The sequence below is a fragment of the Chryseobacterium sp. A321 genome (assembly GCF_054489265.1).
The window spans coordinates 461,372-576,714 of sequence record NZ_JBTMWZ010000001.1; the positions used below are offsets into that span (position 1 = coordinate 461,372).

Below are 115,343 nucleotides of genomic sequence, written 5' to 3' on the forward strand. Positions count from 1 at the left end.
TTTTAAAGTCTCCGGGCTGGTTCTGATGTCCCGCACTAGTTCTCCTTTATTGAGTAAGACTATCCGATTGCTTACTTCGGTCGTATGGGCCAAATCGTGACTTGAAATAAGAAAAGTCACATTCGATTTCGTAGACCAATTCCGAATTAAATTTTTAAGTTTAATCTGGGTGGAAGGATCCAAATTCGCAAAAGGTTCGTCAAGCACTATTACCTCAGGATTTCCGATCAATGCACCAATGACTCCGACCTTCTTTTGGTTCCCTTTCGAGAGATCCCTGACGTATTTCTTTGCATTTAGAATTTCACCATTAAAGAAATCTGTAAACTGAACAAGAAACTCATCGACTTGAGCCTTCGACTGCCCTCTCAATTCTCCTAAAAAGTAAAAATATTCCTCAGGTGTCAAATACCCAATTAGAAACGTATCGTCGATAAAGGCAGAAACTTTCGTTTTCCAACTCTCCGTCTCGTTGACCTTCGATCCGTCCACTGAAATAGATCCAGTGGTGGGTTCAATTAAATCAAGCAAAAGACTGAATAGAGTGGTTTTTCCTGCACCGTTATTCCCCACGAGTCCAAAACTCTCTCCTTTCGGAATTTCAAGACTCTCAATATTAAGGACTTTTCTATCTCCGTAAACTTTCGAAATATTCTGTATTGAAATCATAGTATTTTTTCTTTTTATTAGCCAAATAGTTTTTGGAATTACCCTACTTTTTTAAAGGCTTCTAGTGTGGTGTATTTTTCTTTTTTATAAACCTTTACAATCATATCAAAAATCCAGTCTCGAAGTAAAAACCCAATGAGACCGAGTCCTGCTAAAGCCGCGACGGCCAAATATTGGTTGAAAAAGTGATTCATTAGCGCGTAAACCGCCATCGGTAAAATCATCTGAGGCACGATCAAAAGGAAGGTCTTCAAATTGAAAGTATTTCCCCCTCCAAACGACTTGCCGCTTGAATTAAGATCGAGTGGTTTTTTATTGTACGCTCCAGCAAGTAGCGTCACGTGACAATTGACTCCTAAATTATAGAGTCCCGCTCCAAAAATAATGAGCCACAAATCAAATCCGAAAAACAAATAGAAGAAGGAGAGCACTAAAGAAACAAGAGTTCCCGTCACTAAGAGCGCCCACTTGCCTTTTAAATACTGCTTGTAAGGAACATTTAGCGTCATCATTAAAGGATAGTAGGAACTATCCCAAGAAGGAACCCGCTGTCCAAACATAAACATAAAGCCTCCGGTCACAAAAATGGCCGCAAAGAGTTTCATGAAATCCGTTTCGTAGGCCGAGTTAAAAAACAAAAGGCCATAAAACAAAAAGGCCACTCCCATTAACGCTGCGGAACGCGCAGCTTTGCTCCTTTTCAAAAGCTTTACATCGTTATTAATAAAGGTTCCTGTGACGCCAAAACGATTGAGGAACTGAATGTTTTCCGTTTTTCCTTCGGACACTTTGAGCTCTAAACCTTGGTCTAAATAAAACGTCTTTTTAATGGTTTGATAGGCCAAATAGGCCGCGCCTAGTGCAAGCATTACCGGAATCACACAAAGCCAGGGTTGCAAATACAAACTATGAAAAACCGTTTGAGAAATCGCGAGTACAGAAAAGACTTGAAAGTACTCTAATGCCCCTAAAATGGCTGCAATGACTACTGTGATTATTAAGATACTCGTTTTACCATTGAGTAATATATTCAAAAAATTACTTAAGTAGAACATGAAAAGAATGCCGAGGGTAAAGCCGAGGGTTCCTATAACCGAATACCCTCCTTCAAAAATGAGTAGTCCTGCGAAGGGAAGTAAAAAAAGTAAGTACCCCCAATTGAAAAAATGAGTAAAGGTTTTAAAGATCGTATAACGAACCAAAAACGTTTTGCTTAAATTTTGAGTGAGAAAGGGCTTCATGTTCTGTGTGGGCATCTGCTGCATAAAGTAGCGTATCGCTAGATCGAGCACCCAGTAAAAGAAGAAAAACTGGCAAAATAAAACCAGTGGATCCACCTGCATTTCTTGAGTAGCATAATAATACAGAATAAAAGGCGTACTCAAATAAACCAGACCAAAATATACCATCCCAAAGCCCATTAGAATCTTCATAGCCAGATTCGTTGCGAACTGCGGATTTCTTAAAAAATTAAGAATTTCTAATCGAAGGAGTCGTATATACATAAAAGACGAGCATTTATTTCATAAGTAGAAAAATCGCCCCTTTTGTTACATCTCACTTCATAAGTTCTTTCGCCTGCGCAAGGGCCGCATCGGTAATTTTAGAACCCGATAGGAGCTGGGCAACTTCGGATAATTTTTGAGAGTCATCTAATTTTAAGATCGTAGAGGTCGTTTTGCCCTCAATCTCGCTTTTGACAACTTTATAGTGGTCTTGACCCTTGGCGGCTACTTGTGCTAAATGGGTGATGAGAATAAGTTGCAAATCACTTGACATCTCTTTCATTAAGATCCCCATGTCTTCCGCTACTTTCCCAGAAACACCTGTATCAATTTCGTCGAGGATTAAGGTAGGAAGCTCTCTCGATTGGGCCATAATTTTCTTTATGGCCAGCATGACTCGTGAGCGTTCTCCCCCAGAGATGGCCAGATGGATAGGCTTTAAATCAAATCCCGAATTTGCTTGAAAAAGAAGTTGAATGTGATCCTTCCCAAAGGAGCCAAAAGATTCTGCTTCCGAAATATTGAATTCCATCCTCGCTTTTTCAAGCCCAAGCTTGCTTAAGGTCTGGGAGATTTGCTTCGAAAATGCATCCGTATATTTCAATCGTTGAACACTGAGCTTTTTTGCAAGAGTCGATAACTCCTGCTGAGACTTTGAAAGCTCTGTTTTGGTGGTTTCAATAAAAGATTCGAGTTCATGAAATCCCGTTTGCTCTCCGGACAATTTATCCCGCACCTCTCGCAATCCCTCTAAGGAATCCACCCCGTGTTTCACAAAAAGTGCGTTAATCTTATCCACCTGTATTTGCAAAGCAGCGAGAAGTTCAGGGCTTGACTCTAGATCTTCTGCCTTATTTTGAAGTTCAAAAAGAATATCTTTCAATTCTACGAAATTACTTTCGAGACGCTCTCTAAGAGCTGTAAACTCATGAGATAGGTCCGCTACTTTGGAGAGCTTCGCTCTCGCATCGAGCATGGAATCAAGGACCCCTAACTCTTCGGCATCAAACCTTGAAAAGAACGATTGTAAGTTCTCAACGATGATTCCCACATTTTGTTGGGTTTGCAATTTGGTTTGCACCTCAGCCCAATCCAGTTCATCTAGTGGTAAATCTTCCAATTCTGTGAGCAAATAAGTGCGATAATCCGCACTTTGAGTAAGCTCCTTATATTGACTCTCTAGTCTTTTAAGCTCTTTCTCAAGCGTTTTCGCTCCCTCGTATTTGCTTTGGTAACTTTCTAGCGTCCCACTGTTTCCGGCAAGACCATCAATGAGATTAAATTGAAATTCTTGTGTGAATAAAGAAGCGGTCTCAAACTGAGAATGAATATCAATGAGTTGACTTGAAAGCATTTTCAAAACATCGAGCGTCACAGGGCGATCGTTTACGAAAGCTCGTGATTTGCTTGCACTAAGAAGTTCCCTTCTAACGATCGTATGTGAATCAAAATCCAAATCGTTGGCTTCAAAAAAGGGTTTTAGCTGAGAGGAAATTTCGAATTCTGCTTCTACAATGCTTTTCTTATCAGCATTCATCGAAGATTTAAGATCCGCACGCTCACCCAAAATAAGACGCAAAGCACCGAGCAAAATGGACTTCCCAGCCCCTGTTTCTCCAGTGATCACTTGCAATCCATTTCCCAAGGTGAGTTCTAGGGAATCAATCAGCGCGAAATTTTGAATTGAAATTCTCTTTAGCATAGGACAAAAATAAGAATATTGTAAGACTTTACCGCCAGCTCCTTTCAAATTAATCCCCTAAAAGCGAAATTCTACTCCGCTTCTAGAATAGTTACTAATTTTTAAAAATATGAATCTAGAAAACTAGGACGAAAGCTGGCTTTGGATAAAGTCCAATATATCTTTCGACACGTGCTCTTTGGACTTGAGATCGAACTCTCGTTCGAGGTCCTTCGTTAGAATGCGAATCTTGTTCGTATCGCTTTTAAACCCTGCACCTTCATCTCGCAAAGAATTTAAAACGATCATATCCAGATTCTTACGTTCAAGTTTCCCTTTTGCGTTTTGCCTCTCATTTTGAGTTTCAAGGGCAAACCCTACCAGAAACTGTGATTTCTTTTTTTGCCCCATTTCGAAAAGAATGTCCGGATTCTTAACCAGTTCAATACTCATCGAATCTTCGGACTTTTTAATTTTCTCTAAGGCTACTTCCTTGGGAGCATAGTCTGCAACAGCGGCACTAGCTATGGCTATGTCAACAGAATCATAAACTTGGAACACAGCATCTCGCATTTCACGAGCAGACGTAACTCGAACTACTTTTATATGGGGATGCTCCAGCACAAGTGCACTAGGTCCTGAAATTAAAAAAACCTCTGCGCCTCGCCGCGCAGCCTCCTTTGCAAGGGAGAAGCCCATTTTTCCACTGGAGTGGTTGCCAATAAAGCGAACGGGATCAATCGCCTCATAGGTGGGTCCTGCTGTAATAAGTATCTTTTTTCCGAAAAGCTCCTTCTTCGATTGGAAGGAGGATAGATACGTTTCAATTTGCACTAGGATTTCCTCAGGCTCCTCTAGACGACCTTGTCCCACCAACCCACTTGCAAGTTCCCCAAACTTCGCCGGAATGACGATATGTCCATAGTCCTGTGCTAAGTCTAAATTTTGAGCGGTTGAAGGATGCACATACATATCCAAATCCATTGCAGGTGCGATAAAAACGGGACACTTGGCAGACATATAGATGGCCAAAGCCAGGTTGTCACAAGCACCATGAACCATTTTCGAAAGTGTATTTGCGGTGCAGGGTGCAACTAAGAGCAGGTCAGCCCAAAGGGCGAGTTCCACGTGATTATTCCAAACTCCTTGCGCAGTATAAAACTCACTAAGCACCTCATTCTTCGACAAGGTCGATAAGGTAAGTTCAGAAACGAAGTTTTTGGCAGCAGGGGTCAAAACGACCTTTACCTCGCACCCATTTTTCACGAAGCTACGTACAAGTTCATTCATTTTGTAGGCGGCAATTCCGCCCGAAATGATCAAAAGTATTTTTTTATCTGCTAAAGGCATATAAGTCCAGTTAGAAAAACGAAGTTAGTGATTTTGCAGCAATAGAACTTCTCAAAAGAGCATCAACTTAAAACAATTAGAGTCACACCCATTTATAGGATGTGACTCTAATTAATTTTTACTGCCGTACGAGTAAGACCTTAGTCCGTTTTTCTCGAATAAATTTCATCGTCTAACCATTCCGCAATCGCAATGGAAGTAGGCTTTGGTAATTTTTCGTAATGTTTTGAGATTTCAATTTGCTCTCTGTTTTCAAATACTTCTTCTAGAGTCGTATTATGAACCGCAAACTCATCGAGTTTACCGTGCAATTCAGAACGGATTTCAGCATTGACCTGCTCCGCTCTTTTTCCCATAATGACAATCGCTTCGTAAATGGAATGGGTTCCTTTTTCGATTTTGTCTCTATCGTAGGTTACAGTTGTTAATTCTGCGTTGGTATCTTTTACACTCATTTTCAGTGAATTAATTTAGTTGAAGTCTGCAAAGATAGTTAATTACTTTGGATTTTAAAAGTCGCATCCGGCTCCGGTGTCGGATTTTCAAGAGTTTGCTTTTCTTTCGCATCTTTTCCGCGCAAAACTTTCGCATCGTCCTTCAAGTCCTCTTTCTTTTCTTTTTCTGCGTCACGTCGCTCTATCTCAAGTTCCATCTCGCGTTGTTTCTCCAGCAATCTTGCCTGTTCTGTTTCAACCAAAACTTTCGTTTTTTGGAATCGTACACTTTCTTCTTGAAGCTTTTCACGTAGATTTAAAGCCACTTTCAGCTGTGAAGAATCAGGTAGTTCCTTCTCTACGAACCTCGTATAGGCTAGGGCATTTTCTAAACGCTCTTCCTTTTTATCATACACTGAATTCATAGCAAGTTCATATTTCGAACGAAGAATGTACTCATAGATAGTACTGCGAAGTTTGGTACTAGGGAAATCGGCAAGAACATTTTCGAACGAAACGTCCGCCGCTTTGTATTCCGCTATTTTGAAATAATGCCTTGCATTTTCATAAGCCTTATATTCTAATTTATAAGTCAACTCATCAATCAGTTCATTGATGTTCTTACTTCTTTCAGAATCTGGATAACGATTTAAAAAATTCTGCAGTTCATTTATCGCTGAGTCCGTATTCGCTTGGTCTAGATTATAGTCTAAGGAACCATTGTAATAACAGAGTGCAGACATATAGGCTGCTTCTTCTGCTTTTTCATCTTCAGGGAAGGTAACCGAGTAATTTTTGAAGTGATGGGCTGCAATTCTGTACTGCTTGTCGTAGTAATTTGCGTAGGCCGTATTAAAAATCACGGTTTTGGCATCGTCTGTACCGGCCACTAGATTGGGTAACCTTTCGTACAATGCAATTGCTTGCGTCCACTTTTTATTGGCGAAATAATCGTTCGCTGTTTTTAAAATCAGAGCTTTGTCAGCACTTTTTAGTGCAACATCGTACTGCTTGTTGCAAGCAGTCATTAAAAACACCAATAGTAGGAGGGTGAATGTTTTTTTCATAAATTAATTAAAATCGTGTTTTGACGACACCTTTTACAATCTGCAAAAATAGGATTTTTTTGCCAAAAGATTTCATTTTAAGAGACTTTAACTATCGTTGGGATTCGCCCTGGTAACCTAAAAGAGAAAATATCATTTGATAATTACTCATTTTCACTTTTTCTTCTGCATTCGACAGAAAATCTTCACTTTTTCCACTGAGATAGGATTGAAAAAATGAGCGATTTCGGATTGCAAAAACGGCGGAGCCTATAATATGCGTTAGAATGTCTTCTGGCTTCGGAGCAAAATGGAAAACACCTGAAGCAATGCCTTTTTGAATCACGAAATCGATTTTTTGTGTGGCCGTATTGTAGAATTCAATTAGCTCGTCCTTGACGAGCTCTGTATGCCTAATCTCTTGTTTTACAAAAGCATGGAAATAATTATACTTAAACATCTGGCTTATAATGAACCTGATGATCTCTTTCATTTGCATCTCAGGCTTTCCATCCTTAATGGTCTGTGCAAATTCTGCAAAATTTTCTCGAGTACGAAGCACACGGTACTGATACAAATAGGCGAGCATTTTCTCCTTCGATCCAAAATAGTAGGAAATCATCGCTACGTTAATTTTCGCTTTGGAAGATATGTCCCGAACGGAAGTACCATCGAACCCTTTTTTCGCTATGAGTTCTTCCGCCACTTCTAAAATGTTGATCTGTTTTGCCGTGAACTTTTTCTTCATAAGAATGCTTTAAGTAAAATTAACATTTTTTTAAGTTCTACCAAAAGAATAGGGCATGAATACCCACATAATCCTCGCATTGAAAACCAAATAGGAAATTTTCATGCAACTTGTCCCTTAAAAAAGAAAACTTCTAAATCTATTATATTTAAATTTGCAAGTGTAAGAACCGCAAGTCAAGGAAGTAATAAAAAGTGTCACTATTTCCATATTAATATTTAGTTGCAACCATGGAATTTTTTGATTTCCACCACCACAAAGAACAAGAAGTTGGTATTCTAAACTTGATCGCTTTTCAAAAGCCGGTCCAAAGACCATTTTCCGTGGGAATGCATCCCAAAACTTTACAATCGGATTATACCGAGGAATTTCAATGGATAGAGAAAATGGGGGTTGACCCCAACTGCTGGGCAATTGGGGAAGCCGGTTTAGACGGCTTATGCTCGACGCCCGAAGACCTTCAGCACAAGGCATTTGAAGCTCAAATTCAACTCAGTAACACTCTAAAAAAACCTATGATCATCCACTGTGTACGTCGATTTTCGATGCTGTTGCATTTTCATAAAAGAGCAACCACACCGTGGATCATCCATGGTTTTAATAAAAAGGAAACTCTTGCTAAAGAACTGTTAGATAAAGGGTTTTATCTTTCATTTGGAAATGCACTGCTGCACAATGTATCTTTGCAAACTCTCTTTTCTAAAATCCCCCGAGATCGTTTCTTTTTGGAATCCGATAATAGTCTTTCCGACATAGAGGAAATATACCAAAGAGCGTCCTCTTTACGGAATGTAGAGGTAGAAGAGTTGAAAAAAGAGATAGAGGATAATTTAAAATCAATTAGAGCGCATGGATAAATCGTGGCTAGAACGCACCGAATTACTAATTAAAGAGGAAGGGATTCTAAAACTTAGAAATGCAAAATTGCTGGTTGTAGGACTGGGTGGAGTCGGTTCGTTTGCTGCGGAATTTCTAGCCCGCGCAGGTGTAGGCCACCTAACTCTAGTGGACGGCGATACGGTGGATATAACCAATATTAATCGACAACTTCCTGCACTTCACTCCAGCATTGGCGAAAGCAAAGCGAAACTTGTAGCCGATCGTATGATCGACATCAATCCTTCGATTCAATTAGAGGTGATCCCCCAATTTTTAAATCCCGAAGATATGGCTCGAGTCTTAGATTCGACTCCCTTTGATTATGTACTAGATTGCATTGATAGTGTTTCTCCGAAGGTCGAATTGATAAAGCAAGCTCGCAGGCGCAAGATTAAAATCATCTCGTGTATGGGCGCTGGCGGCAAAATGGATGCTAGTCAAATCCAAGTCAAGGACATCAGCAAAACCTACAATTGTTACCTCGCAAAGCAGATTCGAAAGCGAATTAAAAAAGAAGCAAATCTTGACAAGGGATTTAAATGTGTTTTCTCTTCTGAGCTTCAAGACGAAGAAAGTCTTAAATTGACAGACGGAACCCATTTTAAGCGATCCTTTTATGGAACCATAAGCTTCATTCCGGCAGCATTCGGACTTCGTGCTGCAGCCGAAGTGATAAATTACGTAGTCAACAAATCTTAAGACCTGCTCATGAAAAGTTTTTCGTACGGTTCGAATTTAAAATTAAAGCAAAAGAAAGATTTGGCGCTGGTCTTTGAAAAAGGCAAGTGGAAATCTTCTGGGAATCTTCGAGTGGCTTTTGTGAATGACCCTTTGAGTCTAGAACCTAAAATTGGTGTATCCGTTTCCAAACGCTATTTCAAAAAGGCGGTCCATCGCAACCGAATCAAAAGGCTACTTCGAGAAGCGTATCGTCATCACAAAGAAGAATTCCATTTGCGGTTCGGTGCCAATTGCTTCGTCATGATTTTTTGGACCTCTACAAGTTTACCTACTCATTATAAAGAAGTCAAGGCTGAACTTGAAAAACTTTGCGCTGCCAAATAAAATCAATTTTTGATTCAGATTATTTTTGTAATTTCACTTCTATAACCCACTAAATTTCAAGTGATGTTAGAGAATATTCCGTACGCGCCCTATCTAATCGGCAGCTTCATAGGTATTGGATTGGCCGCAGCCACTGGATTTCGGGTCTTTTTGCCCTTATTTTTGGTGAGCTTAGGTTCTTATCTAGGGTGGATCCCTGTCAATGACTCCTTTGAATGGCTTTCTGGACTGCCAACACTCATTGCGACAGGCATTGCCATGGCAGTCGAAATTTTCGCCTATTACATTCCGTTTGTGGATCATTTGCTCGACACCCTCTCAATTCCCCTTGCCACGCTTGCAGGTTCGGTTCTTTTTGCAAGTCAATTTGCAGATTTAGGCACCTTCCCCTTATGGGCACTTGCATTAATTGCGGGTGGAGGCACTGCGGCTACCATAAGTTCCGGCTTTGCAGGAACTCGGGCCGCATCTACAGCCACGACTGCAGGACTGGGAAATTCCGTTGTCGCCACGACAGAGACTGCTGGAGCAGGGGTAATGACCTTTTTAGCGCTTGCTGCGCCCATAATTGCAGCCCTCTTAGCCATTGCTCTAGTGGTTGTGGTTTTAGTGGTCGGAAAAAAAATATGGTCAAAATTAAAAAGGAAAACATCGGGCAAGCCCCTTACGACGGTAGAAGTGGAATCCGTTGATACCAAGCATTTGGATTAAGGCCAAAATGGATATTGAACGAGAATTATTTTTGGAAAAACATTTTGACGGCTACCACGAACATAAGCACTGCGAATAACTTCCGCAGGGTATCTTGCGATAAGGATACCGCCATCTTACTTCCGAAAAAGCTACCTAAAACAAAGCCCGCGCACAGCAGCAACGCCGTTTTAACATCCACATTCCCAGCTTTGTAATAATTCATGACTCCGAAAAAACCAACAGGAATCATTAATAGAGCGAGGGTAGTCCCCTGCGCTTTGTGCTGCGTAAATCCAAAAAGAATTACGAGAACAGGCACCATCACGATTCCTCCACCGATACCTACTAGTCCGCTCAAATAGCCTGCAATGAGGCCTAGGATAATTAATCCAATTACAACACTCACATCCATTTTCATCTTATTTCCCTGTTCTTGATTTTATCTCTTCAATCTTTTCCCCATATTCGCGATGCTTTTCTGGGTGCTTTTCTTGCAATACCTCATACCCTCTAATTGCCTTACTGTAGAGTCGCTGCTCTACGTATAGCCCAACCAAGGTTTCTGTCATTAAGTGAGAAATATCGTCTGGCTTTTCTTTGATCACGAAGCTGGATTCCTCTTTTAGTTTTGAAATTTTAGGTTGATTCTCAATAAAAGTATCAATGGCTTTGTTTCGTACTTGGTCAATTGAGAGCAAAGTAGATTTTTCAGCCGGTCCTTGAGAGCGGTCAATTTTAAGCCAGCTTTGCCACGTATTTATAAACTCTGGAACATTGCTATTTTGCAAAGATTCCTGCGAAGGCTCTTCCTTGAGTGTAGAAACATCCATTTTTGGCTCCGCCACGGCCTCGATTTCTACTATTGGTTTTTCAACGATAACGTCGTGCTTTTGATTCGCAGTCTCCTCTTCTGCTTCCCTTGGTTTCTCTGCCGACTTTAACGGACCTACCCTTGTAGGCAAAGACATAGGCTTCCACCCTTGAGAATGGGAAACCACAGGCGTATCCAAAGCTTTGACTTCAGACTCTTGCGTAGAAAATGAATCTTTTGCTTGTTCTTTATCCGATTCTTTTTCGTTTGAAAATTCAAACTGTGAGACTTGAGAGAAATTGATTTCATTTGATTCACTGGGTGATTCCTCTTTGGGCTCAGGCTCTTTAGCCACTTTTTTCTTCGCTTTGATTTTTGCTTCAACTTCTGCAATTAATCTTTGCATTTCGTCCTGATGACGATCGCTAGATTGTTTGGGCGCAAATGCACTTGGACTCTCTTTTGCGATTATGGAAACCTCTGGCAGGAAAGAATCTACGCCTTGAAACGACAGATCTGCTGCATTATTTTCCCCTTCAATAGGACCTTCTTCCTTTTCTTTCTCCAACTCCTTTTCAATCTCCACAGCGGAAACTTCCACTTCTTTTTGACTCTTCTCAACTTCTATCTCTGTGGAATCGGAGGCGGGAATCTCTACTGCCACTACATGGCTAAGTTTTCCCGATTCCTGGGTTTGCTCCCAATCAATTTTAGGGGCCTGCTGTGAAAGGAAATTCTCTTCTCCTTCAAAGAGAATTCGGTTTCTCTCGCCGTTGACGTGGACCACAGGCAATGTACGTTTTTCCTTAGGTAAAACGGTTTCAAAAGTGGAAGTAGCCACCTCCTTATTTTCGACAACCGCCTCTTGTTCTAGCACTTCTTCTTTTGTCTCGGAAGGAGCCGCTTGCTTATTTATAAAATGGTAAAGAATCTTTTTATCTGTGGTATATGCCGCGGTTGTATGCAGCACGGAGGGATATTGCTCCGCTTTGTACATATGCGTCCCCAAAAGATAAAGCGCTCTTAAACTTTGCACATAAGGATATTTTGCTATCTCTTTTGATACTAGTTTTAAATCCTGCTCCTTAATCTGTGGTGGACTTTTTAAAAGTTCAATTACCCTTGCGTTTATCATTACCAGTCTGCTATAATATCGTTGAAAATTTTATTAATGATCCGTTCGTTCACCACCTTCACTTGAGAGGCTTCGATTGCATTAATGTCGAGGTCACTGCTAAACACTGATTCATCGGAATAGGTTCGGTCAAAACCTTTCTCAGGTTCAATGCTATTCTCGTAATGAATCCGAACGGTGATGGTGAGTTTATTCTGCGCCGCTTGAATTTGTCCACCTGCTTGCGTACCGATCGGTGTGGAAATTGTGGTCGGCGAAATGGAGTAATCGATAATCTCCCCTTCAATTAACAGGTGTGGATTTTGAGTCGTCCCTTTCAGAGTGGTTCTTTGAAGGAATCGATTGTTGATATCGATGGTGAACTGCTGCGCTAGGGTTGGATTCATAAGTGCGGCGCTGTTTATAAAATCCTTAATTTGAATCGTCTTCACATCCTCATGCAAAGTATTTCCTTTAAAATTATACACAGTGCAGCTATACAAAATCATAGTCAATACGATTCCAAACAGAGCGAAACGATTTGCTTTCGGCCGCGCGAAGCGCAGTCCCAAATTTAAGAAAGAGGTGCGATGCCCTATATTCATTGTATTAGTCTTCTAAGTTGTATTGTTTAATCTTGCGGTAGAGCGTTCTCTGGGAAATCCCAAGCTCTTCTGCCGCTTTGTTTCGTCTTCCTTTGTGCTTTTCTAACGCCTTGACAATAAGATCTTTTTCATTGTTTTGCAAGGACAAAGATACAGGTTTCGATTCTTCAATTTCGACATCTTCCACATCTTCATATTCCGGCTCAACAGGCCCTGCCATTAGGTTAGAAGACGAAGGCGTATTTCTATTTTCGAAATACAAAAGGGAATTTGAATTTCCCGTTTCGGGCGTATATATGCGATTGATGAGGTCTTGCTCTTGGTTGCTGAAATTTGTGTTTTCTTTGCTTTTAATCAGTTCGGACGTAAGCGCTTTTAAATCATTTAAATCGCTTCGCATGTCAAAAAGAATTTTGTACATAATCTCACGTTCGTTATGAAAATCCGATCCTGAATTTGTACTCAGTTCACTCTTTTGAACGACCGCCGGCAAGTGATTGGACTGAGGCAAATATTCGGCAAGACGAACCGAATCGATCTCTCTTTTTTGCTCAACCACCGTCATTTGCTCTACTAAGTTCCGAAGTTGCCTTACGTTTCCTGGGAAGGTATTGCTCTCCAAAAACGAAATCGCATCGGCCGTAAGCTCGATCTCGGGCATTCTGTATTTCTCTGCAAAATCGACTGCGAATTTCCGGAATAATAAATGGACGTCTCCCTTCCGCTCGCGAAGCGGCGGAATGTCAATCTGTACGGTGTTAAGTCGGTAATACAAATCTTCCCGAAATCTTCCGTCCGTGATTGCTTTCATCATATTGACGTTTGTGGCTGCCACAATTCGAACATTGGTTTGTTGCACTTGAGACGAACCCACCTTCATAAATTCTCCACTTTCTAGAACGCGAAGAAGTCTTACCTGCGTTTGAAGCGGAAGCTCTCCCACCTCATCCAAAAAGATCGTCCCTCCGTCTGCGACTTCAAAATAGCCCTTTCGGGTGGTCGTCGCTCCCGTAAATGCACCCTTCTCATGCCCAAAAAGCTCAGAGTCAATTGTGCCTTCAGGGATCGCTCCACAGTTTACGACAATGTAGGGCTGGTGTTTTCTTCGGCTTTCCGAATGAATAATCTTTGGAATAAATTCTTTCCCCACTCCACTTTCCCCTATGACAAGCACGGTAATGTCAGTGGGTGCGACCTGAATCGCCTTTTCCAAAGCACGGTTTAGAGTCGGGTAATTCCCTATGATTCCGTATCTATTTTTGATGGCTTGTAAATCGCTCATAGATTGCTACTGCTTTTAATTCGCAAGCTGCGCTTGCTCTTGTTTTCCTAACAACGTTCCTTGTGTATTTCCATACACATAAACCATGACTAAATCTCCTACCTTTTGACCCTCTTGTTTATCAAAGACACAAACCGCATTTTGCGTGTTGCGACCGCGCCACTGATTTTCGTCTTTTTTCGAGGTGCCTTCAATTAGAATCTCATGGAAACGTCCTACGTATCCTTCCATTCTTTTTCTAGACAGCTCCCCTTGAAGTTTTATGATTTCGGCAAGTCTTTGCTGCTTCACATCGGCCGGAATATCATCCTCAAGTTTTTTGTGGGCAGGAGTACCTGGCCGTTCTGAATAGGCGAACATATACCCGTGATCGTATTCCACCTCTCTCATTAATGAAAGAGTTTGCTCGTGATCTTCTTGCGTTTCTCCACAAAAACCTGTCATCATATCTTGCGAAAATGCAATTTCCGGAACAAGCTCTTTTGCTTTGCGAATGAGCTCCAGATACTCCTCACGAGTATGTTGGCGATTCATAGCTTTTAGAATGGCATTACTACCGCTTTGAACGGGAAGATGCACGTATTTGCAAATGTTATCGTATTTCGCGATCATTTTGAACACTTCGATATCCATATCTTGAGGATTTGAGGTGGCAAAACGAATTCTCATTCCAGGTACTTTCTGCGCGACAAGTTCTAACAAGTGAGCAAAATCAACCGCAGTAGCTTTTTGCATGTCTGTGGCTTTTTTAAAATCTTTCTTAGGACCTCCTCCGTACCACAAGTAGCTATCCACATTCTGACCTAATAGTGTTACTTCTTTGTATCCGTTTGCATAAAGATCTTCACATTCTTTTAAAATGGAATGAGGATCTCTACTGCGTTCTCTCCCTCTCGTGAAAGGAACCACACAGAAGGTGCACATGTTATCGCACCCTCGGGTAATGGTTACAAATGCGGTAACTCCGTTTCCACCCAATCGAACAGGAGAGATATCTGCATACGTTTCTTCTTTCGAAAGAATTACATTAATGGCATCGCTACCTCCTTCCGTTTCTCTCAGTAGGTTGGGTAAATCTCGGTATGCGTCTGGACCGACCACGAGATCCACCAAATTCTCTTCTTCAAGAAATTTTGTTTTAAGACGTTCCGCCATACAACCTAACACCCCTACGGTTAAACTAGGGTTCAATTTTTTCTGACGCTTAAATTGGGAGAGTCGCATTCTCACAGTTTGCTCTGCTTTTTCTCGGATAGAGCAGGTATTTAATAAAATTAAATCGGCTTCTTCTGAGTTGAGCGTAGTATTGTAGCCTTCATCTCTTAGAATAGAGGCGACAATTTCACTGTCGGAGAAGTTCATCTGACAACCATAACTCTCTAAAAAAAGCTTTTTGGTATTGCCTGATTTCTCCGCTATGGCGTAGGCTTCGCCTTGTTTTGTTTCGTCTATGTATTTTTCCTGCACAGGTTCTATATTTTGATCTTAGCCTCATCGCACTTTCCAAGAAAGACTTGAATAAAACTAAAAGTTTGCAGGCAAAGATACTAATTTTCTGCCAAAATGGCAGGTATAGCGGAGTGGATTTAGACCCCAAGCAAAACCCCCTTTAAATGAAAAGAGAGGGTCTAACAATCCTCTCTTTTTTCGTTGTGGTACGTTGAATTGAAGCCATCACGGGGCTAATTTTTTTTAAAGTACTTCAATTTGATTGATGAGCAAATCTTCGAACACTTCTCTTTTGCGAATCAAAACAGGCTTTCCTTCATGCACCATCACCTCAGCCGGTTTCAGTCTGGAATTAAAATTGGAACTCATTTCAAAGCCGTAAGCGCCTGCATTTCTAAAAACAACAATGTCCGATTCTCGTACTTCATTGATTTTGCGGTCCCAGGCAAATGTATCCGTTTCGCAAATATTCCCCACCACTGTATAAATCCTTTCAGGTCCTGAAGGGTTCGATAAATTCTCTATTTCATGATAGGAATCGTAAAACATAGGTCTAATGAGATGATTGAATCCGGAATTCACACCAACAAAAACCGTGGCTGTTGTTTGCTTAATCACACTCGCGCTCACGAGAAAATGTCCGGAGCCACTCACTAAGTACTTTCCAGGTTCAAACCAAAGTTCGAAGGATTTCCCTCTTGTTTTGTGGTAAGTCTCCATTGCTTCTTCTACTCTTTTCCCTAGATCCTTGACATCGGTTTCCATGTCGGATTCTTGGTAAGGCACTTTAAAACCACTCCCCATATCGAAGTACTTTAAATTCGGAAATCGATCGGCAAGTTCAAACATAATGTCGAGTTGTTGCAAAAACACAGCAGGGTCTTTGATTTCACTTCCCGTGTGCATGTGCAACCCTTCAACTAAAACTTTCGTGGATTCGACAATTCTTTCTATATGACGTATTTGGTGGATAGAAATCCCAAATTTGGAATCAATATGCCCCGTGGAAATCTTATAATTACCGCCCGCAAAAATATGCGGATTGATACGGACAAATATCGGGTAACTCCCGCCGTACTTGTTCCCAAATTGCTCTAGGATAGATATGTTATCAATATTAATATGGACGTTTAGAGCCATCGCCTCTTCAATTTCTTTCAGATCGACGCAATTGGGCGTAAAAAGAATGCGGTCCGAGGAAAAACCCGCCTTTACTCCAAGTTTCACTTCATTAATAGAAACACAGTCTAAATTCGCTCCTAAACTCTCAATGTATTTAAGAATATTTATATTGCTTAATGCCTTCGCAGCATAAAAGAACTTAGTCTTGCTTGAAAAAGAAGTGCGAAGTTTTTCGAACTGGATTTTAATCTGCTCTAGATCGTATACATAAAGTGGAGTCGAGAATTCTTCTGCGATCGCCAAAAGCGCTTGGTTTGTCATAACTAATAAGATTAAGAAGGCAGGTTCGCTAGAGCCTGCCTTAAGTCAAAAAGACGAATAATGGCGTCAAAATTAGGCGATAGGGTCGAGAAATACAACAAATTGCCTCTATATTATCACTTAGGAAGAGGCTCTAGTCGAATTTCTCGTTTGAGCAGTGACAATTTCATTTCGTTTTGAAGATCTGCGGAACATTCTTTGACAGGAATCCTGCGTTTTTCTAACTTCTCATGAGACTTAAGTACAGTATGAAACTCGTAAAATCCATAAAATTTAATTTTGCCCTGCTCAACGATATAGAATGTGTATTCTTGAGAATTGCGACCGGCTGAAGTCCATATCCCGTCCTTCTCTTTTAAATCGAGGACGTTCTTAAGTTCTTCTTTCGACTTAAACTCGGGATTGCTTCGAATGTAACTTAAGGCTTTAAGGCCTTGGGTAAAGGACTTGAACTTCAAAAGGGGAACTCCGGAAGAACTTGTTGCAATTCTTTCCACTTCTAGCGATCCTGACTTTTCATAGAGCCCGTAGGTAAGCGATTCCTTTTTCTTAATCCCTCTGCTTTGCATCATTAGTTTGGCTAAAAGTGCACTTGCGGTAAGTTCATAATGAATCTGAGTGGTCTCCTGCTGCAGAGACTGGTAGCGTTTCGCTTTTGAATTGAACACGATTTTGGCGAACTTATTGAGATCTTCCACATAGTCCGAGAATAAAATAGCACCCGACTCGTTCTGAAAATAAATAAGTCCCTTTTCACTCGGAACATCTTGAGTTAATTGCTTTATCTTGTTCACATACGTTTTTGCATTCGCCTCCTCGAACTGCTGCTGAATAATTTGAAGCTCTGTATCTTTAGAAATCAAAAGCTTAAACAAATCAAGCGTGGCCCTTGCATCTCCTGCTGCGCGGTGCGCATCCGTCAGAGGAATCCCTAAGGACTTCACTAGTTTGCCTAAGGAATAACTCTCAGCCTCTGGAATTAGCTTTTTGGCAAGTGGAATTGTATCTAATGTATTGATCTTGTAATCATACCCTAGACGTTTAAATTCCTGACGTAGCATTCGATAATCGAAATCAATATTATGCCCCACGAGGGTCGTACCTTCCGTGATTTCCACAACACGACGTGCAAGTTCATGGAATTTGGGGGCTGTTTTCACCATTTTTGATGTGATGCCTGTTAAGCGCTGTACAAAAGGAGTGATCTCCTTAGGTGAATTCACGAGCGAACTGAATTGATCTACAATTCGATGTCCATCGTATTTGTATATGGCGATATCGATGATGCATTCTTTCCTAAATTCTCCGCCGTTACCTTCTATGTCTATAATTGAATACATTGCACTCTACTTATGCCCTATGGCAATACCTTGATTGTTTTTTATTATCTTTTCCTTCCTCCTAGCCCAAGCATACCCAAAACAAACTTGGCTCCTTCCCGAGCTAAGGTAGTGGTAAAGGTTCGTCCCGCTCTACTTTTCATTACACTCTCCAAAACACCAGGTTCTGGTTTTGGACTTCGCGTGGTTTTCCTTACCTCTGGCTCCGCCTCTTCCACCGCTTTTTCCATTCGCTTGGTGAGAAGTTCGGAAGCCGACTCTTTGTTTAAGGTTTGCTCGTATTTTCTTACGAGCGAAGAATTTGAAGTGAGCTCGGTCACTTCACTTTCATTTAGTACATCCATTCGGGATTCCGGAGAGATCAAATAAGTATGCACAAGAGGCGTTGGGATTCCCTTTTCATCCAGTGCCGTCACAAATGCCTCTCCAATTCCAAGATTTTGTATCAGTTGTCCCGCATCGTAAAATTCCGTGATGGGATAATTTTCAACCGCTTTGTTAATCTCCTTCCTGTCTTTTGCCGTAAAGCCCCGAAGTGCGTGCTGAATTTTCATCCCTAATTGAGACAAAACTTCTTGAGGCACATCGCCCGGAATTTGAGTGATAAAATAAATTCCGACTCCTTTTGAGCGAATTAGCTTTACCATGGATTCAATCTGCGAAAGTAAGGCTTTTGACGCTTCTTTGAAAATAAGGTGCGCTTCATCTATAAATAAAACCAGTTTCGGTTTTCCAGAATCTCCCTCTTCAGGGAATGTCATGTAGATTTCAGCAAACAGAGAAAGCATAAAGGTGGAAAACAGCATGGGTCTGCTTTGAATGTCCGCCACTCGTAAAATATTTACAACCCCCTTCCCGTCTCGGGTTTGGAGAAGATCCTGAACATCAAAACTCGGCTCGCCAAACAATTCGCCCGCTCCTTGCTGCTCTAAAGCCACAATGCTTCTTAAAATGGCCCCTAAGGAGGCAGAGGATATCGAACCGTAATCGGCAGACACTTCCGCTTTGCCCTCAGGTGTGCTTGTCACGTATTGCAATACTTTCTTTAAATCGTCTAAATCGATAAGGGGCAGACCCTTGTCGTCACAATACTTAAAAACGATAGACATAATGGAAGTCTGCGTATCGTTTAGATCTAATATTTTGGAAAGAAGTAAGGGCCCAAATTCGGTCACGGTTGCTCTAAGTTTGACCCCTTTCTCACCCGATATACTTAAAAGCTCCACAGGAAAGGACTGGGCATTCCACTCTAAGAGTGTTTTTCCGTACCGGTCGTTAATAATATCGTTCCTCACTCCACTTTGCGCAATTCCGGAAAAATCTCCTTTAATGTCCAATACTAAACTCGGAACTCCTAAATGCGACAATTGCTCTGCGAACACTTGGACCGTTTTGGTCTTTCCTGTCCCTGTAGCTCCTGCTATTAAACCGTGTCGGTTGATGGTCTTTAAGGGTAAACTAACGCTTACCTCGGGAACCACCTGGGTATCCAGCATTCCTTTTCCCAAAATAATATGCTCGTTTTTGGGGCTATAGCGCTTTTGAAGCTCCTCTATGAATTTAGTTCGATCTGCCATAATTCACTGATGTTTCTTTTGTTTTGGTTAAATTTAGGATATTTTGCGAAAAGAATAGAACGCTGAGCCAAAAAAATAATGGAATGAGACTTCTATTTCCTCTTCTACGTGACGAATATCACTTCATTTGCCCTCTATTCTCCGCGGTTCCACCGATTCAAAGATTTACCTTTGTACGACAAAATGAAATGGGTATCCTTACACATATTGTCCCTACTGATCTTTGCAGCAAGCTTTCAAAACTCCCTGCTGCTCGTCGATTATCAGGTCAACCGAAGCTTTTACGAGCTTCACTGTATGAATCAGGACCGTCCGGAACTGGAGTGCCATGGGAAATGTGAACTCACAAAAGCAAGTGAGAATTCAAACTCCCTTTTTAGGCTCGTGCAAATCGGATTTGAATTTCACATACTTCCCTCCGAAAGTACAATTGATTTAAGCCCTCCTAGTAAATTTCGACAAACCCTCGAAAAGATTGGGTATTCTCCTTCTCTATTTAGCAATCCACTCTTTAGCGTACGCACAGCGCCTCCACAATTTTGATTTTTTAACCGATTATTTCATGCTACTTCCCATTTTGGGACTTAGCCCGTTTTCTCATTTAAAAATTCAAAATCATGAAGTCAATACCTTATTCAAATCGCTTCCTCGTAGCGTTTTGCATCTATTTCATTACGAGCAACACTCTTCTATTAGCTCAAAATACAATAGACCTAGACACCACCAAAATCCATTCTATTGAACGCGTTACCCTCCGCAAAACTCAAAATAGAGACTCCAAAATAAAAGATCTTACACTTCGAGACACAGATCGACTCACCCATGACGCCGGTCGATTTCTAACTCAATTGCCCGAAATTAGCGGCATTCGCAAAGCGGGTCAGTACGGGATGGATCCCGTTTTACGCGGATTCAAATACGAGCAGCTCAACATCGTGATCGATGGTGGGCTTAGCGCTTTAAACGCTTGTCCAAGCCGAATGGACCCTCCAAGCAGCCAAATAAACATGAACATGGTTCAAGAAGCGCAAATCTACAAAGGCCCTTATCATTTTCGGTACGGTCCTGCGCTTGGGGGCAGCATCAACTTTGTGACCCTCGCTCCCTCCTTTAAGGATTCTATTGCACTGAGTGGCCGATTTTCGTCGGGATACGAATCGAATGGAAGCTTATTTAAGAGCGAAGCCTCTGTGTCGTTGCAATCAAAAAAATTGGTCTCAAATCTCTTTGCGGGTTACCAAACTGCTGATTCTTACCAGGATGGCAACGACGCAGAAGTCCCCTCTAGTTTCACTAGGTACAATGTGGGATCCAAATCTACCCTACGTTGGAATGAGCATCAGCAAACCACCCTTCAACTTACTACGAACCAAGCGAGAAACGTAGAATTCGCAGCCCTTAGCATGGATTTGCTTTACGACAAAACTTGGATGTCACAACTTGAACACAAAATTCATTTTGACCAGAAATTACTAAAAGTTCTTGATTTCTCAGGGTACGGAAGCTGGGTAGACCATTCCATGGGGACCTATGATCACTCAATGGTGTCAAAAGTCTTCGCAAAAACCTACGGAGCTCGTACGGAAGCGACTTTTCAAACCGAGAACAGCAAGTTCTTTACGGGTATGGATTTCAAATTCCAAAGTGCTGAAAACAAAGAAATGACAATGCCCATGATGGGTCACTCCATGCAGAGGGATGGTACTAGCTGGCAAGATTCCACTTTGGATCAATGGGGCTGGTTTAACGAGTTTCAGACCCGGTGGGAAAACTCCAAACTGACTCTTTCCTATCGAATGGACTATGACCAAGGACAGGCGAAAGAGCTCTCGGAACTTTTCATCGCTCTGTATGGGGATGGAAAATCAGACAATTTAAACCATAGTTTTAGTGTGGGGTATACTAGGGCATTAAGTCCAGCCCTCTCCCTTGCCCTATGGAGCGGGAGGGCGGAGCGTAGCGCCAGTTTATCCGAACGCTACATCAATCGTTTCCCTCAAGGCCTAGACAATTATGAAATGCTCGGGAACCCAAAATTAAAACCTGAAAGTAATTTTCAAACGGATCTTATTCTTTCCTATCAAAATAAGGCATTTTCAATTCAAGCCTCAGGGTTTTACTCTTATCTAACAGACTTTATATCAGGTAAAATCAATCTGGACGTTCCGAAATCCTCCATGAGAAGTCCCGGCGTGAGACAGTATGTGAATTTAGACCGAGCGTTCAAAACCGGTTTCGAGTTGGTGGCCAAATACCATCTTAATAGCCATTTCCATAGCTCCTTTGGTCTTGCCTACACCTATGCCGAGAATCTTGCCACAAAGATTCCCCTTGCTGAAATTTCACCTCTCGATTTACGACTCAACGTAACGGCAAATTTCTATCCATTGGAACTCGGTGCTAACCTTAGACATACGGGAGCGCAAAATCGAATTGACCCTTCTTTCTCTGAGCTAAAAACACCGAGTTTCACCTTGCTCGACTTGGATTTCAAATATGCAATTTTTAAATCCACTTCGATCTTTGCAAGCGTGAGCAATGTGTTTAATGTAGCCTATGCAGAGCACTTAAGCAGGACACTTTCTTCCGATTCAAACCAAAGAATTCTAGCTCCCGGCCGTTCCCTAGGAGTTGGATTTACTACAAATTTTTAAAAACCAGATACACTTGTGCCGAAAAAGGGTTGGTCCTCAAAACCAACCCTTTTTTTAAGATAAATTTCCTAGATTTGTTACAACATCAAATTAATCCCTATGACTCGGACTGAACTAATAGAAGCTTTGATTGAAAAGCAAAAAACCATTATAGATAATTTAGAAAGTTCGGTAGAACGATACCAAACCGCTTCTGATATTGACGAACAAGAAACCAGAGAGCCCGAAGACTTCTCTCGACAAACCGAAGCGAAGGATATGCAACTTCGTTTTGAAAAACTGCTTCGTGAAGCAAAATTAACTGCGGATTTTTTGCTGGAGCAAAAGGACCAGTCTCATGATCGATTAGAGAAAGGTGCGCTTGTGAAAACAAGTGGAGATTGGTATTTTCTTGGCGTATCCATTCCTAGCACAGAAATTAACAAAACCGTGATTGTATCGGTCTCAGACCAAGCCCCCGTCTACCGAGAATTTACTACCAAAAAAGTCGGAGATCGCCTAGAGGTAGGTCAACAGTCCCTTGAAATTCTTGAAATTCTTTAGAGCAAAAAAACAAATAATGCCTTTCCTTAGTGACAAATTGGAAAAAAAATAAATTGTATTACCTTTGAAATCGATCAAAAACCAAGTACTAGATGCATATTTTAGGTTATTTTTTTGCAATCGTCATCGGTCTCGTCATGGGATTAATTGGGGGCGGTGGCAGTATTTTAAGTGTTCCCGTCTTCGCTTACCTTTTTGAAATAGACGCAATTACAGCGACAACGCTTTCCTTATTTGTGGTAGGGGTTACAAGTTCAGTTGGCTCTGTTAGTTTTGTTCGACAAGGACACGTGCAGTTTTCGACTGCATTGCAATTTGGGCTCCCCTCCGTCCTTGGAATCCTCTTTTCAAGAAGAGTGGTTCTTCCCCATCTGCCCCCGTACATTATCAACCGTTGGGGAATCACCATTACCAATGAGATGTTTATTTTGCTCTTATTTGCGATACTAATGCTTATCTCAGCGATTAAAATGATTCAAAAAAAGGAAAGGCCTAGAGGTAGGAAGTTCCAAGAGTCGAACTATACACTTCTTGCTTCGCAAGGACTGCTCGTGGGAATCATCACGGGTTTTATTGGCGCGGGAGGAGGATTTCTAATTGTTCCGGCTCTGGTTATGCTCGTTGGGGTTTCAATGAAACAGGCAGTAGGTACTTCGTTATTTATTATTTCTGTGAACTCACTTATTGGATTCGTGTCCTCATTAGACAAGGTGCATATCGATTGGCCTTTTCTTTTAATCTTCACAGGACTCTCTATCGTAGGGATCTTGGTCGGGGTTGCCTTTGCAAAAAACATAGAATCCAAAAAACTAAAACCGCTTTTTGGATGGGTTGTTCTTTCCATGGGGATCTTCATTATAGTAAAAGAACTTATCCTAAAATAAAACAAGCATGGAAACCACTTTCCACTAAAGAACTCACGTGGAAAAGAAGTGAAAGATCCTTGAAGGCTGAAATTCTTATAGACATAGGAACGAGAAACAAAAGACAAAGTACAGTGATTGATTTCATCAATTGCAACAATGAACCACTTCGTGGGAGGATTTAAAATAATTAGTCGAAATTTGCAATGTATAGCAAAACGACACACAATTTACAGAAGATGAAAATTGAACAAATTTACACAGGATGCCTAGCTCAAGGTGCTTATTATATTGTCTCTGAAGGAGAAGCTGTCATTATTGATCCACTTAGGGAGACCCACCCCTATCTTGAACGCTTGTCCCAAGATGGAGTTGAGTTAAAGTACATTCTCGAAACGCATTTCCATGCAGATTTCGTCTCCGGTCACGTAGATTTAAGTGAAAAAACAGGAGCTCCGATTGTGTACGGTCCCACGGCAGATCCTACTTTTGATGCTACGATTGCAAAGGATGGTGAGATCTTAGAAATTGGGAAAGTGAAAATCAAGGTGCTTCATACACCCGGACACACCATGGAGAGTACCACTTATCTTTTGTTTGACGAAGACCAAAATCCCCATGCTATATTCTCAGGAGACACTCTTTTTCTAGGAGATGTTGGAAGGCCTGATTTGGCTCAAAAAGCAGCAAACCTATCCCAGGAAGAGCTTGCAGGATTGCTTTACGACAGCCTTCAAAACAAAATCATTCCACTTCCCGATGAACTGCTTGTTTATCCGGCACATGGTGCAGGTTCTGCGTGTGGCAAAAACATGCAAAAAGAAACCGTGGATACCCTTGGGAACCAAAAAAGAACCAATTACGCGCTAAACCAGCCAAACAAAGAAGCTTTTGTAGAGGCGGTCCTTGATGGACTCTCAGCACCTCCTCAATATTTTGGGATGAATGTCGCACTCAACAAAGGGGGCTATGCCAGCTTTGATCAGGTGTTAAACAATAGTCTTAGAGCTTTAGAACCGAGTGAATTTGAAAGTGCAGCGGAGCAAAGCAGTGCTCTTATATTAGACACCAGACCGGCCGCAGAGTTTCATAAAGGATTCATCCCGAACTCCATCAATATTGGACTTAAAGGAGATTTTGCACCCTGGGTTGGTGCAATGATAGTGGATGTAAAACAACCCCTACTGCTTGTAACTGAAGATGGGATGGAGCAAGAGGCCATTACAAGACTAGCAAGAGTCGGCTTTGACAATGTAATTGGATATTTAAATAACGGATTCCCTACCTGGAAAGCGAGTGGGAAAGAATCAGATTCCATTGAACGAGTCACTGCACAAAGTTTTGCAAACGAATCAAAACAGGAAGTTAAAATTATTGACGTCCGAAAACCAGAAGAGTTTGAGGCCCAGCATATTGAAGGAGCTATTAATGCGCCATTAGATCAGATTTCTAAGTGGGCTAGCAAAATGGATTTAAACCAACCCTTCTTCATTCATTGCGCTGGCGGATACCGTAGCATGATTGCAGGTAGCATCCTCAATTCGAGAGGAATCCGAAATTATAAAGAAATCGAAGGAGGATTTAATTCCATTAAACAACTAGAGGGAATCTCGCTTAAATAACTGCGAAGTACGAGGTTGCCAATTTTACATATTGTAAAAACACAATTAGAAACCCTTTTGTTATGTCACAAAAATTCAAAGAACTTATCGATTCGGAACGTCCCGTGCTCATCGACTTTTTTGCGACCTGGTGCGGTCCTTGCAAAGTACAGTCTTCCGTCTTAACAGAAGTAAAGGATAGAATTGGAGAGCTAGCTAGAATTGTAAAAATCGACGTAGATCAATTTCCAAGCATTGCCGCCGAATACGGAGTTCGGGGTGTTCCCACTTTAGCGATTTTCAAAAATGCAGAACTGCTTTACAAACAAAGTGGAGTTCACGATGTAAATACCCTTGAATCTTTACTTAAAAAACATTCCACGCAGTCCTAGTCCTCAATGGAAAAGTGGTCCCGATCCCCTAGAAATTTGTAATGCTCCCGGTATTTCTGCAAACGTTGTAAATCAATATTGCCCGTAATGCCTTCCTTCGTTTCTTCTGCGATCGACTTACCGTCAGCAAAATAAAGATAAGAACTGGGTACATAGTTCAAATCATTTCCATCCATTCCCGTTCGATTCACTCCCAAAACATAGCACTGATTTTCGATTGCGCGAGCGTTGAGTAAACTTTGCCAATGATCGACTCTCTTTTCTGGCCAATTGGCTACGTATAAGATCGCATCATAATCTTCCTTATAACGGGAAAATACAGGAAAACGAAGATCGTAACACACCTGCAATAAAAAGCGAATTCCTTTATAAACTACAATTGTACGCTCCTTCCCAGGGGTATAGATTTTGTCTTCTCCCGAAAAGGAAAAAAGATGGCGTTTGTCATAGTACGCATAGTTCCCCTCAGGATTTACGAAATACATTCGATTCAAATAACTATTCGATTCCTCAATAGCCACACTGCCGCAAACTGCTGCATTCTTTACGCGGGCGAGTTTTCTCATCCATTCTAAGCTCGAGCGGTCTCTATCCGCGATTTGCTTAGGTGACATAGAAAAACCAGTGGAAAACATTTCAGGAAGCACAATTAAATCCACCTCGACGTTCTCTACCAGAGATTCTATGTTTTTAAAATTATATGCCGGATCATGCCACTTTATATCTAAGCTAAGACCAAATAAATGCATTGATTTCATATAGAACTTTTTTTAAATTTATAATAATTTACATATCCGAACCAAATAATTTATTTTTGGCTCCATATTTGAATTCGCTTACTTGAACAATTAAAATTAAAAAAATTATGAAAAAGCTTATTTTAGTATGCTCAATGCTGTTTATAGGTAGCACAGTCTCTGCTCAAGCATGGAATGGAAAAGGAGATCAGAAAGTGCAAGTCGGTCTAAACGGATGGGGCTACGGAACCGGAATCACAGGTAGTTATGACTACGGTTTAGGAGGTATTGTTTCTCTTGGTGCAGGTGCAAACGTGTATTTCGATGGGTACAAAGACAATAACGAAGACAATAACCTATTTGTATTCGGTCGTGTAGGATTCCACTTACAAGAGCCATTAAACTTACCAGAACAATGGGACGTTTATCCAGGCGTTAACATTGGGGTTCTAGGGAAAGACTTTGGTCTAGGCGCACACTTAGGTGTTCGTTACTTCTTCAACCAAAACGTAGGTATCTACGGAGAATTTGGTAACAACGGTAGTTTAGGGGTTTCTTTCAACTTCTAATCCATTCAAAAATAAAGATACAAGGTTCTCTTCTAAAGGGAACCTTTTTGTTTTGGCAGACCTTTGATAATTACTACCTTTGCCCCACTTATTATTTAAATACATTTAATGACTATAGCTCAATTATTTCAGTTTTTCCTAAGTATTTCAATACTTGTGGTTCTCCACGAATTAGGACATTTCCTGCCGGCTAAATATTTTAAAACTCGCGTCGAGAAATTTTACCTCTTTTTTGACCCTTGGTTTTCCCTAGTAAAAAAGAAAATTGGCGGTACCGAATACGGGATCGGATGGTTGCCTTTAGGAGGATACGTGAAAATTGCAGGAATGGTGGACGAGAGTATGGACACCGAACAACTTAAAAAACCGGCAGAGCCATGGGAATTCAGAAGTAAACCGGCATGGCAACGCCTTATCATTATGCTTGGAGGGGTTACCGTTAACTTTTTTCTTGCTTGGCTAATTTACTCTTCCCTTTCTTACTTCAAAGGAGAAAGTTTCCACGACAACACGAAATTTGAAAATGGAATTTCAGTGACCACCGAAGGAAAGAAAATGGGTCTGATGACTGGCGATAAAATCCTGGCTATTGATGGGAAACCTGCAGAGCGATTTGAAACGACCATGGTCAACATGCTTTTCGCAGATGAGGTTACTGTCCTTCGCGAGGGCCAAGAAGTCACTTTTCCAGTAAACGAACATGGCGTAGCGGATGTTTTGAAAGCAAACGAGGCCAAAGCTTATTTTTCTCAACGGTTCCCAACCGTTATAGACAGCATCACACCGAATGGGGGTGCTCAGAAATCAGAATTAAGAAAAGGGGATAAAATTGTAGCCATTGACGGGATGCCGACTCCCTTCTTTGATCAAGTCACAGAAGTATTATCCACAAAACAAAATCAAGACATTACATTAAGTGTTGTTCGAAACAATGAAACCCTTAATACGACTGCAAGAGTGGACAAAGAAGGGAAATTAGGATTCTCAACCGACCTAGCCCCTTTCATAGCTGCTTTGGATCGAACAAACGTAAAGAAAACGTACGGCTTTTTTGAAGCGATCCCAAGAGGTCTGGAACGTACTATCGACGTGCTTGTGATGCAAATCAAACAATTCAAAATTGTCTTCAACAGCACCACACAAGGATATAAAAAAGTTTCTGGACCTATCGGAATTATTAAGCAGATGCCAGAATCCATTAATTGGGAGTTCTTTTGGAGCTTTACCGCGATGTTTTCGGTGTGGTTAGCGTTTTTAAACTTAATCCCAATCCCAGGACTTGACGGAGGTCACGTCGTATTTACTTTATGGGAAATCATTACAGGAAAACCCGTGCCACAGAAAGTTTTAGAGAACGCACAAATGATCGGGGTGATCTTCCTCCTTGGCCTGATGGTGCTTATCTTCGGGAACGATATATTTAAATGGATAACTGGAAAATTTTAATTTTTTTTCCAAAAATAGTTGTGCAAAATTAAAAAACCTATTATATTTGCAGACGCTTAGAAACAGTAAAGCATTCCTCCTTAGCTCAGTTGGTTAGAGCATCTGACTGTTAATCAGAGGGTCCTTGGTTCGAGCCCAAGAGGAGGAGCAAAAACACCTACAACACGTAGGTGTTTTTTTGTGTATTCTTGTCACCTAGCATACGTTTTGGACCTCAAAAAGGTTTCCTCAAAATGTTAAGCAGTCACAAAATCGACTAGAACTTGACTCTTTTTTGTAAATTTGAGAGTTGACATTTACCAATGAACAAATCGCCAGCAAAATTTAAACCTTTAATTCAATATTCGCTTATAGCCTGTTTGTTACTCATTCAAGGAATCATTTTGATGTTCTTCTATAATGAATACTTCAATTCAAAGAAATTAGAGACTATACGAAAGCAATTGGTAGAAACCCGAGGACTGACCCAGCTCATGCAAAGCTCACGATCCGAACTGATCGTGACGCAATACAATTTGCAAAAATACATCAGTGGAAACGAGAAGAAGTACTTGGATTCTTACTTCACTTCCCTACGTAAACTCACCAAGAACATTGATAGCATTAATGCACACCCCGACCTCAAGTCCACACTTAGAGGACGACTCAAAACCCAAAATAAACAAAGTGCAGAGCTTTCCGATCTGGAAAGATTAATTGAAACGGTCTACCAAGATTCAAAATCGCCCGAGAAAAAAAGTGAACCCATCACGATTGAAAACTATAATATTGAGGAACCTAAACAAACTTTTAACGTCGAATTTCATCGTTCGACTCCCGACACAAGTGCGACCAAAAAGAAGCTTCTTCCTCGCTTAAAAGATGCAATCACCGGCAACGTAGAGGTTAAGCGAGATACTGTATACATCGAAACGTTCTCAGAAAGCACACTTGATACCACCAAAATTAAGAAAGATTTTGACAGTGCCGTCACGGCGGTAAACAATCATTATCTTAGAGAGATCAAGAAATACGAGAGCCGAATTGAAACCACTAGTTCAAAATCAAGCCAGTTGTATGAAAACTACGACCATCTCATTATTCTAAGCAATGACTTGATGGACGTATACGAAAGTACAATTCGCGATGTAAGCCTGGGGTTGCAAAAGGAGTACGACCAGCAAAATTCGAAGAACAATAAAATTCGGAGAAACACGATGCTTGGACTATTGGTTATGATTTTCTTTGTACTGATTGTGGTTCTTTACTATACTAAACAATCCTTTCTTTACGAGAAGCAACTTCGCCTTGCCAACCAGACGATTAGCAACAGTCTTAATTTCAAAAACCGAGTTCTAGGAATGCTGAGCCACGAGATTCGCGCTCCCCTGAAAATCATCAACTTATTCACCTCTAGGATTGCGAGAAAGACTGAGGACCCCACTGTACTGGAAGCCCTCAAATCCATTGAATTCACTAACAACTCTCTTTTGATTCAAGCCAATCAAATTTTAGAATATACCAAAAACCAGAATCAAAAGATTGAACTAAAAGAAGTGGACTTCAATCTTTATGAGGAAATTAGTGCGCTGTTGCATGTATTTAAGCCCTACATAGAATCTCGTAACAATACTTTTGAAATTTTAAATACCATCGATCCTTCGTGGAGAGTTCATGCGGACAATATTAAAATTCATCAAATTTTAACCAACGTTCTTGGGAATGCAAGTAAGTTCACCGAAAATGGAAAAATCACCATCAAAGCGGCAGCTAATCCCCTTAACGACAAGACTCTTACCCTGCATGTGGTTGTGAAAGACACAGGAATCGGAATTTCAAAATCGGACTTGAAGAAAATATTCCAACCCTATTACCAAGGTCTCGTATCGGAAGAAATTGACAATTTAGGCGCTGGACTTGGTTTAAATCTTTGCAAAGAAATAGTGGATTTATTTGGCGGCACTATTTCTGCTGATAGTAAACTCGGAGAGGGAACTGAGATACAGTTCCGGCTCAATCTTGACCTTGTAAAATGAATTTAAATACAACCACCCTTAATTTCTTATTGGCAGACGATCATCATATTGTTCGCCAAGGCATTCGTTTTATCCTTAGTGACCTCCTAGACTCATTCACCGTATTAGAGGCCTCGAACCTGAAAGAAATTAAAAACACCCTTTCCCACAATGTAGTTGACATTGCGATTATGGACGCCCAATATCCTGACGGAAATTGCCTCACCATACTACCCGAAATAAGAGAGCAATATCCAAATCTTAAGATCCTTATCTTCTCTAGCTTTGAAGAGAGTGATCATTCCCTGAAATTTTTAGAGGCAGGTGCAAACGGTTTTCTTAACAAACTTAGTAACGAAAGCGAAATCGAAGAGGCGATTCAAAATATGCTAAAGAAAGGGGAATACATTGCCCCTTTGACTCGTACATTAATGAACTTGTCTCAGCACAACCCCAACCTATTAAACCCACTCAACCAACTCTCTTCAAGAGAGTTACAAATTGCAGAGTTGCTAGCCAAAGGCTATGGAAATCTCGAAATATCCAATGAACTCGCTCTTAAACAAAATACCATTTCCACTTTCAAGAAACGAATTATGGAAAAACTGGGCCTCAATTCTTTAGTCGAATTGGTCGAACTTGTTAAAACACATCAAATTCTTTAACACTCTTTAGTAGTGAAACATCTATAAGGAGCTCGACATACATCGGGCGAAATCCCCCCTTTTCCTCCCTGTTATCCACTTTCTTTGTATAGCGATTTTAACAAATCTAAAAACAAAAGAAAGATGACTGAAAAATATACGCTCAATGGTCCCATACCGCAACTAGAAAAAAAGAAGAAAATTTTCCGCAAACGAGATTTCACAATCTTACTTGGAGTTCAAATTTTGATGTTTAGTGCAATCTTTGCAGTGGTCAATTTCAGACCTTACTATGAAGAGTTTCATCTGAAAAGACTGGAAACCCCTCTAGGTAAATTTGTGGCAATTTTCCTTGTGTCCATCCTTGCCTTTCAACTACTCTTCCTTCTTTACATTGTCTACCAGTACTTCAAATACAAACCTGTGGCCTCTGTTAGCGATAGCGAGCTTCCCACGTGTACCATTCTAGTTCCCGCGTACAACGAAGGTTCTCTCGTCTACCATACCCTTAAAAGTATCACCGAAAGCAACTATCCTGCAGACAAACTTGAAATTATGGCTATCGATGATGGGAGCAAGGACGACACCTGGTACTGGATTCAAAGAGCCGCAAATGAATTAGGTGGCAGAGTAAAAACTTTACAACAGGCAGAAAACAAAGGAAAACGTCATGCACTTCACCGGGGATTCACTACGGGAACAGGTGAAATATTTATTACAATTGACAGTGATTCCGTTGTAGAACCTGACACCTTACGAAACCTAGTAAGTCCGTTTGTGACCAATCCGAACTGCGGAGCAGTGGCCGGAAACGTAAAGGTGCTTAACAAAGGCCAAGGAACGATTCCTAAAATGCTAAACGTAAGTTTTGTATTCAGTTTTGAATTTATGCGTGCAGCGCAGAGTTCCCTAGGCTTTGTCCTTTGTACTCCTGGCGCTCTTTCTGCCTACCGCAGAAATGCCGCACTGCATTCTCTTTCACAATGGATCAACCAGAAGTTTATGGGCAATTATGCCACGATTGGTGAAGACCGCGCCATGACGAACTTCATTCTAGAGCAAGGATACGATGTGCAGTTTCAGAGAAATGCAAATGTCCTTACAAATACACCCATAGGCTATAAAAATCTTCATAAGATGTTTACCCGTTGGGGCAGAAGTAATGTACGGGAAACCTTGATGATGAACCGATTCATTTTCAAAAATTTCCGTGCTAAGAATAAGGCAGGTGCTCGCCTTATTTTCGTGAATCAATGGATGAAAATCCTTCTCACGTATCCAATCACACTCATTATGTTATACTTCGTTTTAACTCATCCGCTAATTTACCTAAGTTCTGCGCTAGTAGGTACCTTTATATTCTCTAGCATCCAAATGGCCTTTTTCACAAAACGTTATAATTTTGCAGATTCCCTCTGGGCTTATCCGTACAGTCTATTTTACCTGGTTGCTCTGTTTTGGATTTCACCCTTTGCGATTGCGACCGTTAAAAACGGAGGTTGGTTGACTCGTTAATATTCAAATCCACACAATGAAGAAAAAAATAGCCGTCATTGGTCAAGGATATGTAGGCCTTCCTTTGGCATTAGAATTCGCAAAACAGCATCCGGTACTCGGATATGACATAAACGAAAAACGTGTAGAGAGTCTAAACCAAGGACTGGATGAAACTCTGGAGGCAGATCCAATCGATCTTAAAGATCGCTTGGATCTTGCCCGTTCGAGCGAATTCCAAAAGGGGTATCAAGCAAGCAGCGATCTGCATGATCTAAAATCTGCACAAATCTACATCGTCACGGTACCTACACCAATTAATGATTTTAACGCGCCCGATTTACGACCGCTTCTTGAAGCCTCTAAATCCGTTGGAAAAGTGCTTAAACCCGGTGACATTGTAATTTATGAATCTACGGTTTACCCAGGCTGTACGGAAGAGGAGTGCATTCCTCTATTGGAAGCGCAATCACAATTAAGATTCAACGAAGATTTCTTCGTCGGGTATTCTCCCGAACGTATTGTTCCTGGAGACAAAATAAACACCCTTACCACCATTAAAAAAGTAACTTCGGGTTCCACCCCTGAGGCAGCAGAGGAAATAGACACGCTTTACAGATCAATCATTAAAGCGGGTACTCATAAAGCTCCAAGTCTAAAAGTAGCCGAAGCCTCAAAGGCAATTGAAAATGCTCAGCGCGATGTGAACATCTCGTTCGTAAACGAACTTGCTCTTATCTTTGATCGTGTTGGAATTGATACGCAGGATGTTTTAGAGGCAGCAGGCACAAAATTTAACTTCTTGCCTTACCAACCCGGTCTCGTAGGAGGTCATTGCATCTCAGTGGATCCTTATTATTTAGCACATAAGGCTGTACAACTTGGGTACCATCCCAATGTTATTCTATCAGGACGCCGGGTCAACGATTCTGTATCCGAGTTCATTGCTTCGAAAGTGGTCAAACTCATGATTCAAAAAAACATGACGATTAAAGATTCGTCAGTTTTGATTCTAGGAGCCACCTTCAAAGAGAACGGTCCTGACATTCGGAACACTAAAATTGTAGATGTTTACAAGGAACTGAAAGACTATGGAGCGAAAATCGACCTGTACGATCCTTGGGCAAACCCGGAGGAAGTTCGAGCCCATTATGGTATTCCTTTGCTTCAAAGCTTAGGAGATAAAAAATACGATGCAATTATTCTTGCAGTAGCTCACGAGGAATTCTTATCTCTGGATTTAGAACCATTAAAGAATAGTCCATCGGTCGTCTTTGATATCAAAGCAAAGCTAAACCGAGATTTGGTAGATGCTCGTTTGTAAGAATCTTTCTCTGTATACTCTTGTGGAAGCAAAAGAGGAAAATCCTAAAAAACAATGCACATAAAAACGACCAATCGAAATTCGATTGGTCGTTTTGAGTTATAAAACGCCTTTTCTTATGCGTTTGGATCTACAGATACGAAAGATCTGTTGTTTGCTTTCTTTCTGAAAACTACTTTACCGTCAATAAGTGCAAATAAAGTATGGTCTTTTCCAATACCCACGTTATCACCTGGGTGATGTTGAGTACCTCTCTGTCTTACGATGATGTTCCCAGCGATTGCGTCTTGTCCGCCGAAAATCTTCACTCCTAATCTCTTGGAATGAGACTCTCTACCGTTTTTGGAACTACCAACTCCTTTTTTGTGTGCCATTTTATTCTAGGTTTTAAAGGGTTTGTTATTTTTTTACTTCTTTGAATTGTGCAATGTTCTTCTCGATTAAAGCATCTACTTCTTCGTGAGAAAGAACTTTTTTACCTAATTCGCTCTTAAGCTCCTTTCCAAGAGTAATAAGAGTTTCTCTGTTGTCTTTAGATTGAGAAAGTTCGTTTTTCTTTAAGTGATAGTTCAATTCATGATCTTCACCAAAGTTAACGGTTGCTCTATCTTCATTGGATGCAGTCGTGGTCGCTCCTTTCGCTTCTACTTTAGCTTCTGCTTTCACAGTTTTTACTTCTGACTTAGCGCTTTCTTTCTTTGCAGATTTTTTCGCCCCTTCAAATCCAGTAATTCCTGTAATTTGAATTTGAGTCAATTGTTGTCTGTGACCGTTCTTTTTAGCGTACCCTTTTCTTCTTTTCTTTTTGAAAATGATCACCTTGTCCGCTTGAACGTGGTCTAAAATTTCAGCATCTACTGTGATACCGTCTACAGCCGGGGCGCCAACTGTTGTTGCTCCGTTTACAGTTAGAAGAACTTTGTCGAAAGAAACTTTCGCGCCTTTATCTCCTTTTAAACGGTTTACAAACAACTTCTGGTCTTGCTCAACTTTGTACTGAAGCCCTGCTATCTCTACAATTGCAAACATTGTCTATAATTTTTATTTGTTAATAATCTTCTTTTGAGTCTGCAAAATTAAGAAATTTTTCTGAACCACAAAGAGTTACTGCTAAAATTTAGCAACAAAAATAGGCCATTCGAGCCACTAAGTAATTACTTTGCTTTTCCAAACTCATTAATTCACAGTGTGACTCGCTCGAATTCCTCACTTTTTAGAGGGCTCCGCTCTAAATCTATCCTTAATAAGGAGACAAAATAGACCTAGAGAAATAGCTGGAAGAATTGTATATTTGATTAAACAATTTTCAACTATGAAGCGAGATCTGTACATCGATTTTGCAAAAGGGTTTGCCACGCTTTCTGTAATCTTCATTCATACGGTTTTTTGGTCCGGACAGTATTATGTCCCGACGGAAGTCCGCATTTTGTCACTCCTTATTGACGTCCCTCTATTTTATGCGCTCAGCGGACTCACCTCAAGCGGAAAAGTTGAAAAAACCTTATTTCGCCTCTTAAAGCTACAAATCACCTTTATGATTTTTGTAACGCTCCTGTTTTTCCTCGACTATCTTTTTAAAGTGGTGGGGCTATGGGCCGTGGGGCTCGAAGGGTTGCAAAATTTCTATTCCACCTTTGGTTTCAAGTACACACCTGGAAGCATTTCCACGTATCCTCAGTGGCAAAACCTAGGAAATTGGTATCTCCATCGCTACACCAATGCGGACACCTTCCCTGTCGTCATGGGAAGCTTTTGGTATCTTAAAGTCTATTTTATACTAACGGTTTTAGGGGTCCTGATTTTACGGTATCTACCCCGGCATATCAACTGGATTATTGGACTTTGCCTCGGACTTACGGTGCTTTTTTATCTGTTCCCACATTACTACCCGAAAGGTCAGGTCGGGTACGTCACAATTTATTTGGCCATGTTCCTTTGTGCACATCAAATTAAAGGCAAAAAGCTTTCTCGCTCTACAGTAGTACTATTGTATACAGGAGTAGGCGCTGCGATTTTCTGGCTATTTCAATCCTATGGGACGGAAATTTTTTATCGAATCAATAAAGAAAAATTCCCTCCAAAGATCCCCTACATTGTCTGGACATTATTTTCAATTGTCACCTTGTTTGTCCTTTACAATCGATTAAAAATTAACAAAAATAATTTCGTTACCTATATTGGTGAAAATGCAATCTTCTTCTATTTTGCCCAGGGGATTAGTTCCTCGCTGATCTATTTTGTTGTGGTTCCGTTTCAAAATCAGTTCCCTTGGGGTGTGTTTTTGATTCTGATCTTCCTTCTTAACGCAACGCTTGCATTTGGCCTTGCCATAGTGCTGAAAAAGGTGGACGCTCTCGGCTGGGACGCCTTGCGATTCTTAAAAGAAAAAACCACCCCTAAAACTAAGGATGGCTTCTAAGAATTGAGAAATAATAGTTTAATCTCTATTATTTCCTCGTACTATAACTGCAATCAGGATGATAAGGACTAAACCTCCAATCACCCAGTAAAGTGGATTGCTCATCCATTCTGTGCTTGTCGTGGTCGTCTTGGTGCTAGTCGTGACATCCACATCTAGTGGTTCGGTGGTTTCTTGTGCAAATGCAAAAATGCTTGCAAAGAACATAATAGCTAAAAGACTCAGCTTTTCATACTTACGTTTAATAAAGGTTGTTGAGGTTTTCATAATTTATGTTTATTGATTCTTTATCTGCAGTTCAATTGAAGTGCCAACTAAGGGCAAACCTTTTCAAAACAAAGGAATTTTATAAATTTGTATCATTATTATGAAAAGAGTACTATATTTGAGTGACTCGCTAGGAACAAATGAAAGAGTATGTTTAAACTAAAATTGCCAACCGATCCGAGGTGGGCGAACCTTGCCAAAGAAAATATTGAAGAGATTCTTACAGATCATGCGTGGTGTGAACAAAAAGCGGCCTCTAACGCCATTACACTGATCACGATGCTTCCAGAACATACCACAATCGTAACTGAACTATTGAGCATTGCGCAGGAGGAGCTAGAGCACTTAAGACTTGTGCATGAAATCATTAAGGAGAGAGGCTATGTCCTCGGCAGAGCCAGAAAAGACGACTACGTAAACGATTTGGCAAAATTCATGATTCAAGGGAGTCGCCAAGATTTAATTATTGACCGAATGCTGTTTGCCGCTATTATTGAGGCCAGAAGCTGTGAGCGTTTCAAAGTTCTCACTGAAACCCTACAACACGATCCCCAACTACAAGAATTTTACCACCAACTTATGATCTCTGAAGCAGGACATTATGCTACCTTTATTGCGTTTGCAAGGGAACTGGGCGATCCAGATAAAGTCAATAAGCGCTGGGAACAGTGGCTGGAGCATGAGGCCAAGGTTATTCAAAGCTACGGAAAAAGTCAAACCATACACGGGTAAAACTTAAAATAAACCTTTCGATGCAAAACCAAAAACGAAAAGACCTGCTTAGCCAACTGATCCAGAATTTTTTTCAGGGGTTAATGATTATAGGTCCTTTCGGCCTTACCGTTTTTGTGTTTTGGTATATCATTTCCTCCATTGAAGAAAGTGTACCCTACCTTTCTAATAAGCTCTACCCTGGCATTACCTTTCTTCTGGTTCTCATTTCCATTGTACTCATCGGATATCTTGGAAATAAATTCGTTTTCGGCCGACTCGTACTAGGTCGTATGGACACGGTTCTTGAGCGAATGCCCGGTTTTAAGCACATATACTCCCCGACCAAAGATCTAATGTCTTCCTTTGTGGGAGACAAGAAAAAATTCACACAGCCTGTTTGGGTTCGCGTGAATAGCGCACCGGAGATCTGGCGAATTGGTTTTTTAACCCAAAAAGATCTGCTAGCTGTGGGCATGAATGGCAAAGTTGCCGTCTACCTCCCCCATTCCTACGCAATTTCAGGTTGGGTCATTATCACCGAACAGCAGAACGTAAAACCGGTGGAAGGAATGAGTGCTGCAACGGCAATGAAATTTGCAGTGAGTGGAGGCGTGGCTGGATTCCATTCGAACGATGCTGTTTTTAAATCTCCGGAGTGATCCCTTTTTTTACTCTGAAATTTTAAACTACATTTATTACTCTAATTATACTCCAATGAAATTACCCTACGCGGAACCCTATAAAATGAAAATGGTTGAACCAATCACTCAGTCCACCGAGGCTCAACGAGAAGAGTGGATCGCCAAAGCTGAATTCAATTTATTTAATTTAGAAAGCCACAAAGTTTTTGTGGACTTATTGACCGACAGTGGCACAGGCGCCATGAGCGATCGGCAATGGGCTGCCTTAATGAGCGCGGATGAAAGTTACGCCGGTTCACGCTCCTTTCATGATTTAAAAGACTCTGTCACAAAGATTACCGGATACCCCTATCTCTTGCCAACCCATCAAGGTCGAGCGGCAGAAAACGTGCTTTTTTCGGCATTGGTAAAAGAAAATGATGTCGTACCGGGAAATTCCCACTTTGACACGACCAAAGGGCATATTGAATTTCGAAAAGCAAGCGCAATTGACTGTACAATTGCAGAGGCTTTTATCACGGAGCTAGAACATCCCTTCAAAGGAAACATCGATCTCGAAAAACTAGAAGAGGTGTACCAATCCTATCCGAAGTCTCAGATTCCGTTCTGCTTAATTACCGTCACTTGCAATACTTCAGGAGGCCAGCCCGTTTCCCTTGAAAATATAAAAGCAGTTTGTACACTATCCGAACAATACGAAATCCCTGTGTTTTTCGACGGAGCACGCTTTGCAGAAAATGCCTATTTCATTAAAGAAAGAGAGCCCGGCCAAAAGAACAAATCAATCAAAGATATTTGTCTTGAAATGTTTTCTTTTGGAGACGGTATGACCATGAGCTCCAAAAAGGACGGGCTTGTGAACATTGGCGGTTTTGTTGCACTAAGAAGTGAGGATCTTTTCAAAAAAGCATCTACGTTCACGATTATTTATGAAGGTTTTATTACTTATGGAGGAATGAGCGGAAGGGACATGGCTGCTCTTGCCGTAGGCTTAAACGAAGCCACCGAGTTTGAATACCTAGAAAGTAGAATCGCTCAAGTACGCTATTTAGGCGATCGACTCATTGAAATGGGAATCCCGGTGCAAAAACCAATTGGCGGGCATGCCGTTTTTGTGGATGCTTTAAAATTTTTACCCAATGTGCCTAGAGAAGAATTTCCAGCACAAACCTTAGGTGTGGAACTATATAAGGAGGCAGGAATACGCGGAGTAGAAATTGGCGCAATTTTAGCCGACCGTGACCCTCAAACGAGAGAAAACCGGTATCCAAAAACCGAGTTCCTTCGCCTTGCCATTCCTCGTCGTACTTATACAGACAACCATATGGAATACATTGCGATCGCTTTGAAAAATGTATTTGAACGCAGAGATTCGATCACCAAAGGATACGAAATCACACAAGAAGCGCCAATCATGCGTCACTTTACGGTTCAACTTCGACCGGCATAGAAAATAATTAGAATTTAGGACTCAGCCCCTGCGATACCAATTCTTGGTATACGCGGTGGGTGGGCAATCCCATAATGGTGTAGAAGCTTCCTGTCAAGCTTTTGATTTTGGCCATTCCGATCCATTCTTGAATACCATAACTTCCCGCCTTGTCAAAAGGCTTGAAATTTGCGATGTAAAAATCAATCTCGGAAGTAGCTAAGGCTTCAAATTCCACTTGGGCACTTTGCGTAAAACTAAGCGTTTCTTCGAGCGTTCGTAAACAAACACCCGTATACACCGTGTGCGTCTTATCAGAGAGTTTCAAAAGCATTTCCATAGCCTGAGTGGCATCCTTCGGCTTTCCTAAAACCTGCTGTCCTAGAGCCACAATGGTATCGCAAGTAAGCAGTAACTCCGAGGATTTTAATTCAGAAAAATGTTTGCTTTTCTCAATCGCGAGGTACTCCGCAATTTTTGAAACCTCCAGGTTTTGAGGATACGTTTCTTCGCATTCAATGCGAACCGTTTGGAATTCAAAACCCAAAGCAGCAAGAAGCTCACTTCGCCTTGGCGATTGGGAGCCTAATAATAAGTTTCTCATAAGTTAGCGCGATTGCGTGTCGTCTTCAATCCACTGAGAATTCGATTTAAGGACTTGTTCGATCACATCTCTGACCGCTCCTTTGCCTCCTTGGATAGGGGATATGTACTGACAAATGGCCTTCACCTCAGGAACCGCATTGATAGGACAGGTGGCAAGTGCCACTTTTCGAAGAATTGATAGATCGGGTATGTCATCGCCCATCATTAAAAGCTGGCTATCCTCTAAATCATACCTGTTTTTAAAGACCTCTAAATCATTTAATTTATTCGAAGATTTGGGGAAATAATCGGTAATACCCAAATAATTCAGACGGTGCCTTACCATCGGATCGTCCCCACCAGTAATGACCCCTATTTTATATCCTAATTTCAAGGCCCTAATCACCGCATACCCGTCTAAAACATTCATGACTCGGGATTGATGCCCACCAGGCATCAAGAAAACACTTCCATCGGTAAAAACCCCGTCCACGTCGAACACGAAAGCTTTTATTTGTTTTAATTGGTATTTATAGGACATTTACTTTGATTAGCTAAATAGGATACAAAAATAATTAATATTAATTACGAACCCCACTGCACTACGGAATTAATTCAATAGGATTGTTATTGGCTTTCATTTTATCCCGCGCATTCTTTTCCATGCTTCGCAATATTTCACTAGGATTGCTCGTGGCGGAACCGTTGAAACTTACGGAAACCGTCGTGTTGGGACGACTAAGCATTTCACGCATCCCTTTTACGGGATCCTTTTGATAGGCTTGAAGCTGCTTTATGTACTGCGTGCGAGTGATGTCAAGTTTCTTTTTTGAGATAAATGGAATGGATCTTCCGTTGGGTAGCTCCATATCTCCTAGTGCAGAATCCGTATTTTGTTTTTGAAATGCTTTCAATTCCATTAAGTGAGACCCGCTTAAATCCTCTACTTTTACAATAAGGCCTGGCAGTCCATGGAACTTATAAGGTCCGTCTTGAATCGGAACTTCCATGGTAAACCACGCGGTCCAATCTCTTCCGGCAAAATGAGTGGTCGCTTTTTGGGCTAGAAACTCTCCAATTTGCATTTTTTCAGGAAGAATCTCCCATTTCATCTCACGATCTTCAGGTACACGATAATGATCGCTCCCAACGGCAGTGTTCAGAAAAACTTGGTAATCGGGATAGGTCTTTTCTACTTCGTAATCCACTTTCCCTGGGTTTTTCTTTTCAATGTTAATGCTTTTCGAACCCGATTCAATCTGCTTCTTTAAAGAAGCATAGGAAATGGAATCGCTTTCAAAAGTTTGCTTACTGAAGTATTTAGATCCATTTTTATTTATGTCCAAATACATCCATTCCGACTGAATACTATCTTGTTTCGTCGAATCACTTGCAAATTTATATTCATATAAAGCACGTGACTGCGCTCCTAGAAGCAGGGAAAATAAAACAAAGACCAGAGAAAATAATTTCATACTAATTTTATTTAAAATTAAATTTTACAGTGAAAAGAAATTGACTCGGTCTAATTTCCATCGCACTTCGGGTTGTAGACATCAAGCTCGGGTTGTAAGAAATCGTTTCGTATACCTTTTTATCTGCGATGTTTAACCACTTAAGTTCAAAGTCAATTTTTTTCTTAGCCCAAGTATATTGGTAACTCACATCATAAAACGAATTTCGGAAACTCTCATCCATTTGCGCGGTGGTTAGATCATCCCAATAGAATCCAATGGTATGGTTCTCTAGTGGGTAGAAGTATGCCGCAAGGCTATGATTCCATCCCGAAGTTTTGGTCTCTGACTCGTAAAATACGTTTTTATTTTTATTCCAATTCATGGAAATGATATAATCTACACTCATCCATGAAAACATGGCATTGTTTAATTTCAATCCCGCCGCTTGACGATTCACTTTGGTTTCAATCATATCGGTATTCCCCGTCTGATTGTTCACAAGCATACTGTAATTGTTTGAATCTCGATTGGAAGCATTCAAAGACAAATTGGTTTTGATTCCAGGGAAATATTTTCCAATCTCTGCACTTTCTGTTTGCGAGGTCGTTGTATTATCGAAATAGGCAAGTTCACTAATGTTCGCTCCTGACGAGAAAATGGTGGTTTTTGCAATAAGGTTGCTCTCATTCTCGTTGTAGCTATAGCGAATATTGAAAAACAAATTGTTTAGCGGATTACGGTATTCAAGTCTTGGTGAAAAATTAATACTGCGATTCTCTGGCAACAGATTATCATTGTTTCCGATGTTACGTGGAGAAGTCAAAATATTCCCTGTGTATAAGGAACCAAAATTACCATAGTTGTAGTTAACATTTGCAAAGGCCCAAATTTTCCAGAACGAAGCAAAGTCATAACTTCCCCAAAAGCTAGGTTCAAAAACGGTTTTGCTGATTTCTCTACTTTCTCCCGTACGGTTGTCTTTATAATCCATCCCGTAGAAGTTAACCGGTAGGGTTAAACTTAGGTTCAGTCCTCCTTTTTTATAGTTTAAGCCCACTTGAGTGTAAGGATTAATCTCATTCCACTTCATGTCATTCTGATAATCGGTATCAAGCATGCTGCCTTCTCCAAACAATTGAGACTCCATCGTATTAAACGATAGATTAAGACCTGCTTCTGGCGTAATGGTTAAATTCTTAATGCTAAATCCGACCGATGCAGAATGATTCGCATTGAGCGTACTGAGGTCTATGTTTTGATCAAGTCTGGCATAATTACGACCAAAGAAATCATCAAAATCGTGGAAGTTATCATACACAGTAGAAAGTTTCTGATTGTCCTTTTGATAACTGATATAACTCTGAAGGTTAATCATTTTTTCTTTGAAAGGAATGATGGTGCTAAGAGAGTTTTGAATCATTCCACTTGGGGAGTTCATGGATTCATCCATTCCGATCGTCCCTGTTCTGGAATCCACGATTCGGGAACTGCCCTTATCGTCGTTCCAGAAGCCATTCCAAGTCGTCGTGTTCTTGAAAAAGCCTTTTTTGGCGTTCTTTGTAATAATCACTTCTCCTTTGGCCTCATTGCTGTAGAAATTGTTGGTTAAGTTCGTACTCGATTTTGCACCTTCAGGGAAAAATTCAGAAGGCTCGTACACCGTTTCGACACTGGAGGCTCTTTCAATCGAATTGTTTGCATAGTTAGCATTCACCTTAAGTTCCCAATCTTTGTTCTTAAAAGGACTGGTGAGTAAGTTGGCAGAAAAATAATGGACATTATTTAATAGGTAGCGTTTTTCAGGTACATTGGGTACAGAGGCTCTATCGACGCTTATCCAATTCCTTTGAGAGGCTTGGTTTCGTCTTCCTTCCCAACGGCTTCCAAATGCGAGAATATTTCGTTCGTTTTCCACGGACTCTCCCGTGTTGTTCGTTTTGTAGTTGACAACCCACTGGTTCTTCTGTCCGAAAAACATTGGAGTCAGCTTTACATTCCACAGAAAGGGCGAAAGACCCACACCTACTTCTCCACGACCCGTCATGGTCACTTTGTTTTTGAGCTTAATATTGATCGCAGCGCTTTCGCTTGGCAATTTATCTTGCAGGATTTTTACGGGTTGGTGATTCTCAAGAACTTCCATCTTTTGCACCGCATCTTTTGGGAGAGCATTGACCACAGAGCCGTATCCACCTTCCATCAAATCTTTCCCATTGACATAGAATTTATTAATGGCTTCTCCTTGGTATAAGATTGCACCGCTTGAATTCACTTCAATTCCAGGAATCTTCTTAAGTACATCCGCTAAGGTACGGTCGGCTTGGCTGTCGAAATTTTTCAAATCATAAGAAATCGTGTCGCCTCGCTTGGTAATCAATCTTGTTTTTAGCTTTACTTCTTTGATCTCTGTCGCCTCACTCTGAAGACTAATGTTTAAAGTTTGAGATTCATTTTTCACCAAACGTGAAAATGCCTTTTGGTTAAACGCTTTTACTTTCACGTTCACTTGGGAGGCACTGGAGGTAAAATTCACTTTGTACTCGCCTTTCGAATTTGAAATCGCATACGCAATAATGGCATCTTTTCCAGGCTCTTCGACCGTTACGGATGCACTAGGCACTGCACCTCCATCCTCATCGGTCACCTTACCTGTAAGGGTGTTTTGAGCCATTCCAAGAATCGAAAATCCAAAAACAAAAACAAAGGCGAAAACTGTCTTCATAATGATAGTATATTTAATTACATTAGTCCACACGAGTTCTCAAATGTTACAGTACTAGAGGCCTATATTGATAATATTAAGCAATTGTAACTTAAAATGAACTTTCATATCTTCAATTTTAATAATTTTGTGCTTTAATTTTTTAAGATGGGTCTTATATTAAAACCAATAGACGTGGTGGAGGATATTTCAAAAGAAGATTTCTACACCCATTATTTAAAGCCTAAAAAGCCGGTTATTCTAAAAAATCTGGCTCACAAATGGCCCGCATTCCAGAAATGGAATTTGGAATACATGAAAGAAATGGTAGGAGATGTGGAAGTTCCACTTTACGATTCTGCAAAAGCAGATCCGAGCGCTCCTATTAATGCTTCTGCAGCAAACATGAAATTTTCAGACTATATTGATCTAATCAAAAAGGAACCTACAGACCTTCGACTGTTCCTATTTGACCCAATCAAACATGCGCCCAAGATTCTAGAAGACTACCGCGCACCAAAAGAATTGATGGGTGGGTTTTTAGACAGCTACCCAAATATGTTCTTTGGAGGCAAAGGATCAGAGACCTTTTTGCATTACGACATTGACATGGCCCACATCTTTCATACGCATTTTGGAGGCAGAAAGCATGTGCTCCTTTTTGACTACAAATGGAAAAAAAGACTCTACTCCCTACCAATGGCAACCTATGCCCTCGAAGATTATAAAATTGAAAAACCAGACTTTGAGAAATTCCCAGCACTCGACGGAGTGGAAGGAGTGGAATGTTTTTTAGAGCACGGCGACACCCTATTCATGCCGACGGGATACTGGCATTGGATGAAATACCTCGACGGAAGTTTTTCTATTTCACTTCGTGCGTGGGACAAGTCATGGGCAATTAAAGCTCACTCACTTTGGAACTTAACTGTGCAAAGAACAATTGACAATTACCTTAAAAAAAGGTACAAAAGTCGCTACATGGACTGGAAAGAAAAAAAGGCGGTATCCAATGCGAACCGCGCCCTTCGAAAAGGAATCCCTCACTAAAAAAAGCAAGCTGCCTAAATTAGGCAGCTTGCTTTTTTTTACATTGCTAGAACTCTAATCATTCAATTTGAGCACGGCCATAAACGCAGATTGAGGAACCTCCACACGTCCGATTTGTTTCATCTTTTTCTTTCCCTCTTTTTGCTTTTCTAATAGTTTTCTTTTTCTAGATATATCCCCCCCATAACATTTTGCTGTTACGTCTTTTCTAAGAGCTTTAATCGTTTCTCTTGCAATTACTTTGGTTCCAAGGGCCGCTTGAACGGCAATGTCAAATTGCTGTCTTGGAATCAACTCACGCAGCTTCTCACACATCTTTTTACCAATGTAATAAGCATTGCTTTCGTGAATTAGAGACGATAGTGCGTCCACCATATCCCCGTTAATTAGAATATCCATCTTTACAAGCTTGGAGGCTCTAAATCCAATCGGGTGGTAATCAAAAGAGGCATATCCCTTCGATACCGATTTCAAACGGTCATAAAAATCAAAGACGACTTCTGACAACGGCATATTAAACACCAGTTCCACTCGGTCTGCTGTAAGATAGCTTTGATTTACAATTTCTCCTCTTTTTTCAATACACAAGGTCATTACAGCTCCAACATAATCTGATTTGGTAATGATCGAAGCTTTGATGTACGGCTCTTCAACTCGATCGAATAAATTGGGATCCACCATCTCCGAAGGGTTGTTTATTAAAATAGCAACTTCGGGATCTTTCTTTGAATACCCATGGTAAGATACGTTGGGAACGGTTGTAATCACATTCATGTCAAATTCCCGATCCAGTCGTTCTTGTACAATCTCCATGTGCAGCATTCCTAGGAATCCACATCGGAATCCAAAACCTAACGCAGCGGAACTTTCTGCTTCAAAAACTAAAGAGGCATCGTTTAGGCGAAGTTTTTCAAGTGAGCTACGAAGCTCTTCAAAGTCCTCCGATTCAATTGGATAGATTCCAGCAAACACCATAGGTTTCACCTCCTCAAACCCTTCGATTGAATTTGCTGCGGGGTTGTCCGCAGAAGTTACCGTATCTCCTACTTTAACTTCTCTTGCATCTTTAATACCGGAAATTAAATACCCTACGTCTCCTGTTTTTATTTCGGTCTTGGCCGCTTGCTTAAGTTTTAGTGTACCCACCTCGTCGGCGTCATAGGTTTTCCCTGTGGCCATGAATTTCACTTTTTGGCCTTTCTTAATCGATCCATTTACTACTTTAAAATAAGCTTCAATACCACGGAAAGGATTATAGACAGAGTCAAAAATCAGCGCCTGCAATGGGGCCTCTGGATCTCCTTTTGGCGGAGAAATCCTCTTGACAATTTGCTCTAATAGTTCACGAACCCCTTCTCCTGTTTTCCCTGAAACTCGTAAAACATCGCTCGGTTCACAACCAAGAAGTGTTACAATTTCGTCTGTAACTTCTTCTGGGTTGGCAGAAGGCAAATCAATTTTGTTTAGTATAGGAATGATTTCCAAATCATTTTCTAAAGCGAGATAGAGATTAGAAATCGTTTGCGCTTGAATACTTTGCGCCGCATCTACTATAAGAAGTGCCCCCTCACAAGCAGCAATGGACCGTGAAACTTCGTACGAAAAATCGACGTGTCCGGGTGTATCAATTAAATTTAAAATATAGCGCTCGCCTTCGAACTCATAATCCATCTGGATTGCATGTGACTTAATGGTGATACCACGCTCTCTTTCTAAATCCATATCGTCCAAGGTCTGCGTCTGCAACTCTCTTTGGGTCACGGTCCCAGTGTATTCTAACAGCCGGTCTGCAAGAGTCGATTTTCCATGGTCAATATGGGCGATAATACAAAAGTTTCTAATGTTCTTCATTTAATTCATTCAGTAGTGTGCAAATTTAAGATTTTTAATTGATTACCTTTCAGTTTTTCTTCTCACACGCGAAACTTTACAAAGAGAAAAATTACAGTCAAGAAACGACCCCTACACTTTGTGCAGGGGTCGAATAGTGCAAAAACACGAAGGCAACTCTTATTTACCGATCGTTAGATAGACTTCTGGATTGAGCTTCTCCACGACGAGAGGAACTTTCACTTTGAAAGTTTGCTGAATTCGAATTCCCTGAACGATTTGAACTCGCGTTCTCCCTTATTTCCATTCGACGATTCAGCATACGGTCTCTCATTTGTCCTTCTACGCGAAACATTTTGATAACCTGTTGAGGTCGAATTACACGCTGCATTTTATTTGAATACTCACGACGGTTTTCAATTAGCTTTTGACCGTAATCAAAGCTTTCTTCCAGTTTTATTTTTGCTTCTGAATCAGACAAAGCATCCGGATTGTATCCATTGTCAAAACGATCTTTAATTCTTCGTTGTGATTCTTGGTATTCAGAATAAACCCGTTTAAATTCAGCCTGTTTTTCCTTTTGTACTTTCAACTCTTCAATGAGTACATCCTCTCGAAAACTACGATAAAGTTCACGTCGTTTCTCAGGAGAGAGTTTGCGAATCATATCTTTTCTTTCTTGGGTATTTTTGTTTGTGAAATCTTGCGTCAATTTTTCTTGAGCACTTACCAAACCTATCGCAAAGACTGCGAGTAGGGAAGTAATAATTATTTTTTTCATAGGGGTCATTTGTTAATATAGGTCAAGATATACATCCATTTCTGCATCTCTTGAAAGCTCTGCTAAATCCGCGCTTGAAAGCGAGGTGATAATTTGCTCCATAGCGACTTGATCAATCGCAGCAGATCGAACTGTTTTGGAAACTACAGTCGGCCTCGTAGAGGATCTTTGCGGAACCGCAGTCCTTAACTCTTCCCCTCTACTTAACTCAGTAGATTGGCTTCCTAGAGTACTCTCTTCTACCTGTGCAATGGATTGGGTATCGGTTCCCAAGGTTATACTTGAGGGATCTTTTACATCAGTGGAGCTTACCTCTGACGTACTGTTAGTGGTGACCAGGCTTTGCAACTTCTCCTCCTGTGGGTTTAAATTCAGTTTTAGAATGACGCCAAGTCCAAGCAAAACCACTAGGGCCGCTGCCGCGTAACTCCAATTGAATGAAAGTGGGATGACTTTCCCTTTCGTGGGAAGGGACTTCTCTTTAGACACTTCTAACTCGATTGTATTTTGCAGCACTTTGTCTTGAACTTCCTTAAAGAAGGAATCTGAAACCTGGTAGATTTCTTTGCGCTCCAATTCTTCTAAATTAAAATTGTTCATGTTCTCTGTTTCTATATAGGAGTAAGGTTGGCCTAATCGCCCTTCACTTCTTACTCTTTGTGATTTTCTTTGATATACTCTTCAATTTTCTGTTTTGCATAGTGGTAGTTCGTCTTTAAAGTGCCTACCGACATATCCAAAATCTTGCTCATTTCTTCGTAAGGTAGTTCTTCATAATACCTTAACGTAAAGACCAACTTCTGCTTCTCTGGCAACGTCTGGATTGCTTGTTGAAGGATAATTTGTATATCTTCTGCATCGGGTCCCGCATTTTGCGCTACCAAATTTTGAAGATGATACTCCGCATCGTGATCCGATTTTTGCATGCGCTTCATTTTATTAAGTTCCTGCAATGCCTGGTTGGTCGCAATTCTATAAAGCCAAGTATAAAGTTGACTTTCTTGTTTAAACTGATGGAAATTCTCATAGACCTTTATAAAAGTGTCTTGTAGAACATCTTGCGCCAAATCATGGTCGACCACAAGCCTTCTTATGTGCCAGTACAATCGACTCTGATAATTGTCCATCAATGCCCGAAGTCCTTTTTCTTGACCATTTGGGCTGGTCATTAACGCAATAATTTCCTGATCCTGTAGCTTCATCAGTTCCGTTCGTGGGTTGGATTATAAATTAGGTCTAAAGTTAAAAATAATCTTCAAGTAATCCGACTTGTCGGCGGAATTCCCCAAAAAAACTCACTTTCTAGAGTGAAATATTAACTAACTTTGGATCATGGATATAGTAATTATAGGCTCTGGAAACGTCGCACACCATTTTGCACATGCGCTTTCAAAACAAAACAAACCCGCAATTCAAATTTTCGCTCGCAACCAAAAGGAACTTGAGGCCATTGGTGAAAGTGCAAAAATACCTTACTCCACAACTGAACTTGCCCCCGCGGATCTGTATCTAATATGTGTAAGTGACCGGGCAATTGAAGAAGTTTCAAAGTGGATTACGAACCCTGATGCACTTGTAGCGCACACATCAGGCTCTATGCCTATGGATCGTCTAGTGGGTCCCTATCGAAAGGCCTGTTTTTACCCACTACAAACCTTTTCAAAAACCAAGGAACTCTCTTTCGAAACGGTGCCTATTTTTATTGAAACAGAAAATGTACACGATTTCGAGATCCTTGAAGACCTTGCAAAGTCCTTGTCTCAATTTGTCGAAAAAGCGGATTACGAGAAACGTAAGTACATTCATTTAACGGCAGTGTTCGCTTGTAATTTCGTTAACCATCTTTACGCCCGCGCAAAAGAAATTTCCGACTCGCAATCCCTTCCTTTTGCATACTTCGTCCCTTTGATGCAAGAAACCCTTGAAAAAATCAACCATTTGGATCCTAAAAACGCCCAAACTGGCCCAGCAGTTCGCAACGACACTCGGGTTCTTAAAATGCATGAAGCTTTGCTACAAACCCCACAGCAGCGCACACTATACCATGTGCTAAACGAGTCTATTCAAGAAATGTATCAGCTAGAACCTTAGTTTCTGGCAGCTTTTCAAATAAGTAGGAAGCAAATGATCAGTTTCCTGATGTAACAAAACACGATAAGCGAATACTTATTATAAAAATTCAACAATGAAAAAAATAGTCTTCGTTTGTTTATTCTTCTTTACGCTTTCACTAAGTGCGCAGACCAGTGCAAATCGTTTCTTTTATGAATTGACCTACAAACCGAGTGTGGAATCTGACTCCTTAATAAAGGAAATGACTATTTTAGACATCACCTCAGAAAAATCTTTGTACCGCGATTATTTAATGGTTTCCCAAGATTCAATTCTAAAAATTGAAGTGGAACAGATGCAGAAATCAGGCACCTTTAAAGATCTTTCCAAAACGCTTAAACAACCTAAATTCAGTTATAAGGTTACAAAAACATATCCAGACATGGGTCTCAAGTATACCGATCAGATCCTTCAAGACAAAGTATCTTACGAAGAAACACTAAAGTTTGATTGGAAAATTCAGAACGAAAAGAAAACGATTGGTGAATACCAAACGCAAAAAGCCACCACAACCTTTGGAGGTAGAAACTGGACCGCATGGTTCTCCACGGACATCCCTTTTCAAGATGGACCTTATAAATTCTATGGCCTTCCAGGATTAATCGTGCAGCTAAGCGATGAGAACAACAATTACTCTTGGGAACTTAAAGGAAACAAAAACGTAGCCGATTTCCAGGAAAAATCATTTGCAGAAACCTTTACAGAAAGTATGGGAGGAAGAGGAAATGATTTGGTCGTGAGCCGTAGTAAGTTCGATCAGTTATATGAGGCATACAAAAAAGATCCTTTCGGAAGCATCCGTTCTCACCTTTCTCAAATTCCTGCGGACGCAAAAATGCCAGACGGCACTTCCATTGCAAAAATGATGAGAGACCAAGAAGAAATGCTCAAAAAACATTTGAACGAGAATAACAATCAGATTGAAATATCTCAAAAAAAAGCATCCAAATAGATTCATATCCTTTAATTAAATAGTGATTCGGAACTAATACAAATCGTATTGGTTCCGATTTCGTTTTAATCCCTATTGTTCTAATCCTTATTTAGATTAAATGTAAATAACGTATATTTGCATCTGTTTAAAACCCTATTCCATTGAAAAGAGACGACTCCAATAAGCTATGTTGTTTTCCCCAAAGCAAATTGGGAATCATAGTAGATTACGACAACGCCACCTTGAAAATGCCAACCAAAATAATTGAGATGGGACTACTGCCCAGCACCCAATTCAAGATACTGTACCAAGCTCCGTTTAGCGGTCCGCTGTATATCGAATTTGGAGAAGAAAAAAGTAGAATTGCACTTCGTCAGGAAGAAGCTAGATTTATCATTGTAGAGACAGTATCGTAATGCAAACTAAAAAACCCATCAAACAAATTTTACTAGTGGGCAACCCAAATGTGGGAAAGTCTACTGTATTTAATACACTTTGCAATAAAAAACAAAAGACAGGTAATTATGCAGGGGTTACCGTAGCGAGTCATTCAGGGCGATACTCCTACAAGGGAGAAGAAGTTGAAATCATAGATTTACCAGGCGCCTACAGCATCTATCCTGAGGCGGAGGACGAAGCTATATTCTCTAAATACTTAATTGAAGAACAGCATCAGTATTCCGGCATCGTGTACATGATGGATGCGATGAACCTGAAAAGAGGTCTTCTTTTGTTTCAACAGATTCAGGATCTTGGAATGCCTGTGCTACTTGTAGTGAACCAATTGGACGAAGCCTTTCGACGTGGAATACGCATCGACTTTGACAAACTAGCAGAAATCACTCAGGTCAAGGTATTACAAACCAATGCAAAAGAAAAGATTGGACTTGAGGATATAAAAGAAAGCATCTATAAGAACGAGTTTACAAGTTCGAATTCCATTCAGTTCAATATTCCCATTGAACAAAAAGCAATCGTTCATAAAATCGCTTCTCAGACTGAAGAGAAAAACCCGTACAAAGTATGGACTCTCTTGTCTTCAGATACATACCTTGGAAAACTAGATTCGGTTCATGAAAAACTAAATGAGACCGAAGCGAAATGCATCGTCCCAAAAAGACTGCAAACCCAAGAGACGATTCGTCGTTACCAGACCATTGATGGCATTATGAAAGAAGTGGTTACAAAAAAACCGCAGTTTAAAGAACTTCTCACGGAAAAACTTGATAAAATTCTAGTCCATAAGTTCTGGGGATACGTGCTCTTTCTTGCCATCCTACTTTTCCTCTTTCAAATGGTGTTCTATATGGCAGAATATCCGATGAACTGGATAGACGGACTGTTTGTTCTTTTTGCAGAATGGACCTCGTCTGTCTTGCCTGAAGGACCCCTCAATAGTTTGCTCAGTAATGGGATTTTACCAGGGATTGGAGGGATTATCATCTTTGCGCCTCAAATTGGAATCCTACTGTACTTCTTATACTTGTTAGAAGATTCCGGGTATATGGCCCGAGTCGTTTTTTTGATGGACCGTTTTTTACGTCCCTTTGGACTCAATGGAAAAAGTATAGTTCCTCTTGTTTCTGGGATTGCTTGCGCTATACCTGCGATTAAATCCACACGAAACATCGAGAATGTCAAGGAGAGGCTGATCACCATTCTTGTAACACCTTTTATGACCTGCGCAGCTCGTCTCCCTGTCTACAGTATCATTATAGCAATTGTGATTCCAGAAGGAAACGCACTCGGATTCAGTAACCGAGCTGTCGCTCTTCTTGCGATGTACCTTTTAGGTTTTGTGGCTGCCCTAGGGTCTGCCTTTGTACTAAAGAAAATCATCAGACAGAACGTGAAGAGTTATTTGATTATGGATCTTCCCCCCTACAAAATGCCTCAATTCAAATACGACTTGAAATTAACCGGTGTTAAAGTCTGGGAGTTTATAAACGGAGCTGGGAAAGTAATTTTTGCTGTAAGTATCATTCTTTGGGCGTTAAGTTATATGGGACCCAGTCAAACGGAAGGGAAAATCGTCGAAACGGACGTTCATTTGGATCATTCCTATCTTGCCAAAATGGGTAGGGTCATTGAACCGGTCGTAGAACCTTTAGGCTATGATTGGAAAATGGGAGTATCCATTATCTCCAGTTTTGCCGCTCGCGAAGTATTTGTGGGAACAATGGCTACGCTTTATAGTCTCGATGACGACGTAGCGGACGAACGAATTATAGACAAAATGCGTAATGATGTAAAACCAAATGGCGAAAAAGTATTTACCTTAGCCTCAGGAATTTCAGTGCTTATCTATTATGCTTTTGCTATGCAGTGTGTTTCAACCATTGCAGTAGTGTATCAAGAAACAAAAAGTTGGAAATGGACCTTGCTCCAGGTGATTGCCATGACAGGGCTAGCCTATATTGCTGCAATGGCCGCTTATCAATTTTTAAGTTAACCCGATAAAAGAAGAAAAATGGACTATTCATTACTCATTCAATATGGAATTATTGCCGTTTTAGTACTAGGTGCATGCTACCGACTATACAAGGTTTTTGCAAGTAAATTTTCGTCTAAAAAAGACAAAAACAAACCGGGTTGCGAAAGCAGTTGCTGTTCGTAGCCCATCCATCAAAGCAATACGGAACATCTAGTGACCAAAACAAAAAAGTTCACTAATTTTGCAGAGGTTAACCCATGAATAAAACGGAATCAATATGTCCTTAATAAAAAGTATTTCAGGAATTCGAGGCACCATTGGAGGGCCTGTAAATGAAAACCTTACCCCATTAGATGTGGTAAAATTCACCTCTGCCTATGGAACTTGGCTTCAAAACTCAAACCAAAAACGAAACCTTAAAATCGTAGTGGGGAGAGATGCAAGGATTTCAGGATCGATGGTTAGCTCCCTTGTGAGTGCAACTTTGCAAGGCCTTGGAATCGATGTCATTGATTTAGGACTTTCCACAACTCCCACCGTCGAAATGATGGTTCCGGAACTAAAAGCAGACGGGGGTATGATCCTCACTGCTTCTCACAATCCAAAGCAATGGAATGCTCTAAAACTTCTGAACGAAAAAGGAGAATTCATTAGCGGAGAAAATGGAACAGAACTTCTTCAAATTGCACAGGATGAGGCTTTCGATTACGCTGAGGTCGATGACCTTGGAAAATATGAGACCTATGAAGGGGCCATTCAATTGCATATTGATAAAATCCTTGATTTACCGCTGGTCAATCAGCAACTTATAAAAGAGAAAAAGTTCAAAGTCGTATTGGATGCTGTGAACTCCACAGGAGGAATCTCCATGGTTCCGCTTTTAGAGCAATTAGGCTGTACGGTCGTACCGCTCTATTGTGAACCCACAGGCAATTTCCCTCACAATCCAGAACCGCTGAAAGAACATCTTACTGATATTTGCGAACTCGTGAAAACCGAAAATGCAGATTTGGGTCTCGTTGTCGATCCGGATGTCGATCGTCTCGCCATAATTGACGAGAAGGGAGAGATGTTTGGAGAAGAATACACTCTTGTGGCGGTCGCCGATTACTTACTTAAGCACAAACCAGGTGCCGCGATATCAAACCTTTCTTCAAGTCGCGCACTACGCGATATCGCCCACAGACATCAATCTACTTATTTTGCAAGCGCGGTAGGGGAAGTGAACGTGGTCACTCTAATGAAAGAGAAAAACGCCGTGATTGGAGGAGAAGGAAATGGCGGAATTATTTACCCAGAGTTGCATTACGGTCGGGACTCCCTAGTGGGAACCGCCCTGTTTTTAACTCATCTTGCAGAATCAGAAATCTCAGTCTCTGAACTTCGCGCCTCTTACCCCGCCTATTTTATGGGGAAAAAGAAAATGGAGCTCACCCCAGAGATCAACGTAGATCAGTTGCTCGAGCGTGTAGAAAACGCCTTTGAGGGAGAGCAGATTAGCACTATAGACGGAGTGAAAATTGATTTTGAAGAATCTTGGGCACACCTGCGCAAGTCAAATACAGAGCCCATCATTCGGATCTATACTGAGGCGGCAAGCCAAAGGAAAGCAGACGAACTTGCAGACCGTATGATCGAGAAGATAAAAGCCCTAATTTAGGCCTGATATTTGCTATTTTAGCCTTGTATAATTTAAACGTTCTATCGAAGTTATGAAGCCACATTTGCAACATCGATATAACTTGAGAAAAGCTATTGGAAGAATTTTTTGAAAACGAACTGGCCAAACGGTTCGAAGAAATGGTAGAAAACAAAGATCAAGTTTACTTCGACACGGAAGAACTTGACGAAATCATTGTTTACTACCTTGAGCTAGGAGATATTTCCTTTGCTGAAAAAGCGGTGAATTTTGCGCTCAAACTTCACCCCAACTCCATTGAGATTAAAACCAAGCAATTGGAAGTCTTACTGGAGCTAGAAAACTATGTGCAGGCTCGTCCCATAATTGACGATTTACGTGCCACCTGTATGGAAAACACAGACTATTTGGTTTGTTGTGCGAAGTACTTTTCCAACCTAGGAAACCCACGAAAATCAATTGAGTATTGTAATCTTGCCCTTGCCTTAGGAGAAGAGGAGAATTTCCTTCACAATTTTATTGCAGATGAATTTGTGAATTTAGGAGATCCTTCAAAAGCCCTTAAGCATTACCGCGAAGCACTCAAAGCGGACCCGACTGACGATTATTCTTTAGAAAATACGATGCAATGCTTCGTCGAATTAAAGAAGTATGAGGAAGCCACTTCTTTCATCAACGAGTATTTAGATGAATTTGCCTTCTCTGAAATCGCATGGTTTGAGTACGGCCAATTTTACTTCAACCGAAAAAACTACCACGAGGCGATTAAAGGCTTCGATTACCTGCTTGCAATTAACAGCTCCTCTATTGGGGTATACGCTAACAAAGCGGCTTGTTACGAAGCACTAGGAGACTATCTAAAAGCAATTGAAGTATACGAAGAAATGCTCGAACTTGAGTACACGAAAGCCTATACCTATTATAAAATTGGACTTTGCTACAAAGCGCAGAAGTTCCATGTGAACGCTTTAACTTATTTTCAAAAGTCCCTTATTGAAGACCCTCAGTTCTACATGTCAATGATTGAACTTAGTGAACTTTATGAGGAAATGGGCTCGAAAAAAGAAGCACTTCATTTTGCAATCGAAGCCGCAGCTCTAAATGGTACGAATCTTAGCCTTCAAAAGAAACTAGCCTTTTTATACATCGATTCGGGTCAGTTTGAAGATAGTTTAGAATGTTTGGAACTTTTGGTAGAGAAAGAACCCAATAAATTCTACAACTGGTACGCCTACACGGAAGTACTAATGCTACTTTCGGAATACGACAAAGCGATTCGCGTTTTGACCAAGGCCATCAGCCTTCATCAGCATGCAGAATTATATTATCAAATTTCGAACTGTTTCTTCAATCTGGATCAGCAGGACAGAGCAATGGAAGCTCTAGAGATCGCGATTGTACTCGATCCCTCTCTGGTGCCTGATATGCAAAAAAGATATCCCTACATTAAGGATGTAGTTAAAAAAGTAAAAACAAAGAAAAAATAGGATTATTCCTATAAATAAAAGTAGCGGCCCTTTCTTACGAGGGCCGTTTTTCGTGACTGGACTTTTTTACGCTCTCTAGCTTGCTCTTTTGTTCAGAACGTAAGAACAGTAGCCCTGCAATGATCACAAGGGCTCCAACTAGCTGAAAAACACTCAAGGTCTCTCCGTCAAGAACACCCCACCCAATGGCTACGATAGGCATAAGAAGAGTCACAGTCGAGGTAAAAAGAGCACTAGATACACTGAGCAGTCGATAGTTTAGCATCATCGCGAGTCCGGTACCAAACACCGCAAGAAGACCCACGTACATTAGTCCTGTCCAATTCTCCTGAGTCGAGTGAAAATCTTGGAAAAAACCTGAAAACCCCAATGATATCAAGGAAGGGAAAAACAAAACAATCCCAAACACATAGGCAGAAAGCAGTTTGGGTTCAACGTCTCCCAAATGTGCTTTCACGGTTAAACCGTTGATCGCATAAAGTACAGTGGCTAGAAGCAGAAGCAAAATAGGAACTATTTTCAGAGCGCCTGATTCTGCGCCTCCTAATGTGAGAACAATTACTCCTATAAAGCTAATCAGAGTTCCCAGAATTTGAGTTCGTGTGGTACTCGTGCTCCAGAACAAGCCCCCTAGAATGATGACAAAGATGGGAACCATAGAATTAATAATCCCAGCAATGCTGCTACTAATTTGGGTCTCTGCCATCGGAAATAGATACATGGGTAAAAAATTACCACATGCAGCAGCCACGATCAAATATTTTAAGTGCTTTTTAGGGAACTTTTTCATATTCAATAATGCGTACGGAAGCAGGAGAAGAGACGCGATGATAATGCGTAAACTTCCAATCTCATAGGGCGTGTAGTAGAGAAGTGATTTCTTGATTAAGATAAAGGACGATCCCCAAATCAAAGTTAGTAGGACAAGAAGTATCCACTTCTCGTTAGGGCGGCTCGATTGCATTCGTTAAAAGCTCAATATTAAGGGTAATTCGAATCGGTAAGCTACAGGTTGGTTGTCCAAAAGTGCCGGAGCAAACTGTCCAGGAAGCAAATAAAAAGCGATTTGAGCTTGCCGGTTAAGACCAAGATCTTCACCTTTCGCCTCGACACGACTTATGCGCCCGTTTGGGTTCACCACAAAGCTAATTCGCGCCTGATAGGGCTCTGCTAGAGGTTTTACAGAGTCAAAGTAAAAGAGATTTGTAACTTCCTTGCGGAGTCCTTGCATACCGTTTGAATAGGTAGGGGGAAGCAGTCTCTTCGGACTGTTCTGAGCGGAATAAAGTTGACTATTTGCAGATGAGGAGGTCAACTCCGCTAAATCTTCCTCATTTTTCACTTGGATTAATGCGCCTACATAGGCCGTATTCACATGCTCTTGGAACTCCACAATGAGAGAATTCCATTGGTTTTCGAGTACACCTTTCACTTCCGAAGAAGCGCGTTTATACTCCATCTGGTATTTGTATTGAAGCATTTGCTGCTCATAGTCCACTTGGGACTTAATCGCCTTAAAGGCCTCATTTTGTTGTGCGAATCCACTGGCACAAAACAAAACAAAAACCACCACCCATATATTCTTCATAACGAATCTCCAATATACTATCTAAAATAAAAGACGCAATTAAATCTTGCTTTTAACAAAGGGATCGAAGCTAAAAAAGAAACTAAAATGTTATCTTAACAGTTGATCAAATGTATTCCCTTGTTTAATATCACCTGAATTGTAGCCTTTTAGAAACCACTCTTTTCTTTGTGCGGAACTACCATGCGTAAAGCTTTCTTGGTTTACATAGCCCTGGGAACGATTCATGATATTGTCATCACCCACGGCTTCTGCTGCACTGATTGCCGCATCAATATCTCCGGGTTCTAAAAACTGTTCTCGTTGGTTGCTATACTTGGACCATAAGCCCGCATAAAAATCGGCTTGAAGTTCGGTTGCAACCGAAACCCGGTTCATCTCCGCCTGTGAATAATTTCCACTTCTTCTTAATTCTTCGGTCTTTCCCAGTGTTCCTAACAAATTCTGCACGTGATGTCCCATCTCGTGAGCAAGGACATAAGCCACTGAAAATTCCGTTACTTTTGCTCCAAATCGATTTTCTAATTCATTGAAGAAACTAAGGTCCATGTACACGGCCTGATCGACTGGGCAATAAAACGGTCCCATAGCGGCCTGAGCGGTCCCACAACCTGACTGGGTCACGTCGGTAAACAAAACCACCTTCGCTGGCTGGTATTGCATTCCATTTTCTTGAAATATCGTACTCCAAGTTCGTTCGTTTTCAGCAGTAAGCATTTCAATGAACTCCCCGACATTCTTTTCTTCCGCTGTAAGTTCACGTTGTTCCGTTTGCGTGGACGAACTTCCCGCCCCCGTCGCTAGAATAGCCGAAGGGTCACCTCCAAGAAAGAAAACGACAGCCGCGATAATTAAGCTAACGAGTCCTCCACCCAAAAGGCCGCCTCCGACACCTCTGCCCCTACGGTCCTCTACGTTACCACTTCGATTTTGAGTCCATTTCATATGATGTTTCTTTTAAATTAAAACCAGAGTGCATTTGAAAACTAAATTTACAAAATTAAAGTATATGCTCCTGAATTTTCTACGTTGTGAACATTCTTACAAATCGTATACCGTTCGAACTTCCAACTTTCCGTTTTCTAGTCTCTTTACTTTAACTTTCTATTAAAGTCAATCATTTTTAACGCAGTCACTCCCGATTCAATTCCTTTGTTTCCATGAATTCCCCCACTACGAGCAATCGATTGCTCTTTTGTATCGTCAGTGAGTACACAAAATATAGTAGGAACATCCGTTAGAACATTACAATCCTTAATGCCTTGTGAAACAGAAGAGCATACATAGTCGAAGTGAGAGGTTTCCCCTCGGATAACGCACCCAATGGCAATTATAGCATCGTATTTTCCACTCTTTGCAAGTTGCATACTTCCATAGGTTAATTCGAAAGCTCCCGGTACATAAAAGACCTCCACCTTATCTTTGGGAACTCCTTCTTTTGTGAGCACTTCAATTGCACCGTCACGAAGCGGAAAAGTAATAAAATCGTTCCACTCAGAAACTACGATGCCGATGGAAAAATCATCGGCATCTGAAATTGCGAGTGGCTTGTAATTCGAAAGATCTACCGTAGCCATAAGTTGTATTTTTATTTATTTTTCACCATCTCAATATAGCCATCCGACAATCCATTGTCGTATTCCTTATATTTTTTATCGATGGTCTCAAATGCGGTCTTTGCGTCCTGCGTTTTATTAAGCGCAAGAGCTAGGATTCCTTTTTTTCTTGTAAAGTAATAGGTTGTGTAAGGGTCATCAGAAGCGCTAGCTGCCTTTCCTAAAAGCGAAAGTGATTCGTCTGCTTTGTTAAGATTAGAGGCCGCGTCTGCCATGGCACCATATTTAAGGGCCATGAGTACTTTATTCCCTGAAGAGAACTGATCTAATAGATCGTACGCCTCTTGAAATTTCCCCTCTTTGAATTTTAGAAGTCCTGCATTGTATCCCGCTAAACGACCTGCGTCGGTGTTCCCATAATTTTTATAGGTTCCAAGAAAACCTGGATTAGCAGCAGACTTACCTCCTAAGGCTTCCACTGTTTTCCCCTCAGCAAGATTGCCCATTGCAGAAAGATAACTCTTCGTTGCTTCTTCATTTTTTGGCACAATGACAAACTGTTGGTATGCAAAGTATCCTAAGACTCCCAAAACTAGCACTCCAAACACAATGGAGAGTACTTTTGAATTCTTTTCTAAAAAGCGTTCGGTTTGCAATGCTTCACGATCTAGGTCTTTAAAAAACTCAACCGTTTCCTTTCCTTCCGTATTCTTCTTATTTGTACGTTTTGTATTTGCCATAATATAATTAGTGAGCTGCAAATTTAATTGTTTCCTAGTGATTTACAAAATTCTAATGAGAAATAATAATTTCCTTCAAAATGCGCAGCGGCTCTATACCGAAAGCATCCTATTGCAATTTAATCATATTCCAGTATAGAATGATGTTCGGCCTGAAAAGATTCTAATTTATACTCCGCACCGAGACCCTTTAATTTAATCAAAAAGCTGAACTGGGATACCGTCGCTCCTTGTTTCTCCACGAGCCTGCCTGCTGCACGAGTAGTTCCTCCTGTAGCGAGTAGGTCATCATGAATTAAGACTCTCATTCCTGGCTTAAGCTGCCCCTCACGCATCTCAATCTCTGAGGATCCATATTCTAATTCGTACTTCTCTGAAACAAACGGCGGAGGAAGTTTGCCTTTCTTGCGAATGAGGATAAATGGCACTTCAAGCTTCACAGCAATTGCAATTCCAAACAAGTACCCTCGGCTTTCGATTCCACATACCGCGTCGATTCTCCCCTTACTAAACTGAGCCAATTCCTCAATCACTGCCTCGTATAGCTTAGGATCCAAAAAGATTGGTGTAATGTCCTTAAACTGAATCCCCTTCTTCGGAAAATCAGGTATATTTTCTATCGTCTGCTCTAAGGCTTTTTTTAATTCTAAACCGGTCATATTTTTAAGGTATAATCGTGTAACTATTAATTTTCCATTGTCCATCCACTTGGCGAAGCCCAAAGCTCACTTGCAGTGCAGTGGTATTTCCGGCTTTGTCCGTCACGTCGTAGGTGGCATTTACGGAGGCATTATTCCCTGTATTGGATACACTCGAAATGTTTTTCACGTGAATGGATTTGAATCCTCCAAATCCCGTGTTAGGATTAGAGAACGACTCAAAGGAACCCCAATTTGGATTTGACGAAACTTCATACGCCCCTCTTAAATTCTGTGTCCCCACTTGGTTCAAAAATCGAGTGACGGTCGTCTTGGGATCGCCCGTGGCTACTGCCACCTCATTCTGTCCAAGAGTACCCTCCTGACCTAAAGTGGAAGAGCCTCCAAGGGAATCTACATCCGTACTTGCTACAGCGGGCGCTCTTAAGGCATTTGGATTGACTAATACACCCACTTTTGCCATTTTAAAACTATTGCTTGTCGTTTTCACCGTGATCTGAATATCAATCTTATTTCCAACTACTTTCTCACTAGGTAAAGAACCAAAGTGAATTGTAAATCCTTTGAACTCATTATCTAGCATAAGGTTTTTCGAGGTACTTAAACGACTTCCTCCACTTGAAACCACAAGTACCGTTTCTAGAGCCGCTCCTGAAAACTCTATTGGGCGTCCACTTGAGTCTACCAGACGAGGAATTACCTGAAGAGCCTTAGGACCTAAAACAGAGTCTTTTTGAATCTCTATGGTTGTGATTTCAAGTCCATTCGCTTTTATATCGTTGGGATCAAACTCAGTGGGTTCCACCGAACCAAAAATATTCATTTCTCCTAGGGACGGAGGGCCGGTACTGCTCCACGCTATGTCATTGGCCTTTGCCACTTGATCTGCCATGGCCAGGATCGCAGGAACTTTTAAACCGTCAATCTTCTTTCCTAAGGCATCCAATTTTTGAATGTCATTTTGGCCATCCACACCGAAGGTCTTCAAAATATACAGGGCTTCGTTAAACTTTACTTGCTGCAAGGTGGAGAGTTTGGAAGTCATGTCGTTAATGCTACTACGAAAACTTTGCGTTGTCGTGGCATCTACGGACTCCTTCTTGCACCCTGAAAGCACTAGCAAACTGAAAATCAAAAGATAATATATTTTTTTCATAGAGTGTATTTTATACAAAAATAAAAAAATCCCGGCAATAAGCCGGGATTAATATGTTAAGTATGATTTCCGATTAAAATGGGTACTCGTAAATCTTGGATTCGTGTACGAAAGGGTTTCCTTCTGGAATCAATTTCATTTTTGCTAGTTGACTCATTACAGCAAAGATGAAAAGTCCAACAAAGAAAACAACAGCTCCTACAACGCTAAGAAGTACAGCGGCATTCTTCCAATAAGGACCTATCGTACCTGGCATTACCATGTTGAAATAATCCATGATGTGTCCTACAACCACTAGAGCAGCAATAGCGGTCACTACTTTATACTTTCTTTTGATTCCTGATCCTACAAGCACCAATAAAGGCACTAGGAAGTTTAGAATTAGCATTGGAAAGAACGTTTCTTTATAGTGTTCAAAACGACCGAAGAAATAATTTACTTCTTCTGGTACGTTCGCATACCAGTAAAGCATAAACTGACAGAACCATGTATAGGTCCACAGCATACTTGAAGCAAAGAGGTATTTTCCTAAGTCATGCAAATGGTTATCGTTGAATTCAGGTAAAAATCCTTTTTTCTTAAGATAAACACTTACAAGAATAATAAGCGCAATCGCAGTGGCTAAACCACTTACCATTGCATACCATACGTACATAGTGGAATACCAGTGAGGGTCAATAGACATTAACCAATCCCAAGCCCAACCTACAGACGCAAAACCAAAGAAAACAATATAACCTACGTTCCAACGGTAAAGCATTTGATAATCTGTTCTTGATTTCGTTTGGTCTACTTTTTTCGACATGGTTCTTAATTTCCAAGCAAAGAAAGTTCCTACAACGACATAAAGAACGGTTCTAATGGCGTACCAAGGCACATTTAAAAACTTCTTTTTTTCGTATAAGATGGAATCAAAATGAGCAGAAGTCGGATCGGTCAATGAAGGATCCATCCAGTGGAACAAATGACCAATATGCGAAACATTAAGAATCATAATAAGAACAAGAAAAGCTCCTACCCATGGAATAAAAGAAGCCACGGCTTCCATCACACGAGTCACAATAATGGACCATCCTGCATGGGATACGTGCTGAATTGAATAGAAAAACAAAGCACAACATGAGGCTGCAAAAAACAAGACTGCTACCAAATGAAGCGAGGCTAAAGGCTGATTTGCCACTTGCATCATTGCATGTTCTAAGTGGGCTTCGTGATCTTGTGGACCTACTAGCTCACTTGAATGGGTAGGTGCATCTTGACCTGCCGCAAGCACATTCTCCATCATATGCTCGACTACTCCACTGTCATAGCTTTTGTTAATAAAATACCCCGCAGCGAACAAGACAAGTCCTGCGACGATAAGAATGATAGAAGTTAATCTTAATTTTGGTGAAAAACTATACATTTTCTTTCTTTTTATTAATTGGTTGCGGTGGAATCTACAGTTGCCGGTGCTGCCGCTGTCGTAGACATTCCTCCTTTAAACGCATTCATTACATACATTGAAACTCTCCATCGGTCACCTGGCATCAATTGTCCTGCAAAGGAACCCATTGCGTTTCTACCGTGCGTCAGCACATAATGTACGGAACCTACTGTAATTTCACGGTCCTTATAGTTAGGCACCCCTGAATATGCACCACTTTCTACAATCGATCCTTGTCCGTCTCCATTGACTCCGTGACAGGCTGCGCAAGTTCTATCATAAAGGACTTTCCCTCTTTCAATATCTTTCTGAGCATTCGCTGGATCAAGAGGAGATACGCTTACCGATTTGGAAGCATCGTACCTTGCATTGTACTCATCTACATTTTTTGGAAGAAGTTCTTCTTCAAAAACACCGTCTTTATTCTGAGCAACCGTTCCTTCTACTACGGTTAGGCCTGTGGCCCCATTTGCAAACGCAGGAATTTCATTCTCATGATCTGAGTACGGATCTTCTGCCTTCTGAAGTGGATCGTAAGCCACTGGGAAATACATATCCGGGAAGTATACCATAGGTGGATTGCCTTTTCCACAAGAGCTCAATAGTAAACTTGTAAAAGCAATCGCTGCCGTAGCTTTGAATATTGTTTTTTTCATACTAAGCATCTTTAACTGTAATTTCTTCAGCCCCTGTTTCAATTAGAAGCTGTTTAATTCTTTCAACATCTCCACCAACAAATTCCATTAAGAATTTATCGTCCGTGGTTCTTGGATCTGGATTCTGCGGTTTCGCACCTGGGTACATTTTGTTTCTAACTAAGAACGTTAAAGACATCATGTGCGCGGAGCAGAAGACCATCAATTCAAACATTGGGACTACAAACGCTGGCATTTGATGCCACCAAGACATAGCAGGCTTCCCACCGATGTTCATTGGCCAGTCATAGTTCATTGTATACCAGGTCACAAGGGCACCAACAAGGACTCCATACAAAGCGTAAATAAACGCTGCATCAGAAATTCTAGTCTTCTTAAGTCCTAGTGCCTTATCCAAACCATGGACAGGGAATGGGGTATAGACCTCATTAATTTCAATTCCTTTCTCTTTACATGCTTTGACGCCGTCCATTAAATCGTCATCATCCGCATAAAGACCGTAAATTATTTTAGTGGTGCTCATCTCCTTCTTTTGCTTTATAAGTTTCACCTGACATTTTCAAAATCGTTTTCAACTCCGCTTGTGCAATTACCGGGAAGGTTCTTGCATACAATAAGAAGAGTACTCCAAAGAATCCGATGGTTCCTAAATACACACCCACATCAATGATGGTCGGCTTAAACATGGTCCAAGCACTTGGTAAATAGTCTCTCGATAAGTTAATTACAATAATATCGAAACGTTCAAACCACATTCCTATGTTAATGATTAGTGCGACAAAGAATGTCCACATGATGTTTGTTCTTAGTTTCTTGAACCAGAACGAAGCTGGTACCACTAAGTTACAAATAATCAGTGCCCAGAATGCCCACCAGTAAGGACCTGTTGCAGCGCCTGGACTTAAGTATACGAAATCTTCATATCTACTTCCAGAATACCAAGCGATGAAGTACTCAACTGCATAAGCCACGGTTACCATTCCTCCGGTTACGATAATTACGATGTTCATAATCTCGATATGGTAGATGGTAATGTAATCTTCAAGCTGGCAAACTTTTCTTGCAACTAATAATAGCGTTTGCACCATTGCAAATCCTGAGAAGATCGCCCCAGCTACGAAGTAAGGTGGATAAATAGTCGAGTGCCATCCTTTAATCACCGAAGTGGCAAAGTCAAAGGATACGGTGGTATGCACAGAGAATACAAGTGGGGTTGCAAGTCCTGCAAGAACCAAAGAAAGCTCTTCGAATCGTTGCCAGTGTTTTGCTTTCCCACCCCATCCAAAGGATAGGAAGGTATAAATCTTTTTCGTCCAAGGTGTTTTTGCGCGGTCACGGATCATGGCAAAGTCAGGGATTAGACCCATAAACCAGAATACCGAAGAAACCGAGAAATAGGTGGAAATCGCGAATACGTCCCAAAGCAGTGGTGAGTTAAAGTTAGTCCACAAGGACCCGTACTGGTTTGGAATAGGGAATACCCAATATCCAACCCAAACTCTACCCATGTGAATTACCGGGAAGATCGCAGCTTGAACAACGGCGAAAATAGTCATCGCCTCCGCCGAACGGTTGACGGACATTCTCCAACGTTGTCTAAACAACAATAGTACTGCAGAGATTAACGTTCCGGCGTGACCAATACCAACCCACCATACAAAGTTGGTAATATCCCAACCCCAGTTAATGGTTCTATTAAGTCCCCATGCTCCAATACCGGTTCCGATAGTGTAAGCGATGCAACCGAATCCGTATACGAAAAGTACCAATGCTGAATAGAATGCAATCCACCATAGCTTTCCAGCTCTTTCCTCAATAGGTCGTGCGATATCTTCTGTGATATCGTGATAAGTTTTGTGACCAATAATTAAAGGTTCCCTGATCGGGGCTTCGTAATGTGACATTTTTTACCTTATTATTATTTAAACTTTGTTTTCTTTTCTGTTTCTCACCTTCGTGTGATAGAATACGTTCGGTTTCGTTCCGATCTCTTCTAAAAGGGTATAACGTCTATTGTCTGTAAATAGCTCTCTTACTTTAGACTTCTTGTCGTTCATATCCCCAAATTGCATAGCTCCAGTTCCACAAGCTTTAGAACAAGCAGTTTGGAATTCGCCGTCTTCAATACGTCTTCCTTCTTTCTTCGCTTCTAGAATTGTGGTTTGCGTCATTTGGATACACATTGAACATTTTTCCATAACCCCTCTAGTTCTTACAACTACATCTGGGTTAAGAACCATTCGTCCAAGGTCATTGTTCATGTTGTAGTCAAACTTATCATTCTGGGCATAGTTGAACCAGTTGAAACGTCTTACTTTGTATGGACAGTTGTTTGCACAATATCTTGTTCCTACACAACGGTTGTATGCCATTTGGTTCTGACCTTGCTTCCCGTGAGAAGTCGCCGCCACTGGACAAACTGTTTCACACGGTGCGTGGTTACAGTGCTGACACATTACCGGTTGGAAAATCACATCTGGATTTTCAGCCGGATCAATAAGAATGTCATAGACTTGCGGTACATTCAGTCCTCTGTCTACTTGTTGCTTAGGAGTGATTTTTTCTCTCGCAGAATAGTAGCGGTCAATTCGAAGCCAGTACATGTCTCTTGACATTCTGATTTCTTCTTTTCCTACAACCGGAACGTTGTTCTCCGCTTGACACGCGATGATACAAGCTCCACAACCTGTACAGGAGTTCAAATCCACAGATAGGTTGAAGTGAGGACCGTCCGTGTCATCAAACTCATCCCATAAAGTGATTTTACCTGCTGGAGTGGATTCCGTTAAAGTATGGTATTCTAAAGGCTTGTTCCACCCATTAATTTTATCATCAAATGCTACGTTAAGGAACGACTCTAAAGGCACTTCGCGTGCAATGTCATAACGTCCCATTAGCGTATTCTGAAGCTGCATTCCTGCAAACTCATGCATTCCTTTTACTTTCTCTAGCTTCACATTTGAAACCACTCGGCTCTTTCCATCAAAAAGAGGATAGGCATTGATTCCTGTTTCTGCTACTTTTCCAGAACCCGTTTTACCGTATCCTAATGCAAGCCCCATAGAACCCTCTGCCTGTCCTGGTTGAACAAAGACAGGTACATTCTCTAGAGTTACATTTCCCACTTTCACGTTTACACGAGAACCGTCAAGCTGCATTCTTCCGTTTAGATCGTTATCGAATTCTAAACGTTCTGCATCTTTAGGAGAAACCGTTAGGTAGTTATCCCAAGAGATTCTTGTGACAGGATCAGGTAATTCTTGAAGCCAAGGGTTGTTTCCTTGCGTACCGTCTCCGACAGCCACGGCTGTATAAAGTGCAAGTTCAATATCCGAAGCTTTGAACGCTTGGAGTTCTGAAATGGCACCTTGTGCATTTCCTCCAGCGTAAGCTAAGGTAGGGCCAAATTCTACTTCATTAAATCCACCGTAAAGAGCTTTGTTGAAAGTTTTACCTCCTAAAATAGTTAAGGCATTTGCCTTTAAATAATTGTAGAAGCTATTGTTTTCACTTCCTTTTCCATTAATCCAAACTAAAAGAGATTCTTCAATCTGTCTTGGTTTGTAGATTTTAGAAATGGTAGGTTGCATAAGCGAGTAGGCTCCTGTTTGAGGAGTTAAATCTCCCCAAGATTCTAACCAGTGTGTCGGTGGAATCACTACTTTCGCTGCCTTATAAATTTCATTTTTCTTATCAACAACTGCAATGATATGAGGTACTCTTGCAATTCCATTCTTGAAGGCCTCTGCTTTGTTTGAAGAATAAAGTGGGTTTACATTGTTTACAATTAGTGTTCCTACTTCTCCGTTTGCTAACCAAGTTAAGAATTCTTCGTAACGAGCTGTATCGTACTCTTTCAATAAGTTCGCCTTTCCTGTAAAGGCAACCGAACCTAATTTTTGGTTAATTAAGTGAGCTAGTACATAAGCTCCTTTGCTTCCGTCCGCAAAAACAACTGCTTTGCTTCCTTTAGCCTGAAGTTCTTTTGCGATTTTCGCTGCATCCCCTGAGGCAGAACTTCCATTAAGTGCGTTGTAAACGTCCACTAACACTTTGTAAACTGAACTTGGTTTTAAACGAATTCGTTCATCCGCGTTAGCTCCTGTTAGGGACATGTTAGACTCTACTTGAATGTGTCTCAACATATTTGCGCCTGGCTTTTTCGCAGTCGCATAAGAGGATTCTAAACTTCCTCCATTATAATCTTCTAAGAAATCCGCTTGGAAAGACACGACAAGTTCGGTTGTGCTTAGATCGTACACCGGTAGGTGTCTTTGACCGTAGACTTCCTGCGCTGCATCTAAAGCAGAAGCGTGCGGCAGTGCATCGTAGGTTACCAATTCAGCAGTTGGATATTTCACTTTAAACTCATCTACCAACTTTTTAAAGGTTGGAGAAGGGTAAGAGTGAGAAAGCAAGACGATTCTCTTCCCGATACTTGTACTTTGGGTTAGGGCATTAAGAACGTAATCGTCTACTGCATCATACGTTTCATCTTTCCCGTCTACTTTCGGTTGTTTTACTTTGTCGTTATCGTAAAGGGAAAGAACTCCCGCTTGAACTCTAGCACTGGTTTTACCAAGCTCTTTGGCAAGCGCATTAGGTTCAATTTTGATTGGTCGTCCTTCTCTTGTTTTTACCAGAACACTCGCAAAATCCGATCCATCAAAATAGGAGGTTGCATAGTAATTAGGAACCCCGGGAATAATATCGTGGGGCTTAACCACATAAGGAATCGTTTTTAACACAGGAGCCTCACAAGCTGCGAGGGTCACTGCTGCCGTAGAGAATCCTAATAATTTAAGGAAATCTCTTCTGGACGTTCCTGAACTATCATCCGACTTACCCAAAATTTCATCTACAGGAATTTCATCCTGAAACTCTTTCTGAGCCAACTTATGGTTTAAAGTTGGGTCCTTTAGTTCATGAATACTTCTGAATTGTATTTTATTTGAAGCCATTTATACTTCTAATTTAACGTTATTAATAATGACATTTTCCACACTCAAGACCACCAATAGCATCTACAGTAATCTTACCTTCTTTCTTCGGATATTGTTTTTTCAACTTATCGTGAAGATTGGCGAAATATTCTTTGTTATAGCCGTTGTCCATATCCACTTCGGTCGTTCTATGGCACTCAATACACCAACCCATGGTGAAATCATTTGCCATCGATACGACGTTCATGGTATCCACCTGTCCGTGACAAGCTTTACACACGACATCAATTTGATCGTCTGGATTCTTTTTGTTGTGGGAACTGATAATCGTCTTCTCACCAGCTACTACGTGCTGTGCGTGATTAAAATATACGAAATCAGGCATATTGTGAATACGAACCCACTCCACTGGCTTTTTCTCGTTTTTATACGATTGACTTCCTGGATCCCATCCTGTTGCGTCATAAATTTTTTGAATCTCAGCGTCATAGAACGCTTTGTCCTTCCCTGGCTCCATATACGTTCCTGTGTATTCAGAAATATTACGGTGACAGTTCATACAAACATTCATGGAAGGAATCTCTGAGACTTTCCCGTATTTAGCGGAAGAGTGACACAATTGACAGTCAATTTTGTTTTCTCCAGCGTGAATCTTGTGCGAGAAATGGATGGGTTGTTCTGGCTGATAGCCTTTGTAAACCCCGATTCCCATTAGTGCATTCCAAACTCCGTAGAAGGCTAGCAAGGCAAGTAGACCCATTGCGATCTTACCTACGTAACTATACTTCTCGTAGAGACCACCAAATGTATATGCATTCGTTTTATTAAGGCCTGCAAGTTCTTCTGTTTGGCTAAGTTTCACAAGCTGTCTCAGCTTCAATAGCAACCAGATCAAAAGACCCACAATAGCAATCAGTGAAATCAGTAGAATTTTTGAATTTTCACTTTGTTTCTTCGCTTCATTCAGAAGCGCTAGTGAATTTTCATCCGAAGCTCCAGCGGTTGCCTCTGCGGCAGGCTCTGGTGCAGGTGGATTTGAAGTGTAGGCAAGAATGTCGTCTATATCCTGGTCCGAAAGATTCGGAAAGGGAAGCATAACAATCTTATTATGATCCTCAAAGGTCTTATTGGCGTAGGCATCTCCTGAATTACGAAGTGCTTCATTGTCTTTGATCCATTTGTGTAACCAATCTACACCGAGACCTTGTTCTTTCTCCAGTCGCTCGACAACCCCACCTAAGGCTGGGCCAATCAAATTCTTGTCTAATGTGTGACACGCGGTACAATTGGCTTTAAAAAGTGTTTCGCCATTTTTAGGATCACCGTCCTGTGCGTGGACCGAAGTGGCGGTGGCAAACAATAGACCTATTGCTACCAGACCCCTCTTGTAATGCTTTCTCCAACTAATCATTTAAATAATCTTGGGTTAGTAAAAATTGATGAGTATCCATTCAATTCTGCAAAAGTAAGCTTTTTAACACTACATTAACAACCGAAAAAATTAGAGATTCCGAGAAGCCTATTAATTTGTAACCATTCTAAATAATAGCTTTTGGTATAATTTTTATTTATAGTAAATTTGCCCAAATTACCTTTGATGAAAACCAATTTACTCTATACACTATTCTTTTTTGCCCTTAACCTTGGATTGGTTAAGAGCCAAATCGTAACCAAGACAGACACTTTGCAAGGCACAACTCTTACGTTATCTATGGACAAGCGTATCAGTGAAACGATGGCGAAAATGGAAGACAATTGTACTCGCCCGTCCCAAATGCCAGGGTCTAAAAACGCCTCAGACATAGCAGACTCGAGAGATTCATCCAATTTTTCTAAACCTTTGTCAAGAGCAGAAATTTGTCGTCAAAACCCAAGAATTCTAGGGTATAAAATCCAAATTGCGGTGGCAAAAAGCAACCAGGAAGCCAACGAAATCAAATCTTTTTTCCGGAATCGTTTCCCGAACATTAAAGTTGAGACCGATGCGTCTTTGCGACCGAATTACCGTATATTAGTTGGGAGTTACGTCTCTAAACAAACGGCAAGCTCGGATTTAAGCCGTATTAGAGGTCAGTTTAAATCTGCCCGAGCGGTTCAATACCGAGTCTTTTGCGTGGAAGCGAAATAACTCCTGCTTCTTTCCTCTTGCGTAATTCTACCTGTAATAGAGGTTCAAAAAATCAAAGAATTCTTGCATTCTGTAAGCATTATTAAGCGCTAAGTACAAAGTCATAAGAATAAGTGTGATGATCAAACTGGTAAGTATTCTGGTTTGCTTTCGATAAGAATAGAGCAGCCAGCCTAAGACCAAGGGATACACCATCACGAAATGACCTCCATAAATATAGGAGGTATGCAATCCGAACTTAAGAACGCAGTGAATAAGGAAGTCGAAAAAGAAAAGGAAAAAAAGAATTTGAACCATTTTGTTTTTCCTGTTTTTTATCCAGGACCAAACAAGCAAGCTAAAAAGTACTCCCACAAATAGATACGGAACCCAACTTGTGTATACGTCCATAAATAGAGCCTTGTATTCAAAGGCTTTTTTATTGTGATAATCCCGCGTTATAAATCCTGAGAGAAGCACATTACCTCCTAAAAACCAAGAAGAAATCATATCCCATAAAGGCGTCACTTTTGGTTTTGAAAACTTTTCGTATTGCTCCGTTGTCTTTGACAAAATAAGGCCGTAGTCAAAATTCATTCGGTACAAAAACAAAAGAACAAAGACTCCTACCGCGATTGCCCCCCGAGCCACCGCATTTCCAAAGGATTTAAGGGATTTGAAGAGTCCTTTCTCGTAGAGTAGCCCTATGTAGACTTTAGCTGCATTTGTGACCGTAAGCCCCCCTATGGTAACTGTAAAGATCGTAAGTGCAGCGATCGAGAACTTCCTACCACTCCTTAATTTGCGCGCTGCATAGTAATTAAAAAGCGTCAAGAAAAAAAGACTATAGGTATACGTTTCCGGTGTGAAACTTAGAAGGATATTCGTTGCGAATAGGGAAAAAAACACCAATAGCAAACAAGACAAAACGTTTGGCAATTGAATGATCTCACGTAGATACTTGAAAATTTGCACCAGAGTTAAACTCACCATGAAAACACTACATCCAGAAAGTACGAATCGAAACGTCGAATCCATCTTTCCTCCCGAAACAAACAAAGCAAGCTCTCGAATCCAATTAAAATAATAATTTGCAAGTGGATGCCTTTCAAATCCACCGCCTGTCATCACAATCGCACGATTGTCAAAACTAAAATAGGCATCCCAAGGAATGCGATTGTCAAAAACAATTCGATAGTCAAGTGCAATAGGCATTGCTAGGGTTGTGTAACCCAGTACAAAAAAACAAAAAACAGCCCATTCCATACGATTGGAAGGGAAGACCATTTTTAAAACAAAAGAAAGTTTTTTTATTAATTTCAAAGGAGATAGAATAAGCGGTGAAAATACAAATAATCCGACACTGTTTCCTTTAGGAACTACAAGATAATGTAGAACATCCAAAGGTATCTTCATATCCCGAAGGTCGTTTGGCACTCAACTCCGGATATAGCTGCTCATAGGGCGATTTCAAGGCGGATTTCAATTGTTCAAATAAGGTCCGATCTCCCGTCTCAAGCTGCTCAATGCATTCGTAGAGAAGGTAATTTCTTAATGTGAATTTGGGATTGTTCTTTTGCATCAGTAGCAAAGCCTCCTGATCAGAAATAAGGTTCCTCATTTTACGCTTTTGGTACTTTTCGATAAAAGTGCTGAATTCTTCTTCTTGCGTAGAGGAAAGAGTCCCATAAAATACTTCTTTGAAAAAAGAAACTGGTTCCTTTGACCCCTCAAAAGATTCTAATTTAATAAAAAACAGTGTATAATCGGCCCTTGTGATCTGCATTAGACTTTGCCAATCAGAAAAGAAATCCGAATCGTCTTTTTCCAATTGCTCGAAGCCAAATTTTCTTGCCAGCATTTGATCATGTTCCTGCCAAAAGTAAGACGAAAACCCATCTAGCTCGTTCTGAAGTTCATTTGTATCGTGTACAAGGGGAGCAATTGAATTTGCAAGCTGCCATAGATTCCATTGTGCAATATGGCCCTGCTGGCCAAATGCATATCTTCTTCCGGGTAGATCCGTTGTGTTTGGGGTAAAATTTAGATCGTACTCATCTAGCATCGAAAAGGGCCCATAATCGATCGTGATGCCAGCCAGCGACATATTGTCTGTGTTCATAACTCCGTGGGTAAATCCCACTCGGTACCATTGCACCATCAAATCGGCTGTTTTGTGCATAACCTGTTTAAACCAAGCTAAATAAGGATCTAAGCTCTGTTGCAACTCCAAAGCATTGGATTCTCTTTCGATCAAAAAATCAACTAGGTCCTTCAGTAAATCTTCTCTTCCCTGCGAGGCGAGAAATTCCAAATGACCAAAACGAAAAAAATTCTTTGCGACGCGCATCATAAACGCACCCTTTTCAGGCCTTACGCGCCCGGAATACAGCTTGTCTCGCATCACCATTTCGCCAGACAAAGTAAGACTTAGGGATCGAGAAGTTGGAACTCCTAAAAAATGCATCGCTTCGCTCATTAGGTATTCACGCACCGTTGAGCGTAGAACCGCTCTGCCGTCTGCACTACGAGAATAAGGGGTTGCGCCTACTCCCTTCCATTGAAGTTCCGTAAGTTCCTTTCTGTCGTCTTCAATTTCTCCTACATATATCGCACGACCATCCCCAAGCTGCCCCGCCCAATTACCAAATTGATGTCCACTGTAGGCTGTCGCATACGTTTCAAGATTTTCAGGAATGAAATTGCAATTTAGAAAATCACAGTCTTTTGAGCCATCGATTCCACCAAGCCCAATCTCACGAGATAGTTCTTCGTTAAAATCGAGTAACTCTGCTTTTGGAAATGAATCTGGGCGCACCAGTGCATACAGTACATTTGGTGTTTGGCGCTGTGCTAAATCATAGCTCTCATCGCCTGGAAACCGTTTGCGAAACAATTGAGTAATCCTATCTAATCGCATATTACATATTCTTAAAGCGACAAAAAGGCCTTTTTAAAAGGCCTTTTGTATTATTGATTGAAATCTACGTTGGAGTCTTTATTTAATTTCTCGTTGAGATTTTCTTCCTTCTTCACAGGGGCCTTTTCCTGCGAAGATCGATCGGGAGTCGGATTTCGAATTTCTTCAATGGTTTGAAGTCCTCCTTCATCACCGTATCCTCCTAATCCTGACAAATCACCACAGTCTCCTGTCCAGTTTGAGGGCTTAATAAACTTATCCTCTGCGGAAACCCCTAGGGATTTCTCGGCCCAAATCTTCTTCATAAAAATCGCCCAAATTGGCAAAGCCATTTTTGCCCCTTGTCCTTCGCCCGTACTTCGGAAGTGGGTGGCTCTATCTTCCCATCCTACCCAAACACCGGTCGCCAAATTAGGAGTCATCCCAATGAACCATCCATCTGAGTTATTCTGAGTCGTCCCTGTTTTTGCAGCAATCTCTATCTCTTTTGAAACTCCACGTCTTCCCAGCTCTCCTGAAGCGGTTCCATACTCGGCTACCCCCTTCATCAAATCAATCATGGTATAAGCGTAGAGTTCATTCATTACCTCTTTGGTTTCATTTTTAACCTCCTTAATCACTCTTGAATTCGCATCTTCAATTCTCCAAATCATTTCGGGACGGATGTAATTCCCAAAGTTCGCAAAGGAACTGTACGCTCCTAGCATTTCATAAATGGTAATGTCTGAAGAACCTAAAGCAACCGCAAGCTGCCCTCGGGGCATATCTTGTGTAACGCCAAGATCACGAGCAAGCTGAATTACTTTGTCCGTTCCTGTCATATCCATTAAGCGTACCGCAACTGGATTTCGAGAAAATGCCAAAGCATTTCTAAGGGTCAATTCACCGCCAGTCCCCTGCACTCTGTAGCCCCTTTCATCAAACGTTGCATTGGATATCTTAGTACAAGGGGTCATTCCCAAATTCATAATGGCAGCGGCATACACAAACGGTTTGAATGTGGATCCCACCTGACGTTTCCCTTGCTTAATATGGTCGTATTGGAAATGCTGCCAGTTAATTCCTCCAACCCAGGCCTTAATCTCTCCAGTACCAGGTGTCATCGACATAAGTCCTGCCTGCGCAATTTGTTTATGATAACGGATTGAGTCGTAAGGGGACATTTCCACTTCTTCCTCCCCGTTCCACGTGAAACGTGTGGTTTTAATTGGTTTTTGAAACTCTAGCATAATTGAGTCTTCAGGGATGCCCGCAGCCGCTAATTGTTTATAGCGTCCCGTTCTCTTCATCGCCTGTAGCATAATTTTATCGCTTTCCTTTTCAGAAATCAAATAAAACGGTCTTGCTTTACGGCCCTTTTGCTCTGCATCAAAACTTTTTTGAAGAACCGTTAAGTGTTCCTTAATTGCCTCTTCGGCAAAGCGCTGCATTTTTGAATCAAGAGTCACGTATATTTTCAACCCGTCCTTATAGAGGTTTAAAGGCTTACCCGTCTTCTTCTCATGCTCTTTCAAATATTTTTCAATCTCTTTGCGAAGGAAAAACTTATAGTAGGCACTGTAACCTTCATCAATAGAACGTATTGGCTGATAATCGGTTACGATCGGAGTGTCGATTGCCTGTTGGTAGGTAGACTGGTCTAAATAACCGGTTTGAAGCATTTGCTCTAAAACTACATCTCTTCTGCGTTTTGCACGTTCCGGATTTCGTAAAGGATTGTTTGCAATTGGAGCTTCAAGCATCGCGACAAACATCGCGGCTTCTGGAAGAGTCAAATCTTTTGTCTTCTTGTTGAAATAGACACGAGAGGCCATTTCAATACCGTTTGCATTGTAGGTGAAATCAAACTTATTAAAATAAAGTGTCACAATTTCCTCCTTGGTATATCGTTTTTCCAAACTTACCGCTACGACCCACTCTTTTAGCTTTTGCACGACCCGATATAGAGGGTTCGATGACGGCTTCTTCGTAAATAAAAGTTTGGCCAACTGTTGTGTAATGGTGGATCCACCTCCTCGTTCTCCTCTAAAGTAAACCGCTCTAGCAAAGGACTTTACATCAATTCCTGAATGTTCTTTGAAGCGCTCATCTTCTTTAGCCTGAAGGGCATACACCAAATAAGGGGGGAGTTCTTGAAAGGTAACTGGCTCGGTTTTCTCTTTTTCGAATTTTCCGAGCACAACTCCGTCTGCGGAAATAATTTCAGAAGCAACATAAATATCCGGATTTTCCAGCTCTGTCACCTCTGGCATATCGCCTAGAAATCCTTGCGATACGGCAAAGAAAACGGCAGAAACACCCAAGATTACCACCACAAGTGCCGTCCAGATAAACTTAATCCATCTTTGAGTTGCAGCTTTCTGAGGCTTTTTCTTTGGCAATGGGAAGGTACTTTTGTTACCTGTTTGTTTTTTATTTTCCATCTTTCAATTGCGCAGTTTGAATTTTAATCCCAAAATCTTCAATTCCGTCTAGAGCTTCTCGTACAGTTTCTGGAGAAACTTCTAGTGTATAAAGTCCATTTTGGGGAAATCTATAATGACTTTTATACGTAAACAATACCTCTTTTGTATCCCCAAACCCTTTTCCTGTCCATTCTCCATTTGACTCTGCAAGCTGCAAGTTCACACGCTCTGTTAAAATCACCTTTGTCGAATCTACGCGCGCTACTACCTTTAGATTTAGATCTTGGTAGGGATATTCACTATTGTTTCTTACAACAAATATAATGTTTTTCGGATTTTGTGCCTCCTTTATTTCAAAATGAAACCTTTGAGTTTCAGATGCAGGCCAAATTCCGTTCAAAGAATGAATTTGAATGTCCTCTTTTGGATTCACACAACTACCTAATACACTTACAAATAGCAGGAGAAAGATCGCATTAAATTTTCTCATTCGGTTTTGGCTGCGAAACTTTTTCATTGGAATTTCCCTGGCTGTTTGACTTAGATCTTGGCCCCGATTTGCGATTGTTTGGATTTGATTGGTTTCTATTCTTATTCGGTTTTTTGTCATCCGATCCTACAGACTCCTTTTTGTTTTGCGCTTTCGATTCGTCACCTGATCTTCGATCTCTCGGTTGGTCTTTTCTGCTTTTATTGGGACCTTTGCGGCTATTTTGACGACCTCGTGAATCAAAACGGTCAATTTTGCTTTCTTGAATCAAATCCACTGGCTTCTCAGAAACCACATCCGTCGACATTAACTCTTCTAAAAGCTGTGCTTTTTGTCCTTTCTTATTGCGTTGAATTTGTTCCTTAACTTTCGCGGTATCAATATCATACCAAGCCATTGGGTTCTCCGCATAGGCAAACCACATTTTTCGTTTAAACACATCTATTTTGATGCAAAATGCACGTCCCTTTTCGGTGTCTAAACTTGTATTGGAGGAAGGGAAATCTGACAATGCATCCATATAGCTTTCCAACTCATAATTCAAACAACATTTTAGTTTTCCACACTGACCCGCTAGTTTCTGAGGATTGATACTAAGCTGCTGATAACGAGCTGCATTCGTGTTGACAGACCTAAAGTCTGTCAGCCAAGAAGAACAGCATAGTTCTCTACCGCAAGACCCAATTCCTCCGATTTTCGCAGCCTCTTGACGGAACCCAATTTGTTTCATGTCAATTTTGGTTCGAAAAGTGGAGGCATATTCTTTAATCAATAGTCGAAAATCTACGCGGCTATCGGCGGTGTAATAAAAGGTCGCTTTCGCTCCATCGCCTTGAAATTCAACGTCTGTTATTTTCATTGCAAGTCCTAAACGTGAAGCAATAATTTTTGCTTGCGTTTTGATTGCATCTTCTTTTTTTCTAGCTTCTTGCCAGGTTTCCACATCTTTTTGATTGGAAACTCGGTAAATTTTCAGGGCGTGTTCAGGTGAAAAATTTTTCTTTTTCATTTGAATATTCACTAACTCTCCTGTTAGGCTTACTACACCTACATCGTGTCCGGGACTGGATTCCACTGTAACAATACTCCCTATATGGAGTGGGAAATTTTGAGTGTTACGAAAAAAACTTTTTCGATCGTTTTTAAAACGTACCTCTACAAGTTCATTGACGGTCTTTTGACTTGGACTACCCACATCGGAGAGCCAATCAAATACACTTAATTTATAACTATTGCCACAAGTATTCACACTTTCGCAGCCATTAGCAGATTTCGTACCGCAAGAATGACCGGAATCGCCGGATGTTTTACATCCACAACTCATATTTGATTAATTTTAATAATTGCAAATTTAGGATAATTTTTAACATAGGACTTGCTCTTGTTCGTCAAAGCGCTAGGAAGGATTGAATTCAAACACAAGACCCTCACTTTTCCCTATTCTCGACAAAAAGGAATCGCAGTAATAGTACACCTCCTAAGAAACTCCATTTGGGTTAGCTCTGTTTAATGTTAAACATGCCCGAAAACCATTCCATTTTAGAAAAATAATAGACTCTTAGACAAGTAAGTAAATTCAATACTCTAGAAAATAAAAATTAAACCCATGCTTTAAATAGTAATTTGTTTAAATTTATTAACGAAAATTAACATTCGTATACAAATTAGTTCTAAATTTGAAAGCAATAATTACCAATCTATGAAAAAAATAATCATTACAATGTCCCTTTTGGCAGGTATGACTGCCTATGCAGGAGGGTTCAGAGTTTCCCTTCAAGGGGTGAAACAATTGGCAATGGCACATACCAGCGCACATGTCGAGGATGCAAGTGTGGCATTCTTTAACCCTGCCGGTATCGCGTTCATTCCCTCGAAGCTAAGTGTGGCAGCGGGTGGATTCGGAGCGATTTCTTCCGTTACATATCAAAACCCAAATACCCACGAATCGTTTGAAACCGACAACCCGATAGGAACTCCTATTTATGCAGCTGTGGCGTATAAGCCCATTGAAAACCTATCCATTGGATTTAGTTTCACAACTCCATTTGGAAGTACCATCAATTGGGGAGAAGAGTGGGCTGGCAGAGAGATAGTTCAAAAAATGTCTCTAAAAGCGATGTTCTTTCAACCTATGGTGGCCGTTAAGTTAGCTCCTTGGGCATCTGTTGGGGTGAGCTACATCCATGCAACGGGAGAGGTAGATTGGGATAAGGCCGTAACTCAACTTGGTGGCAGCCTTAACATCAACGACAAAAAAGCAAAAGGAAGCGGATACTCTCTTGGATTCTATCTTCGTCCCACAGACAAATTAGATTTAAGTATCGCCTACCGTGGTCCCGTGGATATGAAAGCTGAAAATGGAACCGCTACATTTGATATTTCTCCCGCACTTTATCCAAATCTAGGATTAAACGCGAATGGAGAAGACCAATTCCAAGCAACTCTACCTCTTGTGGATGAGTACACGATTGGAGCCACCTATCAAGCCACTGAAAAATGGAAAATCTCTGCGGATTTTAATTACACAGGATGGGACAAATACTCAAGCTTAACACTTGATTTCGCCAACGCCCCTGTCGGAAATCAACCGAACGATCCGACCGTACTTACGACTCCGAAGAATTTCCACAACACGAAAACCTTCCGAATCGGAACCGAATACAAATTTAATCCAATGATTGCAGCTCGCGCCGGATGGTACTGGGATGAAGCTCCTTACACGGACGAAAATTTCATTCCAGAAACCCCTTCGTTTGATTCACATGTGTTCACAGCCGGTTTAGGACTTAAATTTGGCGGACTTGGAGTAGACTTAGCGGGAGCCATGTCCTTTCCGAAGTCGAGAGTGTTTGACAATCCGAATACACACTTCGCAGGACAAGCAAAAGCCAAAACATATTATTTTGGTTTAGGTCTTAACTACACATTAAATAATTAGAAACCGATGAAGAAACTTATTATACCCGCAATTGCCGCCTCTTTTTTAATGCTTACTTATAGTTGTGAGACGGACTTTGACCAAGACGTGGAATCCATCTCCGTATCCAAAGGAGATGCAGACTTTAGCAAATATGTAGCGTTAGGAAACTCCCTAACTGCTGGATATAGAGACAATGCTTTGTACGTAGACGGACAAAATGAATCTTATCCTAGCATGCTTGCTCAGCAAATGAAATTAGCTGGAGGAGGAGAATTCAAGCAGCCAATGATGACCGATAACTTAGGAGGAATCCCAGCCATCGGTGTGGCCAACAAACTCGTTCTTGCAGTAGATGCGAACGGTTCACTAGGACCGGTTGTCGCAAGTGAAACCGCTTCCAACACAATTGCAAGCATTTATGGAAGTGGACCTTACCAAAACATGGGGGTTCCCGGTGCAAAATCCTTTCACCTACTTGCACCCGGTTACGGAAGTGCAGCAGGTCTACAAACAGGTACTGCGAATCCTTACTTTGTGAGATTTGCATCCTCAGCGACCACGACTGTACTTGGAGATGCCATGGCACAAAATCCAACTTTCTTTTCTTTATGGATTGGAAATAACGATGTGTTAGGGTACGCAACTTCAGGTGGCGATGGAAGCAATCCAATTACAGACATCGCACTCTTTACTCAGGCTTACAATGGACTTATCGCCACTTTAACCTCGCAAGGAGCGAAAGGAGTGGTTGCAAACCTACCCAATGTAACCGCGATTCCATTCTTTACAACGGTTCCGTACAATCCCGTACCGCTTGATGCAGCGAGTGCTACGGCACTAAACCAACAAGTGTTTGGGCCATTAAGTCAAATTTTATCGGCTTATGGGCAAGGATCTAGAATTAAAATGGTTTCTCAGTCCAACAACCCACTTCTTTTGAAGGACGAATCGTTAACCGATATGTCTGTGCAAATTACAGGAGCCTTAGTAGCGAATGGAATTCCAGCTCAACAAGCAGGATTAATGGGTGCACTTTACGGTCAAGCAAGACACGCTACCAGTGCCGATTTAATCCCATTAACGACAAGCTCTGTTATTGGAACAACCCCTTCTTCTCCACTGGCTGTAGCCCCATTTGATAAATTTGGTGTTACTTTCCCACTCCAAGATAAGCATGTATTAACGGCGGTAGAGAAAGACGAAGTACTTGAAGCCACTAGCGCATTCAACAAAGTAATCAGTTCTGCTGCGACTGCGAAAGGACTTGCCTTTGTGGATGCAAATGCGAAAATGCTAGAACTCGCAAGATCTTCAGGAATCACTTTCGATGGCGTAAAATACACCACTACTTTTGTAACTGGAGGTACCTTCTCTCTTGATGGGGTTCACCTAACAGGACGTGGGTACGGAATTATTGCAAATGAATTTATTAAATCAATTAATAAAAAATACAACTCTTCCCTTCCTTTGGTGAATGTGAACCAATATTCAGGAGTTACCTTCCCCTAAGTTAGGATTGATACTTTAAAAGTCAAATAGAAAAAACCAGAGCGATTGCTCTGGTTTTTTCTATTTGTAATTTCTATTTACTTAGGGTTTTCCGATTGTAAACCGAAGTCCGGTCCGTAGACTTACATTAACCGGTTTATCCTTATACAAGGACTGTATGCTTGAATTGTCATTTAAATGGTATTCAATACCGGGTTCCACATATAGACTAATGTTTTTATGTAAACGGTATTCAAGGCCCACACCGGCATTTAAAGATACTTGAAGCGGTTTTTCACTAAGCTTTTCTTTCGTGAAAGTCTCAGGCTCATCCTTCACTACGTACTTGGTTCTTGAACTAGCAGCTACTACTTTTTTAACTTCTCCTCCTCCATAGGCATAGGTACGTACTTTGGAAGTCTCTGAAATCTCATAATTGACAAAAAGAGGCACTCCTATATAATGTAAATCTTGTCGGCTTTCCCAATAGCTGGTTTCGGTCCCGGCTTTTAGATCAGAACGTAAAAGCGTATAACTTACACCTGAACTTAAACTCCATTTCGAAGTAAGTGGGTATTGAACCGCGAGTCCGTAAGTTACAGGCGTATGATGATTTATTTCGGTGCTGGCTTTCTGTGCTAAATTCTCCACTAGTACGTTAGCATAGGGCGCATCAAGTTGCGCCATCGCCATTCGTGTGGCACTTCCACCGCTTAGGGTTAAGTACCCTGGGTTTTGTGCCGTAGAATTGGAAGCCAATTGTCCTGCAATCGGTCCAAAACTAAAACCTCTTCTCTCTTTGGTCCTCTTATTTGAGCTAGAAATTCTATCGGATTGTTTCTGCTTAGCAGTCACTGCAAAGTTTTTATACGGATAAGGGTCTGCTACTATTTTCGCTCCACTTAGAATCCCATACGTTTGGATACCCGTCCCTGAAAAAGAGGATAGAGACCGACTGTCTATATACGTTTCTACTTCTTTACGATTTTGATTTACTCTAGTTATGAAGGGATCTAAATTTCGTAGTAATGATTTCTCTCTCTTTTCAATCTTCACTATTGCCGGCTCAGATTCTGTTCTTAACCCTATATTCTCAACCTTATTTGAAGTTTTGAGCTTCTCTTTATTTCCTTCCAGAGTCAAGGAACGGTTTGGCGAAATTTGCTGCTTTCTGTCTAAAGTTGAAAAAAGCAGTGCTCCGCAGACTAGGATTCCCCCTAGACTGGCGGCAATGGCTAAGTTTTGAACTTTTCGTCTTCTCGCTATACGGGCAGAGCTACCCACTAGCGGGATAGAAGTAACCTCAGCAGGAAGCTCAACAAATAGACTTTGTTCTATTTTTTGCCATCCGTCTGAGTCTGGAGCCATCTCGTGGCCTTCCATCTTCTCTCTAAGCGTATGTGACCAGTTGCGTTTCATAAGATCTTTTTATCTAAACTTTGTCGTAATTTTATCTTCTCCGCTAAAATACTTTTAGCGCGGTGAAGTTGGGATGCAGATGTACTCTCTGTAATGTTTAAGTGCTCTGCAATTTGCTTGTGACTTAAATTTTCAAATACAAACAAATTAAAAACCGTTCGGTATCCGTCAGGCAATTGCAATATAAACTCCAATATTTCCTCCTGGGATAGACTCTCTACTTCTGGTTCTATAATCTCGGGCTCAGCAAGCTCCTCTTCAAACTGCAGTCTTTGCCACTCGGATCGAGATTTAAGCTCGCGAAGAGCTTCATTAATCACAATTCGTGACGCCCAGGCCTTAAGCGAGCCTTCTCCACGAAATTGGAAGGAAGAAATCGAATGAAACATTTTTATAAAACTATTTTGGAGCACGTCGTTTGCAAGATCCCGGTCTCTCACATAACGAATGCATAGCGACATCAGGCCAGGAGAAACTGAATGATACCATTCTCTCCACGCCACTTGCTCCTTTTGAAGAAGTGAGGCGATATATTCCTGTTCCGATCCTCTATAGCTATTCATTCCGATACTTCCCTGCAAAAAAACAAGGATTGTTCAAATGTACAACCCTTGTATTAATTTATAGATCGAATTCTATTTTTTTAGCCCTCCAAACAAGTAGCTAATCTCCTGGGTAGAAGCTAGCACTTCTCCATCTACTTCAATTTTGTCTGCATTAAATGCAAGGTAAAGTTCGGCTCCCATTTCAGTGGCATAATAAGAACCTGCGGCTTCTTGTTTAAAGTGAACCACCACAGATTTGGTTTGTCCGTCTACAGGCAAATCAAATTGAAGAGATTGTGCCGCTAACTTTAGAATCACTTCTTTCTTACTAGAAGCCAATTCACCTGTATACCCCATTGTGTATGGAATAGGCTCAAGTTGCTCTAAAGCTTCTTTTACTTTAATTGGATCCGTCAGAATGGATTTTACAATCTCGTCCATTGGAAACTCCTTAATTGCAATTGCATCTGCACTTGCCGTAAATGCTGCAAGGTAGGTTTTGCTAAATTGTCCCTGCTTTGCGACAGCTTTCCCACTATATTCACCGGGTACATCGCTCACTTCAACGGGTAATAATTCAGCGAAGTTATCGTCGTCCATGCGACATGAGACAAAAGTTAGTCCGATTAATGCAAACAGAGCGAAGGTACGCATCCAAGTCATTTTGTTTTTCATTTCGTAAAGTTTATAATTTTAAATTGTTTTAGTGAGCACTCACTAGGATAAAGTCAAAAAAACAGAAACCTTGCATGGGAAATTGAAAGAAAATCATAACCTTTTGATATTCAATGATAAAAATTTTAATTATAAATTCACTTGCGCTCTCTAAGTGCAAAAGAATCTATTCTGACTGTATCGGATTTGCCTTTAGCCTTTACAAGGGTGGTCCCATTTTCCCTGTGAAAAAGATAACCTCTAACATTTAACGGTCCCAAATTCATGTTACATTAAATTTTGTTTAAATTTGTGCTCTAATAAAAAGTTAAAAATGGCGGAGCAATTAAGTTATTTATTTTCGACAAGAACAAGCAAAGAATTAGCAGAAAAGATGGCTGAATTTTATGGTCAATCGCTAGGGAAAATCAATTTTCAAGAATTTAGTGATGGGGAATTTGAACCGGTTCTTGATCAATCTGTTCGAGGAGGACGTGTCTTTTTAATTGGGTCGACATTTCCACCTGCAGACAATTTATTAGAACTTCTTCTAATGATTGATGCGGCAAAAAGAGCGTCCGCAAAAAGCATTACGGTCGTTATTCCTTATTATGGACTCGCAAGACAAGACCGAAAGGACAAACCAAGAGCACCAATTGGAGCCAAATTAGTAGCCAATCTACTTACCGCGGCAGGGGCCACTCGCATCATGACCATGGATTTGCATGCGGACCAAATCCAAGGATTCTTTGAGATTCCAGTGGATCATCTTTACGCCTCTACCATTTTCGTAGATTACATTACTTCATTGAATCTAGATAGTCTTACCGTTGCCTCTCCAGATATGGGAGGAGCGAAAAGAGCGAAAAACTATGCGGGACACTTAGGAGCAGAAGTGGTTATTGCTTATAAAGAAAGAAAAAAGGCCAATGTCATAGAAGAGATGTTCCTTATTGGAGACGTGAAAGACCGCAACGTGATCCTGATCGACGACATGATCGATACAGCAGGAACTCTTTGCAAGGCAGCAGAAATTTTAATGAAAAACGGAGCGAAATCCGTTCGTGCGATGGCAACCCACGCAGTCCTTTCCGGAAAAGCCTATGAAAACATTGAAAATTCACCTCTTTTAGAAGTAATCGTCACGGACACCATTCCCGTAAAAACAGAACTTAGCTCTAAAATCAAAGTACTCTCGAGTGCAAAGCTCTTTGCAGACGTGATGAAAATGGTACACGAGCACCAATCCATCAGCGAAAAGTTCATAATTTAATTCGCAAACGACAATCCAATCTCTCCGCCCTCCCTTTTCTTGGAGGGCGGTTTTTAGTTTAGCAAAAAAATAGTTATCTTTGCCCACTCAAAAAATAATTTTTTTACAATGAAATCAATTACAATTCAAGGCACAAAAAGAGAAAGCGTGGGCAAAAAGTCTACAAAAGCTTTACGTGATGCTGAACTAGTTCCTTGTGTTGTTTATGGTGGAGGTGAACCTTTGAACTTTTCTTCTGAAGAAAAAGCATTCAAAGGCTTAGTTTACACGCCAGACGCACACACAGCTGAACTTGTTATCGACGGTCAAACCATCCCTGCAGTTCTTCAGGACATTCAGTTTCACCCAATTACTGACAAAATTTTACACGTAGACTTCTACAGATTATCCGACGACAAACCGGTAATCATGGAAGTACCTGTAAGATTAACAGGTCGTTCTAAAGGGGTTGTTGCTGGGGGTGCGCTAAGACAATCTTTCAGAAAACTGAAAATCAAGGCTCTACCTGCAAACCTACCAGACGAAATCGTAGTTGATGTAACTCCACTTAAAATTGGTAACAAACTTTATGTAGGTGACATCAAAACTTCTAACTTCACTTTTATGCATCCAGACAACGCAGTTGTTGTGGCTGTTAAAATGTCCAGAACTGCTCTTAAAGGTGGTGCTGCTCAAGACGATGATGAAGAAGAAGAAACAACGGAAGGTGCAACTGACGCACCCGCAAGTGAATCTGCAGAATAATAAAAATCTCTTAAGAGACACAAGAAAGCCGCTTCATTTTCATGAAGCGGCTTTTCTATTTCGTTCAATTTCTTAAAATCTATTTTTCAATTCCGTTGCTTGAATCCTTTATCTCGGTAAGCAATCTATTTTGGATTTCCTTTTGTCGGCTAGGATCCATCCCTCCTCTCCCTTGACCTCGACCGGGTCCAGAAGCTGCGGCCATAAAAGCCACAGGATCCTTGCGGAATCTTGCTTTTTGCTTTTCAAAATCAGAACGCTTTAAGTTGATTAGACGTCCTCTGCCAAACCCACTGGTGTCCGCGCTATTCGCTGCGCTCACGTTTAGAGCTTTGCTTTCTTTTAAATCAAAGCTATACTCACCCGATTCATCCTCTACTTTTACAATCAGTCCTGGAAGACCTGAAAACTTATAAGGTCCATCTGCAAAAGGGATTTCCGTAGTAAACCAAGCGGTCCATTTTCTTCCCCCAAAATCTACGGTTGCTTTTTGCGCAGAGTAGTCGCCCACTTTAGTCGTTTCGTCCTGGATTTCCCAAGCCATTTTACGATCCTCCTGGTAAGCGTATTGATCACGACCAATTCGTTCTTGGTAGGTGGTAACTTGATCTTTTAAATTTTTCTTTACTACGTAGTTTATTTTCGAGTTTAGATCTCTGAACTGAGAGGCTTCCATGGTCCCAGTCACTCGCACACGCTGGATCAAAGAATCTCGCTTTACCGAATTTTCTGACTGAAATACCGATTGACCCTCCCCTACATCGAGAAGTACGTTTTCAACCACCACTTGGTCAGGTTTTTCTAGATTAGGAACCATCCTTGCCTCGTAGACAAATCGCATCGATTGCGCACTGCCTAAAAAACTTACTGTGACAAGTAAGGAAAGCATTAATTTTCGCATTTCAAATTATTTAAAGTTGGATATGAATTTTTAAGAAAAGTTAAAAAATCTCCCTTGAAAAAACACATTTCTTTTTGAACATCCCATCCATGGCCAATCTTCAAGCTTTTCAATATCTTAAAAAAGGATAAAATAGTCCTCTTAAAGTCTCTGTCAATGGGAATGATAGGTAAAATAAGGAGTTAAATTTGATAATCCATGTAATAGTTCGTATTTTTGTAATCTAAAATCATTCTAAATAAAAACAATGATCAAAGTAAGCGATCAAGCAAAACAGAAAGCCATCCAACTCATGAGCGATGATGGGTTCGATGCACTAGTAGACTACATTCGTGTAGGCGTGAAAAGTGGGGGATGCTCAGGACTTGAATATGTCCTGAAATTCGACCATTCGAAAGAAGAATTAGATCAGGTTTTTGAAGACAACGGCATCAAAATAATCATTGATAAGAAATCTATCCTCTACCTAGCGGGAACCGTACTTGAGTATTCAGGTGGCCTCAATGGAAAAGGATTCGTATTCAACAATCCGAATGCCTCGAGAACTTGTGGTTGTGGAGAAAGTTTTAGCTTATAGCAAGCAAAGGGCTCCAAGTGCAGCCTCTAATTCTATAAAACAAATCGTTTTAAAGAATAACCTATTGTAAATCTTATGACTAAATATACAGAAGACGATCTTAGAGAAGATCTCAAAACCAAAGAGTACGAAGCGGGCTTTTATACGGACATTGAATATGAAGATTTCCCGACCGGACTGAATGAAGACATTGTTCGATTAATCTCGGAAAAGAAAGAAGAACCAAGCTGGATGACGGAATGGCGTTTAGACGCATACCGAGTTTGGCTTAAGATGACTGAGCCTACTTGGGCCAACATCAAACATGAATCTCCAGACTTCCAAGCTATTAAATACTATTCAGCGCCCAAGAAAAAGCCAGAATTAGAAAGTCTTGACGAAGTAGATCCAGAACTACTGAAAACCTTTGAAAAACTAGGGATTAACATCGAGGAGCAAAAAAGGCTTTCCGGTGTGGCTGTGGACATCGTAATTGATTCCGTATCTGTAAAGACCACCTTTCAAAAGACACTAAAAGAAAAAGGGATTATTTTCTGCTCTATTTCGGAAGCCATCAGAGAACATCCGGAACTGGTCAAAAAATACCTAGGCAAAGTAGTTCCGAGAGGAGATAATTTCTATTCTGCCCTAAACTCCGCTGTATTTTCGGACGGTAGTTTCTGTTACATTCCAAAAGGGGTGAAATGCCCTATGGAACTTTCTACTTACTTTAGAATTAACCAAGCGGGAACAGGCCAATTCGAAAGAACTTTGGTCATCGCAGACGAAGGAAGCTATGTATCTTACCTGGAAGGATGTACTGCACCATCGAGAGATGAAAACCAATTGCACGCTGCCGTAGTAGAGCTAATTGCAATGGACGGTGCCGAAATTAAATATTCCACAGTCCAAAACTGGTATCCAGGAGACGACCAAGGAAAAGGAGGGGTTTACAATTTTGTAACCAAACGTGGACTTTGCGAAAAGAATGCAAAAATTTCTTGGACCCAAGTAGAAACTGGATCTGCCGTGACTTGGAAATACCCAAGCTGCATTCTTAAAGGAGACAACTCCATTGGAGAATTCTACTCGATTGCTGTGACCAACAATCATCAATATGCCGATACTGGGACCAAAATGATCCACATAGGTAAAAACACAAGATCCACGATTATTTCCAAAGGGATTTCTGCTGGAAAATCGAACAACTCATACCGTGGACTAGTGAAGGTGATGCCAAGCGCAAAAGGAGCGAGGAACTTCTCACAGTGTGATTCACTCTTAATGGGCAATGAGTGCGGCGCGCACACTTTCCCATATATTGAAATAAAAAACCCAACTGCGCAACTTGAGCATGAGGCCACCACTTCCAAAATCGGAGAGGATCAGATTTTCTATTGCAACCAAAGAGGAATTAACACAGAAAAGGCCATCGCACTTATTGTCAATGGATTCAGTAAGGAAGTACTAAACAAGCTTCCCATGGAATTTGCAATTGAAGCTCAAAAATTACTTGAAATATCACTAGAAGGATCTGTAGGATAATATCCCCAGATTAAAAACCTAAATTTAAAGTCTGCCATCACGATTGGCATCACAAATACGCAAATTAGATTATGCTTAAAATTAACAACCTACATGCCGAGATTAAAGAGGAAGGCATTGAAATACTAAAAGGAATCAACCTAGAGATCAAACCGGGAGAAGTCCATGCAATCATGGGACCTAACGGAGCAGGAAAATCAACTCTTTCTTCTGTCATTGCAGGAAAAGAGGATTACGAAGTTACGCAGGGAGATATCCAATTTGAAAACAGCAGTATTCTAGAGGACGCACCGGAAGACCGGGCACACAAAGGAATTTTCATGTCCTTCCAATACCCGGTGGAAATACCTGGTGTGACGGTAACAAACTTTATCAAAGCTGCGTTAAACGAGACTCGTAAAGCGCATGGTTTAGAGGATCTACCTGCAAAAGAACTCCTTGCTCTTGTGAGAGAAAACTCGGAAAAACTAAATATTCGCAAAGATTTCTTAGGCCGTTCGTTAAACGACGGATTCTCAGGTGGAGAAAAGAAAAGAAATGAAATTTTCCAAATGCTAATGTTGAATCCCAAACTTGCGATTCTGGACGAAACGGATTCGGGACTCGATATCGATGCCTTGCGAATCGTTGCAGACGGGGTAAATTCATTTAAAAACGAGGGAAATGCAGTTTTATTAATCACGCACTACCAAAGACTTTTAGATTATATCCAACCTGACTTTGTTCATGTTCTAGCCGATGGGAAAATCATCAAAACGGGTGACAAATCTCTTGCCTTAGAACTTGAAGACAAAGGCTATGATTGGCTGCTAAACTAAGATCTTAACCTGGGAGGCCAACCTCTCGACTTATTTTTTGCCCCGTGGGGCAGTAAAACCTAAATATAAGAATGCCACTATTAGAATCAATTCAAAATAACCACCCTGAATTTCTACAAACTCTTGAGCACCGTTTTCTAGATGAACCTAGAAAGGAGGCTCTTGCGAAATTCCTTGATCTAGGCTTTCCGACTAAGAAAGACGAGGAATATAAATACACGAACCTAAAGGAAATTACAGAAAAAGAGTACTCGATGTTCCCTGTGGAAGAACATCATATCACCGAGCAGCAATTAAGCGAACTGCATCTAGGAGAAGAAAACTTTGACTGGATCGTGTTCATTAACGGGAAGTTGCATAAAGAACTATCCAAAGTCTCCATTGAAAATGTGGAATTCATGTCCTTTAAGCACGCCTTAAACGATGCGAACTACAAAGAAGTTTTTGAGAAATACTTTGGCAAAGTTGCAAATCCAGAATTGGCGTTTACCAATTTGAACATGGCTTATTTCCGCAATGGATTCTTCATGAAAGTACAGAAAAACGTCGTGATTGAAAAACCAATCCACGTATTCTATCTATCCGACAATCAACCTACCCATACTTTCTATAACACAAGAAACCTACTGATCGTGGATCAAGGTGCTGAAATCGAAGTCATTGAAAGTCATCACAACTTTGACTCTCATAGCGTCCTAACCAATTCGGTTACGGAAATTTTCACCTACTCCAATGCAAAAGCGGATTGGCACAAAGTTCAAAACGACTCTGCTACTTCCTATTTAATTGACCACACGTTTGCCCAACAAGAAAGTGACAGTCTCACCACAGTAAACACATTCTCTTTCGGAGGGAAAATCATTAGAAACAATTTGGATTTCATTCAAAACGGTTCTAATATTAATTCGTTCATGAACGGAATTACCCTTATTGGAGACGACCAACTTGTAGATCACCACACGGCGGTACACCACAACCAGCCTAACTGTGAGAGTTATCAAAACTACAAGGGAATCTACAACGATCGTTCTCACGGGGTCTTTAATGGAAAGGTTTTTGTGGATAAAATCGCACAAAAAACCAATGCCTACCAGCAGAATAACAATATTTTACTCTCTGAAGGAGCAAGTATTGACACGAAGCCACAATTAGAGATTTTTGCAGACGATGTAAAATGCTCCCACGGCTGTACCGTAGGTCAGTTAGACAAAGATGCACTGTTCTATTTAAGACAGCGCGGGATTTCTGTCAAAGAAGCGCGGGCCCTTTTATTATATGCCTTTGCAAATGATGCGATGGAAAACATCGACATCGAACCTCTAAAAACCAAAATCTCAAAACTTTTAGCCGAAAAACTAGAAGTTCAAATTGAGTTTTAATTTTTTTCATAAATGATTTTTTAGATCTGCCGCCTTTTGGACGGCAGATTTTTCGTTATTTTACACCATGGATCACAAGGCAATTAAAGAAAATATCCTTTCCTATTCAAAAGAGCAGAAAGTAAAAGAGGCTGTGGAATACCTCGTGGAAACCTATGGATTAAGCCACAGCAACATTCATGGGTTTGAGCTCCGAAGCGAAATCTCACCAAACAGTCTTCTTCTCACAGCCGAAGGCCCCATAGGAGGAAAGCAAACGGTGTATTTGCCTCAAAATATTTTGCATTTCGATCTTTCCCTTATCCTCAATATGATTGCACATGAGATGCTCCATGTTCGTCAAAAGGACCGCGAAAATCCAGTGGAGGATAAAAATGAACGCGAATGGCAAGCCTACTACGAAATGCTATTCCATCCCCACTTTCCTTTGATCCCTGATGCTCCTGATTTTAACCGCATTCAATTTGCCGAAAAAGCCCTTATTTACTACAACAGGATGGGAGAAGGATCTGCACTCCAAATTCGATATGAAAAACAAAAAAGGCAAGTTCAGGCGCTACTTGAGTCTCTGAAATTGCCTAGTTAGAAAGGAATGTGATTCTTTATCTATTTTAGATACTCTTCCACGAGGTGGATCCAATAGCTCGCGCCAACTGGTAAAATACTTTGATTAAACTGGTATTTTGGATGATGTACCATAAAGCCTTCTCCATTGCCCACCATGCAATAATTTCCCTTTTTCTTTTGTAGCATAAAAGCGAAATCTTCACTTCCCATATACGGCGGGGAAGGATATTCCACACGTTCATTGCCAAAATACTTTTCTGCAACTCCTTTAGCAAACGCTGTTTCTTCTGGCGTATTCACGAGCACTGCACCGGGCACTCCTTCTTTGATTTCATAAGTCACTCCAAAACTTTCTGCCTGCGCTTTCGTGATGGACTTAATCTTAGCTAAAACCATTTCTCGATCCTCAGAGCGCATCGTTCTCGTACAAATCTTTAACGAAGCGGTTTGCGGAATTACATTTCCTGCATTTCCTGAATTGAAAGCTCCTATGGTCACCACCGCGCTATTCCATGGACTCATATTTCGACTTACAATCGTTTGCAATGCCATTACTAGGGCGCTTCCTGCCACTACAGGATCAATTGCTTTTTCAGGCATGGAACCGTGTCCTCCTTTGCCCTCTAAGATGATCTCCCAATTGTCAACTGCAGCCATAAACTCGCCATCTGCAAAATGAAAGGTCCCTTCTTTTAGCCCCGGCATATTATGCATTCCAAAAACAGCATCCATAGGAAATTTTTCAAAGAGCCCATCTTCGATCATTGCGACTCCTCCCTCCATGGTTTCTTCACCCGGCTGAAAAATTAAATGGATCGTTCCGTTAAAATTCTTCGTTTCAGCTAGGTATTTTGCCGCTCCAAGAAGCATAGAGGTGTGTCCATCATGCCCACACAAATGGGACTTCCCTTCGAACTGACTTTTGTAAGGGAGATTGTTATCTTCCTGGATAGGAAGCGCATCAAAGTCTGCTCGTAAGCCTATGGATTTATTTGAATCTCCAACTTTCAAAGAAGCCACGATTCCGTATTTCCCTATCCCCTTGGTGACCGTATACCCTTCAAACTGTTCCAATTTCTCTGCAATAAAATCCGCTGTGTTTTCTTCTACCATGGACAGCTCAGGCGACTTGTGCATGGTTTCCATCCACTGGTTTAACTCTGCCTGTCTGCTTTTTAAAATTTCAATTGTGTCCATACTATTCAATTTGTTTTTTACCTTTTGGTATTGTGACCAGAATGCTAATTATGGCAAGAATTGCCATAATGAAATTTACGCCTAAGGCGATACTAGCGCCTTGGCGAATTGCTAAATTATCTTGTCGTCCCTGAAAAACGACCAAGTTGTTCACCCATTCAATCGGGCCCTCATTCCCGCTAAGTGCCGTAAACACACTTGCAGAAATCGCCACTCCAATAGCCGCTCCTAACGAAGAAGCCATTTTATAAATTCCCGAGCCTGCGCCTGCCTGATCATCAGGCAAATTGGAAAGTGCCGCATCCGTCGAAGGCGTGGCATAAAAGGCAAGACCCACCCCGAAAAGTGAGAAGGCTACAACGGCTAAAATTTTATAGGTATCCGTCATGACAAAGGTCAACATCAGAAGTAAAATGGAAAACCCTACAATACTTGCTCCCCAAAGCATCGGTTTTCTTGCTCCAAAACGTTGGAGCAACTTTTCTCCGACTCGGATAAAGGCGACAATGGCGATTGCGTATCCTAAGGTTAAAACACCTGACTCTTGAGAACTTAAACCTGCTCCCAATTGAACGAGGGATAGGGAAATAATCAAAATTCCGGCGCACGCATTTAAAAGAAAATTAGAAATTGTTGCCCCTGTATACGTAAGGTTTTTAAACAATTTAAAATCCACGAACGCTAAAGAATTCTTAATTTCAACTCGGAAAAACACAACACCGAAAAGAACAAATACTCCAAGTAGCCCTAAGGACTTTGGACTCATCCAGCCCCAATCACTTCCATTCGATATGAAGAATTGAAAGGCTATAATCGCGATCATAAAAGTGACCACGCCCAGGAAATCAAATTTATAGGAGCCGTTCGTTTCTGTTTTGCTCTCCGGAGTTCCTCTCACCATTAAGAATCCAATGATGGAGATGATAACGGTACTCCAAAAGATATAGCGCCATCCTAAATTAGAGGCCACAAGTCCGCCAAATAAAGCACAAAAACCTGAACCTCCCCATGAACCAATCGACCAAAGACTAATGGCTCTTTGTCGTGCAGGACCTTGCCAATAAGCTTTCACTAGTGCAAGACTGGCAGGCATTAAACAAGCTCCGGAGAGTCCTTGCAAAATCCTCCCGCTGATTAATACATAAGAACTAGAAGGTCCTATCGGCGTAATTGCAATGAGAGCGGACCCCAGCATGCTTAGAATAAATCCTATCTGAACCATTTTCACTCTACCCACACGGTCTGCAAGTCCTCCCATGACCACGATAAAAATTCCTGAAAATAAAGAGGTAATTGAGACGGCAATGTTCATCGTGTTTTGCTGAATTCCAAGATCTTTCGCCATTTCCACATTGATATTCAATGTAGTCTGTGCGAAGAGCCAGAAAGCAAGCACCCCAAGAATCATCCCAAAAAGCAAACGATCTGTACCCTGGAAGCCTGAGGACGTTGTGTTTGTTTCCATACTATGTTATTTATATGTTTTTGTGCTTAGAAAAAGTATTCTTTTTAGGTTTCTTGAACCTGCCATTCACGAATTATTCCTACCCTGCTTTTCAAATACCTACTTACAAATTGTAAGAATTTTATCTTCTTTGATTAACGAAGTTAGTATATTTTTCTTTGCCGTGAAGTGTAAAAGTGTTAACTTAACTTTACATTAGTATCTAAAGTCCCATCCTATGATAAAACAAATTCCCATTGAAAAGATCCTATTTTTAGACATAGAAACTGTCTCACAAAAGCCAAAATGGGAAGAACTTTCCGATACAGAAAAGTACCTATGGAACAAAAAAGCAAAATCCCAACTTCTGGAAGGTCAGGATTCCTCGGAAGTCTACTTTGAACGGGCCGGTATTTTCGCAGAGTTTGGAAAAATTGTCTGTATCTCTGTGGGTATGGTCGAAAAATCAGGCCGCTTGAAAATTAAAAGCTATGCTGACAATGACGAACTCATCCTTCTTCAAGAATTCGGCGAACTTTTTAACCACGCTGGCATGCGTGGGACAATTCTCTGCGCTCACAACGGAAAAGAATTTGATTTTCCATGGATTTCTCGGCGCTATCTAATCAATGGAATGCAGCCACCCCAAGCGTTCCAAAATTTTGGAAAAAAACCTTGGGAAATCCCCCATCTAGACACGCTCGAACTTTGGAAATTCGGAGAATACCGTAGTTTCGTTTCCTTAGAACTTCTTTCTCATGTATTAGGTCTTCCCACGCCAAAAGACGACATTGACGGATCCATGGTTTCGTCTATCTTTCATATAGACAAAGATTTAATTAGAATAATTAAATATTGTGAAAAAGATGTCTTAACTTTGGCAAACGTATTTTGCCGACTTAGGCAAGAACCTATTTTAGAACGTTATTAAGAGAATTAAATGAGTTTAACAGACGAACAAGTCGCTAGTATAGGCGAAAAGATTATTTTAACATTAAAGACGGTTTACGATCCTGAGATTCCGGTCGATATATACGAATTAGGGCTTATTTATGATGTCCAAATTTCAGAAGAAGGCGAAGTGAAAGTCATCATGACTTTAACCACTCCGAACTGTCCAGTTGCCGAATCCCTACCCCAAGAAGTGAAGGAAAAGGTCGCAGGAGTTCCTGGCGTGAAAAATGTAGATTTAGATTTGACATTTGAACCGGCATGGAACAAAGACATGATGAGCGAGGAAGCAAAATTCGAGCTTGGCATCTTATTCTAATCGTTAGCCTAGATATAGACAAAAAATCATACAAAAAAAGAGGATTTAGCATCCTCTTTTTTGTTTTTTTAACGCGTAGCAAGCGGCTCGCTGCTTCGACTCCACTCACTCCATGATCCCACATAGAGCGTAGGGACTTCAAGTCCTGCATAACTCATTGCCAAAATGGTATGACAGGCCGTGACACCAGAACCACAATGTACAATAGGGGAATGACTCTCCTCTTTCTCAAGAATTGATTCGTATTTTGATCTTAAAATTTCTTTGTCTAAAAACAGTCCGTGCTCATCTAAATTTTCAGAAAAGGGAACATTCAAGGCTCCTGGAATATGGCCTGCGACTAGGTCAATGGGTTCAAAATCTCCTTGGAAACGGCTCTCTTCTCTCACGTCAATTACCACTCGCTCTTTTTGATCTATTGCTTTTTTCACCTCAAGAAGGGATACCACAGGAAGACCCCATACTGTGGCCGCTATTCTTTCGGCAGGCTTTGCTTGCTGAGGTCCTGAACCCAGAGGGATTCCCTTAGATGCTCCTGCTGCAAATCCACCGTCTAGTACGTAGACCTCATCGAGGCCAATCGCTTTTAACATCCACCAAGCTCTTGCGGCCGCATTTGCGCCAAAACTAGTGTCATAAATCACGACAAACGAGTCACGTCCTATTCCGAGCTGACTCACCGTCTCTAAAAACACAGAAATTTGCGGAAGCGGATGTCGTCCCCCTTTTGTAGGGTCTTGCGTTACAGCACTTAAATCTGTATTTAAATCTACAAACAATGCTCCGCTTAGGTGGCTTGTCAAATACTCCTCCTTGGCTCCCGCTCCTGTTCTTGCGTCCCATAAGACAAGTGAGGGATCAGAAAGCCTATCCTTCAACTCCTTTGCTGAAATTAATGTAGTGTTCTTCATTGCATTAAAGTATTAAAAATGGAACACGTCTTTTGCCCGGTTATAGGCACTTTCAAAATTCAGTAAATTAAGACCGTGGGGAATATTTTTATTGTGCAGAAAATTAATCAATTGCTCCGTTGGAAGATTACCGACTAAATCGTCTTTGGCCATTGGGCATCCTCCAATTCCTTTAATAGCAGTGTCAAAACGCAAGCAACCCCGATCGTAGGCTGCTTTAATTTTTTCGTAAGAGTCCTCGTAGCGATTGTGAAAATGCGCACCAAAATTAATCTCCGGATTTAAACTTGGAATTTTGTCGAATAACAAATCTATGGTCTCGACTGTAGCCACTCCAGTTGTATCGGAGAGTTGGATGTTCGTGATGCCTAACTCAATAAAACGTTTGGCCCAATAATCCACATCCTCCCATCTCCATTTTTCCCCATAAGGGTTTCCAAAGGCCATCGAAAAGTACAAATTCAATTCTTTGCCTTCTGCATTTGCCATTTTAAAAATCTCTCCAATTTGTCGAAAGGCTTCTTCTTGATTCTTGTTTGTGTTTCGGAATTGAAAAGTTTCCGAAATAGAGAAAGGGAAGCCTAAAACATCGACATTGGAATGGCTTAGTGCTTTTTCAGACCCGCGTATATTCGCGACGATCACAGAAAGTTTTGTCTTCGAATTGGATTTGTCTATTCGGTCAACTACTTCTCCACTGTCCGCCATTTGGGGAATTGCCTTTGGGGATACAAAGCTTGCGCAATCTAAAACATCAAAACCTACACTCATAAGTTCATTTATGTAGTCAATTTTAGTGTCAGTGGGAATAAATTCACCCCATCCTTGCATGGCATCTCTTGGACATTCAGTAAGAAACATGTGTTTGTATTTGCGTTTACGTAAAGATAAACATTTTGACCAAAGTCCAAAATCTACTCTCAAAAAATCACCGCACTCCAAACGGGGCATAAACCTCCTTGCAAGAGTTTAGGGCTAATTTATTACCTTTGTTTAATTACAATTACATATTCTATTAAAGCATGCAACCGATAAATTTTACACCTGAGTGGAAGTCTAAACTTCAAGACCGTTTTCTGAATTACGTGAGAATATACTCCACCAGTGACCCTGAAAGTGAATCTTGTCCTTCAACTCCTCAGCAGTGGACCATTGCAAAATACATATTTCAAGAGCTTCAAGAACTAGGACTTAGCGATGTAGAACTAGACGGACAGGGGTATATTTATGCCACCCTGCCTTCCAATAAAGAAAATGACAGTGATCCGACAATCGGATTTATTGCGCACTACGATACTTCACCCGACTTTAATGGAGAGAACGTCAATCCTCAAATTTGGGAAAATTACGACGGAAAAGATCTTATTTTAAATGAGAAAACAGGATTTACTTTGTCTCCTAACCGCTTTGAGAGCTTGAAAAACTATGTAGGTCAAACCTTAATTACTACGGACGGAACCTCTCTTTTAGGGGCGGACGACAAAGCAGGTGTAGCGGAAATCGTGACTGCAGCTGAATACCTGTTAGCACATCCCGAAATCAAACACGGAAAAATCGCCATTGGATTTACTCCTGATGAAGAAATTGGTAGAGGGGCTCATAAATTTGATGTCGAAAAGTTTGGAGCAAAATGGGCCTACACCATGGACGGAAGTGAAGCGGGAGAACTTGAATATGAAAACTTCAATGCTGCAGGAGCGGTTGTGAAGATCCACGGACTTAGTGTCCACCCTGGATATGCCTATGGAAAGATGGTGAATGCTGCTTTGCTGGCCAGTGAGTTTGCAGCGCTACTTCCTGCAGATCAAATCCCTGGAACGACAAGGGGGTATGAGGGATTTTTCCATCTTATGGAAATCACAGCGGACATCTCCGAAGCTAAACTTCAATACATTATCCGTGACCATGACAGTGAAAAATTTGAACAGAGAAAATCCCTACTTGTATCCATCGTGAAGGAGTTCAATGCAAAGCATGGAGACGACACTGCGCAGGTCGAAATCACGGAGCAGTATCGAAACATGAAACAACAATTTGAAGGCAAGATGCACATTGTCGATATTGCAGCTGAGGCTATGAAAGCCTCAGGTGTTGAACCCAAAATTAAAGCCATCCGCGGAGGTACTGACGGAGCACAACTTTCCTACATGGGACTTCCTTGCCCAAATATCTTTGCGGGAGGAATGAATTTCCACGGACCCTATGAATACGTGGCAATAGAAACGATGCAAAAAGCAATTAAGGTTATTATTAACATCGCTCAAGCAGAGAAATAAATTGAGTCCATACTCCCCTTACTTTCACTTGAATTAAGGGGAGTTTAAATTTAATTTTAAGTTCATACGCAATTCATATCTACCCTTTATCTTTGGGAAAAACGCATTATGGCGGACCGAAGAGAAATTGAAATTGCTATCGTCTCAGATCTTCATCTTGGAACCTACGGGTGTCATGCCAAGGAATTTTTAGCTTATTTGAAAAGTATCCATCCCAAATTACTCATTTTGAATGGAGACATTATAGACGGTTGGGCCTTCTCCAAGCGCTATTTTCCAACGTCGCATATGGCCGTCATTTCTGAACTGTTCAAGATGATGCAGCGAGGAACCAAAGTGATTTACATTACAGGAAATCACGATGAATTCCTAAGAAAATACGCCGACATTTCCTTTGGAAACCTACAACTGACCAATAAGTACCTTCTTGAGATTCATGGGAAAACGCATTGGATCTTCCACGGAGACATCTTCGATCATACGACGAAAGGGGGTGCCAAGATAATTGCGAAAATAGGAGGTATTGGGTACGATTGGCTCATCCTACTCAACCGAGCCATCAATTGGGTTTTAAAATTGATGGGCAAACAAAAAGTCTCTCTTTCCAAACAGATTAAGAATTCGGTGAAAAAAGCGGTCAAATTTGTGGGCGATTTTGAACAAAAAGCCATTGAACTGGCGATTGACAATCAGTACGATTTTGTCATCTGCGGTCACATCCACATGCCTTGCGACAAGGTTGTGGAAACGAAAATGGGAAAAACCCGCTATCTTAATTCTGGAGATTGGATTGAAAATCTTTCTTGGTTAGAATACGATCGAGGAGAATGGAGCCTTCATTACTTTGATTCCACTCAATACAAAATCCCTAAACTCGAACCTTACAAAACAAATGTAGAGCTTAAGGATTTTCTAACTCAGAATAATTCCGCAGTGGTGTAGACTCTTTATTCCTCCGCATTCAAAAAAGCATCCCAACCTTGAGCCGTCAAGTCGGCCAATTCGTTACTTCCTCGAAGTACCATTTTATTTCCTTGTGGCGCATCCACAACATGTCCAATGATTGAAAAATCAGGATGATTTTGAATTTTATCGAAATCTGTAGCGGCAATGGTAAAAAGAAGTTCATAGTCTTCTCCTCCATTAAGGGCACACATGGCTGGATTAAGATTAAACTCATCGGCCGTCGTAATCGTGTTTGGATCTAAAGGAATCTTCTCTTCGTAAAGTCTAATTCCCACGCCAGATTGCTGGGAAAGATGCAAAATTTCGGAGGCCAGTCCGTCTGACACATCAATCATCGAAGTCGGCTTAATACCCAGAGTAACTAATTTTTCCTTTATATCCGTTCTTGCTTCCGGTTTTAGTTGACGCTCTAAAATGTATTCATATCCTTGCATCTCAGGCTGCATGCTTGGATTGACAAGGAAAACAGAATGTTCTCTCTCTAAAATTTGAAGACCTAGGTAGGCTCCTCCGAGATCACCACTTACCACAAGTAAATCTCCTTCGTTTGCCCCGCTTCTTTTCACAATTTGATCCTCTGGGCTTAACCCAATGGCTGTGATACTAAGAATTAGCCCGGAAGTAGAACTTGTGGTATCTCCCCCTACTAAATCCACCTTATAATGCTCACAAGCGAGACGAATACCTTCGTAAATCTCCTCCAATGCTTCCACAGGAAAACGATTGGAAACCGCAACGCCGACCACAATCTGTGTAGGTGTCGCATTCATTGCGGCAATATCACTCAAATTTACAACCACCGATTTATACCCCAAATGCTTTAAAGGCACATATCCCAAATTGAAGTGAACTCCTTCAATCAGCATGTCGGTACTTACCAGTACTTGCTGATTCAAAGGATCGATCACGGCCGCATCGTCTCCGACGCCTCGTTTTGAACTCTCATTCTTTAAACTGATTGTGTCTGTGAGGTGCTTAATTAAACCAAACTCTCCCAAAGCAGAAATCGGTGTGCGCTGTGGATTTTTCTCTTCTAACATAGGCTATAACTTGAATTCTAAATTGTGAGATATACTTTATTTAAACTGTGAAGGATCTATGTTTTCGGGACGAAATGGGAGAGACTTCAGATCGTCTTTGGTGAGGATTTTTGTGGATTCTGATTTAAATTCATTCATCACTTCCATAATATCAGAAGGAGGTGTGGTGCTTTTTCTAAGCATTGTATCAATCCATACACCCAGAGCTACCGCACTGGCACAGTGAGTCCCATCCGCCAAATAAAACTTGTGCAAAAACCGATAGATTCCTCCATCCTCTGAAACTCCATCAATTTCCAAACTAACTTTCACTTTCTGCCCCATGTAAATTTCTTTAAAAAAGGAGAATTGTTCGTTTAGAATCACAGGGCCAATGCCCCATCGGTTTAATTCTTTTAAACCCATCTTACGTTCAGTCATAAAAGCCATCCGGGCCTGTGCGCAATACTGCATATAAGACGAATTGGCCAAATGGCGGTTGGCATCGATATCGCTCCAACGCACGTTAAAATCACAAAAGTATGTTGACATATAAGTATACTATTTAATTCTTCAAAATTACGCATAAATGAGCGGCTAGAAAAATTGTAATTTTGCAGCTGAAAATTAATCGTACTCATGCAAAAAAAGCACGTGATCGTAATTGGAGGAGGAGCAGCTGGATTTTTTTCAGCGGCTAACCTTGATGCCTCCAAATACCATCTGACCATTCTGGAGCAAAATCAAGAAGTATTACAAAAGGTAAAAATATCCGGGGGAGGTCGCTGCAACGTATCGCATGCCGAATTCGATCCGAGAGAATTAGTGGAGTACTATCCGAGAGGAAAAAAAGAGCTCAAAAGTGTTTTCTCCAAATTTCAGCCTGCAGACACCATGGAATGGTTTTCTCAGAGAGGAGTCGAAATCAAAATTGAAAACGACGCTAGAATGTTTCCTATATCCAATTCTTCTTCATCTATTATAGAATGTCTTAAAAACGAGGTCCAAGGTAAAGGATTTGAAATCCGCACCAAGACCACGGTTCTAGCTCTTGATTATGAGGACGGATTCTACCGCGTGCAAAGTACAGCAGGAGAATTTAAGGCCGATTATGTTATTTTCGCGACAGGTAGTTCACCAAAATCACTAAAACTATTGGAATCGATGAATCATAAATTGGTTCCGCAGGTCCCGTCCTTATTCACCTTTAACATTAAAGACCCAAGACTAGAAGGGCTCGCTGGCACATCTTTTCCCCAGGCCGAAGTTAGGTTTCCTCAACTAAAGTCTGAAGAAAATGGTCCATTGCTCATTACCCATTGGGGACTTTCTGGCCCCTGCATTCTTAAAGCCTCTGCATGGAATGCAAGAGAGCTCGCGGATTTAAAATACGATTTCAAAATCGTCGTCAACTTTATTAACCTTTCTTTCGAGGAAGCGAAATCCCGGTTCATGGAGTACAAAGAGGCGCATCCTAAAAAAAGTCTTGCCCAAAGCAAGCTTTTTGAAGTCACCAATCGCTTCTGGAATCACATGATTCACTATTGTCATATAAAAGAGGAAAACCAGCTGGCCAATCTATCCACCGCACAAATTCATACCCTTATGAAAAACCTATGCGAAAGTGAATTTCAGGTGAAGGGCAAGTCTACTTTTAAAGATGAATTCGTTTCTGCAGGCGGTGTGGATTTAAAAGAAATCGATTTTAAAACGATGGCTTCAAAAAAGAAGGACCGCCTTTACATCGCGGGAGAAGTCTTAAACATTGATGCAATCACAGGAGGGTTTAATTTTCAGGCCTGTTGGAGCGAAGGCTGGCTCATTAGCCAAGCGCTAAACAACCTCTAAAAAGAGCCTCTACTTCCCAATCATTTTTTTAATCGAATTCAATTTCATTAGAGCTTCGATCGGAGTTAACTCATCAATGTTAATCTTGGTAAGTTCTTCGCGAATGTTTTCAAGAACGGGATCGTCCAACTGGAAGAACGACAATTGCATATCTTCCTTTTGATCTTTCCTTCCTTTCTTTTCAGGTGTGGCTCTTCGGCTCTCAAGTGTTTTTAAAATTTCATTTGCGCGATGAATCACAGGAGAGGGCATCCCTGCTAATTTGGCCACATGAATCCCGAAACTATGCTCACTACCTCCCCGAAGCAGCTTGCGTAAGAAAACAATACTTCCTTTGTTTTCCTGAATGGAAACATGGTAATTCTGAATTCTTGCAAAAGAACTGCTCATCTCGTTTAATTCATGATAGTGCGTAGCGAAAAGGGTTTTGGCCTTTGTTTTATCCTCATGAAGAAATTCAGCAATGGCCCAAGCGATTGAAACCCCGTCGTAAGTAGAGGTTCCCCGTCCGATTTCATCCAATAAAATCAGACTCCTTTCGGTCCTATTATTCAATATACTAGCCGCCTCGTTCATTTCAACCATGAACGTAGATTCGCCGGCCGAAATATTATCTGAAGCTCCCACGCGAGTGAATATGCGGTCTAGTATTCCAATTTCTGCATGCTTCGCAGGAACAAAACTTCCAATTTGTGCAAGCAAACATACCAGGGCTGTTTGGCGAAGGATCGCAGATTTACCGGCCATATTGGGTCCGGTTACCATCATAATCTGCTGGGTTTCCCTGTCTAAATACAAATCGTTTGGAATGTATTTTTCGCCCAGTGGAAGGACCTTTTCAATGATAGGATGTCGCGCCTCCTTTAAATCAATCGAAAACGAATCATTTAATACCGGTCGCGTATAATTCTCAGCGCTCGCAAGCTCGGAAAGTCCAATTCCCACATCAATTCGTGCAATGATTTGAGAGTTGGCTTGAATCCCTATAATATACTGCATGACATGCTGACAAACTTCGCTATAAAGTTCAAATTCTAACTGAGAGATTTTATCTTGGGCCCCTAAAATCTGGGTTTCATACTCTTTTAACTCTTCTGTAATAAACCGCTCTGCGTTCACCAAGGTTTGCTTTCGAACCCATTCGCTGGGCACCTTGTCTTTGTGCATGTTTCTCACTTCAATGTAATAGCCAAAAACATTATTGAAATCAATTTTTAAGGAACTGATTCCGGTTCTTTCAATTTCACGGGCGCACATTTCATCCAGAAATCCTTTGCCTTTGCTTTGCAGGCCTCGAAGTTGATCAAGTTCACTAGAGACACCCGTCTTAATCACATGTCCCTTGGAAAGACTCACAGGCAATTCCTCATATAGATGAGAATCTAGGTACTCGATTAATTCGCTAAGGTTATGCAGAGGATTTAGTAGATCCTTAGCTTCTTTAAATTCACTGAGTTTTTGATCGATGAGCTCTATGCACTTTAAGCTTTGACTTAGATTGCCTAATTCTTTAGGTAGAATCTTTCCGGAAGCCAATTTTCCTAAAAGCCGGTCTAAATCGGAAATGGTTTTCAAATCGTCTAGAATGTCAAACTTAAGGGTTTCCTTCTCATTAAAAAACTCAATTAACGAGAGTCGGCGATTAATTGCCTTTAAATCGAGTAGCGGCAAAATAATTTGACGTCTTAATAAACGACCCCCCATCGGGGTGACGGTATGGTCAATAATTTCTAACAGACTTTTTCCCTCTCTTTGGCTTGGATTTACGACTTCCAAATTTCGAAGGGTGAAATTATCAAGGACCAAGTAATGATTTTGCGGGATGCTCTGAAGCGTAGTTATGTGCGATAAGAGTGAATGATGTGTATCCTCCACAAGGTACGCGAAAATCGCACCAGCAGCGACAATTCCCATCTCTAGATGGTCCACACCAAACCCTTTAAGAGATTGGGTTTTAAAATGGGAAGCTAACTTTTCTCTAGCATACGGTAGTTGAAATGCCCAGTCCTCAAGTTTAAATGTATTCTTGCTCGAAAGATTGCCAGGAAGCTCCTTAAGTCTTTGAAATATAATTTCGCTGGGATCGAATGTATCTACTACATGGGTTAGCTCCTCAAGTTTCCCTTCTCCAATAAAGAACTCACCCGTTGATATATCCACAAGTGCATACCCAAACTGGTCTTTTACTCGGTGCATAGACATAAGGTAATTGTTCCGCTTGGAGTTCAAAACTTGATCGTTAAACGTAACCCCCGGTGTCACGAGTTCCGTCACCCCTCTCTTAACGATGCCTTTTACCGATTTTGGGTCCTCCAATTGGTCACAAATCGCCACTCGAAGTCCACTTCGAACCAATTTTGGAAGGTAAGTGTCAATGGAGTGATGAGGAAAGCCGGCAAGCTCGGTTCGCGAATCGCCATTGTTTCTCTTGGTAAGAACGATCCCTAAAATTTTAGAGGCTTTTACCGCGTCTTCTCCAAAGGTTTCGTAAAAATCACCAACCCTAAAAAGCAGTAGAGCATCGGGGTATCGCGCCTTGATCCCATTGTATTGGCTCATTAAGGGGGTGAGCTTCTTTTCCTTCGCCATGTTTTTTTATATGCATCGGTCGCTAGGACCCGTTGTTTTTGTTAATTTTGTCAAAAATACAAAAATGTCATCCACAAAAAAACTCAAACTAGAGGAGCTAAATCGAATTGACGTTGAGACGTTCAAGAAAAAAGAAAAAATTCCTTTGGTCGTGGTGCTCGACAATGTACGAAGCATGCACAATGTGGGATCTATTTTTCGAACAGCGGACGCATTTATTGTCGAGAAAATTATTCTATGTGGGATTACCCCAACACCTCCGCATCGAGAAATACAAAAAGCAGCTCTAGGGGCGACTGAAAGTGTGGACTGGGAACACGCTGCGTCGATCTCTGAGGCATTGCAAGACCTTAAAAGCAAAGGCTATACCTGCATAGGTATCGAACAAACAACCCACAGTGAGAATTTGGAATCTTTTGCCATCAAGAAGAATACGGCGTACGCGGTTGTTTTAGGCAATGAAGTCGATGGATTAAGCGAAGAATCGCTTTCCCTTTACGATCATTTTTTAGAAATCCCTCAGTATGGAACCAAGCATTCTCTCAATGTTTCGATTTGTGGCGGAATTATCCTTTGGGAATTTTTCAAAAAACTGCAATAACAATTCAACAGGGCTCCCAAAACGAGCGTTGAATTGTAAGAAAAGAGCAGAAACCTGAAAAAACAACACAAAAAAAAACCGCAAGATCCTTACGGACAGGGCGGTTCAATAAATCTAATAAAAAGTAAAAATGAAAGACCGCAAAGATAACTCTTTTTTACAATGCAAACCAAGAAGAATTTTCGAGCCTCAAAATCCCGTCTGAAAATACGGTCCCTTTTTATATTTTTCCTAAATTAGCCTAATGTTTATAAAAGAATACATTTCCAAGGACTATCCCGCTTTTACAAAGAACGATTCTATTGAATCTGCCTGCGAGATCGCCCGGGAATTTGGTCATTCTCATATATTCATTAAAGACCGGGGTGTTTATGTGGGTGCATTAAGTCAAAGCTTTCTGGAAGAAAGCCCTGAGGGTAAGATTGCTTCATTAGATCTCCACTTCGAAAAATTTGCGATCTATGATGACGGCAGCATCTTAGACACCGTAAAGCTCTTTTATATCTTTAATTCAAACATTGTTCCTGTAATTGGAAAAAACGAGAAGTATTTGGGGTACATTTCAAGTGATGACTTGTTTAATGAATTTTCAAAATACCCGCTGTTTTCCGAAAGCGGAGCCATTCTCATTGTACAGACCAATACGGTCCATTATTCCTTTTCCGAGATCACCACAATCGTGGAAGGAAACAATTCGAAACTTTACGGCCTTTATGTAAGTGCTATCCTCGAGGACGGGGTGCAAATCACCATGAAAATCAAAAGCGATACGCTTAGCTCGATTGATGAAACCTTTGAGCGCTATGGCTACACCGTGATTCATAAACAATACGATGATCAGAAAGACAAACTCATCAAAGATCGTTTTGGCTTTTTCCAAAAATACTTAGAGGTTTAATCGATGAAAGCAGCTATTTACACACAAAAAAATGATCTCGATACGTTCCTGTACTTAAGCAAGTTCATTTCTGAATTAGACAAACGAGGAGTGGGCACCGTTTTATATCATGGAATGGCCGAGGCCATGCAGTTTTCAAAAGATTTCGACACTTTCCATAGCAAGGAAGACCTTAGTGACCGAAAGGTCGATTTGTTTTTCACCTTTGGAGGGGACGGTACGCTTGTAAGCTCCTTACTATTTGTGCAGGATTTGGAAATCCCGGTTGTCGGAGTGAATACGGGTCGACTCGGATTCTTAGCCAGTTTTACAAAAGAGGAAGTATTTAAAGAACTGGATGCGATTCTAAAAGGCAGTTATAAAATTTCAAGGCGTTCCGTAATCGAGGTGGTTTGTCCCAATTCGGATGAATTCTTCCCATTTGCCTTAAACGACATTGTCATTTCCAGAAAGGAGACCACCTCGATGATTACAATCGATTCCTTTATTGACGATGAGTTTCTAAATGTTTTCTGGGGTGACGGAGTAATCATTTCTACACCCACTGGATCGACTGCGTACTCTTTAAGTTGTGGAGGCCCTATCATAGCACCCGAAAATGACAACTTCGTTATCACACCCATCGCACCACACAACCTGAATGTAAGGCCTCTTATTGTCAAAGACGATGCCCAGTTTAGGCTTAAAGTAGAAAGTCGCGTCCCCCAATACTCTTTGTCCCTAGATTCTCGATTAATACATATTGACACAGACACGGAGCTAATCATACGAAAAGCGGATTTTAAAATTTCACTTGTTCAACCTACCAACTTAAGTTTCTACGAAACGATTCGTCAAAAGCTACTGTGGGGCAAAGACAAAAGAAATTAATTCGACGATCCAACAAAAATTATTAACTTTACAAGATTAATTATTCCATTTTTCAACCTTAAAACTACAACAAATGAGTAGACAGTTTCCTGCAGGAGTCGCAACCGGACAGATGGTTACCGATATTTTTCAATACGCGAAAGAAAATAGATTTGCTTTGCCGGCCGTAAACGTAATTGGTTCGAGCAACGTGAACGCTACGATGGAGACCGCTGCAAAGTTGAACTCTCCTGTAATTATTCAATTCTCCAACGGAGGGGCTGCCTTCAACGCTGGAAAAGGACTAAGCAATGACGCTCAAAAGGCAGCAATCCTTGGTGGAATTGCTGGGGCAAAACATATCCATACGTTAGCGGAAGCTTACGGTGCTACCGTAATCTTACATACAGACCACTGTGCCAAGAAATTACTTCCATGGATCGACGGACTCTTGGATGCGAGCGAGGAGTTCTACAAATTATATGGGAAATCCCTCTACTCTTCCCACATGTTAGACTTATCGGAAGAGCCTATCGAGGAGAACATTGACATTTCTGCTAAGTATTTCGAAAGAATGGCGAAAATGGATATGACTTTGGAAATTGAACTTGGCGTAACCGGCGGAGAAGAAGACGGAGTAGACAATTCCGGAGTAGATTCATCTAAACTTTATACCCAACCTGAAGAAGTTGCTTATGCTTATGAAAGACTAAAAGCAATTTCTAATAACTTTACCGTTGCTGCAGCCTTTGGGAATGTACACGGAGTATACAAACCTGGGAATGTTAAATTAACTCCAAAAATCCTTGACAACTCTCAAAAATTTGTGGAGGAGAAATTTTCTACCTCTAAAAAACCAGTAAACTTCGTATTCCATGGTGGATCTGGATCTTCTTTAGAAGAAATTAGAGAAGCGATTGATTACGGAGTGATCAAAATGAATATTGACACGGACCTTCAATTTGCTTATTCCGAAGGAATTCGTGATTATATGGTTGACAATGTAGAGTTTTTAAGATCCCAAATCGGAAATCCAGAAGGAGCCGACAAACCGAATAAGAAATTCTACGATCCAAGAGGATGGGTAAGAAAAGGAGAAGAAACGTTCTCAAAACGTTTGGTTCGTGCTTTTGAAGACCTAAACAACGTAAACACATTAAAATAAACCAAAGTATTTATTCTAATAAGGTGTAAGGTCATTTTAGAATTATTGACTACTTTTGTGCATTAAATATTATCGAACATGGCATTTGACTGGTTCAAGAGAAAAACAAAAAACATTACAACGTCGACCGAAGATAAAAAAGACGTTCCAAAAGGTCTTTGGCACAAAACACCGTCTGGTAAAATCGTGGAACACGATGAATTGAAGAGAAACAACTATGTTTCTCCTGAGGATGGATTTCACGTCCGAATAGGAAGTGAAGAGTTTTTTGAAATGTTTTTTGACCACAACAAATTCAAGGAATTGAATCCCGATGTGGAAAGTGTGGACATGCTTGACTTTAAGGATACAAAATCCTACACCGACCGTCTTAAAGAAGTAAAAGCGAAAACGAAACTTACAGATTCGATTCGCAATGCAGTGGGTAAGGTAAACGGTTCAGAAATGGTTATCTCCTGTATGGACTTTGCTTTTATCGGAGGTTCACTTGGATCTGCAATGGGAGAAAAGATTCGCCGGGCAATTGATTACAGTATAGAGCATAAATTGCCTTATATGATTATCTGCCAATCTGGAGGTGCGAGAATGCAAGAAGCGGCATTTTCATTAATGCAGCTTGCTAAAGTTCAAGCCAAACTATCTCAACTCTCAGAACATGGACTTCCTTATATCGCCTATCTCTGCGACCCTACTTTTGGAGGAATTACAGCTTCGTTCGCTATGACTGCGGACATCATTATGGCAGAACCGGGAGCACTAATTGGATTTGCTGGACCTCGTGTCATCCGCGAAACCATTGGAAAGGACCTTCCAGAAGGATTCCAAACCTCCGAGTTTCTACTAGAAAAGGGATTTGTTGATTTCATCGTGAAACGAAACGATGCAAAAAACAAAATAGCACAGACCTTATCTTTGCTAACACACGCTTAATTCAACAACCTACTAATACAAAAATCTCACCTTCACAGGTGAGATTTATTTTATGAGAAGTGCGATTATAATTTTATTCGGTGCGATAAAAAGTCTCTCCCTAAAGAAGTTAGTCCGCATGTTTAGCCTTGGGCTTCGCTACCCTCATTATTCCATTTTAGGATTCTATGCAACGCTACGTACGTTTGCAATCACAAAACGACTCTTCCCGAAAACCAATTCAACCAGTGGTGTAGGCAACGCATTTCGACATGCCCTATGGACGTGTCTTATTGCCATGTACTGCTCTAAGATTTCCTCTAGTAAAAAGGCACTCAGGTATGCCAAGGTATTTACAGATATGCATGAGGATCTTTTCCCCAACCATCCGCTTGAAACCAAAATGGATCTCCATAACAATCATGTGGGGCTCCACTTGTTTGAACAAATGCTTCCGGGAATTCATCGACAATTTTTTGAAACTGGATTTTTCGTTGAAAAATTGCTTGAAAAAACAAAATCGGCGCAAGTTCTTACCTCGCTAACGCAAGAAACTACGGACGAACTGGTGTACCTTGCTGAATAATTTTTACCTTTACTTCACTTTAATTTTAGCAATATACCATGTACAACCTTAAAACAGGCCTTCTTCGTGAGTTTTCGCATGAGGCCAATAGCACCAAAGAACTGTTTAACGCGCTGCCTGAAAGCGCCTTAGAGCATCGCGCACAACCTCAACTTTGGTCCCTGCGAGATCTTGCTTCTCATATCATTAGCATCTACAGCTGGTACGAGGGTGTTTTCAACTCGAACTCCATTGACATTTCTCAAATAGAAAAACCCGTGGGAACCCACGCTACTATTGACGAGCTACGCTCAGCACTAGATACTCAAATAGCAAAAGCGAACTTAGCCATTGAGAATTGGGATGAACAGACCTATCTTCAACCTTGGAAATTGGTCCATGGTGAAACCGTGTTAATCCCGGAGTCCCCTAAAATTGGAACGATTCGTGGCATGCTCTTTAGTCACCTTTATCACCATAGAGGGGAGATGGTTGCCCATTTGCGCACCCTTGGACATCCCGTTCCAGGACTTTACGGACCTACGTACGAACAAACCGTTTCCAAGTAAATTTCCTCAACGAGCGTACTTACTCTACTAAATTGGCTTATCATTTTATGAAATTTTCAATCTTTCTTTGCGTCCTGAGTACTTGGTGTGTAGCGCAAAACCAGCTTACTCCCTTCGAAAAAGGCAATGGCAATCAGTCCCCTACTTATGAAGAAATGCGTGATTTCTACCAAAAACTGGATAAAAATCACTCCACCATTCTTCAAAAAGAATATGGGAAAACAGACAGTGGCTATCCTTTAGAAGTTCTGTTCTTCAGTAAAGACCGAAACTTCAATCCAAAAAAATCTACAAAAAAAGCAATCCTTTTGGTAAACAATGGGATTCACCCGGGAGAACCAGACGGCATTGATGCTTCGATGATGCTACTTCGTGATCTCGCAGAAGGGCGAATTGAAGCACCAAAAAATGTATTGTTAGCGTTTGTGGCATCCTACAATATAGGAGGGATGTTAAATCGGGGATCCTACTCAAGAGCAAACCAAAACGGTCCTGAAGAGTACGGATTTCGTGGGAATGCTCGCAACTTTGACTTAAACCGCGACTTCATTAAAGCCGACAGTAAAAACGCACGAAGCTTTCAGGAAATTTACCAAGAATTAAATCCAGATGTATTTATTGACAACCACGTTTCTAACGGAGCAGATTACCAATACACCCTTACTTACATTGCAACGAATAAAGAGCGTCTTGGGACCGTTCTAGGTTCCTATTATCATCAAGAAATGAACCGTGAGATCGCAAATCACCTTCGATCCAAGGGAATCGATCCCATACCTTATGTGAATGTTTGGAATGGAACGCCTGAACAGGGGTATGAACAATTTATGGATACGCCTCGCTACGCGACTGGCTATACAACGCTCTTCAATACCATTGGAACCGTGCCTGAAACCCACATGCTAAAACCCTACACAGATCGCGTAAAAGTAACTTATGAAAATATGCGTTCCTATATCGATTATACGGAAAAGCATTACAAAAAGATTAAAGAAAAAAGGCTTCAGAACCTGAAGCAATATACGCCAGGATCCTCCTACACGATTGGATGGGAAATCGATCCTACGAAAGTGGAATCCATTGAGTTTAAAGGATATGAAGCTCGCAAAATAAAAAGTGAAGTTTCGGGAATGCCTAGACTTTTTTATGACCGAACAAAGCCATTTACGAAAAACATCAAATTCTATAATGCCTATCGATCTACAAAGGACATTCAAATTCCAAGGTATTATCTAATTCCAAAATCTCAGTGGAATGTAATTGAGCACTTGGAGCGCAATAAAATTCAAATGACTCCCTTAGACAAAGACAGTACGTTCGTGGCGCAGCTTTACGAAATAAGCGACTATCAAACCTCCAAAAACCCGTACGAGGGTCATTACAACCACTACAATACCCAAACGAAAGCGAGCACAAAACAAATTCGTTTTCAAAAAGGCGATTTCTTGATCTCCACACAGCAACCGGGCGTAAAGTATCTACTTGAAACCTTGGAGCCCGAAGCGGTGGATAGCTTTTTTAATTGGAATTTCTTTGATGGAATCTTAATGCGCAAAGAGCATTTCTCAGATTATGTATTTGAAGATACGGCAGCGCAACTTCTCAAAGAAGACAAAGCCTTAAAAACTGCATTTGAATTGGAAAAACAGATCAACCCAGAGATGAAAAAAAGCGCAGCCATGCAGCTTAACTGGATTTATGAACACTCCCCTTACTTTGAAGCGACTTATCGCCACTATCCTATTGCTAGGATCTTGTAAGAATATCTAGTGAGTCTCTATTGACCTCGCCACGGGCTTGGTAGGGAATGTATTTTTAAAAACAACCAAATCTATACTAAATGGTTTTAAGTAAAATCTGGTCCGCCTTCATTATCGTTGCCATCCTCGTGGCTAGCGTTAAATACCTTTTTTCACCCAATTACAAAGCGATTTACAATGATATGGTGGTGGGCCAAGGCGGTGACACTGTGCAAATCTCTAGTATGCCCTTACAGCAGCTTAGTCCAGAGATTCAAAATCAATTGTCCTCCAATGAGAACTATGAAAAGGATCATATTGGGTACAAAGTCGACAGCCAATCGCAAGAAGTACAAGTATACCGAATTCAAGAGACAGACGGTGTAATTGGCACCTCGGAGACGGCCGTCACCATTTGTATTGGACTCATTGGGATTATGACACTGTTCATGGGCTTCATGAGCATTGCGGAGAAAGCAGGAGGAATTAATCTACTCTCCCGATTAATACAGCCTTTCTTCTCGAAGCTATTCCCTGAAATCCCTAAAAACCACCCTTCCTTTGGTCATATGATGTTAAATTTCAGTGCAAACCTTCTTGGGCTAGACAATGCAGCGACCCCCTTTGGTCTTAAAGCGATGGAAAGTTTACAGACCCTAAATCCCTCCAAAGAAAAAGCAAGCAATGCGCAAATCATGTTTTTATGTTTGCATGCGAGTGGGCTTACGCTTATTCCTGTGTCCATCATTGCGATTCGTGCTTCCATGGGATCCGCGACCCCTACGGATATATTTCTACCTTGCCTAATTGCGACTTTTGCAGCCACTTTGGCAGCTATGACCATCGTTTCCATCAAGCAAAAAATAAACATGTTCCAACCCATTATCTTAATGTACGTGGGGGGAATTTCGGCCTTAATTGCTCTTTTGGTGGTGTACTTGGTGCAGCTGAACAAGGATGAATTAGGTGTATTTAGTGCCGTCTTAAGCAACGGTTTAATTCTCTTCATTTTCTTTGCTATCGTGCTGGGCGGACTTTACAAAAAGATCGACATCTTCGATGCGTTTATTGAGGGTGCAAAAGATGGATTCTGGACCTGTGTTAAGATTATTCCTTACCTCGTAGGGATGTTAATTGCCATTTCTTTGCTTCGAACTTCGGGTGTCTTTGAAATTATCATCGATGGAATGAAATGGGTCGCAAACTACGCTTCCTTAGATACTCGCTTTATTGACGGACTTCCTACAGCACTGATCAAACCTCTTTCGGGATCAGGAGCTCGTGGAATGATGGTAGATACCATGACTACTTTTGGTCCGGATAGTTTTGCTTCCCGACTTGCAGGTGTCTTACAAGGCAGTTCAGATACCACATTTTACGTAATTGCGGTTTATTATGGTGCCGTCGGAATCCGCAATGTACGCTATACGGTGGGAGCGATGCTTCTTGCCGACTTAGTTGGAATCCTTACGGCGATTTCTCTTGCTTATTTATTCTTTGGTTAAAAATTATGATACACGATAAAGATTACATACTACGAATGGTTCAGCAGTTGAGCGAAGCGCTCGCCAGGCTACTCCTAGGAAACAACGAAGGAGTTCCACAAGAAGAAGAACTAGCCCTGGACACCCAAATTCGAAATGTCTTTAAATGTTCAAAAAAGGAGCTAGGTGAAAAATCTTTCGAAGAGATAATGGCAGAAATACAGACCAAACCTGAATCGCATCAGATTGGATATTTCGAAGTGATGGCTCACTTCTTCTTTCTTCAAAATAAGACAGAGCCAAGGGAAGAGTGGGCACAGAATGCAAAAGCTTTTTACCAAATCTGGCTTGAAAAAAGCAAAATATTTTCCCTCGTCGTAATGCAAAGACTCGGCGAATTAGATCAAAACAAAACCGGCGAGATTTAATCTTGCCGGCTTCGTTTTTTTCTTAGGTATTTAATCTCCTAGCAGTACTCGTCGTAAGCTGCTTGAAGATTTGCAGCGATTGCTCCTGCAGGATTTCCTTCAATGTGATGTCTTTCTAACATGTGCACAAGTTCACCGTCTTTGAAAAGGGCAACACTTGGAGAACTTGGTGGAAACGGCGCAAAATGTCTTCTTGCTTCTGACACGGCGTCATTATCAAATCCCGCAAACACAGTCACCAATTGATCTGGTTTTTTCTCTCCTGTAAGAGAGTTTACAACCCCTGGCCTTGCTGCTCCTGCAGCACAACCACATACGGAGTTCACCATGACAAGCGTCGTTCCTTCTTTCTTAAGGGCCTCAGTTACTTGCTCTGCTGTTGTAAGGTCCTGAAAACCTCTATCAGTAAGTTCAGCCTTCATCGGCATTACTAATTCTTCTGGATACATATCGATATTATTTATAATTAAAAATTCTATTCAAAGTTAAAGAATATTATTTAGTTTTTGTTACTCTAAAAGTCATCAAAACTATTCCAATTCTGCAAACTGGACAAATTGTCCAAACAAAAAAGCCTCGAACCAAAGGTCCGAGACTTCAAATCAAATCGATATGCAAAGGTTGAATATCCTACTTATGGGTACGCCTTTCTGCGTACAGCTACTACGAAAGTAACTTTTTGGCCATCTGGGAAATACTTTTCCCGTCCGATTGCCCAGCTAGGTCCGT

At 41.0% G+C, this 115,343-nt stretch carries 110 protein-coding genes and 1 tRNA gene (2 of these 111 running past the window's edge); 53 read left to right on the forward strand and 58 right to left on the reverse strand.

Annotated features, from left to right (window positions below; genetic code table 11):
* From ACX3PZ_RS02220 to ACX3PZ_RS02250, 7 genes are all read right to left on the reverse strand, one after another.
* A protein-coding gene (locus tag ACX3PZ_RS02220) for an ABC transporter ATP-binding protein (protein ID WP_459111897.1) crosses the window boundary here: on the reverse strand, positions 1 to 669 show its 5' portion. 57 nt of this gene lie to the left of the window's left edge; only the first 669 of its 726 coding nucleotides appear in the window; the start codon lies at positions 667 to 669; its stop codon lies beyond the left edge, outside the window.
* 38 nt (positions 670 to 707) lie between these two features.
* A complete protein-coding gene (locus ACX3PZ_RS02225) occupies positions 708 to 2,174 on the reverse strand; it encodes a DUF5687 family protein (RefSeq protein WP_459111898.1) in 1,467 nt (488 codons plus the stop codon).
* Positions 2,175 to 2,226: 52 nt separating this feature from the next.
* Positions 2,227 to 3,876, reverse strand: a complete 1,650-nt coding sequence (locus tag ACX3PZ_RS02230) for a DNA repair protein RecN (RefSeq protein ID WP_459111899.1) — start codon at positions 3,874 to 3,876, stop codon at positions 2,227 to 2,229.
* A 123-nt stretch (positions 3,877 to 3,999) separates the two neighbouring features.
* On the reverse strand, positions 4,000 to 5,205 hold the full coding sequence (coaBC, locus tag ACX3PZ_RS02235; protein WP_459082667.1) for a bifunctional phosphopantothenoylcysteine decarboxylase/phosphopantothenate--cysteine ligase CoaBC: 1,206 nt from the start codon (positions 5,203 to 5,205) through the stop codon (positions 4,000 to 4,002).
* A 140-nt stretch (positions 5,206 to 5,345) separates the two neighbouring features.
* On the reverse strand, positions 5,346 to 5,660 hold the full coding sequence (locus tag ACX3PZ_RS02240; RefSeq protein ID WP_459082669.1) for a DNA-directed RNA polymerase subunit omega: 315 nt from the start codon (positions 5,658 to 5,660) through the stop codon (positions 5,346 to 5,348).
* A gap of 38 nt (positions 5,661 to 5,698) precedes the next feature.
* Positions 5,699 to 6,706 (reverse strand): outer membrane protein assembly factor BamD, encoded by a 1,008-nt coding sequence (locus ACX3PZ_RS02245; protein ID WP_459111900.1) that lies wholly within the window; start codon positions 6,704 to 6,706, stop codon positions 5,699 to 5,701.
* 91 nt (positions 6,707 to 6,797) lie between these two features.
* Positions 6,798 to 7,433: a TetR/AcrR family transcriptional regulator gene (locus ACX3PZ_RS02250; RefSeq protein ID WP_459082673.1), complete on the reverse strand. Its 636-nt coding sequence runs from the start codon at positions 7,431 to 7,433 to the stop codon at positions 6,798 to 6,800.
* 230 nt (positions 7,434 to 7,663) lie between these two features.
* On the opposite strand from ACX3PZ_RS02250, the gene ACX3PZ_RS02255 reads away from it, so the two are divergent.
* The 4 genes from ACX3PZ_RS02255 to ACX3PZ_RS02270 all read left to right on the forward strand — a co-directional run bounded on the left by ACX3PZ_RS02255 (position 7,664) and on the right by ACX3PZ_RS02270 (position 10,088).
* Positions 7,664 to 8,290, forward strand: coding sequence for a TatD family hydrolase (locus ACX3PZ_RS02255; RefSeq protein ID WP_459082675.1), 627 nt, complete (start codon positions 7,664 to 7,666; stop codon positions 8,288 to 8,290).
* Entirely contained in the window at positions 8,283 to 9,011 is a 729-nt protein-coding gene (locus tag ACX3PZ_RS02260; protein WP_459111901.1) for a tRNA threonylcarbamoyladenosine dehydratase, read from the forward strand. The genes ACX3PZ_RS02255 and ACX3PZ_RS02260 overlap by 8 nt, the downstream gene beginning before the upstream one ends.
* Positions 9,012 to 9,020: 9 nt before the next feature.
* Complete coding sequence (gene rnpA, locus ACX3PZ_RS02265) at positions 9,021 to 9,377, forward strand: ribonuclease P protein component (protein ID WP_459111902.1); 357 nt, start codon at positions 9,021 to 9,023, stop codon at positions 9,375 to 9,377.
* A gap of 63 nt (positions 9,378 to 9,440) precedes the next feature.
* Positions 9,441 to 10,088 (forward strand): DUF4126 domain-containing protein, encoded by a 648-nt coding sequence (locus tag ACX3PZ_RS02270; RefSeq protein WP_459082681.1) that lies wholly within the window; start codon positions 9,441 to 9,443, stop codon positions 10,086 to 10,088.
* Between the two features lie 25 nt (positions 10,089 to 10,113).
* On the opposite strand, the gene ACX3PZ_RS02275 is transcribed toward ACX3PZ_RS02270, so the two are convergent.
* From ACX3PZ_RS02275 to ACX3PZ_RS02310, 8 genes are all read right to left on the reverse strand, one after another.
* A complete protein-coding gene (locus ACX3PZ_RS02275) occupies positions 10,114 to 10,482 on the reverse strand; it encodes a TSUP family transporter (protein ID WP_459082683.1) in 369 nt (122 codons plus the stop codon).
* A 7-nt stretch (positions 10,483 to 10,489) separates the two neighbouring features.
* Complete coding sequence (locus ACX3PZ_RS02280; RefSeq protein WP_459111903.1) at positions 10,490 to 12,016, reverse strand: hypothetical protein; 1,527 nt, start codon at positions 12,014 to 12,016, stop codon at positions 10,490 to 10,492.
* Positions 12,016 to 12,504 (reverse strand): LPS assembly lipoprotein LptE, encoded by a 489-nt coding sequence (gene lptE, locus ACX3PZ_RS02285; protein WP_459083482.1) that lies wholly within the window; start codon positions 12,502 to 12,504, stop codon positions 12,016 to 12,018. Before lptE ends, ACX3PZ_RS02280 begins: the two co-directional genes overlap by 1 nt.
* 100 nt (positions 12,505 to 12,604) lie before the next feature.
* Positions 12,605 to 13,882, reverse strand: coding sequence for a sigma-54 interaction domain-containing protein (locus ACX3PZ_RS02290; RefSeq protein WP_459111904.1), 1,278 nt, complete (start codon positions 13,880 to 13,882; stop codon positions 12,605 to 12,607).
* Positions 13,883 to 13,897: 15 nt separating this feature from the next.
* Entirely contained in the window at positions 13,898 to 15,349 is a 1,452-nt protein-coding gene (gene miaB / locus ACX3PZ_RS02295; RefSeq protein WP_459111905.1) for a tRNA (N6-isopentenyl adenosine(37)-C2)-methylthiotransferase MiaB, read from the reverse strand.
* 225 nt (positions 15,350 to 15,574) lie between these two features.
* Positions 15,575 to 16,774, reverse strand: a complete 1,200-nt coding sequence (gene lysA / locus ACX3PZ_RS02300) for a diaminopimelate decarboxylase (RefSeq protein ID WP_459111906.1) — start codon at positions 16,772 to 16,774, stop codon at positions 15,575 to 15,577.
* A gap of 116 nt (positions 16,775 to 16,890) precedes the next feature.
* On the reverse strand, positions 16,891 to 18,114 hold the full coding sequence (locus ACX3PZ_RS02305; RefSeq protein ID WP_459111907.1) for a 3'-5' exonuclease: 1,224 nt from the start codon (positions 18,112 to 18,114) through the stop codon (positions 16,891 to 16,893).
* Between the two features lie 44 nt (positions 18,115 to 18,158).
* Positions 18,159 to 19,691, reverse strand: a complete 1,533-nt coding sequence (locus tag ACX3PZ_RS02310; protein WP_459111908.1) for a helicase HerA-like domain-containing protein — start codon at positions 19,689 to 19,691, stop codon at positions 18,159 to 18,161.
* A 183-nt stretch (positions 19,692 to 19,874) separates the two neighbouring features.
* Between ACX3PZ_RS02310 and ACX3PZ_RS02315 the strand changes: the two genes are divergently transcribed.
* The 6 genes from ACX3PZ_RS02315 (at position 19,875) to ACX3PZ_RS02340 (ending at position 25,744) form a co-directional block, all read left to right on the forward strand.
* On the forward strand, positions 19,875 to 20,234 hold the full coding sequence (locus ACX3PZ_RS02315; protein ID WP_459111909.1) for a hypothetical protein: 360 nt from the start codon (positions 19,875 to 19,877) through the stop codon (positions 20,232 to 20,234).
* A 74-nt stretch (positions 20,235 to 20,308) separates the two neighbouring features.
* A complete protein-coding gene (locus ACX3PZ_RS02320) occupies positions 20,309 to 22,345 on the forward strand; it encodes a TonB-dependent receptor domain-containing protein (RefSeq protein ID WP_459111910.1) in 2,037 nt (678 codons plus the stop codon).
* 99 nt (positions 22,346 to 22,444) lie between these two features.
* Entirely contained in the window at positions 22,445 to 22,888 is a 444-nt protein-coding gene (locus tag ACX3PZ_RS02325) for a hypothetical protein (protein ID WP_459111911.1), read from the forward strand.
* A gap of 92 nt (positions 22,889 to 22,980) precedes the next feature.
* Positions 22,981 to 23,772, forward strand: coding sequence for a sulfite exporter TauE/SafE family protein (locus ACX3PZ_RS02330; protein WP_459082719.1), 792 nt, complete (start codon positions 22,981 to 22,983; stop codon positions 23,770 to 23,772).
* 218 nt (positions 23,773 to 23,990) lie between these two features.
* On the forward strand, positions 23,991 to 25,373 hold the full coding sequence (locus ACX3PZ_RS02335; protein ID WP_459111912.1) for an MBL fold metallo-hydrolase: 1,383 nt from the start codon (positions 23,991 to 23,993) through the stop codon (positions 25,371 to 25,373).
* Positions 25,374 to 25,435: 62 nt separating this feature from the next.
* Entirely contained in the window at positions 25,436 to 25,744 is a 309-nt protein-coding gene (locus tag ACX3PZ_RS02340) for a thioredoxin family protein (protein ID WP_459082723.1), read from the forward strand.
* Here ACX3PZ_RS02340 and ACX3PZ_RS02345 read toward each other — a convergent pair.
* A complete protein-coding gene (locus ACX3PZ_RS02345; protein WP_459111913.1) occupies positions 25,741 to 26,502 on the reverse strand; it encodes an amidohydrolase in 762 nt (253 codons plus the stop codon). The genes ACX3PZ_RS02340 and ACX3PZ_RS02345 overlap by 4 nt on opposite strands.
* A gap of 107 nt (positions 26,503 to 26,609) precedes the next feature.
* Here ACX3PZ_RS02345 and ACX3PZ_RS02350 point away from each other — a divergent pair, with 107 nt between their 5' ends.
* The 7 genes from ACX3PZ_RS02350 (at position 26,610) to ACX3PZ_RS02380 (ending at position 33,952) form a co-directional block, all read left to right on the forward strand.
* Positions 26,610 to 27,050 (forward strand): DUF6646 family protein, encoded by a 441-nt coding sequence (locus tag ACX3PZ_RS02350; RefSeq protein WP_459082727.1) that lies wholly within the window; start codon positions 26,610 to 26,612, stop codon positions 27,048 to 27,050.
* 108 nt (positions 27,051 to 27,158) lie between these two features.
* The gene (rseP, locus tag ACX3PZ_RS02355) at positions 27,159 to 28,496 is read left to right on the forward strand and encodes an RIP metalloprotease RseP (RefSeq protein ID WP_459082729.1); all 1,338 of its coding nucleotides are present in this window, start codon (positions 27,159 to 27,161) and stop codon (positions 28,494 to 28,496) included.
* 74 nt (positions 28,497 to 28,570) lie between these two features.
* Positions 28,571 to 28,644 (forward strand) — tRNA-Asn (locus tag ACX3PZ_RS02360).
* A gap of 154 nt (positions 28,645 to 28,798) precedes the next feature.
* On the forward strand, positions 28,799 to 30,511 hold the full coding sequence (locus ACX3PZ_RS02365) for a sensor histidine kinase (protein ID WP_459111914.1): 1,713 nt from the start codon (positions 28,799 to 28,801) through the stop codon (positions 30,509 to 30,511).
* Positions 30,508 to 31,155 (forward strand): response regulator, encoded by a 648-nt coding sequence (locus tag ACX3PZ_RS02370; RefSeq protein ID WP_459111915.1) that lies wholly within the window; start codon positions 30,508 to 30,510, stop codon positions 31,153 to 31,155. The genes ACX3PZ_RS02365 and ACX3PZ_RS02370 overlap by 4 nt, the downstream gene beginning before the upstream one ends.
* A gap of 123 nt (positions 31,156 to 31,278) precedes the next feature.
* Complete coding sequence (locus tag ACX3PZ_RS02375) at positions 31,279 to 32,649, forward strand: glycosyltransferase family 2 protein (protein WP_459082735.1); 1,371 nt, start codon at positions 31,279 to 31,281, stop codon at positions 32,647 to 32,649.
* A gap of 16 nt (positions 32,650 to 32,665) precedes the next feature.
* A complete protein-coding gene (locus tag ACX3PZ_RS02380; protein WP_459111916.1) occupies positions 32,666 to 33,952 on the forward strand; it encodes a nucleotide sugar dehydrogenase in 1,287 nt (428 codons plus the stop codon).
* 116 nt (positions 33,953 to 34,068) lie between these two features.
* Here ACX3PZ_RS02380 and rpmA read toward each other — a convergent pair whose 3' ends face one another.
* Positions 34,069 to 34,326, reverse strand: a complete 258-nt coding sequence (gene rpmA / locus ACX3PZ_RS02385) for a 50S ribosomal protein L27 (RefSeq protein ID WP_459082739.1) — start codon at positions 34,324 to 34,326, stop codon at positions 34,069 to 34,071.
* 25 nt (positions 34,327 to 34,351) lie between these two features.
* Positions 34,352 to 34,981 carry a 50S ribosomal protein L21 gene (gene rplU, locus ACX3PZ_RS02390; protein WP_459082741.1) on the reverse strand — a complete coding sequence of 210 codons (630 nt, stop codon included), beginning with the start codon at positions 34,979 to 34,981 and terminating at the stop codon, positions 34,352 to 34,354.
* Positions 34,982 to 35,264: 283 nt separating this feature from the next.
* On the opposite strand from rplU, the gene ACX3PZ_RS02395 reads away from it, so the two are divergent.
* Positions 35,265 to 36,371, forward strand: a complete 1,107-nt coding sequence (locus ACX3PZ_RS02395) for an acyltransferase family protein (protein WP_459111917.1) — start codon at positions 35,265 to 35,267, stop codon at positions 36,369 to 36,371.
* Between the two features lie 18 nt (positions 36,372 to 36,389).
* Here ACX3PZ_RS02395 and ACX3PZ_RS02400 read toward each other — a convergent pair whose 3' ends face one another.
* On the reverse strand, positions 36,390 to 36,638 hold the full coding sequence (locus ACX3PZ_RS02400) for a hypothetical protein (RefSeq protein WP_459082745.1): 249 nt from the start codon (positions 36,636 to 36,638) through the stop codon (positions 36,390 to 36,392).
* Positions 36,639 to 36,788: 150 nt separating this feature from the next.
* On the opposite strand from ACX3PZ_RS02400, the gene ACX3PZ_RS02405 reads away from it, so the two are divergent.
* From ACX3PZ_RS02405 to ACX3PZ_RS02415, 3 genes are read left to right on the forward strand one after another with little or no spacing between them, the layout of a single operon-like run.
* Positions 36,789 to 37,370, forward strand: coding sequence for a MiaE family protein (locus ACX3PZ_RS02405; RefSeq protein ID WP_459111918.1), 582 nt, complete (start codon positions 36,789 to 36,791; stop codon positions 37,368 to 37,370).
* A 20-nt stretch (positions 37,371 to 37,390) separates the two neighbouring features.
* Positions 37,391 to 38,011 (forward strand): DUF502 domain-containing protein, encoded by a 621-nt coding sequence (locus tag ACX3PZ_RS02410; RefSeq protein WP_459082749.1) that lies wholly within the window; start codon positions 37,391 to 37,393, stop codon positions 38,009 to 38,011.
* A 55-nt stretch (positions 38,012 to 38,066) separates the two neighbouring features.
* On the forward strand, positions 38,067 to 39,443 hold the full coding sequence (locus ACX3PZ_RS02415; protein ID WP_459111919.1) for a tryptophanase: 1,377 nt from the start codon (positions 38,067 to 38,069) through the stop codon (positions 39,441 to 39,443).
* 7 nt (positions 39,444 to 39,450) lie between these two features.
* On the opposite strand, the gene ACX3PZ_RS02420 is transcribed toward ACX3PZ_RS02415, so the two are convergent.
* The 4 genes from ACX3PZ_RS02420 to ACX3PZ_RS02435 form a co-directional block, all read right to left on the reverse strand.
* A complete protein-coding gene (locus ACX3PZ_RS02420) occupies positions 39,451 to 40,026 on the reverse strand; it encodes a Maf family protein (RefSeq protein WP_459111920.1) in 576 nt (191 codons plus the stop codon).
* Between the two features lie 3 nt (positions 40,027 to 40,029).
* The gene (locus ACX3PZ_RS02425; protein WP_459111921.1) at positions 40,030 to 40,548 is read right to left on the reverse strand and encodes a KdsC family phosphatase; all 519 of its coding nucleotides are present in this window, start codon (positions 40,546 to 40,548) and stop codon (positions 40,030 to 40,032) included.
* Positions 40,549 to 40,609: 61 nt separating this feature from the next.
* Positions 40,610 to 41,482, reverse strand: coding sequence for a GLPGLI family protein (locus ACX3PZ_RS02430; protein WP_459082757.1), 873 nt, complete (start codon positions 41,480 to 41,482; stop codon positions 40,610 to 40,612).
* A 7-nt stretch (positions 41,483 to 41,489) separates the two neighbouring features.
* A complete protein-coding gene (locus tag ACX3PZ_RS02435; RefSeq protein ID WP_459111922.1) occupies positions 41,490 to 44,186 on the reverse strand; it encodes a TonB-dependent receptor in 2,697 nt (898 codons plus the stop codon).
* A gap of 147 nt (positions 44,187 to 44,333) precedes the next feature.
* Between ACX3PZ_RS02435 and ACX3PZ_RS02440 the strand changes: the two genes are divergently transcribed.
* Positions 44,334 to 45,215: a cupin-like domain-containing protein gene (locus ACX3PZ_RS02440; RefSeq protein WP_459082761.1), complete on the forward strand. Its 882-nt coding sequence runs from the start codon at positions 44,334 to 44,336 to the stop codon at positions 45,213 to 45,215.
* A gap of 54 nt (positions 45,216 to 45,269) precedes the next feature.
* Here ACX3PZ_RS02440 and lepA read toward each other — a convergent pair whose 3' ends face one another.
* The 4 genes from lepA to ACX3PZ_RS02460 form a co-directional block, all read right to left on the reverse strand.
* Positions 45,270 to 47,066, reverse strand: a complete 1,797-nt coding sequence (gene lepA, locus ACX3PZ_RS02445) for a translation elongation factor 4 (RefSeq protein ID WP_459082763.1) — start codon at positions 47,064 to 47,066, stop codon at positions 45,270 to 45,272.
* 163 nt (positions 47,067 to 47,229) lie between these two features.
* Positions 47,230 to 47,826: a hypothetical protein gene (locus ACX3PZ_RS02450; RefSeq protein WP_459111923.1), complete on the reverse strand. Its 597-nt coding sequence runs from the start codon at positions 47,824 to 47,826 to the stop codon at positions 47,230 to 47,232.
* 12 nt (positions 47,827 to 47,838) lie between these two features.
* Positions 47,839 to 48,426, reverse strand: coding sequence for a hypothetical protein (locus ACX3PZ_RS02455; RefSeq protein ID WP_459111924.1), 588 nt, complete (start codon positions 48,424 to 48,426; stop codon positions 47,839 to 47,841).
* 50 nt (positions 48,427 to 48,476) lie between these two features.
* On the reverse strand, positions 48,477 to 49,028 hold the full coding sequence (locus tag ACX3PZ_RS02460; protein WP_459111925.1) for an RNA polymerase sigma factor: 552 nt from the start codon (positions 49,026 to 49,028) through the stop codon (positions 48,477 to 48,479).
* 130 nt (positions 49,029 to 49,158) lie between these two features.
* Between ACX3PZ_RS02460 and ACX3PZ_RS02465 the strand changes: the two genes are divergently transcribed.
* From ACX3PZ_RS02465 to ACX3PZ_RS02490, 6 genes are all read left to right on the forward strand, one after another.
* Complete coding sequence (locus ACX3PZ_RS02465) at positions 49,159 to 49,917, forward strand: Rossmann-like and DUF2520 domain-containing protein (protein WP_459111926.1); 759 nt, start codon at positions 49,159 to 49,161, stop codon at positions 49,915 to 49,917.
* 94 nt (positions 49,918 to 50,011) lie between these two features.
* Complete coding sequence (locus tag ACX3PZ_RS02470; RefSeq protein WP_459082773.1) at positions 50,012 to 50,890, forward strand: GLPGLI family protein; 879 nt, start codon at positions 50,012 to 50,014, stop codon at positions 50,888 to 50,890.
* 143 nt (positions 50,891 to 51,033) lie between these two features.
* Positions 51,034 to 51,288, forward strand: coding sequence for a FeoA family protein (locus ACX3PZ_RS02475; protein ID WP_459082775.1), 255 nt, complete (start codon positions 51,034 to 51,036; stop codon positions 51,286 to 51,288).
* Positions 51,288 to 53,324 (forward strand): ferrous iron transport protein B, encoded by a 2,037-nt coding sequence (gene feoB / locus ACX3PZ_RS02480; protein ID WP_459082777.1) that lies wholly within the window; start codon positions 51,288 to 51,290, stop codon positions 53,322 to 53,324. Before ACX3PZ_RS02475 ends, feoB begins: the two co-directional genes overlap by 1 nt.
* A gap of 259 nt (positions 53,325 to 53,583) precedes the next feature.
* Positions 53,584 to 54,966 carry a phosphoglucosamine mutase gene (gene glmM / locus ACX3PZ_RS02485; RefSeq protein ID WP_459111927.1) on the forward strand — a complete coding sequence of 461 codons (1,383 nt, stop codon included), beginning with the start codon at positions 53,584 to 53,586 and terminating at the stop codon, positions 54,964 to 54,966.
* Positions 54,967 to 55,061: 95 nt separating this feature from the next.
* The gene (locus ACX3PZ_RS02490) at positions 55,062 to 56,432 is read left to right on the forward strand and encodes a tetratricopeptide repeat protein (protein ID WP_459082781.1); all 1,371 of its coding nucleotides are present in this window, start codon (positions 55,062 to 55,064) and stop codon (positions 56,430 to 56,432) included.
* 34 nt (positions 56,433 to 56,466) lie between these two features.
* Here ACX3PZ_RS02490 and ACX3PZ_RS02495 read toward each other — a convergent pair whose 3' ends face one another.
* The 13 genes from ACX3PZ_RS02495 to ACX3PZ_RS02555 form a co-directional block, all read right to left on the reverse strand.
* Positions 56,467 to 57,396 carry a DMT family transporter gene (locus tag ACX3PZ_RS02495; protein ID WP_459111928.1) on the reverse strand — a complete coding sequence of 310 codons (930 nt, stop codon included), beginning with the start codon at positions 57,394 to 57,396 and terminating at the stop codon, positions 56,467 to 56,469.
* Positions 57,397 to 57,399: 3 nt separating this feature from the next.
* On the reverse strand, positions 57,400 to 58,020 hold the full coding sequence (locus tag ACX3PZ_RS02500) for an energy transducer TonB (RefSeq protein WP_459111929.1): 621 nt from the start codon (positions 58,018 to 58,020) through the stop codon (positions 57,400 to 57,402).
* 90 nt (positions 58,021 to 58,110) lie between these two features.
* Positions 58,111 to 58,965, reverse strand: coding sequence for a KPN_02809 family neutral zinc metallopeptidase (gene ypfJ, locus ACX3PZ_RS02505; protein ID WP_459082787.1), 855 nt, complete (start codon positions 58,963 to 58,965; stop codon positions 58,111 to 58,113).
* Between the two features lie 146 nt (positions 58,966 to 59,111).
* Positions 59,112 to 59,597, reverse strand: a complete 486-nt coding sequence (gene ribH, locus ACX3PZ_RS02510) for a 6,7-dimethyl-8-ribityllumazine synthase (RefSeq protein ID WP_459111930.1) — start codon at positions 59,595 to 59,597, stop codon at positions 59,112 to 59,114.
* Between the two features lie 11 nt (positions 59,598 to 59,608).
* Positions 59,609 to 60,316, reverse strand: coding sequence for a tetratricopeptide repeat protein (locus ACX3PZ_RS02515; RefSeq protein ID WP_459082791.1), 708 nt, complete (start codon positions 60,314 to 60,316; stop codon positions 59,609 to 59,611).
* Positions 60,317 to 60,435: 119 nt separating this feature from the next.
* On the reverse strand, positions 60,436 to 60,975 hold the full coding sequence (locus ACX3PZ_RS02520; protein WP_459111931.1) for an adenine phosphoribosyltransferase: 540 nt from the start codon (positions 60,973 to 60,975) through the stop codon (positions 60,436 to 60,438).
* Positions 60,976 to 60,979: 4 nt separating this feature from the next.
* Entirely contained in the window at positions 60,980 to 62,131 is a 1,152-nt protein-coding gene (locus ACX3PZ_RS02525) for a hypothetical protein (protein ID WP_459111932.1), read from the reverse strand.
* 73 nt (positions 62,132 to 62,204) lie between these two features.
* Positions 62,205 to 63,536, reverse strand: coding sequence for a quinol:cytochrome C oxidoreductase (locus ACX3PZ_RS02530; protein ID WP_459082797.1), 1,332 nt, complete (start codon positions 63,534 to 63,536; stop codon positions 62,205 to 62,207).
* Between the two features lie 14 nt (positions 63,537 to 63,550).
* A complete protein-coding gene (locus ACX3PZ_RS02535; protein WP_459082800.1) occupies positions 63,551 to 64,222 on the reverse strand; it encodes a c-type cytochrome in 672 nt (223 codons plus the stop codon).
* Entirely contained in the window at positions 64,215 to 64,736 is a 522-nt protein-coding gene (locus tag ACX3PZ_RS02540; protein ID WP_459082802.1) for a DUF3341 domain-containing protein, read from the reverse strand. The genes ACX3PZ_RS02535 and ACX3PZ_RS02540 overlap by 8 nt, the downstream gene beginning before the upstream one ends.
* A complete protein-coding gene (gene nrfD, locus ACX3PZ_RS02545; RefSeq protein WP_459082804.1) occupies positions 64,723 to 66,117 on the reverse strand; it encodes an NrfD/PsrC family molybdoenzyme membrane anchor subunit in 1,395 nt (464 codons plus the stop codon). The genes ACX3PZ_RS02540 and nrfD overlap by 14 nt, the downstream gene beginning before the upstream one ends.
* Positions 66,118 to 66,135: 18 nt before the next feature.
* The gene (locus ACX3PZ_RS02550; RefSeq protein WP_459111933.1) at positions 66,136 to 69,174 is read right to left on the reverse strand and encodes a TAT-variant-translocated molybdopterin oxidoreductase; all 3,039 of its coding nucleotides are present in this window, start codon (positions 69,172 to 69,174) and stop codon (positions 66,136 to 66,138) included.
* 22 nt (positions 69,175 to 69,196) lie between these two features.
* The gene (locus ACX3PZ_RS02555; protein WP_459082808.1) at positions 69,197 to 70,567 is read right to left on the reverse strand and encodes a c-type cytochrome; all 1,371 of its coding nucleotides are present in this window, start codon (positions 70,565 to 70,567) and stop codon (positions 69,197 to 69,199) included.
* 186 nt (positions 70,568 to 70,753) lie between these two features.
* On the opposite strand from ACX3PZ_RS02555, the gene ACX3PZ_RS02560 reads away from it, so the two are divergent.
* Positions 70,754 to 71,284 (forward strand): SPOR domain-containing protein, encoded by a 531-nt coding sequence (locus ACX3PZ_RS02560; RefSeq protein ID WP_459082810.1) that lies wholly within the window; start codon positions 70,754 to 70,756, stop codon positions 71,282 to 71,284.
* 27 nt (positions 71,285 to 71,311) lie between these two features.
* On the opposite strand, the gene ACX3PZ_RS02565 is transcribed toward ACX3PZ_RS02560, so the two are convergent.
* The 5 genes from ACX3PZ_RS02565 to ACX3PZ_RS02585 are packed head-to-tail and all read right to left on the reverse strand — an operon-like array spanning position 71,312 to position 78,402.
* Positions 71,312 to 72,679 (reverse strand): DUF6080 domain-containing protein, encoded by a 1,368-nt coding sequence (locus ACX3PZ_RS02565; protein WP_459111934.1) that lies wholly within the window; start codon positions 72,677 to 72,679, stop codon positions 71,312 to 71,314.
* A complete protein-coding gene (locus tag ACX3PZ_RS02570) occupies positions 72,636 to 74,183 on the reverse strand; it encodes a protein adenylyltransferase SelO (protein WP_459111935.1) in 1,548 nt (515 codons plus the stop codon). Before ACX3PZ_RS02570 ends, ACX3PZ_RS02565 begins: the two co-directional genes overlap by 44 nt.
* Positions 74,184 to 74,233: 50 nt before the next feature.
* Positions 74,234 to 76,606 (reverse strand): transglycosylase domain-containing protein, encoded by a 2,373-nt coding sequence (locus ACX3PZ_RS02575; RefSeq protein WP_459082816.1) that lies wholly within the window; start codon positions 76,604 to 76,606, stop codon positions 74,234 to 74,236.
* Positions 76,596 to 77,078: a gliding motility lipoprotein GldH gene (locus ACX3PZ_RS02580; protein ID WP_459082818.1), complete on the reverse strand. Its 483-nt coding sequence runs from the start codon at positions 77,076 to 77,078 to the stop codon at positions 76,596 to 76,598. The genes ACX3PZ_RS02575 and ACX3PZ_RS02580 overlap by 11 nt, the downstream gene beginning before the upstream one ends.
* Complete coding sequence (locus tag ACX3PZ_RS02585; RefSeq protein WP_459111936.1) at positions 77,065 to 78,402, reverse strand: PSP1 domain-containing protein; 1,338 nt, start codon at positions 78,400 to 78,402, stop codon at positions 77,065 to 77,067. The genes ACX3PZ_RS02580 and ACX3PZ_RS02585 overlap by 14 nt, the downstream gene beginning before the upstream one ends.
* Positions 78,403 to 78,777: 375 nt before the next feature.
* Here ACX3PZ_RS02585 and ACX3PZ_RS02590 point away from each other — a divergent pair, with 375 nt between their 5' ends.
* Together ACX3PZ_RS02590 and ACX3PZ_RS02595 are read left to right on the forward strand one after the other, a co-directional pair.
* Positions 78,778 to 80,016, forward strand: a complete 1,239-nt coding sequence (locus ACX3PZ_RS02590) for an OmpP1/FadL family transporter (protein WP_459111937.1) — start codon at positions 78,778 to 78,780, stop codon at positions 80,014 to 80,016.
* Positions 80,017 to 80,022: 6 nt separating this feature from the next.
* Entirely contained in the window at positions 80,023 to 81,507 is a 1,485-nt protein-coding gene (locus ACX3PZ_RS02595) for an SGNH/GDSL hydrolase family protein (RefSeq protein ID WP_459111938.1), read from the forward strand.
* An 81-nt stretch (positions 81,508 to 81,588) separates the two neighbouring features.
* Here ACX3PZ_RS02595 and ACX3PZ_RS02600 read toward each other — a convergent pair whose 3' ends face one another.
* The 3 genes from ACX3PZ_RS02600 to ACX3PZ_RS02610 form a co-directional block, all read right to left on the reverse strand.
* Positions 81,589 to 82,905 carry a porin family protein gene (locus tag ACX3PZ_RS02600; protein WP_459082826.1) on the reverse strand — a complete coding sequence of 439 codons (1,317 nt, stop codon included), beginning with the start codon at positions 82,903 to 82,905 and terminating at the stop codon, positions 81,589 to 81,591.
* The gene (locus ACX3PZ_RS02605) at positions 82,902 to 83,468 is read right to left on the reverse strand and encodes an RNA polymerase sigma factor (RefSeq protein WP_459082828.1); all 567 of its coding nucleotides are present in this window, start codon (positions 83,466 to 83,468) and stop codon (positions 82,902 to 82,904) included. The genes ACX3PZ_RS02600 and ACX3PZ_RS02605 overlap by 4 nt, the downstream gene beginning before the upstream one ends.
* A gap of 72 nt (positions 83,469 to 83,540) precedes the next feature.
* Positions 83,541 to 84,125 (reverse strand): DUF4840 domain-containing protein, encoded by a 585-nt coding sequence (locus tag ACX3PZ_RS02610; protein WP_459082830.1) that lies wholly within the window; start codon positions 84,123 to 84,125, stop codon positions 83,541 to 83,543.
* A gap of 313 nt (positions 84,126 to 84,438) precedes the next feature.
* On the opposite strand from ACX3PZ_RS02610, the gene ACX3PZ_RS02615 reads away from it, so the two are divergent.
* Positions 84,439 to 85,377: a ribose-phosphate pyrophosphokinase gene (locus tag ACX3PZ_RS02615; protein WP_459082832.1), complete on the forward strand. Its 939-nt coding sequence runs from the start codon at positions 84,439 to 84,441 to the stop codon at positions 85,375 to 85,377.
* Between the two features lie 108 nt (positions 85,378 to 85,485).
* Positions 85,486 to 86,121 carry a 50S ribosomal protein L25/general stress protein Ctc gene (locus tag ACX3PZ_RS02620; protein ID WP_459082834.1) on the forward strand — a complete coding sequence of 212 codons (636 nt, stop codon included), beginning with the start codon at positions 85,486 to 85,488 and terminating at the stop codon, positions 86,119 to 86,121.
* 79 nt (positions 86,122 to 86,200) lie between these two features.
* Here the strand turns inward: ACX3PZ_RS02620 and ACX3PZ_RS02625 are convergent, their stop codons facing one another.
* The gene (locus tag ACX3PZ_RS02625) at positions 86,201 to 87,022 is read right to left on the reverse strand and encodes a GLPGLI family protein (RefSeq protein WP_459082836.1); all 822 of its coding nucleotides are present in this window, start codon (positions 87,020 to 87,022) and stop codon (positions 86,201 to 86,203) included.
* A 247-nt stretch (positions 87,023 to 87,269) separates the two neighbouring features.
* Between ACX3PZ_RS02625 and ACX3PZ_RS02630 the strand changes: the two genes are divergently transcribed.
* From ACX3PZ_RS02630 to ACX3PZ_RS02650, 5 genes are all read left to right on the forward strand, one after another.
* Positions 87,270 to 87,599 carry a HesB/IscA family protein gene (locus ACX3PZ_RS02630; RefSeq protein WP_459082838.1) on the forward strand — a complete coding sequence of 110 codons (330 nt, stop codon included), beginning with the start codon at positions 87,270 to 87,272 and terminating at the stop codon, positions 87,597 to 87,599.
* 75 nt (positions 87,600 to 87,674) lie between these two features.
* Complete coding sequence (sufB, locus tag ACX3PZ_RS02635; RefSeq protein WP_459082840.1) at positions 87,675 to 89,123, forward strand: Fe-S cluster assembly protein SufB; 1,449 nt, start codon at positions 87,675 to 87,677, stop codon at positions 89,121 to 89,123.
* A gap of 71 nt (positions 89,124 to 89,194) precedes the next feature.
* Positions 89,195 to 89,941: a Fe-S cluster assembly ATPase SufC gene (gene sufC / locus ACX3PZ_RS02640; RefSeq protein ID WP_459082842.1), complete on the forward strand. Its 747-nt coding sequence runs from the start codon at positions 89,195 to 89,197 to the stop codon at positions 89,939 to 89,941.
* A 71-nt stretch (positions 89,942 to 90,012) separates the two neighbouring features.
* Positions 90,013 to 91,320: a Fe-S cluster assembly protein SufD gene (sufD, locus tag ACX3PZ_RS02645; RefSeq protein ID WP_459082844.1), complete on the forward strand. Its 1,308-nt coding sequence runs from the start codon at positions 90,013 to 90,015 to the stop codon at positions 91,318 to 91,320.
* A 67-nt stretch (positions 91,321 to 91,387) separates the two neighbouring features.
* Positions 91,388 to 91,906, forward strand: a complete 519-nt coding sequence (locus tag ACX3PZ_RS02650; RefSeq protein WP_459082846.1) for a hypothetical protein — start codon at positions 91,388 to 91,390, stop codon at positions 91,904 to 91,906.
* 20 nt (positions 91,907 to 91,926) lie between these two features.
* On the opposite strand, the gene ACX3PZ_RS02655 is transcribed toward ACX3PZ_RS02650, so the two are convergent.
* The gene (locus tag ACX3PZ_RS02655) at positions 91,927 to 93,084 is read right to left on the reverse strand and encodes a M20 aminoacylase family protein (protein ID WP_459082848.1); all 1,158 of its coding nucleotides are present in this window, start codon (positions 93,082 to 93,084) and stop codon (positions 91,927 to 91,929) included.
* A 1-nt stretch (position 93,085) separates the two neighbouring features.
* Positions 93,086 to 94,549, reverse strand: coding sequence for an MFS transporter (locus tag ACX3PZ_RS02660; protein WP_459082850.1), 1,464 nt, complete (start codon positions 94,547 to 94,549; stop codon positions 93,086 to 93,088).
* Between the two features lie 217 nt (positions 94,550 to 94,766).
* Here ACX3PZ_RS02660 and ACX3PZ_RS02665 point away from each other — a divergent pair, with 217 nt between their 5' ends.
* Entirely contained in the window at positions 94,767 to 95,459 is a 693-nt protein-coding gene (locus ACX3PZ_RS02665) for a ribonuclease H-like domain-containing protein (RefSeq protein WP_459082852.1), read from the forward strand.
* 9 nt (positions 95,460 to 95,468) lie between these two features.
* Positions 95,469 to 95,798 (forward strand): SUF system Fe-S cluster assembly protein, encoded by a 330-nt coding sequence (locus tag ACX3PZ_RS02670; RefSeq protein ID WP_459082854.1) that lies wholly within the window; start codon positions 95,469 to 95,471, stop codon positions 95,796 to 95,798.
* Between the two features lie 68 nt (positions 95,799 to 95,866).
* Here the strand turns inward: ACX3PZ_RS02670 and ACX3PZ_RS02675 are convergent, their stop codons facing one another.
* Both ACX3PZ_RS02675 and ACX3PZ_RS02680 read right to left on the reverse strand, forming a co-directional pair.
* Complete coding sequence (locus tag ACX3PZ_RS02675) at positions 95,867 to 96,709, reverse strand: sulfurtransferase (RefSeq protein ID WP_459082856.1); 843 nt, start codon at positions 96,707 to 96,709, stop codon at positions 95,867 to 95,869.
* Between the two features lie 12 nt (positions 96,710 to 96,721).
* Positions 96,722 to 97,570, reverse strand: a complete 849-nt coding sequence (locus ACX3PZ_RS02680) for a hydroxymethylglutaryl-CoA lyase (RefSeq protein WP_459111939.1) — start codon at positions 97,568 to 97,570, stop codon at positions 96,722 to 96,724.
* Positions 97,571 to 97,731: 161 nt separating this feature from the next.
* On the opposite strand from ACX3PZ_RS02680, the gene pepT reads away from it, so the two are divergent.
* Positions 97,732 to 98,985 carry a peptidase T gene (pepT, locus tag ACX3PZ_RS02685; RefSeq protein WP_459111940.1) on the forward strand — a complete coding sequence of 418 codons (1,254 nt, stop codon included), beginning with the start codon at positions 97,732 to 97,734 and terminating at the stop codon, positions 98,983 to 98,985.
* Positions 98,986 to 99,093: 108 nt separating this feature from the next.
* Positions 99,094 to 99,927, forward strand: coding sequence for a UDP-2,3-diacylglucosamine diphosphatase (locus ACX3PZ_RS02690; protein ID WP_459111941.1), 834 nt, complete (start codon positions 99,094 to 99,096; stop codon positions 99,925 to 99,927).
* Positions 99,928 to 99,932: 5 nt separating this feature from the next.
* Here ACX3PZ_RS02690 and thiL read toward each other — a convergent pair whose 3' ends face one another.
* Both thiL and ACX3PZ_RS02700 read right to left on the reverse strand, forming a co-directional pair.
* Positions 99,933 to 100,991 (reverse strand): thiamine-phosphate kinase, encoded by a 1,059-nt coding sequence (gene thiL, locus ACX3PZ_RS02695; RefSeq protein WP_459082864.1) that lies wholly within the window; start codon positions 100,989 to 100,991, stop codon positions 99,933 to 99,935.
* Positions 100,992 to 101,027: 36 nt separating this feature from the next.
* A complete protein-coding gene (locus ACX3PZ_RS02700) occupies positions 101,028 to 101,522 on the reverse strand; it encodes an acyl-CoA thioesterase (protein WP_459082866.1) in 495 nt (164 codons plus the stop codon).
* An 87-nt stretch (positions 101,523 to 101,609) separates the two neighbouring features.
* On the opposite strand from ACX3PZ_RS02700, the gene ACX3PZ_RS02705 reads away from it, so the two are divergent.
* On the forward strand, positions 101,610 to 102,818 hold the full coding sequence (locus tag ACX3PZ_RS02705; RefSeq protein ID WP_459111942.1) for an aminoacetone oxidase family FAD-binding enzyme: 1,209 nt from the start codon (positions 101,610 to 101,612) through the stop codon (positions 102,816 to 102,818).
* Between the two features lie 9 nt (positions 102,819 to 102,827).
* Here ACX3PZ_RS02705 and mutS read toward each other — a convergent pair whose 3' ends face one another.
* Positions 102,828 to 105,407 (reverse strand): DNA mismatch repair protein MutS, encoded by a 2,580-nt coding sequence (gene mutS, locus ACX3PZ_RS02710; RefSeq protein ID WP_459111943.1) that lies wholly within the window; start codon positions 105,405 to 105,407, stop codon positions 102,828 to 102,830.
* Between the two features lie 64 nt (positions 105,408 to 105,471).
* On the opposite strand from mutS, the gene ACX3PZ_RS02715 reads away from it, so the two are divergent.
* The 10 genes from ACX3PZ_RS02715 (at position 105,472) to ACX3PZ_RS02760 (ending at position 114,614) form a co-directional block, all read left to right on the forward strand.
* Positions 105,472 to 106,008 (forward strand): RNA methyltransferase, encoded by a 537-nt coding sequence (locus ACX3PZ_RS02715; protein ID WP_459082872.1) that lies wholly within the window; start codon positions 105,472 to 105,474, stop codon positions 106,006 to 106,008.
* A 244-nt stretch (positions 106,009 to 106,252) separates the two neighbouring features.
* Positions 106,253 to 106,906 (forward strand): CBS domain-containing protein, encoded by a 654-nt coding sequence (locus ACX3PZ_RS02720; RefSeq protein ID WP_459082874.1) that lies wholly within the window; start codon positions 106,253 to 106,255, stop codon positions 106,904 to 106,906.
* A gap of 3 nt (positions 106,907 to 106,909) precedes the next feature.
* A complete protein-coding gene (locus ACX3PZ_RS02725) occupies positions 106,910 to 107,776 on the forward strand; it encodes an NAD kinase (RefSeq protein WP_459082876.1) in 867 nt (288 codons plus the stop codon).
* 73 nt (positions 107,777 to 107,849) lie between these two features.
* Positions 107,850 to 108,920, forward strand: a complete 1,071-nt coding sequence (gene fbaA, locus ACX3PZ_RS02730) for a class II fructose-bisphosphate aldolase (protein WP_459111944.1) — start codon at positions 107,850 to 107,852, stop codon at positions 108,918 to 108,920.
* 78 nt (positions 108,921 to 108,998) lie between these two features.
* Positions 108,999 to 109,850: an acetyl-CoA carboxylase, carboxyltransferase subunit beta gene (gene accD, locus ACX3PZ_RS02735; RefSeq protein WP_459082880.1), complete on the forward strand. Its 852-nt coding sequence runs from the start codon at positions 108,999 to 109,001 to the stop codon at positions 109,848 to 109,850.
* A 52-nt stretch (positions 109,851 to 109,902) separates the two neighbouring features.
* A complete protein-coding gene (locus ACX3PZ_RS02740) occupies positions 109,903 to 110,415 on the forward strand; it encodes a DUF6973 domain-containing protein (RefSeq protein WP_459111945.1) in 513 nt (170 codons plus the stop codon).
* A gap of 38 nt (positions 110,416 to 110,453) precedes the next feature.
* Entirely contained in the window at positions 110,454 to 110,963 is a 510-nt protein-coding gene (locus ACX3PZ_RS02745; protein ID WP_459111946.1) for a DinB family protein, read from the forward strand.
* 47 nt (positions 110,964 to 111,010) lie between these two features.
* Positions 111,011 to 112,723, forward strand: a complete 1,713-nt coding sequence (locus tag ACX3PZ_RS02750) for a M14 family metallopeptidase (RefSeq protein ID WP_459082886.1) — start codon at positions 111,011 to 111,013, stop codon at positions 112,721 to 112,723.
* Between the two features lie 80 nt (positions 112,724 to 112,803).
* Positions 112,804 to 114,207, forward strand: a complete 1,404-nt coding sequence (locus ACX3PZ_RS02755) for a nucleoside recognition domain-containing protein (protein ID WP_459082888.1) — start codon at positions 112,804 to 112,806, stop codon at positions 114,205 to 114,207.
* A gap of 5 nt (positions 114,208 to 114,212) precedes the next feature.
* Entirely contained in the window at positions 114,213 to 114,614 is a 402-nt protein-coding gene (locus ACX3PZ_RS02760; RefSeq protein ID WP_459111947.1) for a hypothetical protein, read from the forward strand.
* A gap of 38 nt (positions 114,615 to 114,652) precedes the next feature.
* Here the strand turns inward: ACX3PZ_RS02760 and ACX3PZ_RS02765 are convergent, their stop codons facing one another.
* Both ACX3PZ_RS02765 and ACX3PZ_RS02770 read right to left on the reverse strand, forming a co-directional pair.
* Complete coding sequence (locus tag ACX3PZ_RS02765) at positions 114,653 to 115,063, reverse strand: BrxA/BrxB family bacilliredoxin (protein ID WP_459082892.1); 411 nt, start codon at positions 115,061 to 115,063, stop codon at positions 114,653 to 114,655.
* Between the two features lie 214 nt (positions 115,064 to 115,277).
* Positions 115,278 to 115,343 carry the final stretch of a GatB/YqeY domain-containing protein gene (locus ACX3PZ_RS02770; RefSeq protein ID WP_459082894.1) on the reverse strand. The gene runs 381 nt beyond the window's last position, so the window shows 66 of its 447 coding nt (coding positions 382-447); its start codon lies off the right edge, out of view; it ends in the stop codon at positions 115,278 to 115,280.

Excerpts from the sequence above, each read along its gene's own strand:
- ACX3PZ_RS02315 (WP_459111909.1), top strand. The coding sequence starts at position 19,875 with ATGAAATGGGTATCCTTACACATATTGTCCCTACTGATCTTTGCAGCA.
- ACX3PZ_RS02705 (WP_459111942.1), top strand. The coding sequence starts at position 101,610 with ATGCAAAAAAAGCACGTGATCGTAATTGGAGGAGGAGCAGCTGGATTT.
- ACX3PZ_RS02270 (WP_459082681.1), top strand. The coding sequence starts at position 9,441 with ATGTTAGAGAATATTCCGTACGCGCCCTATCTAATCGGCAGCTTCATA.
- ACX3PZ_RS02555 (WP_459082808.1), bottom strand. The coding sequence starts at position 70,567 with ATGATTAGTTGGAGAAAGCATTACAAGAGGGGTCTGGTAGCAATAGGT.
- ACX3PZ_RS02720 (WP_459082874.1), top strand. The coding sequence starts at position 106,253 with ATGTTTATAAAAGAATACATTTCCAAGGACTATCCCGCTTTTACAAAG.
- ACX3PZ_RS02280 (WP_459111903.1), bottom strand. The coding sequence starts at position 12,016 with ATGATAAACGCAAGGGTAATTGAACTTTTAAAAAGTCCACCACAGATT.
- ACX3PZ_RS02330 (WP_459082719.1), top strand. The coding sequence starts at position 22,981 with ATGCATATTTTAGGTTATTTTTTTGCAATCGTCATCGGTCTCGTCATG.
- glmM (WP_459111927.1), top strand. The coding sequence starts at position 53,584 with ATGTCCTTAATAAAAAGTATTTCAGGAATTCGAGGCACCATTGGAGGG.
- ACX3PZ_RS02425 (WP_459111921.1), bottom strand. The coding sequence starts at position 40,548 with ATGTCCTATAAATACCAATTAAAACAAATAAAAGCTTTCGTGTTCGAC.
- sufD (WP_459082844.1), top strand. The coding sequence starts at position 90,013 with ATGCCACTATTAGAATCAATTCAAAATAACCACCCTGAATTTCTACAA.
- ACX3PZ_RS02450 (WP_459111923.1), bottom strand. The coding sequence starts at position 47,826 with ATGAAAAAAATAATTATTACTTCCCTACTCGCAGTCTTTGCGATAGGT.
- ACX3PZ_RS02610 (WP_459082830.1), bottom strand. The coding sequence starts at position 84,125 with ATGAAAAACAAAATGACTTGGATGCGTACCTTCGCTCTGTTTGCATTA.
- ACX3PZ_RS02440 (WP_459082761.1), top strand. The coding sequence starts at position 44,334 with ATGGGTCTTATATTAAAACCAATAGACGTGGTGGAGGATATTTCAAAA.
- ACX3PZ_RS02700 (WP_459082866.1), bottom strand. The coding sequence starts at position 101,522 with ATGTCAACATACTTTTGTGATTTTAACGTGCGTTGGAGCGATATCGAT.
- sufC (WP_459082842.1), top strand. The coding sequence starts at position 89,195 with ATGCTTAAAATTAACAACCTACATGCCGAGATTAAAGAGGAAGGCATT.
- ACX3PZ_RS02625 (WP_459082836.1), bottom strand. The coding sequence starts at position 87,022 with ATGCGAAAATTAATGCTTTCCTTACTTGTCACAGTAAGTTTTTTAGGC.
- feoB (WP_459082777.1), top strand. The coding sequence starts at position 51,288 with ATGCAAACTAAAAAACCCATCAAACAAATTTTACTAGTGGGCAACCCA.
- ACX3PZ_RS02660 (WP_459082850.1), bottom strand. The coding sequence starts at position 94,549 with ATGGAAACAAACACAACGTCCTCAGGCTTCCAGGGTACAGATCGTTTG.
- ACX3PZ_RS02670 (WP_459082854.1), top strand. The coding sequence starts at position 95,469 with ATGAGTTTAACAGACGAACAAGTCGCTAGTATAGGCGAAAAGATTATT.
- ACX3PZ_RS02715 (WP_459082872.1), top strand. The coding sequence starts at position 105,472 with ATGTCATCCACAAAAAAACTCAAACTAGAGGAGCTAAATCGAATTGAC.
- ACX3PZ_RS02750 (WP_459082886.1), top strand. The coding sequence starts at position 111,011 with ATGAAATTTTCAATCTTTCTTTGCGTCCTGAGTACTTGGTGTGTAGCG.
- ACX3PZ_RS02350 (WP_459082727.1), top strand. The coding sequence starts at position 26,610 with ATGAAAAAGCTTATTTTAGTATGCTCAATGCTGTTTATAGGTAGCACA.
- lysA (WP_459111906.1), bottom strand. The coding sequence starts at position 16,774 with ATGACAAACCAAGCGCTTTTGGCGATCGCAGAAGAATTCTCGACTCCA.
- ACX3PZ_RS02765 (WP_459082892.1), bottom strand. The coding sequence starts at position 115,063 with ATGTATCCAGAAGAATTAGTAATGCCGATGAAGGCTGAACTTACTGAT.
- lptE (WP_459083482.1), bottom strand. The coding sequence starts at position 12,504 with ATGATTTTGTATAGCTGCACTGTGTATAATTTTAAAGGAAATACTTTG.
- ACX3PZ_RS02575 (WP_459082816.1), bottom strand. The coding sequence starts at position 76,606 with ATGGAAAATAAAAAACAAACAGGTAACAAAAGTACCTTCCCATTGCCA.
- ACX3PZ_RS02570 (WP_459111935.1), bottom strand. The coding sequence starts at position 74,183 with ATGCGATTAGATAGGATTACTCAATTGTTTCGCAAACGGTTTCCAGGC.
- ACX3PZ_RS02530 (WP_459082797.1), bottom strand. The coding sequence starts at position 63,536 with ATGTATAGTTTTTCACCAAAATTAAGATTAACTTCTATCATTCTTATC.
- ACX3PZ_RS02655 (WP_459082848.1), bottom strand. The coding sequence starts at position 93,084 with ATGGACACAATTGAAATTTTAAAAAGCAGACAGGCAGAGTTAAACCAG.
- ACX3PZ_RS02650 (WP_459082846.1), top strand. The coding sequence starts at position 91,388 with ATGGATCACAAGGCAATTAAAGAAAATATCCTTTCCTATTCAAAAGAG.
- fbaA (WP_459111944.1), top strand. The coding sequence starts at position 107,850 with ATGAGTAGACAGTTTCCTGCAGGAGTCGCAACCGGACAGATGGTTACC.
- ACX3PZ_RS02225 (WP_459111898.1), bottom strand. The coding sequence starts at position 2,174 with ATGTATATACGACTCCTTCGATTAGAAATTCTTAATTTTTTAAGAAAT.
- ACX3PZ_RS02310 (WP_459111908.1), bottom strand. The coding sequence starts at position 19,691 with ATGGCAGATCGAACTAAATTCATAGAGGAGCTTCAAAAGCGCTATAGC.
- ACX3PZ_RS02305 (WP_459111907.1), bottom strand. The coding sequence starts at position 18,114 with ATGTATTCAATTATAGACATAGAAGGTAACGGCGGAGAATTTAGGAAA.
- ACX3PZ_RS02665 (WP_459082852.1), top strand. The coding sequence starts at position 94,767 with ATGATAAAACAAATTCCCATTGAAAAGATCCTATTTTTAGACATAGAA.
- ACX3PZ_RS02590 (WP_459111937.1), top strand. The coding sequence starts at position 78,778 with ATGAAAAAAATAATCATTACAATGTCCCTTTTGGCAGGTATGACTGCC.
- coaBC (WP_459082667.1), bottom strand. The coding sequence starts at position 5,205 with ATGCCTTTAGCAGATAAAAAAATACTTTTGATCATTTCGGGCGGAATT.
- ACX3PZ_RS02745 (WP_459111946.1), top strand. The coding sequence starts at position 110,454 with ATGTACAACCTTAAAACAGGCCTTCTTCGTGAGTTTTCGCATGAGGCC.
- thiL (WP_459082864.1), bottom strand. The coding sequence starts at position 100,991 with ATGTTAGAAGAGAAAAATCCACAGCGCACACCGATTTCTGCTTTGGGA.
- ACX3PZ_RS02245 (WP_459111900.1), bottom strand. The coding sequence starts at position 6,706 with ATGAAAAAAACATTCACCCTCCTACTATTGGTGTTTTTAATGACTGCT.
- ACX3PZ_RS02455 (WP_459111924.1), bottom strand. The coding sequence starts at position 48,426 with ATGAACAATTTTAATTTAGAAGAATTGGAGCGCAAAGAAATCTACCAG.
- ACX3PZ_RS02290 (WP_459111904.1), bottom strand. The coding sequence starts at position 13,882 with ATGAGCGATTTACAAGCCATCAAAAATAGATACGGAATCATAGGGAAT.
- ACX3PZ_RS02520 (WP_459111931.1), bottom strand. The coding sequence starts at position 60,975 with ATGACCGGTTTAGAATTAAAAAAAGCCTTAGAGCAGACGATAGAAAAT.
- ACX3PZ_RS02255 (WP_459082675.1), top strand. The coding sequence starts at position 7,664 with ATGGAATTTTTTGATTTCCACCACCACAAAGAACAAGAAGTTGGTATT.
- ACX3PZ_RS02260 (WP_459111901.1), top strand. The coding sequence starts at position 8,283 with ATGGATAAATCGTGGCTAGAACGCACCGAATTACTAATTAAAGAGGAA.
- ACX3PZ_RS02755 (WP_459082888.1), top strand. The coding sequence starts at position 112,804 with ATGGTTTTAAGTAAAATCTGGTCCGCCTTCATTATCGTTGCCATCCTC.
- pepT (WP_459111940.1), top strand. The coding sequence starts at position 97,732 with ATGCAACCGATAAATTTTACACCTGAGTGGAAGTCTAAACTTCAAGAC.
- rnpA (WP_459111902.1), top strand. The coding sequence starts at position 9,021 with ATGAAAAGTTTTTCGTACGGTTCGAATTTAAAATTAAAGCAAAAGAAA.
- ACX3PZ_RS02230 (WP_459111899.1), bottom strand. The coding sequence starts at position 3,876 with ATGCTAAAGAGAATTTCAATTCAAAATTTCGCGCTGATTGATTCCCTA.
- ACX3PZ_RS02630 (WP_459082838.1), top strand. The coding sequence starts at position 87,270 with ATGATCAAAGTAAGCGATCAAGCAAAACAGAAAGCCATCCAACTCATG.
- ACX3PZ_RS02740 (WP_459111945.1), top strand. The coding sequence starts at position 109,903 with ATGAGAAGTGCGATTATAATTTTATTCGGTGCGATAAAAAGTCTCTCC.
- nrfD (WP_459082804.1), bottom strand. The coding sequence starts at position 66,117 with ATGTCACATTACGAAGCCCCGATCAGGGAACCTTTAATTATTGGTCAC.
- ACX3PZ_RS02565 (WP_459111934.1), bottom strand. The coding sequence starts at position 72,679 with ATGAAGATACCTTTGGATGTTCTACATTATCTTGTAGTTCCTAAAGGA.
- ACX3PZ_RS02415 (WP_459111919.1), top strand. The coding sequence starts at position 38,067 with ATGAAATTACCCTACGCGGAACCCTATAAAATGAAAATGGTTGAACCA.
- ACX3PZ_RS02380 (WP_459111916.1), top strand. The coding sequence starts at position 32,666 with ATGAAGAAAAAAATAGCCGTCATTGGTCAAGGATATGTAGGCCTTCCT.
- ACX3PZ_RS02400 (WP_459082745.1), bottom strand. The coding sequence starts at position 36,638 with ATGAAAACCTCAACAACCTTTATTAAACGTAAGTATGAAAAGCTGAGT.
- ACX3PZ_RS02620 (WP_459082834.1), top strand. The coding sequence starts at position 85,486 with ATGAAATCAATTACAATTCAAGGCACAAAAAGAGAAAGCGTGGGCAAA.
- ACX3PZ_RS02615 (WP_459082832.1), top strand. The coding sequence starts at position 84,439 with ATGGCGGAGCAATTAAGTTATTTATTTTCGACAAGAACAAGCAAAGAA.
- ACX3PZ_RS02550 (WP_459111933.1), bottom strand. The coding sequence starts at position 69,174 with ATGGCTTCAAATAAAATACAATTCAGAAGTATTCATGAACTAAAGGAC.
- ACX3PZ_RS02600 (WP_459082826.1), bottom strand. The coding sequence starts at position 82,905 with ATGAAACGCAACTGGTCACATACGCTTAGAGAGAAGATGGAAGGCCAC.
- ACX3PZ_RS02680 (WP_459111939.1), bottom strand. The coding sequence starts at position 97,570 with ATGTTTCTTACTGAATGTCCAAGAGATGCCATGCAAGGATGGGGTGAA.
- ACX3PZ_RS02345 (WP_459111913.1), bottom strand. The coding sequence starts at position 26,502 with ATGAAATCAATGCATTTATTTGGTCTTAGCTTAGATATAAAGTGGCAT.
- ribH (WP_459111930.1), bottom strand. The coding sequence starts at position 59,597 with ATGGCTACGGTAGATCTTTCGAATTACAAGCCACTCGCAATTTCAGAT.
- ACX3PZ_RS02540 (WP_459082802.1), bottom strand. The coding sequence starts at position 64,736 with ATGAGCACCACTAAAATAATTTACGGTCTTTATGCGGATGATGACGAT.
- ACX3PZ_RS02675 (WP_459082856.1), bottom strand. The coding sequence starts at position 96,709 with ATGAAGAACACTACATTAATTTCAGCAAAGGAGTTGAAGGATAGGCTT.
- ACX3PZ_RS02275 (WP_459082683.1), bottom strand. The coding sequence starts at position 10,482 with ATGGATGTGAGTGTTGTAATTGGATTAATTATCCTAGGCCTCATTGCA.
- ACX3PZ_RS02335 (WP_459111912.1), top strand. The coding sequence starts at position 23,991 with ATGAAAATTGAACAAATTTACACAGGATGCCTAGCTCAAGGTGCTTAT.
- ACX3PZ_RS02525 (WP_459111932.1), bottom strand. The coding sequence starts at position 62,131 with ATGAAAAAAATATATTATCTTTTGATTTTCAGTTTGCTAGTGCTTTCA.
- ACX3PZ_RS02460 (WP_459111925.1), bottom strand. The coding sequence starts at position 49,028 with ATGAAGCTACAGGATCAGGAAATTATTGCGTTAATGACCAGCCCAAAT.
- ACX3PZ_RS02320 (WP_459111910.1), top strand. The coding sequence starts at position 20,309 with ATGAAGTCAATACCTTATTCAAATCGCTTCCTCGTAGCGTTTTGCATC.
- ypfJ (WP_459082787.1), bottom strand. The coding sequence starts at position 58,965 with ATGAAATGGACTCAAAATCGAAGTGGTAACGTAGAGGACCGTAGGGGC.
- ACX3PZ_RS02465 (WP_459111926.1), top strand. The coding sequence starts at position 49,159 with ATGGATATAGTAATTATAGGCTCTGGAAACGTCGCACACCATTTTGCA.
- ACX3PZ_RS02240 (WP_459082669.1), bottom strand. The coding sequence starts at position 5,660 with ATGAGTGTAAAAGATACCAACGCAGAATTAACAACTGTAACCTACGAT.
- ACX3PZ_RS02690 (WP_459111941.1), top strand. The coding sequence starts at position 99,094 with ATGGCGGACCGAAGAGAAATTGAAATTGCTATCGTCTCAGATCTTCAT.
- ACX3PZ_RS02375 (WP_459082735.1), top strand. The coding sequence starts at position 31,279 with ATGACTGAAAAATATACGCTCAATGGTCCCATACCGCAACTAGAAAAA.
- ACX3PZ_RS02435 (WP_459111922.1), bottom strand. The coding sequence starts at position 44,186 with ATGAAGACAGTTTTCGCCTTTGTTTTTGTTTTTGGATTTTCGATTCTT.
- ACX3PZ_RS02560 (WP_459082810.1), top strand. The coding sequence starts at position 70,754 with ATGAAAACCAATTTACTCTATACACTATTCTTTTTTGCCCTTAACCTT.
- ACX3PZ_RS02725 (WP_459082876.1), top strand. The coding sequence starts at position 106,910 with ATGAAAGCAGCTATTTACACACAAAAAAATGATCTCGATACGTTCCTG.
- ACX3PZ_RS02430 (WP_459082757.1), bottom strand. The coding sequence starts at position 41,482 with ATGAAATTATTTTCTCTGGTCTTTGTTTTATTTTCCCTGCTTCTAGGA.
- accD (WP_459082880.1), top strand. The coding sequence starts at position 108,999 with ATGGCATTTGACTGGTTCAAGAGAAAAACAAAAAACATTACAACGTCG.
- ACX3PZ_RS02515 (WP_459082791.1), bottom strand. The coding sequence starts at position 60,316 with ATGGCAAATACAAAACGTACAAATAAGAAGAATACGGAAGGAAAGGAA.
- ACX3PZ_RS02585 (WP_459111936.1), bottom strand. The coding sequence starts at position 78,402 with ATGAGTTGTGGATGTAAAACATCCGGCGATTCCGGTCATTCTTGCGGT.
- ACX3PZ_RS02580 (WP_459082818.1), bottom strand. The coding sequence starts at position 77,078 with ATGAGAAAATTTAATGCGATCTTTCTCCTGCTATTTGTAAGTGTATTA.
- ACX3PZ_RS02495 (WP_459111928.1), bottom strand. The coding sequence starts at position 57,396 with ATGCAATCGAGCCGCCCTAACGAGAAGTGGATACTTCTTGTCCTACTA.
- sufB (WP_459082840.1), top strand. The coding sequence starts at position 87,675 with ATGACTAAATATACAGAAGACGATCTTAGAGAAGATCTCAAAACCAAA.
- ACX3PZ_RS02370 (WP_459111915.1), top strand. The coding sequence starts at position 30,508 with ATGAATTTAAATACAACCACCCTTAATTTCTTATTGGCAGACGATCAT.
- mutS (WP_459111943.1), bottom strand. The coding sequence starts at position 105,407 with ATGGCGAAGGAAAAGAAGCTCACCCCCTTAATGAGCCAATACAATGGG.
- ACX3PZ_RS02470 (WP_459082773.1), top strand. The coding sequence starts at position 50,012 with ATGAAAAAAATAGTCTTCGTTTGTTTATTCTTCTTTACGCTTTCACTA.
- ACX3PZ_RS02325 (WP_459111911.1), top strand. The coding sequence starts at position 22,445 with ATGACTCGGACTGAACTAATAGAAGCTTTGATTGAAAAGCAAAAAACC.
- ACX3PZ_RS02535 (WP_459082800.1), bottom strand. The coding sequence starts at position 64,222 with ATGCTTAGTATGAAAAAAACAATATTCAAAGCTACGGCAGCGATTGCT.
- ACX3PZ_RS02250 (WP_459082673.1), bottom strand. The coding sequence starts at position 7,433 with ATGAAGAAAAAGTTCACGGCAAAACAGATCAACATTTTAGAAGTGGCG.
- ACX3PZ_RS02420 (WP_459111920.1), bottom strand. The coding sequence starts at position 40,026 with ATGAGAAACTTATTATTAGGCTCCCAATCGCCAAGGCGAAGTGAGCTT.
- ACX3PZ_RS02395 (WP_459111917.1), top strand. The coding sequence starts at position 35,265 with ATGAAGCGAGATCTGTACATCGATTTTGCAAAAGGGTTTGCCACGCTT.
- rseP (WP_459082729.1), top strand. The coding sequence starts at position 27,159 with ATGACTATAGCTCAATTATTTCAGTTTTTCCTAAGTATTTCAATACTT.
- ACX3PZ_RS02500 (WP_459111929.1), bottom strand. The coding sequence starts at position 58,020 with ATGAAGAATATATGGGTGGTGGTTTTTGTTTTGTTTTGTGCCAGTGGA.
- ACX3PZ_RS02405 (WP_459111918.1), top strand. The coding sequence starts at position 36,789 with ATGTTTAAACTAAAATTGCCAACCGATCCGAGGTGGGCGAACCTTGCC.
- ACX3PZ_RS02595 (WP_459111938.1), top strand. The coding sequence starts at position 80,023 with ATGAAGAAACTTATTATACCCGCAATTGCCGCCTCTTTTTTAATGCTT.
- ACX3PZ_RS02365 (WP_459111914.1), top strand. The coding sequence starts at position 28,799 with ATGAACAAATCGCCAGCAAAATTTAAACCTTTAATTCAATATTCGCTT.
- rpmA (WP_459082739.1), bottom strand. The coding sequence starts at position 34,326 with ATGGCACACAAAAAAGGAGTTGGTAGTTCCAAAAACGGTAGAGAGTCT.
- ACX3PZ_RS02410 (WP_459082749.1), top strand. The coding sequence starts at position 37,391 with ATGCAAAACCAAAAACGAAAAGACCTGCTTAGCCAACTGATCCAGAAT.
- rplU (WP_459082741.1), bottom strand. The coding sequence starts at position 34,981 with ATGTTTGCAATTGTAGAGATAGCAGGGCTTCAGTACAAAGTTGAGCAA.
- lepA (WP_459082763.1), bottom strand. The coding sequence starts at position 47,066 with ATGAAGAACATTAGAAACTTTTGTATTATCGCCCATATTGACCATGGA.
- ACX3PZ_RS02760 (WP_459111947.1), top strand. The coding sequence starts at position 114,213 with ATGATACACGATAAAGATTACATACTACGAATGGTTCAGCAGTTGAGC.
- ACX3PZ_RS02340 (WP_459082723.1), top strand. The coding sequence starts at position 25,436 with ATGTCACAAAAATTCAAAGAACTTATCGATTCGGAACGTCCCGTGCTC.
- ACX3PZ_RS02605 (WP_459082828.1), bottom strand. The coding sequence starts at position 83,468 with ATGAATAGCTATAGAGGATCGGAACAGGAATATATCGCCTCACTTCTT.